At 45.2% G+C, this 115,343-nt stretch carries 106 protein-coding genes, 1 tRNA gene and 1 riboswitch (2 of these 108 cut by a window edge); of the genes, 12 read left to right on the top strand and 95 right to left on the bottom strand.

The window, feature by feature from the left end; all coding sequences use genetic code 11:
- The 5 genes from MCG98_RS06075 to MCG98_RS06055 form a co-directional block, all read right to left on the bottom strand.
- A protein-coding gene (locus tag MCG98_RS06075; protein ID WP_240300891.1) for a HAMP domain-containing sensor histidine kinase crosses the window boundary here: on the bottom strand, positions 1–274 show its beginning. It extends 1,208 nt beyond the left edge of the window; only the first 274 of its 1,482 coding nucleotides appear in the window; its start codon is at positions 272–274; its stop codon lies off the left edge, out of view.
- Entirely contained in the window at positions 219–908 is a 690-nt protein-coding gene (locus tag MCG98_RS06070) for a response regulator transcription factor (protein ID WP_240300890.1), read from the bottom strand. The genes MCG98_RS06075 and MCG98_RS06070 overlap by 56 nt, the downstream gene beginning before the upstream one ends.
- 13 nt (positions 909–921) lie before the next feature.
- Positions 922–1,509 carry a ComEA family DNA-binding protein gene (locus MCG98_RS06065; RefSeq protein WP_240300889.1) on the bottom strand — a complete coding sequence of 196 codons (588 nt, stop codon included), beginning with the start codon at positions 1,507–1,509 and terminating at the stop codon, positions 922–924.
- A 92-nt stretch (positions 1,510–1,601) separates the two neighbouring features.
- Positions 1,602–2,036: a DMT family transporter gene (locus MCG98_RS06060; protein ID WP_240300888.1), complete on the bottom strand. Its 435-nt coding sequence runs from the start codon at positions 2,034–2,036 to the stop codon at positions 1,602–1,604.
- Positions 2,037–2,089: 53 nt separating this feature from the next.
- Positions 2,090–3,100, bottom strand: a complete 1,011-nt coding sequence (locus MCG98_RS06055; RefSeq protein ID WP_240300887.1) for an acyltransferase family protein — start codon at positions 3,098–3,100, stop codon at positions 2,090–2,092.
- A gap of 82 nt (positions 3,101–3,182) precedes the next feature.
- Here MCG98_RS06055 and MCG98_RS06050 point away from each other — a divergent pair, with 82 nt between their 5' ends.
- A complete protein-coding gene (locus MCG98_RS06050; protein ID WP_240300886.1) occupies positions 3,183–3,860 on the top strand; it encodes a GDSL-type esterase/lipase family protein in 678 nt (225 codons plus the stop codon).
- On the opposite strand, the gene MCG98_RS06045 is transcribed toward MCG98_RS06050, so the two are convergent.
- From MCG98_RS06045 to argC, 4 genes are read right to left on the bottom strand one after another with little or no spacing between them, the layout of a single operon-like run.
- Positions 3,852–5,045, bottom strand: coding sequence for an aspartate aminotransferase family protein (locus tag MCG98_RS06045; protein ID WP_240300885.1), 1,194 nt, complete (start codon positions 5,043–5,045; stop codon positions 3,852–3,854). The two genes, MCG98_RS06050 and MCG98_RS06045, sit on opposite strands and share 9 nt — an antisense overlap.
- Entirely contained in the window at positions 5,032–5,928 is an 897-nt protein-coding gene (gene argB, locus MCG98_RS06040) for an acetylglutamate kinase (RefSeq protein ID WP_240300884.1), read from the bottom strand. Before argB ends, MCG98_RS06045 begins: the two co-directional genes overlap by 14 nt.
- 14 nt (positions 5,929–5,942) lie before the next feature.
- Complete coding sequence (argJ, locus tag MCG98_RS06035) at positions 5,943–7,166, bottom strand: bifunctional ornithine acetyltransferase/N-acetylglutamate synthase (RefSeq protein ID WP_240300883.1); 1,224 nt, start codon at positions 7,164–7,166, stop codon at positions 5,943–5,945.
- 22 nt (positions 7,167–7,188) lie between these two features.
- Positions 7,189–8,229 (bottom strand): N-acetyl-gamma-glutamyl-phosphate reductase, encoded by a 1,041-nt coding sequence (argC, locus tag MCG98_RS06030; RefSeq protein ID WP_240300882.1) that lies wholly within the window; start codon positions 8,227–8,229, stop codon positions 7,189–7,191.
- Positions 8,230–8,507: 278 nt separating this feature from the next.
- Here argC and MCG98_RS06025 point away from each other — a divergent pair, with 278 nt between their 5' ends.
- The gene (locus MCG98_RS06025; protein WP_240300881.1) at positions 8,508–9,728 is read left to right on the top strand and encodes an argininosuccinate synthase; all 1,221 of its coding nucleotides are present in this window, start codon (positions 8,508–8,510) and stop codon (positions 9,726–9,728) included.
- A 74-nt stretch (positions 9,729–9,802) separates the two neighbouring features.
- Here the strand turns inward: MCG98_RS06025 and MCG98_RS06020 are convergent, their stop codons facing one another.
- The 16 genes from MCG98_RS06020 to MCG98_RS05945 form a co-directional block, all read right to left on the bottom strand.
- Positions 9,803–11,569 carry a DUF5050 domain-containing protein gene (locus MCG98_RS06020; protein ID WP_240300880.1) on the bottom strand — a complete coding sequence of 589 codons (1,767 nt, stop codon included), beginning with the start codon at positions 11,567–11,569 and terminating at the stop codon, positions 9,803–9,805.
- Between the two features lie 121 nt (positions 11,570–11,690).
- Positions 11,691–12,182 carry a hypothetical protein gene (locus tag MCG98_RS06015; protein WP_240300879.1) on the bottom strand — a complete coding sequence of 164 codons (492 nt, stop codon included), beginning with the start codon at positions 12,180–12,182 and terminating at the stop codon, positions 11,691–11,693.
- Positions 12,179–12,388 carry a helix-turn-helix transcriptional regulator gene (locus MCG98_RS06010; protein ID WP_240300878.1) on the bottom strand — a complete coding sequence of 70 codons (210 nt, stop codon included), beginning with the start codon at positions 12,386–12,388 and terminating at the stop codon, positions 12,179–12,181. Before MCG98_RS06010 ends, MCG98_RS06015 begins: the two co-directional genes overlap by 4 nt.
- Positions 12,389–12,621: 233 nt before the next feature.
- Positions 12,622–13,518, bottom strand: a complete 897-nt coding sequence (gene iolE / locus MCG98_RS06005; RefSeq protein ID WP_240300877.1) for a myo-inosose-2 dehydratase — start codon at positions 13,516–13,518, stop codon at positions 12,622–12,624.
- 25 nt (positions 13,519–13,543) lie between these two features.
- The gene (locus MCG98_RS06000) at positions 13,544–14,386 is read right to left on the bottom strand and encodes a sugar phosphate isomerase/epimerase family protein (protein WP_240300876.1); all 843 of its coding nucleotides are present in this window, start codon (positions 14,384–14,386) and stop codon (positions 13,544–13,546) included.
- Between the two features lie 207 nt (positions 14,387–14,593).
- Positions 14,594–15,595, bottom strand: coding sequence for a Gfo/Idh/MocA family oxidoreductase (locus MCG98_RS05995; protein ID WP_240300875.1), 1,002 nt, complete (start codon positions 15,593–15,595; stop codon positions 14,594–14,596).
- A gap of 162 nt (positions 15,596–15,757) precedes the next feature.
- A complete protein-coding gene (locus tag MCG98_RS05990) occupies positions 15,758–16,795 on the bottom strand; it encodes a LacI family DNA-binding transcriptional regulator (protein ID WP_240300874.1) in 1,038 nt (345 codons plus the stop codon).
- Between the two features lie 48 nt (positions 16,796–16,843).
- Positions 16,844–17,620, bottom strand: a complete 777-nt coding sequence (locus MCG98_RS05985; RefSeq protein WP_240300873.1) for a 5-deoxy-glucuronate isomerase — start codon at positions 17,618–17,620, stop codon at positions 16,844–16,846.
- Between the two features lie 139 nt (positions 17,621–17,759).
- A complete protein-coding gene (gene iolD, locus MCG98_RS05980) occupies positions 17,760–19,691 on the bottom strand; it encodes a 3D-(3,5/4)-trihydroxycyclohexane-1,2-dione acylhydrolase (decyclizing) (protein WP_028528147.1) in 1,932 nt (643 codons plus the stop codon).
- Positions 19,692–19,928: 237 nt separating this feature from the next.
- Entirely contained in the window at positions 19,929–20,957 is a 1,029-nt protein-coding gene (locus MCG98_RS05975) for a LacI family DNA-binding transcriptional regulator (protein ID WP_240300872.1), read from the bottom strand.
- Positions 20,958–20,969: 12 nt separating this feature from the next.
- Positions 20,970–22,115, bottom strand: coding sequence for an ABC transporter substrate-binding protein (locus MCG98_RS05970; protein WP_240300871.1), 1,146 nt, complete (start codon positions 22,113–22,115; stop codon positions 20,970–20,972).
- A 28-nt stretch (positions 22,116–22,143) separates the two neighbouring features.
- Positions 22,144–22,836, bottom strand: a complete 693-nt coding sequence (locus MCG98_RS05965; RefSeq protein WP_240300870.1) for an RluA family pseudouridine synthase — start codon at positions 22,834–22,836, stop codon at positions 22,144–22,146.
- Positions 22,837–24,172: 1,336 nt separating this feature from the next.
- A complete protein-coding gene (locus tag MCG98_RS05960; protein ID WP_240288985.1) occupies positions 24,173–24,673 on the bottom strand; it encodes a small multi-drug export protein in 501 nt (166 codons plus the stop codon).
- Position 24,674: 1 nt separating this feature from the next.
- On the bottom strand, positions 24,675–25,754 hold the full coding sequence (gene hisC / locus MCG98_RS05955; RefSeq protein WP_240288986.1) for a histidinol-phosphate transaminase: 1,080 nt from the start codon (positions 25,752–25,754) through the stop codon (positions 24,675–24,677).
- A 214-nt stretch (positions 25,755–25,968) separates the two neighbouring features.
- Positions 25,969–27,006, bottom strand: a complete 1,038-nt coding sequence (locus MCG98_RS05950) for a sugar ABC transporter substrate-binding protein (protein WP_240288987.1) — start codon at positions 27,004–27,006, stop codon at positions 25,969–25,971.
- Positions 27,007–27,019: 13 nt separating this feature from the next.
- Positions 27,020–28,282, bottom strand: a complete 1,263-nt coding sequence (locus tag MCG98_RS05945; protein WP_240288988.1) for a uroporphyrinogen decarboxylase family protein — start codon at positions 28,280–28,282, stop codon at positions 27,020–27,022.
- Between the two features lie 244 nt (positions 28,283–28,526).
- Here MCG98_RS05945 and MCG98_RS05940 point away from each other — a divergent pair, with 244 nt between their 5' ends.
- Positions 28,527–29,381, top strand: a complete 855-nt coding sequence (locus tag MCG98_RS05940; RefSeq protein ID WP_240288989.1) for an AraC family transcriptional regulator — start codon at positions 28,527–28,529, stop codon at positions 29,379–29,381.
- An 8-nt stretch (positions 29,382–29,389) separates the two neighbouring features.
- On the opposite strand, the gene MCG98_RS05935 is transcribed toward MCG98_RS05940, so the two are convergent.
- The 17 genes from MCG98_RS05935 to MCG98_RS05855 form a co-directional block, all read right to left on the bottom strand.
- The gene (locus MCG98_RS05935) at positions 29,390–31,120 is read right to left on the bottom strand and encodes an ABC transporter ATP-binding protein (RefSeq protein WP_240288990.1); all 1,731 of its coding nucleotides are present in this window, start codon (positions 31,118–31,120) and stop codon (positions 29,390–29,392) included.
- A 157-nt stretch (positions 31,121–31,277) separates the two neighbouring features.
- A complete protein-coding gene (locus tag MCG98_RS05930; protein WP_240300869.1) occupies positions 31,278–33,260 on the bottom strand; it encodes an ABC transporter permease in 1,983 nt (660 codons plus the stop codon).
- The gene (locus tag MCG98_RS05925; RefSeq protein WP_240300868.1) at positions 33,253–34,059 is read right to left on the bottom strand and encodes an ABC transporter ATP-binding protein; all 807 of its coding nucleotides are present in this window, start codon (positions 34,057–34,059) and stop codon (positions 33,253–33,255) included. The genes MCG98_RS05930 and MCG98_RS05925 overlap by 8 nt, the downstream gene beginning before the upstream one ends.
- Positions 34,060–34,366: 307 nt before the next feature.
- On the bottom strand, positions 34,367–34,759 hold the full coding sequence (locus tag MCG98_RS05920; protein ID WP_240300867.1) for a BlaI/MecI/CopY family transcriptional regulator: 393 nt from the start codon (positions 34,757–34,759) through the stop codon (positions 34,367–34,369).
- Between the two features lie 272 nt (positions 34,760–35,031).
- Complete coding sequence (locus MCG98_RS05915; RefSeq protein WP_240300866.1) at positions 35,032–35,415, bottom strand: DUF6483 family protein; 384 nt, start codon at positions 35,413–35,415, stop codon at positions 35,032–35,034.
- A 202-nt stretch (positions 35,416–35,617) separates the two neighbouring features.
- Positions 35,618–36,301 (bottom strand): hypothetical protein, encoded by a 684-nt coding sequence (locus MCG98_RS05910; protein ID WP_240300865.1) that lies wholly within the window; start codon positions 36,299–36,301, stop codon positions 35,618–35,620.
- A gap of 19 nt (positions 36,302–36,320) precedes the next feature.
- Positions 36,321–36,854, bottom strand: a complete 534-nt coding sequence (locus tag MCG98_RS05905) for a hypothetical protein (RefSeq protein WP_240300864.1) — start codon at positions 36,852–36,854, stop codon at positions 36,321–36,323.
- A gap of 1,305 nt (positions 36,855–38,159) precedes the next feature.
- Positions 38,160–40,433: an Ig-like domain-containing protein gene (locus MCG98_RS05900; RefSeq protein ID WP_240300863.1), complete on the bottom strand. Its 2,274-nt coding sequence runs from the start codon at positions 40,431–40,433 to the stop codon at positions 38,160–38,162.
- 64 nt (positions 40,434–40,497) lie between these two features.
- A riboswitch (cyclic di-GMP riboswitch) is annotated at positions 40,498–40,579 on the bottom strand.
- Positions 40,580–40,709: 130 nt separating this feature from the next.
- A complete protein-coding gene (locus MCG98_RS05895; protein ID WP_240300862.1) occupies positions 40,710–41,129 on the bottom strand; it encodes a hypothetical protein in 420 nt (139 codons plus the stop codon).
- Positions 41,130–41,395: 266 nt separating this feature from the next.
- Complete coding sequence (locus tag MCG98_RS05890; protein WP_240300861.1) at positions 41,396–42,001, bottom strand: hypothetical protein; 606 nt, start codon at positions 41,999–42,001, stop codon at positions 41,396–41,398.
- 313 nt (positions 42,002–42,314) lie between these two features.
- Complete coding sequence (locus MCG98_RS05885) at positions 42,315–43,268, bottom strand: sugar phosphate isomerase/epimerase family protein (protein WP_240300860.1); 954 nt, start codon at positions 43,266–43,268, stop codon at positions 42,315–42,317.
- Between the two features lies 1 nt (position 43,269).
- Positions 43,270–44,310, bottom strand: a complete 1,041-nt coding sequence (locus tag MCG98_RS05880; protein ID WP_240300859.1) for an alcohol dehydrogenase catalytic domain-containing protein — start codon at positions 44,308–44,310, stop codon at positions 43,270–43,272.
- Positions 44,291–45,361 (bottom strand): alcohol dehydrogenase catalytic domain-containing protein, encoded by a 1,071-nt coding sequence (locus tag MCG98_RS05875; RefSeq protein WP_240300858.1) that lies wholly within the window; start codon positions 45,359–45,361, stop codon positions 44,291–44,293. Before MCG98_RS05875 ends, MCG98_RS05880 begins: the two co-directional genes overlap by 20 nt.
- Before the next feature lie 14 nt (positions 45,362–45,375).
- Positions 45,376–46,536 (bottom strand): multiple monosaccharide ABC transporter permease, encoded by a 1,161-nt coding sequence (mmsB, locus tag MCG98_RS05870; RefSeq protein ID WP_240300857.1) that lies wholly within the window; start codon positions 46,534–46,536, stop codon positions 45,376–45,378.
- A gap of 40 nt (positions 46,537–46,576) precedes the next feature.
- Entirely contained in the window at positions 46,577–48,103 is a 1,527-nt protein-coding gene (locus tag MCG98_RS05865; RefSeq protein ID WP_240300856.1) for an ATP-binding cassette domain-containing protein, read from the bottom strand.
- Between the two features lie 72 nt (positions 48,104–48,175).
- Positions 48,176–49,315: a sugar-binding protein gene (locus tag MCG98_RS05860; RefSeq protein WP_240300855.1), complete on the bottom strand. Its 1,140-nt coding sequence runs from the start codon at positions 49,313–49,315 to the stop codon at positions 48,176–48,178.
- Positions 49,316–49,340: 25 nt separating this feature from the next.
- A complete protein-coding gene (locus tag MCG98_RS05855) occupies positions 49,341–50,414 on the bottom strand; it encodes a uroporphyrinogen decarboxylase family protein (RefSeq protein ID WP_240300854.1) in 1,074 nt (357 codons plus the stop codon).
- 342 nt (positions 50,415–50,756) lie between these two features.
- Between MCG98_RS05855 and MCG98_RS05850 the strand changes: the two genes are divergently transcribed.
- From MCG98_RS05850 to MCG98_RS05840, 3 genes are all read left to right on the top strand, one after another.
- Positions 50,757–51,722: an AraC family transcriptional regulator gene (locus MCG98_RS05850; RefSeq protein ID WP_240300853.1), complete on the top strand. Its 966-nt coding sequence runs from the start codon at positions 50,757–50,759 to the stop codon at positions 51,720–51,722.
- A 101-nt stretch (positions 51,723–51,823) separates the two neighbouring features.
- Positions 51,824–52,963: an aldo/keto reductase gene (locus MCG98_RS05845; RefSeq protein ID WP_240300852.1), complete on the top strand. Its 1,140-nt coding sequence runs from the start codon at positions 51,824–51,826 to the stop codon at positions 52,961–52,963.
- A 513-nt stretch (positions 52,964–53,476) separates the two neighbouring features.
- Positions 53,477–53,701, top strand: coding sequence for a helix-turn-helix transcriptional regulator (locus tag MCG98_RS05840; RefSeq protein ID WP_240300851.1), 225 nt, complete (start codon positions 53,477–53,479; stop codon positions 53,699–53,701).
- An 82-nt stretch (positions 53,702–53,783) separates the two neighbouring features.
- Here the strand turns inward: MCG98_RS05840 and MCG98_RS05835 are convergent, their stop codons facing one another.
- From MCG98_RS05835 to MCG98_RS05825, 3 genes are read right to left on the bottom strand one after another with little or no spacing between them, the layout of a single operon-like run.
- Positions 53,784–54,350, bottom strand: a complete 567-nt coding sequence (locus MCG98_RS05835; RefSeq protein WP_240300850.1) for a flavin reductase family protein — start codon at positions 54,348–54,350, stop codon at positions 53,784–53,786.
- Between the two features lie 16 nt (positions 54,351–54,366).
- On the bottom strand, positions 54,367–55,461 hold the full coding sequence (locus MCG98_RS05830) for an aldo/keto reductase (protein ID WP_240300849.1): 1,095 nt from the start codon (positions 55,459–55,461) through the stop codon (positions 54,367–54,369).
- Positions 55,462–55,506: 45 nt separating this feature from the next.
- Positions 55,507–56,391 (bottom strand): DUF362 domain-containing protein, encoded by an 885-nt coding sequence (locus MCG98_RS05825; RefSeq protein ID WP_240300848.1) that lies wholly within the window; start codon positions 56,389–56,391, stop codon positions 55,507–55,509.
- Positions 56,392–56,505: 114 nt separating this feature from the next.
- On the opposite strand from MCG98_RS05825, the gene MCG98_RS05820 reads away from it, so the two are divergent.
- Entirely contained in the window at positions 56,506–56,943 is a 438-nt protein-coding gene (locus tag MCG98_RS05820; RefSeq protein WP_240300847.1) for a MerR family transcriptional regulator, read from the top strand.
- A gap of 63 nt (positions 56,944–57,006) precedes the next feature.
- Here MCG98_RS05820 and MCG98_RS05815 read toward each other — a convergent pair whose 3' ends face one another.
- The 3 genes from MCG98_RS05815 to MCG98_RS05805 all read right to left on the bottom strand — a co-directional run bounded on the left by MCG98_RS05815 (position 57,007) and on the right by MCG98_RS05805 (position 58,970).
- On the bottom strand, positions 57,007–57,270 hold the full coding sequence (locus MCG98_RS05815) for a hypothetical protein (RefSeq protein WP_240300846.1): 264 nt from the start codon (positions 57,268–57,270) through the stop codon (positions 57,007–57,009).
- A 100-nt stretch (positions 57,271–57,370) separates the two neighbouring features.
- Positions 57,371–58,471 carry a uroporphyrinogen decarboxylase family protein gene (locus MCG98_RS05810; RefSeq protein WP_240300845.1) on the bottom strand — a complete coding sequence of 367 codons (1,101 nt, stop codon included), beginning with the start codon at positions 58,469–58,471 and terminating at the stop codon, positions 57,371–57,373.
- 37 nt (positions 58,472–58,508) lie between these two features.
- The gene (locus MCG98_RS05805) at positions 58,509–58,970 is read right to left on the bottom strand and encodes a sugar ABC transporter substrate-binding protein (RefSeq protein WP_345891625.1); all 462 of its coding nucleotides are present in this window, start codon (positions 58,968–58,970) and stop codon (positions 58,509–58,511) included.
- A gap of 179 nt (positions 58,971–59,149) precedes the next feature.
- On the opposite strand from MCG98_RS05805, the gene MCG98_RS05800 reads away from it, so the two are divergent.
- Positions 59,150–59,986 (top strand): AraC family transcriptional regulator, encoded by an 837-nt coding sequence (locus MCG98_RS05800; protein ID WP_240300843.1) that lies wholly within the window; start codon positions 59,150–59,152, stop codon positions 59,984–59,986.
- A gap of 154 nt (positions 59,987–60,140) precedes the next feature.
- Here the strand turns inward: MCG98_RS05800 and MCG98_RS05795 are convergent, their stop codons facing one another.
- From MCG98_RS05795 to MCG98_RS05780, 4 genes are read right to left on the bottom strand one after another with little or no spacing between them, the layout of a single operon-like run.
- Positions 60,141–61,124, bottom strand: a complete 984-nt coding sequence (locus MCG98_RS05795) for a sugar ABC transporter substrate-binding protein (RefSeq protein WP_240300842.1) — start codon at positions 61,122–61,124, stop codon at positions 60,141–60,143.
- Between the two features lie 59 nt (positions 61,125–61,183).
- Entirely contained in the window at positions 61,184–62,128 is a 945-nt protein-coding gene (locus tag MCG98_RS05790) for an ABC transporter permease (protein ID WP_240300841.1), read from the bottom strand.
- A gap of 2 nt (positions 62,129–62,130) precedes the next feature.
- Positions 62,131–63,660: a sugar ABC transporter ATP-binding protein gene (locus tag MCG98_RS05785; RefSeq protein ID WP_240300840.1), complete on the bottom strand. Its 1,530-nt coding sequence runs from the start codon at positions 63,658–63,660 to the stop codon at positions 62,131–62,133.
- A 38-nt stretch (positions 63,661–63,698) separates the two neighbouring features.
- On the bottom strand, positions 63,699–64,952 hold the full coding sequence (locus MCG98_RS05780; protein ID WP_240286009.1) for a uroporphyrinogen decarboxylase family protein: 1,254 nt from the start codon (positions 64,950–64,952) through the stop codon (positions 63,699–63,701).
- Positions 64,953–65,197: 245 nt separating this feature from the next.
- On the opposite strand from MCG98_RS05780, the gene MCG98_RS05775 reads away from it, so the two are divergent.
- Positions 65,198–66,070 carry an AraC family transcriptional regulator gene (locus MCG98_RS05775; protein WP_240286011.1) on the top strand — a complete coding sequence of 291 codons (873 nt, stop codon included), beginning with the start codon at positions 65,198–65,200 and terminating at the stop codon, positions 66,068–66,070.
- 203 nt (positions 66,071–66,273) lie between these two features.
- Here the strand turns inward: MCG98_RS05775 and MCG98_RS05770 are convergent, their stop codons facing one another.
- The 8 genes from MCG98_RS05770 to MCG98_RS05735 all read right to left on the bottom strand — a co-directional run bounded on the left by MCG98_RS05770 (position 66,274) and on the right by MCG98_RS05735 (position 75,996).
- Entirely contained in the window at positions 66,274–67,779 is a 1,506-nt protein-coding gene (locus MCG98_RS05770) for a C40 family peptidase (RefSeq protein WP_240300839.1), read from the bottom strand.
- 230 nt (positions 67,780–68,009) lie between these two features.
- Positions 68,010–69,242: an MFS transporter gene (locus tag MCG98_RS05765; protein WP_240286015.1), complete on the bottom strand. Its 1,233-nt coding sequence runs from the start codon at positions 69,240–69,242 to the stop codon at positions 68,010–68,012.
- A gap of 125 nt (positions 69,243–69,367) precedes the next feature.
- Complete coding sequence (locus MCG98_RS05760) at positions 69,368–70,015, bottom strand: TetR/AcrR family transcriptional regulator (RefSeq protein WP_240300838.1); 648 nt, start codon at positions 70,013–70,015, stop codon at positions 69,368–69,370.
- A gap of 98 nt (positions 70,016–70,113) precedes the next feature.
- On the bottom strand, positions 70,114–71,115 hold the full coding sequence (locus tag MCG98_RS05755) for a sensor histidine kinase (protein ID WP_240300837.1): 1,002 nt from the start codon (positions 71,113–71,115) through the stop codon (positions 70,114–70,116).
- A 2-nt stretch (positions 71,116–71,117) separates the two neighbouring features.
- The gene (locus tag MCG98_RS05750; RefSeq protein ID WP_240300836.1) at positions 71,118–71,789 is read right to left on the bottom strand and encodes a response regulator transcription factor; all 672 of its coding nucleotides are present in this window, start codon (positions 71,787–71,789) and stop codon (positions 71,118–71,120) included.
- A gap of 407 nt (positions 71,790–72,196) precedes the next feature.
- Positions 72,197–73,690, bottom strand: a complete 1,494-nt coding sequence (gene galT / locus MCG98_RS05745) for a UDP-glucose--hexose-1-phosphate uridylyltransferase (RefSeq protein WP_240303379.1) — start codon at positions 73,688–73,690, stop codon at positions 72,197–72,199.
- Positions 73,691–73,707: 17 nt separating this feature from the next.
- Positions 73,708–74,697, bottom strand: a complete 990-nt coding sequence (gene galE, locus MCG98_RS05740) for a UDP-glucose 4-epimerase GalE (protein ID WP_240300835.1) — start codon at positions 74,695–74,697, stop codon at positions 73,708–73,710.
- Positions 74,698–74,715: 18 nt separating this feature from the next.
- A complete protein-coding gene (locus MCG98_RS05735; protein ID WP_240300834.1) occupies positions 74,716–75,996 on the bottom strand; it encodes a galactokinase family protein in 1,281 nt (426 codons plus the stop codon).
- Positions 75,997–76,219: 223 nt separating this feature from the next.
- Between MCG98_RS05735 and MCG98_RS05730 the strand changes: the two genes are divergently transcribed.
- Positions 76,220–77,218: a LacI family DNA-binding transcriptional regulator gene (locus MCG98_RS05730; protein ID WP_240300833.1), complete on the top strand. Its 999-nt coding sequence runs from the start codon at positions 76,220–76,222 to the stop codon at positions 77,216–77,218.
- Positions 77,219–77,525: 307 nt separating this feature from the next.
- On the opposite strand, the gene MCG98_RS05725 is transcribed toward MCG98_RS05730, so the two are convergent.
- The 26 genes from MCG98_RS05725 to MCG98_RS05600 all read right to left on the bottom strand — a co-directional run bounded on the left by MCG98_RS05725 (position 77,526) and on the right by MCG98_RS05600 (position 108,753).
- Positions 77,526–78,512, bottom strand: coding sequence for an ABC transporter permease (locus MCG98_RS05725; protein WP_240300832.1), 987 nt, complete (start codon positions 78,510–78,512; stop codon positions 77,526–77,528).
- A 1-nt stretch (position 78,513) separates the two neighbouring features.
- Positions 78,514–80,019, bottom strand: a complete 1,506-nt coding sequence (locus MCG98_RS05720; protein WP_240300831.1) for a sugar ABC transporter ATP-binding protein — start codon at positions 80,017–80,019, stop codon at positions 78,514–78,516.
- 85 nt (positions 80,020–80,104) lie between these two features.
- The gene (locus MCG98_RS05715) at positions 80,105–81,130 is read right to left on the bottom strand and encodes a sugar ABC transporter substrate-binding protein (RefSeq protein WP_240300830.1); all 1,026 of its coding nucleotides are present in this window, start codon (positions 81,128–81,130) and stop codon (positions 80,105–80,107) included.
- Between the two features lie 151 nt (positions 81,131–81,281).
- Positions 81,282–82,733, bottom strand: coding sequence for a hypothetical protein (locus MCG98_RS05710; protein ID WP_240300829.1), 1,452 nt, complete (start codon positions 82,731–82,733; stop codon positions 81,282–81,284).
- Entirely contained in the window at positions 82,730–83,803 is a 1,074-nt protein-coding gene (locus tag MCG98_RS05705; RefSeq protein ID WP_240300828.1) for a histidine kinase, read from the bottom strand. Before MCG98_RS05705 ends, MCG98_RS05710 begins: the two co-directional genes overlap by 4 nt.
- A 9-nt stretch (positions 83,804–83,812) precedes the next feature.
- Entirely contained in the window at positions 83,813–85,435 is a 1,623-nt protein-coding gene (locus MCG98_RS05700) for a response regulator (protein ID WP_240300827.1), read from the bottom strand.
- Between the two features lie 155 nt (positions 85,436–85,590).
- On the bottom strand, positions 85,591–89,181 hold the full coding sequence (locus MCG98_RS05695) for a S8 family serine peptidase (RefSeq protein ID WP_240300826.1): 3,591 nt from the start codon (positions 89,179–89,181) through the stop codon (positions 85,591–85,593).
- 240 nt (positions 89,182–89,421) lie between these two features.
- Positions 89,422–89,805, bottom strand: a complete 384-nt coding sequence (locus MCG98_RS05690; protein ID WP_240300825.1) for a VOC family protein — start codon at positions 89,803–89,805, stop codon at positions 89,422–89,424.
- 32 nt (positions 89,806–89,837) lie between these two features.
- Entirely contained in the window at positions 89,838–90,608 is a 771-nt protein-coding gene (locus MCG98_RS05685; RefSeq protein ID WP_240300824.1) for a DeoR/GlpR family DNA-binding transcription regulator, read from the bottom strand.
- A gap of 112 nt (positions 90,609–90,720) precedes the next feature.
- On the bottom strand, positions 90,721–91,776 hold the full coding sequence (locus MCG98_RS05680; protein WP_240300823.1) for a zinc-binding dehydrogenase: 1,056 nt from the start codon (positions 91,774–91,776) through the stop codon (positions 90,721–90,723).
- 5 nt (positions 91,777–91,781) lie between these two features.
- A complete protein-coding gene (locus tag MCG98_RS05675; protein ID WP_240300822.1) occupies positions 91,782–93,254 on the bottom strand; it encodes an FGGY-family carbohydrate kinase in 1,473 nt (490 codons plus the stop codon).
- Positions 93,255–93,257: 3 nt separating this feature from the next.
- Positions 93,258–94,139, bottom strand: a complete 882-nt coding sequence (locus MCG98_RS05670; protein WP_240300821.1) for a class II fructose-bisphosphate aldolase — start codon at positions 94,137–94,139, stop codon at positions 93,258–93,260.
- Between the two features lie 40 nt (positions 94,140–94,179).
- Positions 94,180–95,244 carry an alcohol dehydrogenase catalytic domain-containing protein gene (locus MCG98_RS05665; protein ID WP_240300820.1) on the bottom strand — a complete coding sequence of 355 codons (1,065 nt, stop codon included), beginning with the start codon at positions 95,242–95,244 and terminating at the stop codon, positions 94,180–94,182.
- 21 nt (positions 95,245–95,265) lie between these two features.
- Positions 95,266–96,234 (bottom strand): ABC transporter permease, encoded by a 969-nt coding sequence (locus MCG98_RS05660; RefSeq protein WP_240300819.1) that lies wholly within the window; start codon positions 96,232–96,234, stop codon positions 95,266–95,268.
- Position 96,235: 1 nt separating this feature from the next.
- Positions 96,236–97,738, bottom strand: coding sequence for a sugar ABC transporter ATP-binding protein (locus tag MCG98_RS05655; protein ID WP_240300818.1), 1,503 nt, complete (start codon positions 97,736–97,738; stop codon positions 96,236–96,238).
- A gap of 94 nt (positions 97,739–97,832) precedes the next feature.
- On the bottom strand, positions 97,833–98,984 hold the full coding sequence (locus MCG98_RS05650; RefSeq protein WP_240300817.1) for a substrate-binding domain-containing protein: 1,152 nt from the start codon (positions 98,982–98,984) through the stop codon (positions 97,833–97,835).
- Between the two features lie 20 nt (positions 98,985–99,004).
- Positions 99,005–100,057, bottom strand: a complete 1,053-nt coding sequence (locus MCG98_RS05645) for a uroporphyrinogen decarboxylase family protein (RefSeq protein WP_240300816.1) — start codon at positions 100,055–100,057, stop codon at positions 99,005–99,007.
- 151 nt (positions 100,058–100,208) lie between these two features.
- On the bottom strand, positions 100,209–101,117 hold the full coding sequence (pfkB, locus tag MCG98_RS05640; protein ID WP_240300815.1) for a 1-phosphofructokinase: 909 nt from the start codon (positions 101,115–101,117) through the stop codon (positions 100,209–100,211).
- A gap of 205 nt (positions 101,118–101,322) precedes the next feature.
- Positions 101,323–101,808: a hypothetical protein gene (locus MCG98_RS05635; RefSeq protein ID WP_240300814.1), complete on the bottom strand. Its 486-nt coding sequence runs from the start codon at positions 101,806–101,808 to the stop codon at positions 101,323–101,325.
- 35 nt (positions 101,809–101,843) lie between these two features.
- The gene (locus MCG98_RS05630; RefSeq protein ID WP_240300813.1) at positions 101,844–102,803 is read right to left on the bottom strand and encodes an oligopeptide/dipeptide ABC transporter ATP-binding protein; all 960 of its coding nucleotides are present in this window, start codon (positions 102,801–102,803) and stop codon (positions 101,844–101,846) included.
- Positions 102,804–102,816: 13 nt separating this feature from the next.
- Positions 102,817–103,803 (bottom strand): ABC transporter ATP-binding protein, encoded by a 987-nt coding sequence (locus tag MCG98_RS05625; protein ID WP_240300812.1) that lies wholly within the window; start codon positions 103,801–103,803, stop codon positions 102,817–102,819.
- Positions 103,804–103,817: 14 nt separating this feature from the next.
- Positions 103,818–104,675: an ABC transporter permease gene (locus MCG98_RS05620; RefSeq protein WP_240300811.1), complete on the bottom strand. Its 858-nt coding sequence runs from the start codon at positions 104,673–104,675 to the stop codon at positions 103,818–103,820.
- Positions 104,668–105,621: an ABC transporter permease gene (locus MCG98_RS05615; RefSeq protein ID WP_240300810.1), complete on the bottom strand. Its 954-nt coding sequence runs from the start codon at positions 105,619–105,621 to the stop codon at positions 104,668–104,670. The genes MCG98_RS05620 and MCG98_RS05615 overlap by 8 nt, the downstream gene beginning before the upstream one ends.
- Positions 105,622–105,696: 75 nt before the next feature.
- The gene (locus MCG98_RS05610) at positions 105,697–107,370 is read right to left on the bottom strand and encodes an ABC transporter substrate-binding protein (protein WP_240300809.1); all 1,674 of its coding nucleotides are present in this window, start codon (positions 107,368–107,370) and stop codon (positions 105,697–105,699) included.
- Positions 107,371–107,400: 30 nt separating this feature from the next.
- Complete coding sequence (locus MCG98_RS05605) at positions 107,401–108,345, bottom strand: serine hydrolase (RefSeq protein WP_240300808.1); 945 nt, start codon at positions 108,343–108,345, stop codon at positions 107,401–107,403.
- A gap of 105 nt (positions 108,346–108,450) precedes the next feature.
- Positions 108,451–108,753 (bottom strand): hypothetical protein, encoded by a 303-nt coding sequence (locus tag MCG98_RS05600; RefSeq protein WP_240300807.1) that lies wholly within the window; start codon positions 108,751–108,753, stop codon positions 108,451–108,453.
- A gap of 191 nt (positions 108,754–108,944) precedes the next feature.
- On the opposite strand from MCG98_RS05600, the gene MCG98_RS05595 reads away from it, so the two are divergent.
- Positions 108,945–109,835, top strand: a complete 891-nt coding sequence (locus MCG98_RS05595; protein ID WP_240300806.1) for a LysR family transcriptional regulator — start codon at positions 108,945–108,947, stop codon at positions 109,833–109,835.
- Positions 109,836–110,025: 190 nt separating this feature from the next.
- Here the strand turns inward: MCG98_RS05595 and rpsR are convergent, their stop codons facing one another.
- The 9 genes from rpsR to MCG98_RS05550 all read right to left on the bottom strand — a co-directional run bounded on the left by rpsR (position 110,026) and on the right by MCG98_RS05550 (position 115,030).
- Entirely contained in the window at positions 110,026–110,289 is a 264-nt protein-coding gene (gene rpsR / locus MCG98_RS05590; protein ID WP_028529282.1) for a 30S ribosomal protein S18, read from the bottom strand.
- Between the two features lie 34 nt (positions 110,290–110,323).
- Positions 110,324–110,767, bottom strand: a complete 444-nt coding sequence (gene ssb, locus MCG98_RS05585; protein ID WP_240300805.1) for a single-stranded DNA-binding protein — start codon at positions 110,765–110,767, stop codon at positions 110,324–110,326.
- Between the two features lie 69 nt (positions 110,768–110,836).
- Positions 110,837–111,124 (bottom strand): 30S ribosomal protein S6, encoded by a 288-nt coding sequence (gene rpsF, locus MCG98_RS05580; RefSeq protein ID WP_240300804.1) that lies wholly within the window; start codon positions 111,122–111,124, stop codon positions 110,837–110,839.
- 113 nt (positions 111,125–111,237) lie between these two features.
- Complete coding sequence (locus tag MCG98_RS05575; protein WP_240300803.1) at positions 111,238–111,432, bottom strand: DUF951 domain-containing protein; 195 nt, start codon at positions 111,430–111,432, stop codon at positions 111,238–111,240.
- Positions 111,433–111,435: 3 nt separating this feature from the next.
- On the bottom strand, positions 111,436–112,161 hold the full coding sequence (locus tag MCG98_RS05570; protein WP_240300802.1) for an NAD-dependent protein deacylase: 726 nt from the start codon (positions 112,159–112,161) through the stop codon (positions 111,436–111,438).
- Between the two features lie 12 nt (positions 112,162–112,173).
- Positions 112,174–112,947 (bottom strand): class B sortase, encoded by a 774-nt coding sequence (srtB, locus tag MCG98_RS05565; RefSeq protein ID WP_240300801.1) that lies wholly within the window; start codon positions 112,945–112,947, stop codon positions 112,174–112,176.
- A gap of 63 nt (positions 112,948–113,010) precedes the next feature.
- Positions 113,011–113,084, bottom strand: a tRNA-Met gene (locus MCG98_RS05560).
- A gap of 39 nt (positions 113,085–113,123) precedes the next feature.
- The gene (locus MCG98_RS05555) at positions 113,124–114,122 is read right to left on the bottom strand and encodes an InlB B-repeat-containing protein (RefSeq protein ID WP_240300800.1); all 999 of its coding nucleotides are present in this window, start codon (positions 114,120–114,122) and stop codon (positions 113,124–113,126) included.
- Between the two features lie 89 nt (positions 114,123–114,211).
- Positions 114,212–115,030, bottom strand: coding sequence for a MerR family transcriptional regulator (locus MCG98_RS05550; protein ID WP_240300799.1), 819 nt, complete (start codon positions 115,028–115,030; stop codon positions 114,212–114,214).
- Between the two features lie 93 nt (positions 115,031–115,123).
- Between MCG98_RS05550 and MCG98_RS05545 the strand changes: the two genes are divergently transcribed.
- On the top strand, positions 115,124–115,343 hold the 5' end (the start) of the coding sequence (locus MCG98_RS05545) for a GNAT family N-acetyltransferase (protein WP_240300798.1). The gene runs 404 nt beyond the window's last position; the window shows 220 of its 624 coding nt (coding positions 1–220); the start codon lies at positions 115,124–115,126; its stop codon lies beyond the right edge, outside the window.

Here is a 115,343-nt window from a genome sequence, read left to right as displayed (position 1 = left end):
CGGACTCAGAGTCCTCAAAATACTGTTCCGATATCAAAAGGTTCGACAGGATATCACACTGATTTTTAACGTTTGAATTGCGAAGAGAGATAGCCCTGTCTTCATAGCTGCTCACAATTCCGTTTTCCACAACAATGCTCGGCACAATTCCGATGATGACCAGAATCAGCATGATCCTGAAACGCAGACTCTTAAAAAACCTGAAATTTTTCGTTATATTAAGCCTGGAAATAGTAACCCACTCCCCACTTCGTATGCACGTACTTCGGATCACTCGGATTCGTCTCTATCTTTTCCCGCAAACGTCTGATATGTACGTCCACCGTCCTGACGTCCCCCAGATATTCGTAACCCCAGATGATCTTGAGCAGATTTTCCCTGCCGTAAACTTTATTGGGGTTAAATACCAGAAGCTCCAGCAGATCAAATTCCTTGGCTGTCAGATTGATTTCTTTCCCCTGAATATACACGCGTCTACTCTCGCAATCCAGCTTCAGTCCGTTGATCTCCACAACTTTTGCCTTTTCTTCCTTGGCTGCCGGTTTCGAAGTCCTTCTGATGATAGCCTTAATTCTCGCCTTGACCTCCAGAATATTAAACGGTTTTGTGATGTAATCATCCGCGCCGTACTCAAGACCCAGGATTTTATCCATATCCTCCCCCTTCGCCGTCAGCATAATGATCGGCACCTGGGAAAATTCTCTGATCTGCTGACATACCTCCAGACCATTGAGTTTTGGAAGCATCAAATCCAGCAGGATAATATCGTATTCATTATTTTTTGCCATTTCAAGGGCTTCTTCGCCGTCGTAAGCACATTCGACCTCCATATTGTCCTGCTCAAGACTGAACCGTATGCCCTTTACGATCAGCTTTTCGTCATCCACGACCAGTACTTTTTTACTCATATTTTTTCACTCCTCAATTCACTGTGATGCTCTCTTTTATCTTTTCAAACGTCTTGTCCGCAATCCCGTCAACCTTTTTGAGTTCCTCAGTATCCTGAAAGCCTCCGTGTGCTTCCCGATATGCCAGGATTGCTTCTGCCTTGGCCGCGCCAATTCCTGTTAGCTCCATCAGTTTCGCGGCATCCGCCGTATTAATATTGATTTTCCCATCCGTCTGCCCCTGCGTATCCCCATCGCCAGCCTGCACGGCCGCCTCGGCCTCTGCCAGAGTCAAAACGTTGATCTGTTCACCGTCGGACAGCTGCCTGGCCTGATTCAGATTCCCGGCACACGCTTCCTCCGTCAGGCCTCCGGCAGCTTCCACCGCATGAATCACTCTGCTGCCCGCTTCCAGTTCATAAACTCCCGGAACAGCCACTGCACCGCAGATATAGATACAGATGTTCTCCTTTTCATCAGCTGCCGGCCCCTCAGAATCGGTTTCCTTTTCCGGTGTTTCATCCAGTTCATAAACCGTTTCTTTCCGGCAGCCCCCAAGAATCATCATACATACCAGGCACAGAATCAATTTTCTTTTGCTTTTTCGCCAAAGCTTTTCCATGGTTTTCCTCCTCCGCATTCAACGCGTGAAGTCCTCCCAAAAGCCTCTGCACAGCTATACTCATTGTAACGAATTTAAGGTGTGATTACAAGTCATTTTTCCCATTTAAAAATGACGATGCCGGCAATGGCAATGAGTACTCCAATGATCTTCTGCCATTCAAACGGCTGGCGCTCAGTCCCAAACATGCCGAACACCTCAATCAGGTACGCCACAGCAAGCTGTGATATAACGATCAGCATGACTGCCTGTGCCGGTCCGAGAGCACCCATGCTCTGTATAACAGTCACCGTGATAAATGCCCCTATAATGCCTCCCAGAAGTGTATACTTATGATCCACTGCAAACAGCGTTCCCACTTCCGGACGTCCCGTAAAGAACCACGCAGCCACACAGACTGCAAATGCAGTCAGCTGTACCCAGCCCGTGGATACCCAAAGTCCCGCCTGCTTTGTCACTTCCGTATTAAATACACCCTGTACACTCATCAGCGCCCCCGAAAGCAGAGCGATCAAAATTCCAAACATAAAAATAACCTCCGGATTCCTTTTTCATGTAGGATATCCGAAGGCTCATACATTTATGCTTTTTCTTTAATTCTCCCTCTTTTTTGTCTGAGTGAAAAATGTGTTAACCAGTCCATAAAATCCGTAAATACCGGCGCAGAAAGCAGCACGACGACGGCCAGTGAAAGGCCAAGCAGAAGCACAGTCTCCACCAGCCAGTTCATCGCCAGAAGCTGATCACTCCACGCTTTCATACAGGAATAGAAAAGCCCGTGAAACAGGTAGATCGGCATTGTACGGCTGCCAGCGTCCGAAAACCTGCACTTTGCCTCCGGCAATACGATTAAAAACAACATCGTGACGGTAAAAGAGATCCCATAGCAGACGAGACGTATCAAAATTCCCTCAGCGGTATCCTCCTGGAGATAATTATAATCGTATCTTCCATAGAATACCTTTGCGGAAAGCCCGTATCCCACTGCCATCACCGCCAGAAGCATACCCACAAACACAAACATCATATAGGCGGTCTTCTCCGAAATATGAGCACGCAGCTTTGTGATCCAGTGCCTTTCAAAATGTACCCCGAACAGAAAGAACGGATAGAACACCAGCATCCGCGGAATTGTAAGGAAATTGTCATCGATGCCGGAGCAGCCTACCCACAACCCCAGTGCAACTGCAACCACCAGATGTCCCGGAACTTTTTTAACCCAGGGCGTAATGAGTTTCCATATGAACAGCGCCATCAGATACCAGAGCGAAAATTTCGGATAAAACAGATACAGTTCTGTTTCTTTGTGTATCACCAGTACATACAGCAGATAATACAGCACCTCAAATACAAGATACGGGACGGCAAGCTTACGTATCAAATCCCATATGGTCGTCTTCCTTTTTGAAAAATAACCGGATATAAAGACAAAAGCCGGCATGTGGAACGAAAAGATCGCCCATTTTAACACACGGAGTATTATATTTTCATCTGGCGCCAGCTCAATAAAATGCCCCACGACCACCAGCACAATGAGCATGGCCTTATAATTGTCAAATAAATAATCTCTCTGTTGTTCACCTGCAGCCATAACAAGATGCTCCTTTATATTTGCCAATTGCAGAAAAAAAAGTTATAGTTATTATGATAAAAACTTAAAAGAAGGAAATCTTATGAAAAAACGAATACTACTCACAGCCGCCTGCCTCTGTCTTCTTGGAGCCGGACTGGTTCTGTATAAAACGATAAACCGCACACGCCCCATACGCATCGCCTGCGTCGGCGACAGCATCACCTGGGGAGCCTACCTGAAAGACCGCAGCAAAGAATGCTATCCTTACCAGCTCGGACGCCTTCTGGGAAGTGAATATACCGTAAAAAATTTCGGAGTCAATTCTGCTACAGCACAAAAAGACGGTGACAAACCCTACTGGGAGCAAAAGGCTTTCATCAAAAGCACCTCCTGGAAACCTGATATTGTCATTCTGATGCTCGGCACAAATGACACAAAGGCAAAGAACCGAACCGGTATTGACAACTTCGCAGACGATTATGCTGAATTGGCAGATCACTATATTTCCTGTTCTTCCAGTCCTGATGTCCTGCTGATGACGCCGCCTCCAATTTTCACCCCCGCAGGTGAAGATTCCCCACGTTTTGATATGCACCGCGAGACATTGGAACAGGAAATTTCCTCCATTCTTAAAATTGCCGATGAAAGGGGACTCACCGTTATCGATCTGCACGATGTGCTGGACGGTCAGTCCCAGTATTTTCAGCCTGACGGTGTCCATCCGGACAGTGACGGAGCCGGCATCATTGCCCGCACCGTATATGAAGCGTTAAGCTGACAGGCTTTTTTTCAGTTTTTCTATCATCTCATCCACATGTTCTTTCGTGATAACCAGCGGCGGAACGAGACGCAGGACATCGCTTCCCGCCGAGATCACAAGCAGTCCGTTTTCAATTGAGCGGTTTACCACTTCGCCTACAGGCCTACCTGTGATCACCAGCCCCTGCATCAGTCCTCTCCCGCGGCGTGCAGCAATGCAGTCATACTCTGTGACCAGCTGATCCAGCTTCTCCTCCAGATACGGCGTCACTTCCCTCACATGCCCGAGTATATCATCTTTTTCAAAGAGTTCAAATACCTTTGAAACAGCTGCACAGACAAATGGATTTCCACCGTAAGTGGTACCATGGTCCCCCGGCTGAAGCGACGCCTTCGCAACCTTCTCATTCATCACAAATGCTCCAACAGGTACTCCGCAGCCGAGAGCCTTTGCACAGGTCATGATATCAGGTTTTACGCCGTACCCCTGCCACGCAAAATAATGTCCTGTCCTGCCCATACCACACTGGATTTCATCCAGGATCATCACGATATCATGTTCATCGCAGAGCTTGCGGATGCCTTCCAGAAATTCCGGTTCTGCCGGATAAATTCCGCCCTCGCCCTGCACGGTCTCCAGAATGACCGCACATGTTTTGTCCGTGATCCGTTCTTTCACGCTGTCCAGATGATTATAGACAGCAAACTTCACGCCGCCCATCAGCGGTTCAAAAGGCTCCCTGTAATGTGCATTCCCAGTCACCGACAGTGCTCCTATGCTCCTTCCATGGAACGAATGCTCCATCGCAATGATCTCATGTCCGGCATGTCCGTCACGCTGAAAGGCATATTTCCTGGCTGCTTTGAGAGCACCCTCTATCGCCTCTGTACCGCTGTTCGTAAAGAATACTTTATCCATGCTGCTGGCAGCAGTCACTTTTTCCCCCGCTTCCATCATCGGCACATTGTAATACAGATTGGACACGTGCATCAGTTTGTCGATCTGTCTCTTCAGCGCGTCCGCATATCCCGGATAGTTATACCCCAGTGCACACACTGCGATACCGGCAGCAAAGTCCAGATACTGTTTTCCTTCCACATCATAGAGGTACACCCCGTCTCCTTTATCAAGAACGATCGGAAACCGGTTATAGGTATGCAGGATATATTCTTCTGACGTTTCCATTAACTCAGTTGTCTTCATGATAAAATTTTTCCTCATCTTCCCGTAAAATAGCTGTTCCAATACCTTTGTTCGTAAATATCTCGAGCAGCAGGCTGTGCGGTATCCTTCCGTCCAGAATATGGACACGGTTTACCCCTTCGCTGATCGCATCAATACAGTTTTTCAGCTTCGGAATCATTCCCCCTCCGACATTTCCCTGCTCGATCAGCCGAACTGCCTCTTTCACCCTCAGTTCAGAAATCAGGCTGTCCGGGTCGGAAGGATCACGGTACACGCCTTCAATATCTGTAAGGAAAGCCAGCTTCTCCGCATTAATCGCCTCAGCGATCGCACACGCCGCATCATCCGCATTGATATTATATGTCTGAAAATGAGCATCCAGTCCAACCGGACACACAATCGGAAGAAAATCTTTCTCAAGAAGGTCATACAATATCTTCGGATTCACTTCCCTGATATCCCCGACGAACCCGATATCCTCACCGTTTGATAATTTCTTATCCACTTTCAGCAGACCGCCGTCCTTGCCGCTGATACCGACCGCCTTAATACCCAGGGACTGTACAAGTGTGACAAGTTCCTTGTTAACTTTGCCGAGAACCATCTCCGCCACTTCCATCGTGTCTGCATCCGTCACCCGCAGCCCGTTCACAAAGTGCGGTTCCATTCCTACCTTACCGACCCAGCGGCTGATCTCCTTCCCGCCTCCGTGCACAATGATCGGTTTAAAACCAACCAGCTTCAGCAGTACAACGTCCTCGATCACGTTCTTCTTCAGTTCATCGTCAACCATCGCACTTCCGCCGTATTTGACCACCACGATCTTCCGGTTGAAACGCTGAATATATGGAAGCGCTTCAATCAGCACCTCCGCCTTATCCAGATACATCTGATTCACCATAATTTCTCCTCCGCTTATGAACGATAATCCGCATTAATTTTCACATAGTCATATGTCAGGTCACAGCCCCATGCCGTAGCAGTTGCATCCCCCATCTTCACATCGGCAACTGCTGTCACTTCTTTTTCGGATAAAATCCTGGTTGCCTCCTCTTCGCTGTAATCAAGAGCAACTCCATTCTCAACAATTTTAAGTTTGCCTGCCCTGCTCTCAAAGAACAGATCTACCTTTTCCGGGTCAAACTGTGCCCCTGAATACCCCATCGCACACAGGATCCGCCCCCAGTTGGCATCATGGCCGAAAATTGCCGCCTTAGTGAGAGAGGAAGTCACAATTGATTTCGAGAGTGTCACCGCCTGCTCCTTGCTCCTGGCGCCGGTCACTTTCACTTCGAACAAAGCAGTCGCACCCTCACCGTCTGATGCTATGGCTTTCGCAAGCTCCGTGTTCACTTCGTGCAGCGCCTCTTTAAACGCGTCATATGCCTCATTTTTCTCCGTTATCTTCGCATTTCCCGCCATCCCGTTTGCCATCAGCAGGACCGTATCATTCGTAGAGGTATCGCCGTCCACTGAAACCATATTATAGGTATCGCAGACAACGTCACTCAGCGCTTCCTGCAGCAATTCCTTGGAGATATCCACATCCGTAGTCACAAATCCGAGCATTGTACACATATTGGGGTGGATCATGCCGGAACCTTTGCACATACCGCCAACCGTTGCCGTAATACCGTCGATTTCAAAGGTAACAGCCGTCTCTTTCTTGACGGTATCGGTCGTCATGATCGCCTGCGCTGCCAGCGTACCTGCCTCCAACGTATTCGATAGTATCGGAACCAGTTTCTCGATTCCCTGTGCCAGATTCGTCATCGGAAGCTGTGCTCCGATCACGCCCGTCGACGCGACAAGCACAGAATCTTCAGGGATACCCAGCACACCCGCTGCGATTTCAGCGGTCATCCTGCAGTAAGAATACCCCTCCTCACCGGTACACGCATTCGCCACACCGCTGTTGCAGACTACCGCCTGTGCAAACGGCTTATGATACACCTGGTTCTGGTCCCATTTGACCGGCGCTGCTTTCACCACATTCGTCGTAAACGTACCGGCAGCCACACAGGGCTTTTCACTGTAGATCATCGCCATGTCTTTCCTATTCCCCTTTTTAATGCCGGCAGCTATCCCGGCAGCCTGAAATCCTTTTGCGGCCGTCACGCCGCCCTCTGTCTTTTTCATACTGATCCCTCCTTCTATCCGTTTACGGGAACATCGGAACCTGATACAGGCCCTCCGCCTCCTCAAATCCAAACATGAGATTCATATTCTGAACCGCCTGACCTGCCGCGCCTTTGACCAGATTATCCATAGCACCCATCATAATGATACGGTTGGTACGCGGATCTATCTTGAAATTCACATCCACATAATTACTTCCTTCCACCCACTTAGTCTGGGGGCAGACATCCTTATCCAGAACTCTCACAAACCGCTCACCGCTGTAATAGTTATCGTAAACCGCTTTTATATCCTCATAAGAGACTTCCCTCTTCAAAGACGCATAAGCCGTCACCAGGATCCCCCGGTTCATCGGCACGAGATGCGGAGTAAAATTAATGCGGATCTCAGCACCGGCAGCGTAACCGAGCTGTTCCTCAATCTCCGGTGTATGCCGGTGTGAAGCCACACCATACGCTTTTATATTTTCATTTACCTCACAGTAAAGATTATCTGCCTTCGCTCCGCGCCCCGCGCCCGACGTTCCCGACTTTGCATCAATAATGATCGTACTGCCTTCGATCAGTCTCTCTTTCAGCATCGGATAGATCGAAAGCGTACTGCAGGTCGGGTAACATCCCGGATTCGCGATCAGACGGGCTTTTCTGATATCTTCGCGATTGATCTCACACAGACCATATACCGCCTCCGGCAAAAACTGCGGTGACTGATGTTCGATCTTATACCATTCCTCATACACTTTCACATCTTTAATACGAAAATCCGCACTCAGATCCACAATTTTCGTTTTTCCAAGAATTTCTTCATTTACGAGTGATGCACACAGCCCCTGCGGTGTGGCTGTAAAAATAACGTCCACCTCTCCCGCAAGCTCCTCCATGTTATCATCACGACAGATATTTTCCACGATCTGAAACATATTCTGATAAACTTCATAGTATTTCTTATCAATATAACTTCTGGAACCATACCAGGCAATATCCACTTCTTTATGGCCGAGCAGCAGCCTGACGAGCTCTGATCCTGCATAACCGGTAGAACCGATAATTCCCGCTTTTATCATCTGTTTTCGTCTCCTTTAATCCATGTTTTTCCACTGCAATTTATCATTTTCGCCAAAAGGGCACTATTTTTATCATATACCAAATTGTGAAATTCGTAAAGTATTCTTTGCAGCTCCCCACATTTGTATAATTATACATCTGCGCGGTATAATATTCAAGTATTTTTTTTAATTCCGGGATTTCCTCTTGCATAATCAATGAAAATGATGTATATTATGCTCTAGAACATACAGCGGCCCATTCGGACTGCATAAAACCATGACGGAGGATAAGGATTATGAAAGAAAAAGTAGTATTGGCATATTCCGGCGGACTTGATACAACAGCAATCATTCCCTGGTTAAAAGAACATTTTGATTATGACGTTATCTGCTGCTGCATCGACTGCGGACAGGGAAACGAGCTTGACGGCCTGGACGAAAGAGCAAAACTTTCCGGCGCCACAAAGTTATATATTGAAAATATTATCGACGAATTTTGTGATGATTTCATCATGCCCTGCGTAGAGGCAGGTGCTGTATATGAACACAAATACCTGCTCGGCACATCCATGGCACGTCCGGTCATCGCTAAAAGACTGGTTGAAATTGCAAGAAAAGAAGGTGCGACTGCGATCTGTCACGGTGCTACCGGAAAGGGGAATGACCAGATTCGTTTTGAACTTGGAATCAAAGCCCTCGCCCCGGACTTAAAGATCATTGCACCATGGAGAATGACAGATGTGTGGACCATGCAGTCCCGCGAGGATGAGATAGAATACTGCCGGCAGCACGGCATCGACCTTCCATTCTCTGCCGACAGCAGCTACAGCCGTGACCGAAACTTATGGCACATCAGCCATGAGGGTCTTGAGCTGGAAGATCCGGCAAATGAGCCGAACTATGACCACATGCTGGTACTCGGAGTGACTCCTGAGAAAGCTCCTGATGAAGGCGAATACGTGACCATGACTTTTGAAGCAGGCGTTCCGAAAACACTGAACGGCAAGGCTATGAAAGTATCCGAGATCATCACCGAGCTGAACACGCTCGGCGGAAAGCACGGTATCGGCATCGTCGATATTGTGGAAAACCGTGTTGTCGGCATGAAGTCCCGCGGCGTCTATGAAACACCCGGCGGAACCATCCTGATGGAAGCTCATGATCAGCTGGAAGAACTGATCCTGGACCGCGAAACACTGGAGACAAAGAAAAAACTGGGAAGCCAGTTTGCACAGATCGTATATGAAGGCAAATGGTTCACACCGCTGCGCGAAGCAATTCAGGCATTTGTAGAATCTACTCAGAAATATGTGACCGGAGAAGTGAAATTTAAACTGTACAAAGGCAACATCATTAAGGCAGGAACTACTTCCCCGTACAGTCTTTACAATGAATCTTTGGCTTCCTTTACCACTGGTGACCTGTATGATCATCACGATGCATCCGGATTTATCACACTGTTCGGTCTTCCACTGAAAGTCCGTGCGATGAAGATGGCTGAGACCGAAGAAAAATAGCATCATACAGTAAGTGATTATAAAACACAAAAATTCCCCGCAGCGGATGATATCCTCTGCGGGGAATTTTTGTGTCAGGATCTAAAAAATTTATGAAGGCTTTTGATCCATTTTCCATTTTTGTCCATCAGACACAGCTCAAAGTTATATGACTGACTTCCGTTATACGGGATATTCTCATCCATCAGGAATACGTTTCCTGCATTGTAGAATTCACCGCCGTAATTACGGTAGCTGCGGATCCTCTGCAGGGTACCGCTCTTCAGGCTGTACCGGTAAATTCCATTTTTATACACTCCGGCATACAGATAGTTCGCATCTGCGTTTGCTCCTTTTATCTGTTCATTTCCACTCACATAGAATAATGTACTGAAGCTGCCAAAAAGCGTCGTCCTGCTGCACACCGACCCATGACTCCTGTTATAATAATAAATTTTCCCTTTTTCGAGCGCCAGCAGCTGTGCCCCTGCGATCGTCTTTACCGCACCCCCATCCACGCTCACGCGGCAGAGTGTATACCTGGAATATCCTCCCTTATGATAAAATACATACTGACCGTCCGTCGTAATATCACGGACCCACGTGTTAGCTTCGGCAGTACAGATTTTTTTACGGGAACTTCCGTCCAATTTCATTTTATAGATACCGGTCGGCTGCAGGTCAAAACCATAGTTGTCCGTCTTATACGTTGTAAAATACAGCCACCCGTCAGCTGATGCCAGTTCTCCGCCACGCGTAATCTCTCTGAATCCGCTGCCGTCCAGATTCATACTGCATATGTAACGGCTTGATCCACCTGTTCCGTATGCTTTATCATATACCATATAAAGTTTCCCATTACAGATGTTTAAATTTGAAAATCCATTGCGGTTCTTCACGGTTTTCAGTGCCTTTTTATCGCTGCCATCCTGCCTTACGCGGTAAATACCTTCACGCCATCCGTAATACACCCAGCCGCCGCTGTAGCAGGCCGTTCCGCCCCACAGCATATTGGAAGCGGTATTTCCCAGCACCCCCGCCTTTCCGATCAGGTGCCCGTCACTCGCAAACCTGTATTTAGCTCCTCCGATGGTTTGAACGCCCCTGACCATGGCTCCTTTTGATCCTTTGCTTCCGGCCTTCTGGAAATAATACTTCTTCGAACCAATCGTCTGCCAGCCCAACAGCACTCTTCCTTTTCTTCCGTAGACACCGGCACGCTGAAAGTAGAAACGTTTTCCGGAAATGTTCTGAAAACCGGTCAGCATCCTTCCTTTTCTTCCATATACTCCCTGCTGCTGAAAATAATAAGTATTCTCACCAATGGTCTGCCAGCCGAGCAGCAGCCCGCCTTTCGATATACTCGTTCCGCCGCGGATAAAGTAGAAGACCTGTCCTCCGATCGTCTGCCAGCCTGTCACCTTTTTTCCGTTTTTATAATAATAGATTTTCCCGTTTGCGCTTGCCCAGCCCTTCTTATCACTGGCAGACGCCCTTGGCTGTACGCCTTCAGATACAGCTTCCGGAAGCTCCTCCGCCTGCGGCAGAACCTCCGGCAGAGTCTCTTGCGGTTCAGCAAAATCCGCATCCTCTTCCGGAAGCGGTTCTCCGGTTATTTCTTCAACTCCCGCTTCTGAAGTCCCCTCTTCGGGCGGAGTTGTCACCTCATCGTCTGTATCCTCCTGACCAGGCACCTCCAGCTCTGTATCCTCCATTCCGGTATCCGGCATCTCCTCCTGCTCGGCTTCCCCCGTCAGCACTGCTCCTTGCCCATCAGGATTCAACCCTTCTGCAAGAGCAGATACCGTCATGCTGAAGACCAGCGCTGCCGTCAGCACTGCTGTTCCCATACGTTTTAACATGTGTTCCCTCCTCATATCTATTTTCCTTTATTTTACTCCTTTTCCCTTTACATTCCAATACCTGTCAGCAAAACATAAAAATGAATCCCCGGTCTTTACTTTTGACCGGGGATTCCTGATTTTAAAGCTTTTTATTAAAATAAGCATAAAAGCCAACATACATCGCGGAAAGTATGATAATGACCGCCCAGAAGCACCAGAATACGACAATGCTAAAGAGACTTCCGATCAGCATCGCCGGGAGTGCCAGCAGCAATACAGTGAATCCCGCATACTGCATTGCTTTTTGCGCAATCATCGAACTTCTCTCATCACGGTTTTTCCTGCGTTCATCCTGCAGTGCTTTCTCATCATGTAGCAATTTTCTTCCATGCAGCAGTTTGACTGCAGAGCCGGCAATCAGCGCCGCTCCAAGTCCGACATAGACACCGCTTACAAAATCGGGTATATGCCGGCCTGTCATGCGCTCACCGATCAATATCCCAAACACGATCAGCATGACGCCAAATACCATGATGAGCGCACATATCTTCTGATTCCGGCGAACTACATTTGCATAAGAACGATCCTCCGGTGACAGCCTTTCCAATATTTCTTCTATTAAACAGCTCATAAATTCTCCTCCTCCAAATCAAAAATAAAAATGTCCTCAATCTTCATATCAAAATACTGTGCAATCTTATGTGCCAGCACAAGCGAGGCCTTATACCTGCCGCTCTCCAGTGATATGATCGTCTGCCTTGTAACGTCCACTGCATCAGCCAGTTCATTCTGTGTAATCCTGCGTTCCTTGCGCAAATCCTGAATCCTGCTCTGCACCGCCCCACCCCCTTTGTATAGTTTGCTTTACATATTTAGTATAGCTTGCTTTACATTTAATGTCAAGTGTGTTTTACATTTTTCATTGATTTATTTACAGACGAGAAAGATTGCGCTGCCGGGTAATCTACAGACCCATTTTCCTGTTGCAAAAAACACCGCTGCCGGCAGCTGATCTCTCAGCAATCCTGCAACGGTGTTACTATGTATTTCATTTCGAAAAAATATGAATCTTATAAGCCTGTTTTCTCAGCAATGTATTTTCTTGCTTTAATCGCATATTCCAGCGGATTTGCAACAGCCGGATCCTGCTCTGCTTCTACAAGTACATATCCTTCGTAGTCAGATTTCTCAATAATGTCAAACAACGGTGCAAAATCAACATCTCCATCACCAGGTACAGTAAATACTCCGTTACGCACACCTTTCAGGAAACTCCAACGCTCAGCCTTGGATTTCTCCGCCATCTCTTTACGAACATCTTTCAGATGGATATGTCTGGTTCTGTCAATGTATTTTCCAAGTACTTTTACAGGATCGATGCCTGCAAATGTACAATGTCCGCTGTCAAACAACAGGAATACATATTCAGGATCAACGCTGTCCATGAAACGATCAATTTCTTCCTCTGTCTGTACAACTGTTCCCATATGATGGTGGAATGTCAGATACATATCTTTTTCTCTTGCGATCTTGCCCAGTTTGTTCAGACCGTCAACAAGAAGTTTCCACTCGTCATCGTTCATTACGTGTTTGCCTTCCCATACAGGCTGGTCCATCATACCCTGGATGCTGTAGCTCTGCTCAGATACACCAATCACCTTAGAGCCTACTGCTTTCAGGAAATCAAGTTTTGCAACAAATTCTTTTTCAACTTCTTCGTATGGCTGTGTTACAAGAAAAGAAGAGAACCAGGAATTACAGATGGTCATTCCTCTTAATTTCAGAGCTTTGTTAAGCTCGTCCGGATCTGTCGGGTATTTATTACCGATCTCGCATCCCGTGAATCCTGCCAGAGCCATTTCACTGACGCACTGCTGGAATGTATTCTCTGCTCCTAAATCCGGCATATCATCGTTCGTCCAACCAATCGGTGCAATTCCTAATGAAACTTTATTCTTATCTAACATCTTTCCTTTTCTCCTTTTCCATTCCTTATTTGTTAAAATATTTTGCCACAAATTCCTTTGTCACTTCAGCCGCTTTCCTGATATTCTCCTCGTGATTCATCGCGTAGTATTCCGGACGGAACTCTTCGATCGTACAAACGCCGTCAAATCCAATCTCATTCAGTGCAGCTGCGATAGACTCGTGATCCACAACACCCTCACCCGGCCACAGACGTTTGTCATCGCCGCAGGATCCGATCGGCAGGTCTTCACAGTCATTCAGATGGTATACGAAGATCTTCTTCGGATCAGCCTTTTTCAGCGCTTCCAGGCTGGATCCCATTTCATGGAAATGGAAGGTATCCAGCGTTACACCTACATTGGGAAGTCCTACTTCTTCCACCACATCGTATGCTGTCTGGAACTGATTGACCGAACATGTCGGCACACCGCAGAACTCCAGGGATACGCGGATGTCCGGACCCATTTTCTCAGCGATGTAACGCAGTCTCGCTGCTGCTTCTTTTTTGATATCATTTACGCTCTTGTCCAGTCCTACGTTGAAGGACGGAACAGCGATCAGCATCTTCATCCCGATTGCTTCACACACTTCCTTGATCCAGTCAAGGTGCCAGTCCATGGCCAGAGTCTGGAATGGATCCAGCTGGTTAAAGAATTCCAGTGTATTGTAAGCCCATGGTTTGATGTTATGGTTTTTAAACCACACTCCCAGCTCTTCCAGTGTATGGCCTTCCTGAATATATTTTGCGATGCAGTCGTAGCGGATTTCAAAGTAATCAAAACCGTATTTCTCGCACATCTCCAGGTCTGCCATCAAAGACTGTCCTTGACACTTCAAAGCTGTTGCTTCATTAAAACCAATCTTCATCCTTATTCCTCCTTATTCTCTTAAACTTCAGCGATCCACATACCTTATCCAAATACCTTTTACGTGTCGTCTCGCATAAATTCATTATAATTTTTTTTGGAGGATTTATCAACTGTTTTCATGAAAAACATCATATTTTTCGCAACCGTTCAGACGTCGAAAAAATTCGTACAGAAGAGAAGATGCCCGTCTGAACTGTTACTGGTTTCAGCGGTAAAATTCCGGTTTTTCTCCTGTGACGATCGGCTCAACCTGACCACTCTTCTGCGCCCTGACAAACGCATCTGCCGTCACCGCTGCAACGTAGCCGTCCCACGCTGTGGGTCCATTGATGATGCCCTCAGCTGCAGCGTTCACCCAGTCCTGAAGCTCCGTATCGTATGATTCGATAAAACGGTTGATCCAGCTCGTCTCAATACCGGTTGCGACATTCGCATCGCTCCTGATGATCGGTGTCGCCGGTGCAGCCAGCTTCACAGTCCCTTCTTCGCAGACAACTTCACAATTGATGTCATATCCGAATTTACAGTTTACAAATACTTCAACATCGATCGTCATGCCGCCTTTGGTCCGGAAAATCATAAACTGCGGATCTGCAAGATGCGGCAGTGCATTCTTTGTTCTCTTGTTAAAGATAACCTGTGCTGACTCATACTCGTCGTCAATGAGCCAGTGCATCACATCGATTTCATGGATCAGCGTATCATGTACAGCCATTTCTGTTGTGTATGTATCAGCCACTACAGGATTACGATGTGTGCAGTGCGCCATCAGCGGTTCTCCATATTTTCCGGATTCCAGCACCTCTTTAAGCTGATGATAGCCTTTATCGTATCGGCGGTTAAAACCTACCTGTACCAGATGTTTTCCGGATGCCATCTCAGCATCTACGATTTCTTTACAATCCGCCGCCGTCGTAGCAAGCGGCTTTTCTGAAAATATTCTTTTTCCCGCTGCAATAGCCTGAAGCACGGTTTCCTTGTGCGCAAATCCCGGTGAAGTAACTACCACTGCTTCTACTTCCGGGTCCGCTACGAGGTCAGCCCCGTCCGTATATACTTTTGCTCCGCAGATCCCGCCAGCCTTTCTTGCACCCTCTTCAAACACATCGGACACAGCGACAACCTGTACGCCCTGCAGCTTTTTGCTCAGTCGCCTGATATGCTCCTGACCGATCATCCCACAGCCTACAACTCCAACTTTTAACATAGCAAATTCCTCCTTAAATGAATCATAAGTTTACTTCTCTGTCACTGTTTCCCACCTTAATCTTACTTCAGTATAACACCGCGTGCACGTGTACGCCATCTGGAAAAATATCCAATATTATCAGATGTTTTTTATGCATTTTTCCAGAAATAATGCCGCCTGTTATCCAGGCGGCAGATTATATCTGGTTCGGATCGTAAGGTCCGTATATTGAAATTCATCCTGCGGTTTCTCCCCGTCAAACACCAGATGAAACAGTACCATGATCGGTTCATAGCCCTGAACTCTTGCATTTTGCTCCAGTACAAATGCTATATTTCCGTCACACAGCAGTTTTCTGTTGTTCTCATTTAAGTCATTGGAAATGATTTTCACTCTGCCGATGATGCCCTCTTTTTCCAGTGCCGCACAGACTCCCTGCTCCACATTTACTGTCAGGAACAGACCCTTGATCTCCGGGTGGCGTTCCACCAGCTCTCTGGTAATATCCTCAGCAATAGCATCACTGTTGTACGCATACTGTACACCAACAATCTTTATATCAGTAAAGCGGGCAGCAATCTCATCTCGAAACCCCTCCACCCGCTTGTTCAGGCTGGGATTCGCCTCATAGCCTGTGATAACTCCTACTTCTCCGTACCCGCCAATGATTTCTCCCATCAGGCCGGCAGCTGCCCGTCCGCACTCGTAGGTATTCTGACCAATATAACAGAGACGGCTGCAGTCTTCAAGATCAGTATTAAATGTAACGATCGGAATACCATATTCACCAGCAAACCGGTCAATCGTCTCTTTTGTCCTCCTGTTCATGGATGGATTCATTGCAATCGCATGTACATTCTGTGACCGGAGCTCCTCCATCGCATCTATGACCGCCTTTGTGTTCAAGCCTTTAATTTCTTTCAGGACCACGGAAGCCCCAAGGTGTCCCAGTTCTTCCTTTGCCGCTTCTATGCCCTCAAGAATCCCCCGCATGAACATCGTCTCCACTTCCTGAAGAACAACTCCGATGCAGATAGAGCGTCTTGCCATGGCGAGTGCCTTGCCCGCACGGTTCGGCCGATACCCCATTTCTTCCGCAATCTGCCGGATACGGTCTGCCACCTCAGGACGTATCCGTCCCCTGTTGTTCAGCGCACGGTCAACTGTCCCCCGGGATACTCCGGCTCGTTCTGCAATTTCCTGTAATGTCACTGCCATAATGTGTCCCCTTCAAGCAATCAGCAAAATTATGCGTGCAACAGTTTTTTAAACTTCATCCAGCCATGTAAATCTTTCATCATACGTTCCCACCGTCCACGGATTGTCATCAAAATGCCGGATCATCCATACGATATACATCCGATACCCCGGTGCTGCAGACTGCGGATGCGTCTTACCTCCCGGGATGGCACTGAAACTCCCGTCCTTAATGTAGTAGACGTCTTCCCCAACAAAGCTGGCACCGAAGCCCTCCGGACGTTCAAATTTAAAGTAATATACTTCCGGCTGCGGATGAGTATGCGGGAGATAGCCACACCAGTTTCCCGGATCATTCATGATCTCTCCGATCACCATATTAGAATACGGTGCTGACTCGTAGTCAAAAATCGTACTGACTTTCCGCTTCGCCGTATCTCCATATTTCCCATGGCACCGCTCAACCCAGGGTGCATCTTCAGGGCCAAACAGCTTTGACGGAAACGTCCGGTTGTTATGAGTGGACTGTATCAGAATCTCAACGTCATCAGACTCCGCCGTAACGGTGATCTCTACATCTTTGCACACATGCAGGCACCACAGGCCTTCCGTCCAGACATCTTTTCTGGAAACCTGCTGTATTTTCCCATCCCATGTCAGACTTATTTTCCCCTGAAGCAGCAGCACTGCGGTCTCTTCCTCAGGCTTTTTAAATGTCTTAACAGACCCGGATTTCATTCTGAACAACCGGATATCCATCAGCATATCGCTGTAATCGCCTTCATATTCTGTCACAATCTGTTCACCGTCTGTACTCCATGCCGGATAACCAAAATCTTTTCCCATTATTTCCTCCCATGCCGCACCTGCTGCGGCTCATACAACATAGCTTTAAATACAATTTTGGTGGAAGGCCGAAACCTTCCACCAAACCTTAAATACAATTAATATGATGTTGGGGACAAAACACCTTTTGACCCTGGCATCAATATTTTCTTGCTTCTGCTCTTCCTTCCATAACGCCTTCGCACGCTTCGCGAACGCTTTCTTTCTCAGAAGTCGTAGCGATACCGACATTCCACCATGACTCATATCCGTCTGTCATCGTTTTCGGAATAACTTTCAGATCGAACAGGCAGGCAACCGTCTGTTTCTTAGCATCTTCCAGCGCATCTTTCAGTTCCTGGATCGTCTTACATGTATATGTCTTCAGGCCGTATCCTTCACCAACTTTTGCGTAGTCAACCGGGATCAGATCACCACACGGCTTCTGTCCTTCGCTGTAACGGAACTCGGTAGCAATACTTCCGATACCATGGCCCATCTCCAGATTGTTGATGCATCCGAATCCACAGTTGTCAAATACCAAAATATTGACTTTCTGTTTCTCCTGCATGATGGTCATGATCTCGCTGTGCAGCATCTGGAAACTTGCATCTCCGACAACTGCATATACTTCGTTGTCCGGATCAGCCATCTTCACGCCGAGTGTTGCCGCAACTTCATATCCCATACAGGAGTATCCGTACTCTGCATGGTATCCGCAGCGTTTATCTGTGGTCCACATTCTCTGTGAACAGCTTGGAAGGCTGCCGCCCGCCGTAATATAGTTGGCATCTTTGTCGATCACTTCACGGATAGCTGCCAGTGCGGCCGTCTGTGTGATCATTCCGCCCGTCATTTTAACAAATTCCGGAACAGTACGCGGGTCTCTGTTTTTGATGATCGGATCGAAGTCATCGCCTGTGTATGTAATGCCTGCCAGATGAGCCATTTCCTCATCCCATGCCTTTTTAGCTGCTTCAATCTCTCCGCTGTATGCAGATACGTAACCCTTTGCTCTCAGCTTCTCAGCCAGTGCTTCGATTGTAACCTTGGCATCACCAACAGCCTTTACTGCATCCATTTTGTATGCGTGGTATCTGTTATTATTAATTGTAACAAACTTTGAATCTGAATTTGTAAACAGTCTCTTAGAGCTTGTCGTAAAGTCAGACAGCCTGCTTCCGATTGCAATGACAACATCTGCATCTTTCGCGATGACATTGGAAGCCAGTGTACCTGTAACACCGATTCCTCCAAGGCAGTATGGATGACTTGATTTACAAGCACTTTTACCAGCCTGGCTCTCGCCGAATGGAATTTTAAATTCTTCACAGAATTTCTCAACCGTCTCGCCTGCTTCAGAGTATTTTACACCGCCGCCTACAATGATAAGCGGTTTTTTCGCTTCTGCGATCACTGCGGCAACGTCTTCCAGCTCTTCGTCAACGGCAACTGGTCTTGTAATTCTGTGTACTCTCTTCTGGAAGAAGTAGTCCGGGAAGTCAAAAGACTCTCCCTCTACGTCCTGACAAAGCCCGATGCAGCATGCTCCTGCCTCAGCCGGATCCGTCAGCACACGCATTGCGCTGATCAGTGCCGTCATGATGTGTTCCGGACGTGTCACGCGGTCCCAGTATTTACAAACCGGTTTGAACGCATCGTTTGTTGTGACAGCAAGGCTGTTGCTCTGCTCCAGCTGCTGCAGAACCGGGTCCGGCTGTCTGGATGCAAATGTATCTGCCGGGAATACCAGCAGCGGAATATTATTAACAGTTGCCGTAGCACATGCTGTAACCATGTTGGCAGCTCCAGGTCCTACAGAAGATGCACAGGGAATGATCTTTCTTCTGTTGTGCTGTTTTGCAAATGCAATCGCAGTATGGCACATCCCCTGCTCATTTCTTCCCTGCATAACTTTTAACTGACCAGGGTTTGTATCCAGCGCCTCTCCAAGGCCGACAGCGATACCATGTCCGAAGATGGTAAAGAAGCCTTCAACAAATTTTGTCTCCTGACCGTCAAGGCTGACGTACTGATTGTCAAGGAATTTTACAATTGCCTGGGCAACTGTCATTCTGGTTGTTTTTTCCATTGCTCAATATCCTCCTATTCTACGCGGCATCCTTCGATGCCCACCTGCTTGCGTGCCTTTTTGACACGCAATTTGCTTACCTTTTATGCACTTATTCTAACACCTGAACCTCTTTCGCGCAAGCATTTTTTGTGGATATTCCCTTATTTTATATTATACACAAAAAAAAATCCCTTTGTTGGAGGGATTGCACAAAAGCTTTGGCACGCATTTGGCACGCAAAGCGTGCCAATCAACCTAAATATTATATTTTGTAAGAATTTTAATGTCTGTAAACATCATATCCTGATTTAATTCCCTTCCCTTGACCAGATGGTCATACAGAAGATGAATCGCCCGATATCCCTGAACATATCCTTCCTGGTCAATCAGGAAATCGAAATAGTCTTCTTCCAGCGCCTCTACGTTTTTCGGTGTCATATCGTAGACGATCACATACGGCCTGCGTTCCGGCTTAATTTTATCCAATGCACAGCACACGCCTCCCTGCCCCCGTGATGCCACAAAAATCCCTGCCAGATCCGGCATCATATGCATAGTGTTCACAATGATCTGTTCAACCTCCCTGGCATCCCCTGAACTGCTCTGTACACCAAGCAGCTCCATATCCGGAAATGACCGCTTTACTTCCTCGATAAAGCCCTCTACTCTCAGGCTGTTGACACTGTTTGTAAAAAATCCGGTAATGATCAGTATTTTTCCGATGCCCCGTGTCAGCATTCCCATCAGCCCTGCGGCAGCACAGCCGCTTTTTCTGTTGTCAAGGCCGACAAAACAGCTGCGTTTCGTTCCAACAATATCCGAATTAAATGTCACAACCGGTATATGCCGCTCCTCCATCAGACGGTTCAGCCTGCTTCTGACGCTGTCACACTCCACAGGCATGATCGCAAGTCCCGATATCCGAAGCTCGTCCAGTTCTTCAATCGCTTTTAACTGTTCCTGCTCATCCACCGAGACAATATTACGGATGCAAAGAACCACATTGCGCTCCTTCAACTCTTTTTCAACCTCTGCGATCCCCTGATGCACCGGAATCATGAAGGAGGACTCTGACATCTGCGTGATCACTCCGATACGAAGTTCGCCTTCGTTATTCTCAGCCTTTTCCTCTCTGTTTCGCGGATGATAATCCAGTTCCTCTGCTATCTCCCAGATTCTCCGGGCTACCTCAGGGTTTATCCGCCCCCTGTGATTAAGCGCCCGGTCAACCGTTCCGCGGGAAACCCCGGCAATCTGTGCTATCTGTCTTATCGTTCCAGCCATTTTCCCCTACTCTCACTCGTATAAAAATTTCTGATTTTCTTCCTGGTCTATGTTGCTGCTGTCTATCCACTGATAACCCGCATCGATGACTTTATCATTCTCCAGCCCCAGAATGGCTCTGGCTGCCGAAGTGATCGTCGCATATCCCATGCCAAACGGATTCTGGCAAACAGTTCCATACTCTTTTCCATTTCGGATGGCTTCCTGCTGCCTGGAACCGGAATCAAATCCCACCATCAGAATATCTGCATTTTCCTCTGTATCCAGAATGTCTAAAACTTCAGATGCCATTGTCTCATCTGTTGCAAATATGCCTTTGATGTCAGGCCTTTCCTCCAGCACCGACAACACCCTGTCTTTTACACTTCTGTCATCATCTGCATCATCCGCATAAATCACATCCATAACCACTACTGAGCTGTGCGAATCCTGAGCCTCACTTAAAAATCCCTGCACCCGTTCTGATATGGATTCCCCTTTATGCTGCGATGCAACAATCAGTACTTCCCCCGATTCATTAATTCTCTGGCATAAACGGCGTGCTGCTTCCGCTCCCGCCTCCCTGTTGTCCGTTTTGCACACTGTATAGACAAGCTCATCCGTCATCACCCCGGAATCCAGAATGATCACCGGTATTCCATTTTCCTCAGCCGTCTCCAGCTGTGCCTCACAGGATCCCATATCAATGGCTGCCAGGCATAACACCTGGGGATTTTCTGCCAATACAGCATCCACTATATTAATCTGGCCTTCCGCATCGCTCTCATCTTCCGGCGCTTCAAAGGTCATATATATTTTGTCATCATCGACGAATCCCGCTTCTTCATTCAGATCATCAATCGCCTGCTGCATACCGGTCTGCACAGCTTTCCAATAATTGGACTTTTTTCCTTTTACAACAACCGCAATATGTGAGGCTGCAGTAAGTTCCAGTCCTTTCACAGTCGTATAATCCGTCTTCAGTTTCTGCTCATCCGGCAGCTCAATCTCCACTCCCGTATCTTCCGTCTCGTTTTCTTTCGTAACCTCCGGCTCGCTATCCTTCTCCTCTGTCTGCTCCTCCCCCTCGTTTAACTTTGCGGAATCATCTTTTCCGCACCCCATTGTAACTGCCAGTAATAACCCGGCCAGTAAAAGGCTCAGACATTTCTTACCCATTGCGTTCTCCCTTCTTATTCAGCTTTTGCTATTCCTTATAATACCGGTCAAGGTCCTCTCTCGGTATCTGAAAGCTCATTCTTTTACCTGTTGCCGGATGTGTACACTGCAGTTTATATGCACACAAAGCCAGCGGTTCACTCCCTGCCCTGGCATTGTATTTTTGATCTCCCGCAAGCGGCATTCCCGCATATGACATCTGCACACGGATCTGATGATGTCTGCCTGTCAAAAGCCTGATCTCCACTAATGCCCTGAGATTTCGCTGTTCTATCAGCCGATAGTGTAATATCCCCCGTTTCGCATTTTTTTCAGGCTGATCCGCTGCTCTGGAACGATTTTCTCTGCCATCTTTCACGAGATAGTGTTCCAATATGCCTTCCTTCGATACGTTATCATTCTCGACAACTGTCAGATAATACTTTTCTAATGTGCCATCGGTAATCTGCCTGCTCAGATCTTTTGCCGCCTTTTTTGTCTTTCCGAAAATAACAAGACCTTCCACCGGCTGATCCAGACGATGGATAATGCCGAGATAAGGAATCTCATTCGGGCCTCCGCTGTTTTTCTCAGACAAATAATTTTTAACAGCGCTCTCCAGATCCATCTGCCCGAACCTTGCACTCTGTACCGCCACTCCTGCCAGTTTGTTAATCACAATCATTTCACGGTCTTCATATACTATATTCTCTTCCAAATCTCTCATTCGGAACTGAGCCATATTCAATACTCCATTTCAATTTTACGGGGCTTTCACACAAAACACACCCGATTCTTAGATACATTATATATAAAAGTACAAAAACAAGCAACCGCTATATCTATTTTTCGATATAACGGCTGCTTATGAATCTTCGTTATTCAATTTTTCTTCTCTCTCTCTTAAATTTTATATGTCTAATTTACTTCTTTACGAAACATCAATAGTTCCATATTCAATTATCTATATAAATTTAAATATCTGATATTCCCTGCTCGTAAGTGATGATCTTACTTAGAAGTTATATATATTTATCTCATATTAAATTTTTTCTCTATCTCTAAATAAATGAAATTATTTAATATGCTTCTCATTTGCTTTGATTGAAATGTGACTTTATAAAGTTCTCTTACTTAAAATCCTTGAATTCTATTTCTCTTCTACTTCGGATTATAGCTTCTCACTTCTATCTTCTGAATTCTTTTTCAGGAATGAAAGTTTCTCTTTATTTGATTCTATCCGCTGATGACTTCATTAGAATTGATAGATCTTTAAATATCATTTCTGATAACTTAAAATCTCATCTATCTCCTGATTTCATTTTGAGATGTGTTCAATTCCACCTTCAAATACCCGATTTCTCGTCTCGCATACCTGATATTGGGATAAAGATTTTCTTTTGTTCCTTACTATATTTCTTCTTCCGATTTTGTCCTTAACTCTTATCTTTCATTTTCGATCTATGAATCCTTAGATTTTTTCAGATTCCTTTATAATGTTTTCACTGTCTCATCTTTTGCTCCTGAGGAATAATTCAAAATGTTGATTATCATATTTCTTTACATATCATAATCTTCGAATTATTTTTTGTGGTATATGTTCAATATGAAGGCCAGCTATATATATACCTTTTAGCTTTTTCCTTTGTTTTTTCTTTTCGAAAATATGGAAGTCAATTTTTCATCTTATTAAAAGGTCTTCTCGCGGGGAATTGCTATGCCATACCACTTTCATATTGATTGTTATTATGTACCTCTCCCAATGGACTAACCTCCTTCTTCATAATTCTTTATATAAATTTATATGTAGAAATTATGAACTCTGTTAAGTGTTTGTTGACTGGTTTCTTTTGATGTATTTATAATAACAGATGCCGTCTTATTTGTCAACACATTTTTAAAGTTTTTTTCCATTATTTTCATATCGCACATATTGCGCCATAATACACTGTTTATTGTTTTAATTTTATTGAATTTCCAGATAATTTTGTTTTTCTGTTAAAACCAAAAACTGCGTCCCGGTTTTGGACGCAGTTTCCTATTATATCAGCTTATATCATTGTCTTCCCATTTTCCTCTTATCTGATGATACTGCCGAGCACACCGTATGACACGATACTCATAATCACTGACGCGAGAAAAATTCCCAAAAGAATCGCAAGAGATGATTTCTTAATATCAATATCCAGAAGCGATGCAATCAGTGCTCCTGTCCAGGCTCCCGTTCCGGGAAGTGGAATCCCCACAAACAGCACCAGACCCCAGAATTCATACTTCTCTATCTTATCACTTTTTCCCATTGCCTTTCTTTCCAGCCATTCGATCATTGGCCGAAACAGCTTCGTCTTCTTCATCCATTTAAATATCTGCTTAATAAACAACAGGATAAATGGGATAGGAAGAATGTTTCCGATAATACATAGAGGCAGTGCCGTCAGATACGGCACCTGCAGCAGGGACGCAGCAAGCAGCCCTCCCCGCAGCTCCAGGATCGGCAGCAGTGAAATGATAAAAACCACAGCTGTTTCCGAAATATAGGGTGTCAGGTTGGCAGTAAACCATTGTACCAGTGAATCCATGTTATGCTTCTCCCTTTTCTTTTCTCTCTGCTAAATAACGTTCCAGAAATCCTACCAGCTTTCTCATCTCTTCCGGTGTCCCGATCGTAATTCTCAGATAATTGCTGATTCGTGGTTTATTAAAATAACGGACATAAATATGTTCCTCACGAAGCCGGGCAAATAATTCTGATGCCGGGCAGCTTTCATGCGCCGCAAAAACAAAGTTTGCCTTCGAAGCTTTCAATGAAAATCCCAGTCTGGCAAGCTGCTCCTGCGTCCATTCCCGTGTCTCAGTGATTTTTCCGATTGTTTCCCGAAAATAAGTCTCATCTTTTATAGACGCTTCCCCAAGCTCCAGTACCGTGGTATCCATGGTATAAGAATTAAACGAATATTTTACATCATTCAGGAAACGAATCATCTCCTCATTACCGCAGGCATAGCCGATACGTAAGCCTGCCATGGAACGGGATTTTGAAAATGTTCGCACGACGAGTACATTGTCATATTCTTTTATCAGCGGCAGCGCTGTTTCCGCACCGAAATCCACATAAGCCTCATCCACAACTACAACGGAATCCCGGTTGGATTCGATGATCTCCCTCACGGATTCCAGCGACAGCTCTGCACCTGTCGGTGCGTTGGGATTGGGAAAAACAATTCCCCCGTTCAGCTTTTTATAATCGTCGGCAACAATATCAAACTCATCATTCAGAGGAATTCTCTCATACGGAATCCTCAAAAGTTCTGCCCATACATCATAAAAAGAATAGGTGATATCAGGAAACAGAATCGGGGCATCACCGTTGAAAAATGTCATAAACACCATAGCCAGCACATCGTCAGACCCCACGCCTACGAATACTTCCGTCTCCTTCATCCCGTGGTAGTCTGCGATCGCTTTTACGAGCTTGTGTGCCGTAGGATCCGGATACAACCGAAATGAATCTGACTTCAGCGACTTCAGAGTCTGTTCTACCAGCGGCGACGGCGGATATGGATTTTCGTTGGTATTTAATTTTACCACATCCGGATCATCCGGCTGTTCACCCGGCACGTAAGGAACGACGTTTCTTACATTATCTTTCCAAGTTTTCATCAGTTTTCCTCTCTGCGTTTTTCATTCTGGCATTTACTATCTGCCTGCCCCGCAAAAAACAGGGTTTTTCAGGGGATTTATTTCAGAACAACAGTATACCCGGTTTTCCATCAAAAAGCAACCGTCTGGTGGTATCGCAAATAATGCGCTTTCACCAGACGATTGCTCTTACTGACAGTGCCGGAAATTTATCGGTTAGTCACAGAATACCGTTTTACCATTCCTCCATATCCAGAGTATCTACATTTTCTTTTGTTGCCAGAGGTGTCTCGATATTGTTGTCAAAGCTCTCCGGTTTTTCTCCCCCCGCCAGCCTGACCGCCATGTCAAGAGCAGTCTCTGCATCATAGTACGGTGACTGCATAACAGTAGCCGCAATTTTCCCATCCCGCACATAGTCAAGTGTTCCGTAACTCCCGGAAGCCCCTGCATAAATCTTCACATCCTCCTGTCTTCCGGCCGCTTCCACTGCGTTCCATGCGCCATAAGCACCATTATCGTCATATACAAAGATAGCATCAAGTTCTCCCGGGGCATATTTGACAAGATAATTTTCTGCAATCTGCTGACATTTTTCACGATTACCTTCGCCGGTCTGACTGTCCAGAAGTTCAGCATTCGTCCCCTCAATACCAAGCTTCATTCCCTCTGTGCGCTCCATAGCGGATGAATACCCTGCCGGTCCGGCAATCTCCACGATCCGGGCATCTTCTCCCAGCTGTCTGACCATTTCCTCTGCCGTGAGTTTACTCTCTTCCACACAGGACGGACCGACATGGCACTCAATAAATTCCTCACCAGCTTCTGCGATCCTGGTATTTGCCGTCATACATGGTATTCCTGCCTTATAAACCGCTCTTGCGGATGCGACAGCCGCTTCACTGTTTACCGGCCAGATAATGATACTGTCACATTTCATATTGATCAGATCCTGCACCTGGTTAGCCTGTGTCGTAGAATCACCTTTCGGGTCGAGAATCTGAAGTTCCACCCCTTTTTCTCCCGCATATGCCACCATAGTGTCATAATAAGAAGTCTGATACGGGTCCTGCCCGGCATAATTTACAACCATACCGATTTTAACCGAACCGTCCTCTGCCGGTGTCCCTTCTTTTGTATCTGATCCTTCTGCTGTATCCTCTTTATCTGTCTCATCAGCAGATGCCGCCGTCTCCCGCCCGCTTCCGCCGCAGCCCGTCATCATCATGGCGGCGGCTGCCACTGTGAGTAAGGTCAATATTCTTTTCTTCATATGATTTCCTCCGTTAGTGTTTGTCTCCGTTAAACTCCTTCACCGCATCAATCATCGCCACAATATTCTCAATCGGTGTATTTGCCTGAATGATGTGAATTGCATTAAAGACAAAACCCCCGTCTCTCGAAAATATCTCACATCTTCTCAGTACCTGCTCGCGCACTTCCTCAGGCGTTCCGAACGGCAGTTCCTTCTGTGTATCAACACCGCCTCCCCAGAAAGTAAGGTCTTTCCCGAACTCATCTTTTAATTCCTGCGGGTCCATATGATCCGCTGAAGTCTGTACGGGATTCAAAGCGTCAAATCCCGATTCGATCAGAAGCGGTATCAGCGGGCGGATTGCGCCGCAATTATGTTTTAATATTTTCCAGTTTGTATTCTTGTGTATCCAGTCATTTGCCCTCTGGTAACTCGGAAGATAGAATTCTCGGAAGACTTCCGGTGATACAAACAGGCTGTGCTGATGAGACAGATCTGTCGCGCAGGTAAATGCCACATCGATCAGATCACCGCACACATCATTTACTCTTCTCAGATTTTCGATCGCAATATCCGTCTGTCTTTCAAATAATTCTTTTACAAAGTCTTCTCTGACCAGCGCCGACATATACCAGTCTGTATAATTTCTGATCCCTCTTGGATATTTCAGCGTGTCACCGGGTATATCTCCCGCATCGCCCAGGCCCATGCCCGGTGCCGCAAACACGACGGCTCGTCCCATCGCCGCACCCTCCTCAGCCTGTTTTTTCAGATACTGAAGATTTTCATCGTCAAACAATGTCCACTCCATCAGGTTATCCGTCGGTTTCAAATCCTCCTCCTCAAAAGGCTCCTGGCGAAGGACAGCGTCAAAATAGAATGACTTTGCGGGCATGTGCCCGGACGGCGGAAGACTCAGATCTCCTTTTGTATGAACGTAATACCCGCCTTTTCCGTCAGGCTGTGGGTTAAAATCCTGCGGAACGAGAATGGTCTGTCCCTGCAGGTTGGTCCACTCCTTCACTTTGTCTCTTCTCAGACCAAAGTGGGTCCCCAGCGGATATGCGGGGGCCGTATCCACCCCCATGGCATCCAGCAGATCTTCTTCCATGGTTCCCGCCATCGTAAATACATCCTGCACTGTCACAGGGTGCTTCTCCAATCCATAATAATCGCGAAGCCCCGCAATACAGCTTACGTGCATCGTAGAATCGCAGGTCCCTCCAAAGTCAACAGCAACTTTGTCCGGCTCTTTATGATTAAGTGTTGTGGTTATTCTCTCTTTCCCTGTCATAGCTTGTTCTCCTTGTGCATTTTTTCGAGGCCTCAGTTAACTTTATTGTCTATGGGTACATCATACTATTTTTCTGTTTTGAATACATCACAAATACTTTTGCAAAAATGTCGAATTCTTATTTTAAATCTAAAGTTTACCGGTATCTGTTGTTTTTTTGCTAAAACATCTTATAATATTGGAAAACAACCATTACAAAATATTTAATTATCGTCAGTCATCAGGCGTAAGAGAGGATTGCCGCATGATTTACAAATCACATTTAACCCCGGGTACTTTACCAGATTCTTTTGAATACTCCCACAACCCCACACAGCACGCCCGTGACCTCATGCTCTATGTAGAATATATCGGTCACGCTTTTTGCTCTCCTGAGTACTGTGCCATCCGCAATCAGTACTGTCACTATCTGATCATGTATATCTTAAAGGGGAAGCTCGTATTTTCGACTGACGGGCAGACCGGTGAGGCATCTGCCGGCCAGGCAGTTCTTATAGAAACACAAAAGCCCCATATATACGGGGCCATCGGTCATCTGGAAATGCTTTGGATTCATTTTAATGGAAAGAACTTTCACCCGTTCTTTTCACATCTGATATCTTCTAATCATAACCAGAACGTATTCGATTTACAGAACAACACAGAATTTCTGTTAAAAATGCAGGAACTCGTCCAATCCTTCTCCGCTTCCAGACAGTATCCGGAGATCATCGTTTCTGCCAAACTATATGAAATCCTATGCCTTCTTCTCGTAAAAGGCGAGGATCCCGACTATATGGATATGATCATTCAGTACATCAACCGCCACTACATGGAACCTCTCACGTTAGACATGCTGGCGCGTAAGGCACAGTTGAGTGTATCCTGTTTCTGCACCACATTCAAAAAAGAAACCGGGTATTCACCATATCAATATATCATAAATACCCGGCTTCACGCCTCACGCCAGCTATTGACCAGCTCCACATATTCAGTTGAACAGATTGCTGCGAACGTAGGATTTGCCACTACCTCATCCTACATCGCATCTTTCAGAAAAAAATATAAGACAACACCGGGACAGTTCCGGCTTCGTTTACACACTGACCCTGGGCAGTAACACGTATTTTAGAACTGTATCTGATAAAGGCCTGCATAAATACCTTCTTTTTTCAACAGCTCCTCATGTGTTCCTTCCTCCGCGATACCATCCTGTGTCAGCACCAGAATTCGTTTTGCGTTTCGTATCGTGGACAACCGGTGTGCAATGACGAACGTTGTCCTGTTCTTAGCCAGTTCCTCGAGAGATTTTTGCACAACTTTTTCACTCTCATTATCAAGCGCAGAAGTGGCTTCATCAAAAATAAGGATCGGCGGATTTTTCAGAAATACTCTGGCAAGTGCGAGGCGTTGTTTCTGTCCGCCGGAGAGTTTGATGCCCCGCTGCCCGATGTCGGTGTCATAACCGTCCACTAATTCTGTGATAAATTCATGAGCATTTGCCGCCCTTGCAGCCCGAACCACCTCCTCATCCGATGCATCCGGTTTTCCATAGCGGATATTATCCATGACTGTTCCCGCAAACAGATACACATCCTGCTGAACAATCCCGATCTGACGCCTCAGGTCTTTCAGTTTCATGTCGCGCACGTCAGTTCCGTCAATTTTTACCGCCCCGCTGCTCACATCATAAAAGCGGGGAATGAGACTGCACAGTGTCGTCTTTCCTGCCCCTGAACTGCCGACAAGCGCTACATATTCCCCTGCATTCACCTTCAGATTTACGTGTGAGAGCACATTCTGGCTGTGGTCTTCATAGTGGAAGGATACCTGGTCAAATTCCACATCACCTTTGACATGATTCACTGTGACGGCATCCGGTCCGTCCTTGATATCCGGCGCTATCTCCATAATTTCCAGGAACCGGTCATAGCCACTGTATCCATTCTGGAACTGTTCCGTAAAGTTGACCAGCTTCTTCACCGGCTCAGTAAAATTATTAATATAGAGTAAAAATGTCACCAGATCTGCGACCAGCAGTTTTCCATCTGCCATCAAAAGTGCACCGGCAATCAGAGAACCCACTGTGATCAGCGTAGTAAACGCCCCCATGCCGGAATGATATCCCGCCATATAACGGTAGCTCTTCCGTTTCGAATCCACAAAACGCTCATTACCGCTTTGGAACTTGGAAAGCTCCTTCTTCTCATTTCCAAAAGATTTAACGACACGAATGCCCGCCAGGCTGTCTTCGATCTGACTGTTAATATCTGCAATACGGGCACGGTTTTCTTTAAACGCATGTTTCATCGCCCGGTTGAAATACACAGCATAGATCATCATCACTACAACAATGACGATCGCCACAAGAGCCAGTGTTCCATTGACATTGAGAAGGATAATAAACGCACCCACCAGTTTGATCAGAGATATCACAAGATCTTCCGGGCCATGGTGCAGCAGTTCGCTGATATCAAACAGGTCACTCGTGATACGTGATAACAGATGTCCCACTTTCTGATTATCATAGAACGCAAAAGAAAGCTTCTGGTAGTGTCCGAAGATTTCATTTCGCATATCCCGCTCTATGAATACACCCATCATATGTCCGAAATAAGTAATAAAATAGTTGCAGCCCGCCTCAATAAGTACCATGGCAATCATCAAAATACCAAGCTTCAGGATCATCTGCCTCGCATCTGACAGATCCATCTCCGTCACATTCGATGTGATATAACGCACAAGAAGGGGAATTACCAGGGTAATTCCCGCTCCCGTTACTGCAAACAGCAGGTCTGAAAAAAACAGGCCTTTATATGGTTTATAGTACGAAGCAAGCCGCACAAGCTTTTTGTTCATCGTCTATTTGCCCTCCTCATCCATTGATGTACTTCCTGCGCTCATTCTATCATGAATCAAAAGTTTCATGATCGACATTCGCCGTTCGCCAATCATGCTGGCATGTTGGCTCTCTTGCGCTCATTCTATCACAACTTTCCGAGGATGAACAGCCCTTCTACGCTTTCACGATCCGATAATAGGTTCTGGCCGTCAGCGCATAGACGATGGCATAAAAAACAGCAAAAATAACCAGTGTGATAACGGTGCACAGTGCAAACAGCGAAGTGTTTGTGAGGTTCATGAGTGCCAGCAGGCGTGAAATAATGGGAAATGCAAAAGCAATATGCACGCCAGCCATCAAAAGCGGAAGAAAGAACACGCTCAAAACCTGCGAACGGATGGATGCTTTGACTTCCTGCCTGCTCATGCCCACCTTCTGCATGATCTCGTACTTTCCTGCGTCATCATATCCCTCAGATATCTGTTTATAATAGATGATCAACACTGTCGCCATCACAAACAGCGCCCCCAGAAATATCCCAAGGAAGAACAGCCCCCCGTATGTCTCATAAAAATCCGCCTCCGACTGCTGCTTGGATTCCACATAAGAGGAGTAGGATTGATCCGCATCCTGACTGACCGCAGTTCTTACCAGATCCGCACATGCCATTTTCTCCTCTTTGCTGCCGTTCATATCCAAACCGATGATATAGTTCATTCCAGTCCCCTGATCATCGCCAAATGCCTGTATCTTCAGTTCATAAAGTTTCTGCAGCATCTCCTCATCCGGAACCACTACGCAGACGGCCTGCACAACATCCTGCAGCGCTCCTCCCTGTGGTATCGAATCGAGCTTCTCTTCAACAGGGAATTTTTCTCCGAAAAGCTCGAAGGTATCCTGCACTGATTCTGTCGAATCGAATACTGCCACTCCATTCGACAGCTTCAGCTGTTCTCCCCCTATACGTTCAAAATCTTCCTGGGTAAGAGCATAGAAAGATATCATGTCTGAAACACCAGAAAACGCTTCCTCATCTGCCGTAAACCCGTCACCCGTTTTCACAAGAGGGAAATAGAGTTTCATATAGTCCTGGGTGTTTATATCTGTACATGCGGACTGGCCGGCCGCCTCTTTCACTTTCTGCAGCTGCTGTTCTCTGTCGAACCCGTCTCCCGGCCGGTAATCAGCCGTCACCGTCACGTCATGTGCAAAGCGCGTGTCCAGCAGATCATCCATTCCGCTGTACAGCGACACCGTGGAGGAGATCATGACGAGCACCATGGTGCAGAGAATACAGATCGTGGCAAGACCTGCCGCATTCTGTTTCATCCGGTAAATCATTCCTGACACCGACACAAAATGACTGGTTTTATAATAGTAAGCCTTATTCTTGCGCAGCATTTTCAGTATTGCGATACTCCCGGCAGTGAAGAGGCAGTAGGTTCCGATGATGACGAGAAGAACCGCAAAAAAGAACCATGTGAGGGCCGCCAGCGGATTTTCCGTCGCGATCGCAATGTAATAGCCTCCACCCAGACACAATACTCCGATGACAGCCAGCACCCACTTTGTCCCTGGTTCTTTCTCACCGACCTCAGTTCCGTGAAGCAGCTCAATCGGGCTTGCCGTGTGGACCTGACGAAGACCGTTCAGCAGGATCAGCAGGAAAAGGAGCAGGAAAAAGACAGCTGTCACAATCAGCCCGTCTGGAGATACGGAAAAACCATACGCAATATCAAAACGGAGAATACGGTACAACAGCAGAATCATCAGCTTGCTGAACAGGATACCGAACACCAGTCCCAGGCCAACTCCCGCCAGTGCGGTATACAATGTTTCCCAGAGCATTACTTTTGCAATATGACGTTTTTCCAGTCCTAATATATTATAAAGTCCAAACTCTTTCTTCCTGCGCTTAACCAGAAAACTGTTCGTGTAGAACAAAAAGAAAAAGGAAAAAATCCCGACCAGCCATTTCCCCATTTCAAGCATGGATCTCAGGCTTCCGCTGCTTGTGGCTGAATTGCCAGCCAGAAAATACATGTTGTAAAACATGGCGACCGTCATAATACAGGCTGCTATATACGGCAGATATGTCCTTGTATTCTTTTTTATATTCGTACGGGCCAGTTTCCGGTATAATCCCCGCCTATTCATGATTACCTCCCATTCTGCACTCGCTGCGGCTCAGTTCCCTCTCATCACCGCCCGTCATGATCACAGACTGAGCGTCAGTGATTTTCTGATACATCTCTTCGGACGTGCTGGACGCTTTATAAATCTGATGAAACACTTCTCCGTCTTTAATGAAAAGCACACGTGAGGCATTGCTGGCAGCACGCACGGAATGTGTCACCATCAGTATTGTCTGTCCGGCTTCGTTGATATGCCGGAATGTCTTCAGCAGTCCCCGGCTGGCTTTTGAGTCGAGCGCCCCTGTCGGTTCATCAGCCAGGATCAGTTCCGGCCTGGTGATCAGTGCCCTGGCCACCGCCGCCCGCTGCTTTTGACCTCCTGACACCTCATAAGGATACTTTGGCAACAGCTCCTCAATCCCCAGCTCTTTTGCGATCGGGTCCAGCCTCCGTTCCATCTCCTTGTAGTATTTTCCCGCCAGCACCAGCGGCAGATAGATATTATCCCGGAGTGAAAACGTATCCAGCAGGTTGAAATCCTGAAATACAAATCCCAGATGATCCCGCCGGTATGCCGAGATCTCAGCTTCCCTGATCGAATCACTGCTTTTTCCATTCAGCAATACCTCTCCGCTCGTCGGGGAGTCCAGCATCGCCAGAATGTTCAGCAATGTCGTTTTTCCCGATCCTGATTCCCCCATAATCGCTACAAATTCTCCTTTTTCCACTGAAAAAGATACATTGGAAAGCGCCTGCACGGGATTCCCCCCGAAACGCGTCGTATATACTTTCTTTAAATTCTGCACTTCTAATAATGCCATATCTGTTACCTCCAGTTTTTATCTCATGGGACCTCTGTGTCCGTTTCCTGTTTGAAGTATAGCAAAAAGGAGAATGCTTCGCCTTAGTTTTGGCTTACATTCTCCTTTTTAAACTTACAGTTTTGTAAGGTTTTTGGGGTATCTATAACTGCTCGTATCCCCGCAAACGCCCATTTTTTGGTCTATTTTCAGCGCTTGCACCGCTTCGATGCTGCTTTTCGCGCGCTCTTCATCCACGTGATTATACACTTGCATGCTCCAAGAAAACGTCCACACCTCCGTCTCGATGGGAACGATAATTCCATTCTTATTCCTCCTGATTTTTTAGGGATTCTAATAACTTATCCACTTCTTTGAAAAATTCTTCACTTACATCTTGTTTATTAACGAGTGTCATACAGTATTTAAGAATACCAGATTGAATATTAGAACTTTCAACAATGTTTTTCAACAATTCTTTTTGCTCTTCATATTCTTTTTTGGATATAATCGGGGTATATGCACGTCCAGTTCGCGTTGTCGTTTTAACAATAGAATCAACCTTAAGATATCCTTTGTGTTCAAGGATAGTGATTACTTTTGCTACAGTATTTCTTTTTAACTCAGGATGCTTTTTCATAATTTCAGATATTGCACATGGGTGTCCAATATCCCATATAGCATACATTATTTCTTCTTCCTTAGGGTATAAATTTTTCACAATCATCTTCCTTTTCAGTAGCAAACCTTGTGCATAAATCAAATTATTTTATAGATTATACATTGGGTAGTATAAAATTTCAAGATAAAAGTATTGCAGATATATAATTAATTTTTCAGCCAGCTCTCTTTAAATCTTAATACGCATTAACATTATTCAATTAATCATGTATTATCAATATGCAATGCTTAAATACATATATGAAGGGTGTGATTGTGTAGTGAACGAATCATCCAACTTATGTTTTCTATCATCTTTTTACCATAACTTGATCACATTACAAGTAAACTGACTATATCCAATATTCCAAACTGTGAGGCAATATTTTTCAGCCCTGACTGAATCTTTTCTCTATCATAATGATGCTCGAGAAGGAATTCATCGTTTTTCTCGTTCAAATAGAAGTAAAACAACAATGCTTTTTCCAGCGCACGATCATCCTTGTTTACAAGCTGCTGAAATATATCATTTTCTGCCTCTTCTATATTACCCAAGTCTACCTGACCATAGACAAGATCAAGCATTCTACTATCTTCACTTTTTAAAACTTGAGATATCAAATCCATTCCCGGCTCTATGTCTTTGTTAAAAATCAATTTGACAATTGTTCTTATAACATCCCTGTTCAACCGCATAACATAATCCTGTTCATACATAAATAAAATGTGTTCCTTTCTATGGACAATAAATACGAGAAACCATTTAATACTTACCAATGATATTTCATTTATGTTGCCACTGCACTAAATATCTATAGTTTATTATAATATGGATATTTTCTTGACTTTCAAATTACTCTTCATTCTTGTTTATACTCTAAAAAGACTGAGGACAAAACCATCAGCCTTTTTAATATTATTATTCAATTATATAGCTATACTCATTCTCTGCAATATTTTTCATGTTTTCAAATTCTTCTAACCAATCCTCCTCAAGTTCTAACATAGTATCAGAATACTCTTCTTCGCTATAATTTTCTATAGATTCATCATATAAGATATTCGTTTCAAAAAATGCCTTTTCTATGTCAGCATTGTACCTCTGTATTGGTAAATCTTTTTTGAACATTTCAAATTGAAAATCCCAATAGGCTTGCTCACTATCAAATTCGTTTATGAAGCTATAGATTTCTTCCTTATTCGTCGCCGACCGAAATTCTACTTTCATCTGGTCTAAATGATTCATAATATCTTCTTCTGTAACGGCATAACCATTTTTAATGGCTTCCTGATATAAAGTATTTATTTCTTTGACGTAATCAATAGCCAATTGTAATGCTTCATTTTCTCCATATCCAGCCACAGTATAAAATTCTTTAGCAATATCTATCTCACTTTGTGGTAATATAATTGTATTATCTTCCGTCTCCTCCAAACTTTTCGCAATTACATTATCTGACTCAGTTTGATTATCAACATATTTTTGTAGCGCATGACCCCAATTTTTTGTCACTGCAATGTCTGATTGACTTGCCATAGCTGTAATAGAAGTCACAGCTAGAAGGCTAACCATCAAAAGTATAGAAATTATTCTCTTTTTCATAAATTTTCACCTCTTCTTATTAATTTGTCTTTAAAGATACATACACACTTCCTGCCCGAGTTGGTACAATACTTCCGTTACAATAAACGGTATATGGAAACCCCGAAACATTGGTTGTACTTTTAGGATAGGTAACTGAGGTTTGATTATATGAACCACCGCCATTTGGATATGTACCAACGTCCCACAAATATGATCCTCTTGTCCAAGGACTAAAGGTTCTTACTGTACTTCCTGTAGCGCTAGTTTTATGAGAACCATTCATTCTAGTTATCTCTGGAGCAGAAGCAGAGTATGCTCTATTATAGCAAAGAAAACAATCTCTATATGTAAATGTACTGTTAGATCCACTTGAACTATAAGTTTCCGATATTGTGGCTCTCGCCCTTACCGAAGCAGTTTGTCCCCGTGGTGTTGTAAAAAAGAAACTTTCTACGGACTCGTTAAATTTTGAAGCCGCGTTAACTTCCAACACGCATGAAAATATAAGTATGGTAAATAGACATACCAAAAATATGAATTTCCCTTTTAACTCTTTAATTGTTAATAACATATTTTAATTGCCCCCTTTCATAATTCAAAAAATACATAAGCCACATTTTAAGCTTATCAGATTTCAATTTTTTAGTCTTTAACTTTTATTACAGATATTTCATGCCTGTAACAACACGTTAAATCTAAATCCATTACACTCAGCAAGCTCATTCTAATTTATTTGTTATTACCACACTGGAACCACCCCCACTCATTTATTTATATATGTATTTATAGTACATATATAATTGTTCATTGTCAATACATATATATCGATTATCCAAAATATGTGAAGCAAAAACTCATTTCCTAGCAGAATAAGCAGCTTGTGGCAGCTGGAACAAAAAAACAGGCATACCAGATATCTCTATCCGATATGCCCATCATCGCCGGCTACACCTTATCCGGTATATCTCCTTTGTATTGTTACGCTAAATCCTGAATTAAATCTTCCTTGTATTCTTTGTATCTGGCAAATGCCTTTTCCACAGAATCAAACCTTCCCAGTTTTATACTTTACCCCATAAATGCAACACAAGCCCGATATTTCTTTTTTTCTTTGTCGTAACTCCCCCATTGGCAAATCACCTCCGGCAGATTTCCCGTTAATAAATACCGTATTGATAATATGCGGCACAAAGTAGCAGGTCTTCGGGCAATATCTTTGTACAGTTCCAGTTGCTCATGGCCGGTTCCATGCATTTTTTACTCCATGTGTCCGGTTTGAATTTGATATCATTCATGACTTTGATAATAAACTCTTCTGAGTCCTCGCCATATTGATTGTAATGATTCTGTACTGTTCCTTATTCAGCGGATACAGGTTTTTATAGTAATTATCCGCCTTGTCATATCCTTGATGCCATATGTAAACATTATTTTCAATATCTGGGTTTACGACGAATTCCCGTATGACTGCTTTCCGCGTTATCATAGCTTTCCGCCAGCAACACATATTTCCTCCCATTCCTGAAGTGAAATACATCGCACATATTTCATACCGGCCTTTTCTGTCTGTAGAGACGCGACATGGCTTCCCATCCTTTGGTTTTATCAGCTCAAATCGATCAACCGGCAATTCCCTGCCGCATGCCTTACATATTTATTTTCCATCATAATGCCTCCTCTCATTTTGTCATGAAATCGTGTTTTCATTTTTACTGTATTTGTCGTCACAGAATGCCTCCGAGACTTTGTAGCCATTTAATCAGTGGGTGTAATAAGGTATATAAGCCCATTATCTGCTCGATTAAGAGTCAATAATGGACTTATGCTAATATCTGAAAATTCAGTTTTCTTTGACTTACAGTTTCTAAGGAATTTTCTAATAACAAACCTTACATTTTCTGCTCTTTCCACTCTGTGAAACGGATCCGCTCCTGATTGTCTTAGATCTTGCAAGTGACGGGCACTCTCTGGTGGAATGATATACTGACCCATTCGGTGTCCAGTAAACCGTCACGCTGATGCTCCCCTTTACGGTCACTTTACATGTGTATATTTTGCTTCCGATTTTCGCGGTTATTGTTGCTGTTCCTGCCTTCTTTCCGGTCACCATGCCATTTGACGAGACGGCGGCCACCGATGGATTACTCGAGGACCAGGTTATCTTTTGCGTTGTATCACACAGTTTCAACCCATACTTTGTGCCTGCGTTGAGCGAAATTGATGTCTTTGAAAGGTAAGGATTTTCAATCGCAATCTTTATACTTTTGGACGCGCTCCATGAAGAATAATAAGTAGTACTATAAACCTTTTTATAGGTGCGAATCCGAACATAGTATGTTTTTCCTTTGGTCAGGCTGGAAACCGACGTGCTCAATGTACTGTTCTTATTTATGGTTAATGTCTTTGCCCCTGAAAATGAGGTATTCGTGGCATACTGAACCTGATATCCGGTAACCGCTGCATTTTTATTCCAGCCGATATTCATTTTGCCGGATGAGTTGTTCTTAACGCTCGAGATGAACGTCCCCTTTGGGTTGACCGTCACGGTGACTGCTTTCGTAGCCTTATTATAATTCGTTGTCGCTGCCGCAGTGATCGTAATCGTTGTTCTTCCAATACCTTTGATCGTAATCTTTCCTGTACCTGAGACCGTCGCGGTCTTCGTATTGCTGGAGGTAAAGCTTAATTTGCCGTCACCCTTTGTCTTCTTAGTTCCTGTAAAAAATGGTGCATTTCCAAAAACTTTTGTGTGGCTGGATGCGGTCAATGTCTGTGACGCTTTATTGATTGTAAAGCTTTTCGTGACTTTTCCACTGTAATTAGCTTTGAAAGTGATGATCACATTGTAGGTACCCGCATTTTTACAGCCTGGCGAATACGTAACGCTGTAGTTCGCGGGATGGATTACCTTTCCATCTGCGCCCTTTACGGTGACGGTCGGTTTCATTACCTTTCCATTATAAGTATATTTTGTAGCCGAAAGCGTGATCGTTTTCGGGTAGGAGAGGATTTGCGTTGCTGATCTACCACAGGCTGTACATTTTCTTATGATTTTACCACTTGCAGTGAGCGTTGCTTTTGTGAGCTTGTCGAACTTGTAGGTATGGCTGATGACAGGGATTTCTCGCTGCTCCTTTATGACGGTATTGCAGACGGAACAGTGGATTCCTTCGGTTTTTCCTGGTTGTGTGCAGGTCGGTAACACTGCCATGTCTTTTACTTCCGTGTGAGCTGCAAGGGGAATTTTTTCTTCACTGTTTTCTTTTATTGCATCACATACGCTGCAATGAATGCTTTGACTTCCGGTTTCTGTGCAGGTCGGTTCTTTATCTGCTACCCATTTATCATAAGTATGTACCTCTATAAAAATTTTTTGACTCTCGCCATTACAAGTCATAACCACTGTTGCACTGCCCTCTTTTATTCCAGTAACAACACCTCCTGCGTCAACAACTGCCACCTTATTACTGTTAATATTATCTTCAGATATTACACTGAAAGCCGGATTCAAGGCGCTCGCAGTTATATTCATACGGCTTGCTTTAATGCTTCCAACAACATAGCCATGTTCACCATCAAAAACACCTGACGACATCATGCTCCCATACTGGTATGCGTTGATGCTGTCGGTTACTGTTAACCTGGAACTCGCATATAATTGGCCATAAACATATATATTTCCATTTATTGTAGAGGATGAATCAACATATAGTTGGGCGTCTGATGCAACATATACATTTCCTGTTACTTCCTTATTTGACCAGTGTACTTCTCCACTAATATAAGTCCATCCTTCTGGTACCCCATCCTCTTTACATTCCCATTGACACTCATCTGCGTTATAACCATCAATTTCCAGTCTCTTTGTTTCACCAACTCCAATCTTCAAAACACTTCCGGAACGACTATCCAAAACTGGAACTGATGAAGTTTCCGGAACTTCCTCCACTTCTGACTCAACCTTCGGAAGCACAGTATCAACCACATCTTCTGACTCAGGAGTTTCTATAATCTCCTCATCTTCCTCCTGTTCCAGAATCATCTCTCCACCCGACACAACATCCTCACTGGCTCCTGATACATCCAGTGGCAAAGCAGTAACCAGCATTACCGCCGACAATAATACCGCAAGACTTCTCATTCTCTTCATTATACTTTTCCTCCCTCATTTCATCCAAACAAAAAAGCACCCCCATCAGAGAATGCTCACCTCGTGCTGCAACTGGCTGTCGTACTTAATCGCTTAGACCCTGTAGTTTTGCGTCACAGACTTCCGCCTGTTTGCCATGACTTCCACGTAACACCACAATTTCTGATACGTGTTAATATTAATAATTTAATTATATCATCTTTTGGCAAATTTGTCATGACTTCTATCAAGTGACTATGATATTTTCACTCATACTGCTGAGGCGTGATATTACAATTATTCCTTCACAAGTCCCAATGCCAGAAATATTGCGGGGATGCATAAAATCCAGGAGTGAATCACTGATATTTGTATAATAATTTCACCACCTATAAATCCTACTCCAATCCCAAAATTCAGAAAAAACAGCAAATAATAAATGACATATATTCCTATACCGGCATACAACATCACTCTATTTTTGTGCCCCAGTGTTACAACATTTTTTTTATTTAAAAACAGCAACAAAAACAACATCACGACAAATATTCCCACAACTCTTATGGTATTGCAATAGTAGAGGACATATGGTATATACCGTATACTTTGCAGCCGCGCTAAGTAAGGATATAGCAGCAGATCTAATACCATATATGCTACGGACAAAATTGCAGACATAACCAGTAATGCGTTCTTATTTTTATTCTCTGACTTCATAGCCACTCTCCTTAAATTGCTCTATAATCATTTTAATATAAAATTGCTGATCGCTTTAAATATAAATCACAGCTTTGCCTTTCATTACTCAAAATTCGGACAAAATAATTAACACCCCTGACTAAGCGATTCTTGCATTTACTGACGTCTAAAATCCACCTTCAAAAAGTATTTAATACGGCTGTATCAAAGTAAGCATATCAGATGCCTCATCCAATATGCCTACTTTTTAAATACAAATTAAGTAATATGTAAAGCATTATTATTTAATAATTAACATTACAGCTGATATAAACATATTTACCACCTATTGTTGCGTGAATAGTGGCGCCTAAGTAGTGCCCAATACCATATCCATATTTTCCCGCAGGCCATGAGGGTGTAACCGTTGTGGTCGAATTTGAAGATAACCCGATAGAACTATTTCTACTATTTGTTCCCAAAGCCTGACCGTAAGTCATTGACATTCCGGAAATAGAAGTTGAACCACTTCTTCTCGTCCAATTTCCAGTAGCTTTTGTAAGATTCGCATAGGTTCCATTATCTGTATAGGAAATTGTTACTGTGCCACGCCAGCCAGAAAAATCATCATAATTAGATTGCCCAGCACGAGCCATATCACTTTGGCTGCCGCCGACCTCAATAATAGTAGTTGTAACTGGTCTGCCTTCTGCATCAACCTCTGCTATTGATCTTGCATCATCAATTTCATATTGTTTTACTTCTCCAGTAGATAAATCTGTGATTTTTACAGTTGTAGTAATCTTTGAAGATGTATCTTGTGCAAACACAGGAATGCACATCATTTGTGTTACCATACACATTAATAATAATAAACACCAAGTTTTTCTTTTGATATTCCGTCTAAACATATTCAAATCCCTCCTCATTTATTATTGAATAGTTTTATGGCCGAATTCACTTGCCAATGGAATCTCCTCCTCTCATATTCCCCAATACGGTCTTAGCTTTTTACTACTTTGTCTATAATAAATTATTTTATAAATATATAATAACACATTACAATATCAATATATATCAATATATTATTTTTTTAGATTTACTTTATTTTACAAAAATTATATTCTTAAAATTGACATATGTACCTTTTTCCAGCCGCAAAAAAGGCATACCAGATATTTCTATCCGATACGCCCATTATCCCCCGCAGTTAATCTCAGTATCTTACCCTTTTGCCAGCCTGCTCAATTTGGCATAAATATCCCGCGCCACCTCTTTCGGATCCATCTGCATCTGCCGGCGGCTGAATAACTCGGCGTTCCACCATCCGTCGTACCCCGTCGCTCTCACCGCGTCGCAGTAACTCTTATAGTCGACGACGCCTTCGCCAAGCGCACAGTTTCGGATCATATTTTCATCCGGAACTGTCCCCTCCTCTGCCTCAAGCGAATCACTGACATGGACCCCGTAAATATAGTGTTTATCCATACAAGCTATTTCTTCCGGGGTGTCACCGGCGACATAGGCATGCCACGTATCGATCACGCATTTTACATTATCTCTCCCGCAGGTCCTTGCTATCTCATAGGCCTGTGATATTTTGTTAACAGGTGTCCAGCCGAGCGGCTCTAAATACAGACATAGTCCATAATCCATGGCCAGATCCGCCAGCGCAGCAACATTCTTTTTCAGCAGCTCCATCTGTTTGTCGGCAGGCAGCCCGAGAAGCCCCTGGTATCCCTCATACGGTTCATGGTTCTTAAAATGCCGGACAGCATTTACATCGGCAGGGCCTGTCAGGCATTCGATTCCCCCGGCGCCAATGGCGTGGGCGATTTCAAACATTTCACGGGCTTCCTTCATCAGCTTTTCAAAATCTTCCCCCTGTCGTTCAATATCCGGAAGCCAGCCAATCCCAGCGATATCAAAATCTTTTGTTAATTCCGCCAGTTCTTCTAATGAGTGCCCCGCTTCAAGATATGGTTTGATCATGGGAATCACGGTAAGTTCAACACAGTCAAAACCAACCTCTTTCGCTATCCTCAGATTCGTCACCAGATTGCCGCTGGTCGCGACCGAAGAGTGCATTGCAATCGCATTTTTCTTCATTTCAGATATCCTTTCCTTCCTGTTATGATCTTTCGGCGTTGCCGCCTTGCCGCAGCTGGAATGTACCATCTCATTCTGCTGATATCTCCTGAGGCAGGCCGTTTGGGTAGACGAGCACACGGCACGCTTGTTTGGAGCGCATCAATTCAATTCCGGTGCCTATCTCCTCGAGCGGAATCCGGTGTGTAATGAACCGTTCCAGCCCCAGATCTTTGTGCTTCAGGATTTCAATTGCCGCTGGAAAATCCTTTCCAAGAACCCCGAGCAGTGTATACTCATTCATCACAATGGCACCCGGTGAAATCACAGAGCGGGCGTTGTTATCAAGCCCAAACAAAATCATACGCCCCCTGGGATTCAATAACTCAAACGCCTCGGAGAGAACGTCCCCTCTGCCGACGGCATCGATGATCAGATCGGCCCGATATGGCCATTCCCTTCTCATAACATCCACGACACTTTCTTTCTGGACGTCCACCACAATATCCGCGCCGCAGTTTTTTGCTTCTTTCACCCGGTCTTTGCCTTTGGCTGTAACGATGAGGTTCTTTATTCCAAACAGCTTCAGCACCCGAATAAACGTAAGGCCGACAGGCCCCGCGCCATACAGCAATACATAATCCGTGGGCACAGGCCGTGCGATTTTCGCGGCATTCATCACACAGGCAAGGGGCTCTGCCTGGGCAGCCAGTTCCGGACTGACGCCTTTGTCTACGTGATACAGCTGTCTTGCATCCACCAGTGCATACTGGGCGAATCCTCCGTCTCCGGTCTGTCCATAATGATAAGAATCAGAACAGAGATCTCCTTTATTATGTATGCATTCATAGCAGGTACCGCAGCGTACCCGCGGATTGACCGCTACCCGCTCACCCACATCAAAGCCTTCGACACCATCCCCCATTTCCATAATCGTTCCACAAAATTCATGACCGTATATGATTCCTGGCTTCATGTATTGCCCCGGTGGAATACTTAATCCATGGATATCACTTCCACATATACTGGCACATTCAACCTTCAGAATCAGTTCGGTGCTTCTCTGTATTTTGGGCATTTCTACTTCTTTGACCGTGAGAACCCCCTCGCCTTCAAAAACTGCTGCTTTCATTCATGCCGCCTCCATTCGATTTATCACTGCTTAATCTGCCCGGATAAAGAACGACCTCCATGGCTTCACCCTTCCTGATTGCTTCCAGTCCGACTCCAAAATCTTTCAGCGGCAGTTCATGAGTAATCATATCTGTAAAATCCATCAAATCATTCTTCAGCGTATTTGCCACATCCTCCAGGGCATTTACCGCAATATAATTTCCAAGGATGGTAACATCCTTTATGGTGATATCATTCTGCGCAATGTCAGCACGTGCATTTGCGTTCAGGCCGAATAAGAGTATGGTTCCGGCAGGCCGTATGATGCTGATCGCATCTTTCATAAGGCATCCCACCGCATCAATTACGATATCAGCACCGAGTGCGTCCGTCTCCTTCCATATTTCTTCCCGCAGGTCTTCTTTTACAGGATTGATGACACGGTCTGCCCCATTGGCGCCAGCGTAGGAACTGCGCGACTCTGAAACCTCTGAGATGATAACCCTTCCGGCCCCGCTTTTTTTCAGAAACTCTGAAAAAATCAGTCCAATCGGACCGCCGCCCAGAACGACAGCCGTACATCCCAACACAACATCAAGCTTTTTGACCGCACTCATCACGCAGTTCATCGGCTCAGCAAAAACCGCCTTCCGTATGTCAGTATCCTTTGGTATTTTTGCCACAGCGTACTCCGGGACCACCGCATATTCACAGAATACGCCGTCTATGCCTGATCCCATGGAACGCATGTTGATACACATATTCGAATGTCCTGACCGGCAGAACGGACAGATACCGCAGGTCAGGTTATTATCCAGAATCACGTGATCCCCTGCAGAAAAACCGGTAACCCCCTCTCCCATGTCAACAACCTCACCCACACATTCATGTCCGAGAATAATCCCGGTATTTGCCGCTATCCCCGGCGGATCCGCAAGAATGTGAACGTCAGACCCGCAGATGCTCGCAGCAAGTATCTTTATTTTTACATCGTCAGCATTACGGATCACAGGCTCCGGACGCTGCGTATACTCAAATTTACCGATTTCGCCAAATACAATTGCTTCCATACTGATCTCCCCTTCTATTTGTTCTTTCCAACCTTCGTCATAACATCAAGCAGCACTGCAAAAATCAGGACAAGTCCTTTTACAAACTGCTGTACATCTGTTCCAAGCCCCATCAGCTGCATTCCGTTGTTCAGGATTCCCATCACCAGCGCGCCTACGATTGTCCCAAAGATGGTTCCTGCCCCGCCCTTTGAAGATGCCCCGCCGATAAAGCAGGCCGCAATCGCATCCATTGCAAAATCAGCTCCCGCGGAAAGTGTGGCATAATTTAACCTTGCCAGATAAACCACACCGGCGACACTCGTCAAAACTCCCATATTCACAAACACAAGCAGTTTCACAAACCGTGTATTGATACCGGAGAGTCTTGTCGCCGTTTCATTGCCGCCAAGCGCATAAACCCTTCTTCCAAGCGTTGTTTTATTTCCGACAAAAGAATAAATTCCAATGATCACTGCAAGCAGGACCAGGATACACGGTATTCCATTGTAAGATGCGAACATATACGCAATGAAAATGACAACCGCTATGACAATCACATTTTTAATCCAGAATCCCATTGCAGAAGACTGGATGCCAAATTCCTTTGCCTCCGCCCTGTTTCTCATACTGATTATCACATAAGCAGCCGCAACAATCACTCCTGTGATAAGGGTCACGATTTTCAGGTGTCCTGCGGTGATATCCGGCAGGTAATTCATACTGATTGAATTCAGAGAATCCGGCGTGGGTCCGATGGTCTCATTGTTCAGTGTCATGAGCATCAGCCCGTGGAACACCATCATATCACCAAGAGTCGTAACAAATGCCGGAACTTTACAGTAGGATACCAGCCATCCCTGATAAATCCCGATCAACATTCCAAGCACGACACTGATGATCACCGCCAGGATAACCGGCATTTTTGCTCTGAGAATCAGAGAGGCACATACCGCGCCTATGAAACCCGCACCATAGCCTACGGACATATCAAAGTCGCCGGCAATGATTACATAGAGCATTCCGATTGCCAGGATGATAATATAGCTGTTCTGCATCAGTATATTTGTCAGGTTGAGGGGCGTCAGGACACTTCCTCCCGTTATCAGCTGAAAAAATACGATAATGATAACAAGGGCAATCAGCAATCCATATTTCGAAAGGCCTCCGCTCTTTTTTATCTCTGTAACTTTCATTTCTTATATCCTCCTCATGAACGTTTACACTTCCAGTCTCTTATTTTTGAATAATCGATTTCATAATAACTTCCTGCGTCACTTCATCCTTCGTGAACTCCCCTGTAATCCTTCCTTCATTGATCACATAGATTCTGTCACTGATACCGATGACTTCTTCCATCTCCGAGGAAATGACGATCACCGCTTTACCGGCTTTCACCAGATCATTGATGATGCAGTATATTTCATATTTTGCACCCACATCCACTCCACGCGTAGGCTCATCCAGGATCAGAACGTCGGGATTGATCACAATCCATTTGGCAAGCATCACCTTCTGCTGATTCCCCCCGGATAAATTGCCAACGCGTTCAAAGACGTCGGGAGTTTTTATATGCATGGCCTTTCTCATCTCCTCAGATTTCCGGAAAATGAGCTTTTTGTCCATAATGCCCTTATTCGAAAGGCGGTCCAGTCCGGCAAGTGCCGTATTGTCCTTGATATCATTCATCAGCACAAGACCGCTTCCCTTCCGGTCCTCTGTCACATAAGCCATCCCATCGTCGATCGCCTGTTTTGGGTTTTTATAGATGACTTCCCGTCCGTTCTTAAAAATCTTTCCGGATACATAATTTCCATAACAGCGGCCGAACAGACTCATGGCAAACTCCGTCCTTCCCGCCCCCATCAGTCCTGCAATCCCCACCACTTCTCCCTTATGGACATTGATAGAAATGTCATCGCATACCATTCTTGACTGTATGACAGGATGCGCCACCACCCAGTTTTTCACTTCAAACAGAATTTCTCCCGTCTGATTCCTGCGTTCTGGAAAGCGGTTTGTCATTTCTCTGCCTACCATGCTTGCGACAATTCTGTCTTCGGTGATTGCTTCTTTTTGAATGTCCATCGTCTCAATGGATGTCCCATCCCGGATAACCGTGATGGAATCGGCTACTTTCTCAATCTCTTTGAGTTTATGGGATATCAGGATACACGTCATTCCCTTTTTCTTGAAATCAAGCAGCAGCTCCAGCAGGATATTACTCTCCATATCGTTCAAAGAGGCTGTCGGCTCATCCAGAATCAGCAGTTCGCAGTCCTTCGAGAGCGCTTTGCAGATCTCAACCAGCTGCTGCTTTCCCACGCCAATATTCATAACCGGCATATTCGGGGATTCGTCAAGATCGACTTCCTCCATCAGACGGCACGCCTTCTGATACGATTCTTTTCTGCTGATAATCCCCTTCCTGGCAACCTCATTGCCAAGGAATATGTTCTCCCGGATGCTGAGCAGCGGTATCAATGTCAGCTCCTGATGGATAATGGCAATTCCGGCTTTTTCGCTGTCTTTTAAATTACGAAACTTCTGCGTCTTACCCTTATAGACGATATCCCCTGTGTACGAGCCAAAGGGATACACTCCGCTCAACACGTTCATCAACGTAGATTTTCCAGCACCATTTTCTCCTACAACGGCGTGAATTTCGCCCTTTTTTACTTTTAGATTCACATGATTCAGCGCACGGACGCCGCCATCAAACTCTTTGATGATATTTCTCATCTCCAATATATAATCTGACATATTTTTTACACTCCTTTACTTAAACTTAAAACCGGATGACAGTACAGGCACTTTCATCCGGTTTCAATGGAGTTACTGTAAATCCTCTTCGGTCAGGAATCCGCTGTCATAGACAACTTCCTTAAAATTATCGATGTCGAATGTAGTAATTTCTCCTTTATATGTCTTCAACGGACCAGTACCATTGTCATAGGTATCGGTATCATTTACCTGGTATTCTTCCCCTTTGACAGCCGCAACGGCCATATCAATTGCAATCGGGCAAAGCATACGGTCGTCTTTTAGAATGGACATACTGAGTTCACCTGCCAGAATGGATTTGCACGCTGCGATCTCCGCATCCTGTGACGTTGTAACCGGCAGTGGTTTATCGTCCGTCCCGTAGCCCGCTGATTTTAAGGCGGTGATACATCCCAGCGCCAGATTGGCATAAGTGGTCAGAACCGCATCGACCTTTTCATCCTGGTAATAAGAGGACAGCAGATTCTCCATCCGTTTCTGCGCTTCCCCGGAGTCCCAGCCGGTTGTGACTACCTGCTCATACTCCGTCTGTCCCGACTTCACAACAACTTTTCCCGAGTCTATGTAAGGCTGAAGAACTTCCATCGCTCCCTGATAGCCGAGAAGCGCGTTATTATCCGCTATATCTCCGGTAAAGATCTCCACATTGTACGTCTTATTATCAGATGTATTGTCGAGATCTAATTTTTCAACGATATACTCGGCATCTTTCGTTCCCACGCCGACATTGTCAAATGTCGCATAATAATCAACCTCCGTATCCATCACCATGCGGTCAAATGAAACAATCTTGATTCCCGCATCACGTGCTTTCTTCACCGCACTGGATACACCCGCGCCGTCAACGGGACAGACGATGATCGCGTCATAACCGCCGCTGATAAAGCCCTCAATCTGCTGAATCTGTGTTGCGACATCATTTTCTGCAAACTGATCCGTATACTGATATCCTTTTTCTTCGCAATAGCTTTTAAAGATCTTTCCATCGGTGACAAATCTCGCATTGCCGGTGGTTGGCATTGCCGCCGCAATCTTGATTTGTGTTTTCTCCGCACTGCCTTCTTCAGACTTCTCTGCCGGGGCCTTTTCCGTACCTGCCGCGCTCTCCGTACCGCCTGATACTCCGCACCCCGCCAGCATTCCCAGCGCCATAACTAACGTCATCGCAATTGCCATCATTTTTCTTTTCACAGTTTTATTCTCCTCTCCAATACGGCTATCTTACGTATTTGTAATCGTAGTTTTCTACGGGCTTCTTTGCTTCCTCATAAAATGCACAGATTTTTTCAACGGACGTATCACTCTGGAGATGATGTGCAGGGGATACGATATATCCGCCGCCGGCACCCAGATACCGCTTATAATCGTATACGGTCTGTACCACCTGCTGAGTCGTTCCATTTGGGAACAAATCCTGAATATCAAGGCCGCCGAACAGTGTCACATTTTTCCCATGCCTTTCTTTTATCATATAAGGGTCCATTGCCTGCGGCTGGATCGGCTGCAGCATGTCCAGCCCTATTTCGGCTAATTCGTCTATAATGCGTTCACAGTTGCCGCAGCAATGATATGCCAGCAGAATATCCTTGTTAGCCTTTTTGAATTCAGAGAACATGCAGGCGTATCTTTCTTTCAGATAACGTCTCCAGTCAGGTACCGAAATCATCATATCAAGCTGCGTCGCAACATCATCTCCAAGCCAGATGACGTCCACGCCCGCTTCAATCATATGGAGTCCCGCATGCAGCGGAAACTGCATCACCTTGTCAAGTAATTCATCGGTGTAATCCTCATCGGTAAGCATCATGGCAAGAAAGTCTTCCAGACCTGTCAGATACCACGCGGTCTCAAATACAGAACATTGGCAGGACCCAACGATGATCTTCTCCTTCCCGTAACGATCTACCGCTGCTTTTACATGTTTGTACAGTTCTGGATTATGAGGGTCTGGTATTTCGTAATTCTTTAGTTTAAAACCATCCTCATCGTCTCGAAGTGCACCGTCCACGATCTCCGTATAAGCACCGCTGGAGTTTTTCACATTTTTCCATACAACGCCAAAAGGGCAGGTATAGGTGGAATCATCTGTCATATAGAAACTGTTTTCCATTCCGACCGTCACTTTAACCATGTCGTTCCCCAATGCATAGCCGGTGTCCACATCCCCGTCAATATTGCAATGATTTCTTAAAGCTTCATCTACCTCCGGCGTAAATGTTGCAAATACAGGGGGACGGTCCACCTCTTTATGTTCTACTGCGGTAAAAACTCGTTCTCTGGAATCCATCATTACTTCATCACTCCTTCTTGTTTCAATTTTTGTGGTTTTATGATACCATTATCAAATATAAGCCTGATAGAACTGTTTCTTTCTAAAAATAGCACATTCTTACAATTTAACATTTTTGATTAAAATCAAGTTATAAAATATCCTTATTTGGTATTTTCTATAATAATTTAAGCGTTTTACATCAGACTTTTCTAAGATTTATATAATTTGCAGCAAATTATTTTTCAATATTTAGTAATTATGGCAGTCAAAGAAAAACGAAAAACAAAATAAAGATCTTCAGAACCGCGTATCAATCAGAGGAAAATATTTATCATTAAGAAAGGGCAGAGAGAATCACATATGGAATTATTTTACTTAAACGACTATGTTCCCTGGCCTCAAACAGAAGACATGCGAATTTCCATTGAATACTGGGACCAGATATCTGATATTCCGAAAATCAAAGACAAATCTTATCCAGTTCATCGCCATCTCTATTATGAGTTGGCGCTGATACAATCTGGATTTTGCAAGCATACTTATAAGAACAGCACAATCTCCCTGATTCCGGGCGACTGCTTTTTGATCCCTGCAGATGAATATCATGCCTATCAGTTTGAAGATAACTTACATATATACAACTGTCAGTTTTATACGGATTCTTTAAAAGATGATCTGAAAAAAATATTAAAAGAACTGAGTTTCATCAATCTGGTTGACCAGTCTTCGAAGTTCCTGGCACTAAACGAAGATTTATTCTCAGAGGAGTCCGGGGCCAGCAAGTTTACAAATCCTCACTCTGCCTTTGTCAACCAGCAGGGTATCATCCATCTGAATCAGGCACAGCAATTCTATATGGAATCGATCTTAAATCAAATGAAAACGGAACAGACGGACAAAAGATGCGGATTTCATAACGTGATGCAGAATTACCTGGAAATCTTATTTTATGAGCTTTACAGAATTAAAATAAACCAGTACAACGCCACCGAAAAACTTTCATCAAAAAAGAAACAAATGATTACGAAAACTCTGGAGTACATCGACAACAATATCCGGGGAACGATAGACTTCAACCTGATTGCAGAATCCTATGACCTTTCTCCGAATTATTTTCGGACAATCTTTCGGGAAATCACCGGCATATCACCCACCCTGTATCTAAACCGGACGAGAATACTAAATGCCCTGGAGTTGTTGAGGACAACCAGTCTTCCGATTGTCGACATCGCTGCGGAGGTGGGAATCTATGACGCAAACTATTTCACGCGTCTGTTCAAGAAACAGCTTGGGTATTCCCCTAAATACTTCAAAAACATTGATTAACAATTGACATGTCATCTGTCAATGATGGAAATGTGCAGAAGAATATGATACAATTTATGCACAGAATCATTGACATGATCTGGATATCAGGGGGATGGAATATGGAGTATAGAGAAATAGGCAAAACCGGTAAAAAGAGCAGCATTATAGGATTAGGCTGCGAAAATCTTGATGGAAAACCATGGAAACAGGTAAAGGAGACTATCGATGCTGCCCTGGAAAACAACATCAATATGTTTGATGTATTTATGCCAGGTAACGAGGTTCGTGAAAATATAGCCAGGGCTTTGGGCGGACGCCGCAGCGAAGTTATGATACAGGGGCATATTGGTTCAACCGATATCAGAGAACAATATGATATAAGCAGGGATTTACCCGAAGTAAAAAAATATTTTGAAAATCTGCTGCGTATTTTCGGATATATCGACTTTGGAATGATGTTTTTCATTAACTCAGAGGATGATTATAAAGGTGTATTTGACACGGGATTTGCCGATTATGTTCAGAAACTGAAGCAGCAGGGATACATCAGGCATATTGGTTTTAGCTCACACAATCCGGTTATGGCAATGCGTGTTATCAAAACCGGTCTGCCGGAGATGATGATGTTCAGCATAAATCTGGCATTCGACCTGTATCCTGCCGAAACGAACGCACTAGATGAACTGCACCAGGGTTTAAATAAGAATGCCTTTTGCGGCTTTGACCCCACACGGGCGGCTTTATATGCGCTGTGTGAGAAAATGAATATTGGTATTACAGCGATGAAGACACTGGGCGGAGGCAAGCTGATCTCTGCAGAACATACCCCCTTTGACCAGCCTCTCACAGTGGCCCAGTGTATGGAGTATACGCTGACGCGTCCAGCCGTAGCCAGTGTGATGATCGGCTGCCAGTCCCGGAAAGAAGTCATTGATACAGTGCGATACCTGGACTTAAGTGAGCGTGAGCGGGATTATACTCATGTAATGAATACTTTACGCAACGATTTCAAGGGAAATTGCGTCTATTGCAGCCACTGCCAGCCGTGCCCGGCTGGAATCGATATTGCAGCAGTAAACAAATATTTAGATATCGCACGCCTTGATATGGATAATATTGCACCTTCTATTCGTTCTCACTATTCAAGCCTCTCACATAATGGCAAAGACTGCATTGCCTGCGGAAATTGTGAAACGCGCTGTCCTTTCGATGTTCCCGTTATAAAAAACATGACTGAGGCAGAAAAAATATTTAAGTAACTTAATAGTTCACGGCGGGCAAGGATGATATTTCAATCCTTGCCCTTTTTATGTATGATTTCCCTGTTTCAGGATACTTTTCACCCAAACAAAAAAGCACCCTCATCAGAGAATGCCCCCCCTCATGCTGCTACTGGCTGTCTGGTTTCGTATCACAGACTTTCGCCTGCATTGCCTCTATATTCCCCGTACCTCATTCATGATTTTTTGATACGTATCAGTTTTTAGTTTTTTTATTCTCTCGTCTCTCGGTAGATTTGTCATAAACTCTGGAAATATTTTTAGAAATTCTAGTAATTCCACTTCATTGTCATCTATGAAATAAGATACGTAAAACTTCGCGTCATCCATCTCTATGAATTCATTGATTTTACTCTTCATCATCACCCATCTGCTCCTTCATACTATGACCTAATCAATAGTTTAGAGTTTATAACTCTAATTGTCAATAGAGTTTATAACTCTAGGATACAATATATAAAAACTGAGATCATCTGGAAGGTTGGAGACGGTATGAATTACTTGAAGAGGATTCGTGAATTAAGAGAAGATAATGATTACACGCAGACATACGTTGGCAGCTTCCTCAATATAGGACAGAGAACCTACAGTGATTATGAGTCAGGCAAAACTCGTATCCCATTGGATGCCATGATTAAACTTGCGAAACTTTATAATGTGGATATGAATTATATCTGCTGTATATCCGACTGTAAAAATACTTTTCCGCAGATATAAAACATAATAAGCCCGTGACCTGCCCAATCTCCCGGCAGCTCACGGGCTTACCATGATTTTCTTTTATATCATTCCAGCCGTGTTACCCCTGTTTCAGTGTCGTACCATCCTTAAAAGCTTTCCCGGCAACCCTGCCAAGCCTCACATAAGTATTATTAAACGGATCAAAGGTGATGGGTTCGACCTTCGACACATCCACATTCCCGGCTTCGTCGAGCACCCTCTCATCTACACTTACGTTTACAATCTCCCCGACAAGCCGACAGGTATTCTCGTCATAACTGATCAGCCGGCACTCGATCGCCACCGCCAGCTCATTTATGATGGGCGCATCAACAAAGTCTGATCTGGATGCGGTAAACCCGGCCCTGGCAAATTTATCCGGCACATTATTTCCGGAGACCAGACCTGCATAGTCGCAGGCAGCCAGATGCTCAACATCCGCCATGCTGATGGTAAATGCTCTTCTTTTGAGGAAATTCTCCGTCGTCTTATGGTTCGCACCGATGCACAGGGAAATCTCCGTGTCGTTACTGATCCCTCCCCACGCCGCATTCATGACATCCGGTACCCCGTCTTCTCCATATGTCGCAATCATGAATACCGGCTGGGGATACGTATAAGGTTTTGCTCCAAAATTTCTTCTCATTCCAACTCTCCTCCTTTTATTCCTTAAAATAGGCAGCAATCTGTTCCATTTTGAATGTCTGTTTTACATGAAACGGACATCGCTGATCACAGTGGCCACATCCGATACAGTCCTCCGCCTTTTTCTGCAGTTTCTCATAATGGCCTTTCGCAAGTGCATCGCCGGATCTGGCAAGGTCATAGTACTTATTGATCAGTCCTACATTGAGCCCCGCAGGGCAAGGCTGGCAGTGGTTGCAGTAGACGCATGTGCCATCGGTAACCTGTGGTGTAAGTGCGGCAAGCACACTGTAATCTTTTTCTTTCTTTGAAGCATCCAGAAATCCCAGGATCCTTTTCATATCTTTCACCCCGCGAATGCCGGGAAGCACGGTCAAAACTCCCGGCATATCCAGTGCATACTGAATACACTGATACTCTGTCAGTGCTTTTCCGAAAGGCGAAGATTTTTCATCCAGCAGCTGGCCGGCTGAAAACGCCTTCATGACAGAGATTCCCACACCTTCCGCTTCACATCGGCGATAGAGTTCCATTCTCTCACTGGTACTTCCATTTGCAAGCTCTCCGTGCTGGTAATCATAACCCGGATTAATGGAAAACATCAGCATATCCACAAGTCCTGTATCCAGAGCCTTATGTACCATGCCCGGCGTATGGGAGGACAGTCCGATATGCTTCACGACGCCCTGCTCCTTCAGCCGCTGAATATATGCCAGAACACCCTCTTTCTGATACGCATTCCAATCCGATTCTTCATCCAGACAATGAATAAATCCGTAGTCGATGTAATCTGTTTTCAACTGACCGAGCTGCCAGTCGAGGGAAGCTTTCACCGTATCCAGCCTGGTCGTCCATCCATATTCCCCCGTTGCATAATCTGCGCCGAAATGAATCTGATAAAAAATATTCTTTCGGACTCTCTCCAGTGCTTTTCCATAATACGAAAAACATCCCGCTGCTCCAGCCGCCATGTCAAAATAATTGACTCCCTGTTCAACTGCCATCTCCAGGGCCTGTACCGCCTCTTTCTCGGATGCCTCAGATATACAGCTGGATCCAACACCCAGAATGCTGATTTTATCCTTTGTTCTTTGATTCATCCGATATTTCACACAACATTCCTCCATCTAAATTCATTATACGTCCGTCCCCCCACTTTAGTCCACCGTTATCAGTTCATACTCTTTTGTACCAAACCCGAGTTTTGCGGCCGCATCAATCGTATGGGTGCCATGCATGGATTCCACCCTCTGCAGAAAATGATCTCTGCCCGGATCTTTGGACTGACAGACCAGGTCCATGCACGCCTGATCAAGGGCCACTGGGTCGAGCGACGACAGGATTCCGATATCTTTCATGCACGGATCTTCTGCCACTGCACAGCAATCACAATCCACGGACAGATTACACATCATATTGACAAATGCCGTATTGCCCCTGAAATACTCCATGACACTTCCCGCAGCGTCCGCCATAGCCTCACAGAAGGCATCCTGCTCTGCCATATGATTCCACACAATGCTCTGGTCGTTTGTATAACCTCCGGAATGTATCAGGGATTTTCCCGCACTGGATGCACATCCGATCGAGAGCTGTTTGAGTGCTCCGCCATAACCGCCCGCCGGATGTCCCTTGAAATGCGACAACACAAGCATGGAATCGTAATTCGCAATATGTTTGCCCACATGATTTTCTCTCAGAATCTTTCCATTCGGTATATCCAGAACCAGATCGGGTCCCTCGGCATCCATCAGATCAACATTGAAATGCCGGCTCCAGCCATGGGCCTGAATCAGTCTGATATGCTTTCCGGTGGTATTTCGCTCACCCTCGTATGCCGTGTTGCATTCCACAACGGTTCCATTGACCGCCGCAACCATCGGTTTCAAAAATGCCGGCCGCAGATAATTCTGATTTCCCTTTTCACCGGAGTGAACCTTTACTGCAACTTTCCCCGGCAGTTCTTTTTTCAGCATCTGATACATTTGAACAACTGCCTCAGGTGTGATTTTTTCTGTAAAATATACAGCTGCCTTTTTCATCGATATTCTCCTTTGACATAAAATGGTTTTTCTGTTAATATGATTGTAGTACCTAAACCTGACTTTAGGTCAAGTACATTTTTTATTTTTTTGAAAATTGTCTGGAGGGATTGTATGTACAGTATCGGCGAAGTCTCAAAAATGTTTGATTTACCTGTATCCACCCTGAGATACTATGACAAGGAAGGATTATTCCCCGATATCGTGCGGGAGCCTTCCGGTATCCGCAGGTTCAACGACAAGACGCTCGATGCACTGCGTATCATCGAATGCCTGAAAAAATCAGGAATGGAGATCAAAGCTATCAAGGAATTTATGAAATGGTGTTCCATGGGAAACTGTACATATGAACTTCGTAAGAATATGTTTGTAAAACAAAGGGAATCCGTAGAGGCGGAGATCCGAAAACTGGAAAAAGTACTGGATATGATCAAATATAAATGCTGGTATTATGAGCAGGCAATGAAAGATAACGGGGAAGAGCGTGTCCGAAGTATGACACCGGCTGAAATGCCGGAAGAGATTCGGGATGCTTATAAAAACAGCCATTAAAAAAGCAACATATGCACAAGATATTTCGTGCATATGTTGCTTTTTTATCGGGTCTACTTTTTTCTAACGATTGTTTCTCTTCTGCATGTCAGTAATAACATGCCTGGCCTTCGAAACATCCTCCCTGGAAACATAGACGTAGTACATGATCTCCAGATTCACTTTCTCGCCAACCTGTCCCAGGAATATTCCGCGGCTCCTGTTCTGTGTTCCCATGTTTACCTGTTTCGTCTCGCAGGCAATCCCTGCCTGTTTCAACTCCTGCAGCACCTGTCCGAATAGTTCCACGTTATTCGATAAAAAGACCTCTTTCTTTTTCCAAAACATAGATACCCTCCCGCCTCCTGAGTAAAAACAGCTCCAATCATCTTATAAAGATGCTAACACGTCAGGGTATCCACGTCAACTGATACCGTAAATCCGAGTCCTAAGATTCCTCTCCTCTCGCCTTCTTCACCGCACGCATAAATGCCAGTACATTTTCCACCGGTACATTGTTCATAACCTCCTGGGAAGGCGCAATGATCAGTCCGCCGCCTTTTCCGAGAACATCGATCACTTTTAATGTTTCTTCAAATACCTCCCCGGGAGTACGGAAGGTGAGCAGATCCTGAGTATCCACTCCGCCGTAGAACGTCAGGTCTTTACCGTATTCGTTCTTCAGGAACTGAAAATCCATACAATTTTGAACCGGTTCGAGAACGTCCAGACCGGCATCGATCAGATGTGGAATAAACGGCGTAATCTTGCCGCAGGAATGCATCTGGACCGGTAACCCGGCATCTTTAAACACACGGAATACTCTTTTGATCCTTGGCAGAAAATAATTCACGAACATGTCTTCCGAGACGAATGTACTGATCTGTGTTCCCAGATCGTCGCCGTAATGTCCAATCGAAAAGCCTCTCTTAACCGTTTCTTTTGCCACTTCCACCTTATAATCGCAGATCACATCCATCAGATAACATGCCTTTTCCGGTTCTACCGCCAGCAGATACATGAAATTTTCAATTTCAGTCAACTGATATGCTTTCTCCCAGATTCCATTGTAACCGCTGAGTTCAACGAGGAAATCATCGCCGTATTTCTTCAGGTCCTCCTCCGCAATTTTAAACTGCAGATCCATATCTGAAAGCTCAGGCGCCTTGTAATTGTAGATCAGCGATTCATCTTCGTCACATCCTCTTAGCGGATGGCAATAATTAAAATATCCCCCGTCATTTATATTATATTTCATCCCCCAGAGATCGTAGATAAATCCTTCCTCCTCTGGTATATGAATATAGCGGCCTGCGTCATACGCCACCTGCATACGATGCGGGTCCAGTTTATCAAGCTGGACAATATCATCCAATACACCTGTAAACTTGATGTGATTTCCCAGATAGACATCTACCTCTTCTTCATTAAGTCCCAGCGCTTCGGCCACTTCCATCTTTTTTGCCCTCGCTGCAAACGTACACTGACTCGGAAGATAAGAAGTGTTCTTTTTACTGATTACGTCCAGTACTAATTGCGATCTCGTCATTGTGATCTCCTCTCACTCGTTTAAATATTTCAATAAATTACTGTTCCGGCAAAACTTTTACATCCGTGTTGATTTCATGCTCCACGGTTCCGCCTTCCAGAACGGTAATGCAGGCATCAATTGCCTCTTTGGACATATCTGCCGGAAACTGTGCCACAGAACCGATCACACAGGAGCCTTCTTCCGCTGCACCTAACGCTATAAGGTCTGCCGCACAGTATACCGCGTCAATATCCGGATTTGCAGTCAATACATTCTGCATGACGCTGTACCCCTGATCTCTTGACCAGTCAGTCGGCTGATTGGATACCACTTCCAGCTTTGGATTTGCAGAAATCGCCTCCACAAAGCCGTCAATACGCGCATCCCCTGCGGGGTTTCCGACGGTTCCGCTCAATATGCAGATTTTTGCGCCGTCCGGGTATTTTTCATTGATGAACTCACCGCCTACAACACCACCCTGGTAATTATCCGTGCCTATGTACGTCACATATTCCACCCCCTGAGCCTTTGCAGCTTCTTCGTCGATCGTGTCATTTTTCTATAAATCATATTGCCCAACCTCTCATTAATATTGCCCAACATCGCAGCTTTGTAGTTGAATTGTATAATTCCTTTTATAATGGGAATACAGAATGATTTTATACGCAACAATATTTTTATAAGGAGGCGAATCTCATGAAAAGCATTGACCCCGGTGTTTTATCTCAATCAACTTGTTTTTCCTTTACCCCGTCAGCAATTGCTGAAAAATTATATTTTTATATTCCCTGGTGTGGTCATTATTTCTGCACCGCAAAGTACTTTATGGAACGGGATTACTATTTTGCTTTGCTCGTTGTCTACGTATGCCAGGGATGTCTTCACGTCCAGTATCGAAATCACTCTTATAATGCCGTGAAAGGCGATGTTGTCCTCCTGGACTGCCGGGAGCCTCATTATTATCATGCGGCAGATGGATTAGAATTTGTATATATGCACTTTGACGGCTCCAATTCTCATGAAATCTGCCAGCATCTGCTTCAGGTCAGAGGACCTCTTATCCGTGGTTCCAACAATATATTGATTTACAATCTTATTTACAATACTGTAAAATTTTATGAAAATGGTGAAATAGAGCATATGATCGACACCTCCATGCGTGTTTACAAATTGATCCGATATCTGCACGAAAACGCTGCATACGAACCGCATAGTGAGACGCCGGTCGAAAAGACAATTCATTATATTCGAGATCATATTGACAAAAAGATATCTTTGAAGAATTTAGCTGAAGTCGCTAATTCAAGTGAATATTACTTTACCAGATATTTCAAATCACAGACTGGCTATACGCCAATAGAATACGCCACCATGGCAAAGCTTGACCACGCAAAGGTTTTATTAATACGCACTGATATGACCATCCGTGAAATCACAGCCAGCGTAGGCTACCACAATAGTAATGGCTTTACGAATCTTTTTAAAGATAAAATCGGCTGTTCTCCGCAGATGTTTCGGAAGTTAATGCGTTGATCCCCTTAATGTTTTCAAGAATCTAAAACTTTCCGGCATGTCACAAATCAAAAATCCCCCCGTTTGAAAATCCAATGCCGCTCAGGCACGGTATACAAACGGGGGGTATGATTTGAGAGAGGTTGAGTCAAAAATAAAAATTTAACATGTTAACTTATATATTATCTTTTGTGATCAGTTCTGCCTTTGTAACTGTATGCTCCTCTAATGTTTTTCCATCCAATACGTCCAGGCATGCCTGGATTGCAGCTTTTGCCTGCAGGTCAGGGTACTGAGCCACGGAACCTACCAGAGTCCCATTCTCAATTGTTTCCATATCATCATCAGATGCATCAAAGTCGAATACGGAGATTCCAGATTTTCCGGACTGTTCAATCGCCTGGATTGCTCCCTGCCCCATCTCTGCATTGACCGCCCAGATGACATTCACATCCGGGTTCGATGTAAGGATGTTCTGAACAACATTGAACGCTTCATTCCTGTCACAGTTTGCAGTCTGAGATGCAACGATCTCAAAGTCTCCGGACTCTTCGATTTTATCCTTAAATCCTGCCAGTCTCTGATCCAAAGCGTCAACACCTGCAATTCCTTCCAACAGCGCGACTTTACCGCTTTTCACATTTTCAACTGCATAGCTTCCCGCCAGTGCAGCTGCCTCGTATTGGTCAATTCCTACGTATGTTGCAACTTTTCCGCCGTCTGCTTCCAACGCCTCCATATCAATGGTGTCATTCACCAGTATGACAGGAATTTTGGCGTCATTTGCTTTAACGATCGATGGATTCAGCGCTTTAGAATCTGCTGCTGATAAAACAATCGCATCATAACCGCTGGTGATCGCATTCTCTACATATTGAATCTGAACCTCTACATCTGTCTCTTTTTCCGGAGCCTGGAAATCTACAACAACGCCAAGTTCCTCTGCGGCTTTGTCTGCGCCTTCTTTCATATCGATCCAGAACTGGTCACTCATCGCCTTAACGATATAGGCAATCTTCACGTCACCGGAATCTTTTGATTTTGCATCTTCTGTTTTCGCTGTCTCTTCTGTTTTCGCCTGGTCACTCTGTCCTTTGCACGCTGCGAGTGACAATACCATTGCTGCCGCCATTAAGATTGAAACTACCTTCTTCTTCATTTTTCTTCTCCTTTTCGTGTTTGATATTTATATAACCTTAACGTTATATCATCAGATGATTATTTCTTACGGTTTTTATAAGAGTCAAACAATACTGCTGCAATAATGATTGCACCCAGAATCAGCTGCTGTAAATACGAAGATACATTCAAAAGATTCAGTCCATTGCGGATCACACCGATGATCACTGCACCCATCAAAGTTCCCCAGATACTTCCAAATCCACCCGTCAGGCTGGCACCGCCGATAACCGCGGAAGCGATTGCATCCATTTCGTAACCTTCTCCGGCACTTGACTGCGCGGAATTCAGTTTTGAAACCAGAATAATGGAAGCCAATGCACACGTAATGCCACTTACCGTGTAGGCAAGCATTTTATACTTTGTCACGTTGATACCGGAAAGCCTTGTTGCCTCTTCATTTCCGCCGATCGCATAGATATAGCGGCCAAACTTACGGTACTTCATAAGATAAAACACAACCGCATAGAGGATCAGCATGAAAACGATCTGGACTGGAATCTTTGTTCCGGGAATCATGCCTGAACCAATCCAGCGGAATCCCGTGCTGTACCCTGTGATTGTTTTTCCATTTGCAATCGTAAGGGCGGCACCGCGTGCCATACTCATCATACCGAGCGTGGCAATCATAGGCTGCAGTTTATATTTTGCGATCATCAGTCCGTTAAAGGTTCCGCATGCAGCGCCAACCAGGATACCGACCGGCATTGCAATCAGTGGGCTGATCCCCATGTCTACCATAAGCTTACCCATAACAATACCTACCAGCGCAAGAATAGAGCCTACTGATATATCAATCCCACCGGTAAAGATTACAATGGAAATACCAACTGCAAGAACTCCATTAACAGTGATCTGCTGCATGATATTAATCAGGTTCCCGCCGGTCAGAAACACAGGAGACATTATTGCCAGTAAGACACACAATACCAACAGTACCAACAGCGTCGTCATATTACTTAAATCAATCTTTTTCCCCTTCATTTTCACATCTCCTCCTGTTGTTTATTCGCACCGGTTGCGTACTTGATCACAGTATCCTCTGTCAGACCTTCCATATCCGACGGCTCCAGCACACCTGTCATCTCACCTTCATGCATAATATAGATTCTGTCGCTGATTCCCATACACTCCGTCAGCTCCGAAGATACCACTATAACTGCCTTACCGGACTTCTTTAATTCATTCATAATGCGGTAGATTTCCACCTTGGCACCCACGTCAATGCCACGGGTCGGTTCATCAAATATGATAATATCAGAGTTCGTATTCAGCCATTTACAGATAACCACTTTCTGCTGGTTACCTCCGCTCAGGTTCTTGGCCTTTTGTCTCAGACTCGGCGTTTTTACCCGAATAGATTCCGTGAGTTTTTGGTTGTTTTCCGTCTCTTTTTTTGCATCAATGCCAAATTTTCCCATGGTTGTGTCCAGGTTCGCGAGTGAAATATTTGTGTTAAGATCAAACTCCAGAATTAATCCCTGGTTTTTTCGGTCTTCGGTCAACAGTGCAATTCCACATTTTTTAGCCTCTTCACAGCTTTTGATATTTTGTTTCTTACCTTTGATCAGTACTTCTCCACTGTCAAACGGATCAGCGCCAAACACAGCACGCATTAATTCTGTACGACCGGCGCCCATCAGACCGTAAAATCCGGTAATCTGACCTGCACGCGCCTGGAAAGATACATTTTTTAATATCCTGCCCTGAACAATATTTTTTGCCTCCAACAGCACATCTCCAGGATTCACCTCAACTTTTGGGTAGTAATCTGTCATTTCCCTTCCGACCATCTGAGTGACCATCTCGTCAATCGTGATTTCTTTTACATTCAGGGTATTGATATACTCTCCATCCCTGAATATGGTCACTCGATCACCGATTTTCATGATTTCTTCCAGCCTGTGAGATATATACACAATCGCCTTTTTCTGCTTTTTCAACGTACTTATGATCTCAAACAGTGAGTCCACTTCTTTTTCCGTCAGTGCCGACGTCGGCTCATCCATGATAATAATGTCTGACTCGAAAGATAACGCCTTTGCGATCTCTACCAGCTGCATCTGTCCTACACTTAGTTTCGACACCAGAGTTTTTTCCGATATGTCTGCGTTGATCGAATCCAACAGGTCTCTGGCCGTCCGGTTCATCGTACGCCAGTCAACATTTCCCGATTTTGTTCTCGGCTGTCTTCCCATGAAGATATTTTCCGCAACCGTCAGGTTCTTTAACAGGTTCATTTCCTGAAAAATGATGCTGACTCCGCGCGCACGCTGTTCATCGATGCTCGCACATACGATGTCTTCTCCTTTGAGCGTCACGGATCCGGTATACTTTGTATTAACACCAGCCAAAACCTTCATAATCGTTGATTTACCGGCTCCATTCTCACCCAGAAGTACATGTACTTCACCGCGCCGGGCATCAAATCTGGCTTTGTTGAGTGCAAGTACCCCCGGAAATTCTACGGTAATATCCCGCATCTCAAGAATACATTCTCCTCTGCTTTCTCCCATACCTCTTCTCCTTCTCTTACCTTCTCTACAGGAAAATATCAGTCGCCATTAAACTCTCTCACAGTATCCAGCATGGCTGCTATATTCTCCACCGGTGTTTTCGCCTGTATAATATGGATCGTATTAAAGATGTAGCCTCCGTCTTTTGAAAATATCTCACACCGTTCTTTCACCTGCTCCTTCACTTGTTTAGGTGTCCCAAACGGCAGAATCTGCTGGGTATCAACACCGCCGCCCCAGAAGAGGATATCTTTGCCGTAGGTGTCCTTTAATGCCTGCGGATCCATCCCCGCTGCGGAGCACTGAACCGGATTGACTGCATCAAAGCCGCTTTCGATCAGCAGCGGGAGTATCGGGAAGATACCGCCGCAGCTGTGTTTCAGAGTCTTCCATTCCGTATGCTCGTGAATCCATCCGTTCATTTTTTTGTAATACGGAAGGTAAAACTCTTTGAATACATCCGGGTTTACAAACGGTCCTCTCTGTGTTCCAAAGTCCGTCCCACATATGTACATCACGTCGATATCATTTCCAAATGCGTCATAACATTTTTCAAAGCTTTTGATGGAACGGTTTACCTGTTCTTCAAACACCGCGTGCACATAATCCGGGTATAACAGCGGCGCCATGTACCATTCCGATAGACTGCGGATACCCTTTGGATCTTTGATATTCGGGCCCGGAATATTGGCGGCATCGCCCAGAGCAAAATATGCCGGAGCAATGGTAACTGCCTTATTGCTGCCCTTATACTTTTCAATCACTCCTTTATAGTACGAGATGGTTTCATCCGATACCACCTGGCAGTCCTCGGCGTTGTCGAGAGGATCCGCATCCTCCTCGTCAAATTCTTCCGTTCTCATGATATTGTCAAAGTAAAAACCATTTTCCGGCATATGTCCGCTCGGTTTCACAGAAGTATCTCCGCACGGGTAAACGTAGTATCCGCCGTTTCCGTCATCAGACAGTTCGCAGTCCCCGGGTATCAGTATGGTTTCTCCCTGATAGGACCACTCCTTCCAGTTATCGTTCGTATGGCCGAACGCATCATATCTTGGATCCAGCATCTGCACATCACTCATCATGATATCCGCAAGGTCCGGTTCAATAATTCCGGTCATGGTAGCCATATCCAGGATTTTTACCGGCTCTTCTTTTAATCCGTAGTATTTTCTCAATTCCCCTACCACAAGTGCATTGATCTGCGAGCAGCAAAACCCTCCGAAGTCAACAGCCATTTTATCCGGCTGCTTATGAGCAAATGATGTCTTTACACGTTCTCTTGATGTCATTCTTTTTCTCCTCTTTCTTTTATCCTGCAATGAAAGCACATCATATATGTGCTTATTTAAGGGTGCAAGTTCCCTGCAATTATCTCTTATACAGCAAAGTGATAATCATGCATTTTTTGCTTATTTTAAGGCTTTCTTGCATCTCTATTGAACATATTGTATAATATAAGAAACCCATATTCATTACTTGAAGATGCTAATTAATATCAAATTTGTGCTTTATATTTTTGAAAGTGGAGGAAGCTATGAATAAAAAACACAGAGAAAAAGCCGCCTATTTTGATAAGGGGCTGGTCTCCAAAAAAGGCGTATATTTTCACACCCCGTCAGATTTTGCAAAGCAAAATCTTTTCTGCCTTGCGTGGGGAGGAGAATTTGTATGTGATGCATCTTATGAGATTAACCGGCAGAAAAAAGAACAGTTTTTTGATAATTATCTTATTTTCCGTATTCTGGAGGGGAGTCTGAACTTTGAATATGAGAACTCCAGATTCACCGCATTCCCGGGGGACATCATTTACCTGGATTCAAATATTCCCAACCATTACTGGGCTTCCGGCAAAGTGCGGTTTCAGTATTTTCATTTTAACGGTCCACTGGCAAAATCCTTCTATGAACTGCTGCACACACAGCAGGGTATCTGTTTTACAGGCAAATCTGAGTCGGCGTTTCTATTTAACAGCATATTAAAGGAGATGGCCCAGCCAAATGCAAGCGATCAAAAACTGTCCCTGTTGATGTATAATCTGATTGCCGGACTTGCTATTCCAAGTTCAAAATACGCTAACGAAAATATACTGCGAGCCCAGCAATATATTAATGACAATTTTTACAAACCGATCACTGTTGATGACATTGCCGATTATGCCAGCCTGAGCCGATACCATTTTTCACGGATTTTTAAAAAAGATACTGGTTTCAGCCCTCACCAGTACCTGATCAATGTTCGATTACGGCATGCGCGGGAGCTCCTAAGCTCAGACTCTGCTTCTCTCGATACAATAGCCATGACGTGTGGATTTTCAAGCACCTCGCATTTTATCTCGGTTTTCAAAAAAGAAACCGGCGTAACGCCGGTTATGTTTAAAAAGTTCTTTGATATGAGCGGATTTTCCTGAAACCACATAAAGGCTGATGCAGATGGCAAGCCTTGATGACCCGGGCGTCATCCAATCAGCTGCAGAGACAACATTTATCCTCCGCCAAATGCTTTCCAAAATCCAAAACAGATGGCAGTGAAATCTTTTCGACTTCACTGCCATCTGCAGTCTGACCATTCAGTACAACTTTTTGGTTGTTTATGTTATATTTTTAAATACCATTATGTAAATCTTCTGATCGCAAGAATCGTCTTGCAGTCCGCACTTCTGTCGTGTGTGATACCCCACTGGCTGCCCTTCGCCTCTACGATCCCGCCGTTACCGTCATAGATCGCTACGTGACCAGAATAACAGATGACATCGCCGGCTCTTGCTTCAGACAAACTTCCTACAGGCTGTCCGAGGCTTCTCCAGCCTCCTGATGTGGTATATCCGCCGCTGTAAACACCACAGTTCTTCAGGACCTGCCATACGAAATGAGAACAGTCGATCCCGTTGGTCAGTGAGTTGCCGCCCCACACATATGGATTTCCCACAAACTGGTCAGCATAGGCTACGATAGCGCTGCCCGAAGAGCTGCCCGCAGAATAGCTGGGCTCATTGTCTTCCTCATGGGATTCTTCGGAATCACTGGAAGAAGATGAGGAACTTCCTGAATCAGCGCTGCTATCACCTGAAGCTTCATAGTTATCGGAAGAACCGCTGTCGGAATCCGTATTGCTTCCGGTATCTTCACTGTCATTCGCATTGCTGTCAGATGTATTGTCTGAATCATTTCCATTATTTGAATCCGCCTCAGAACCTGAAGAAGATTCATCCTCAGATGACTGCTGCTGTCTCTGGGCTTCTTCAGCCGCTGCCTGACGTCTTGCCTCTTCCGCTGCTGCCTGTCTGGCTGCTTCTTCCTCTGCACGCCTTCTCTCTTCAGCGAGGCGGTTAAGCTCAGCCTCCTGCTGTGCGATCAGATCACTGATTTCAGCTGCCTGCTGACGTGCAGTTGCAATCTGGCTCTCGTAATCACTGCTTGCCGCTTGTTTCTCATCGATTCGCGCCTGCAGGTCTGCCTGCTGGCCTTCCAGATCAGCTTTCTGGCTCTCCAGAGATGCCTTCTGTGTTTCCAGTGCTGCTTTCTGATCTTCCAGTTCTGCTTTCTGCGCTTCCAGGTTTTTCTTTAACTCAGTAACCTGGTTTACAACCGCTACATACTGCTCCAGCTGATCGCGGTCATAATCATGCAGACTCTGTGCATAGTCTGCACGGTTCAATACTTTTGAAAAATCCTCAGCCTCAAAGATCATCTTGACCCAGGCCGCGTCACCGCCGTTTTCATATATGTACTGGATACGTTTTTTCATATTCTCATACTGTTTGTCGCGGTCATCCTCTGCATCCTGTAAATCTTTTTTCGTCTGTTCGATCTCTGCTTTTTTATTTGTTATATCAGTTTCGGTATTCGAAATTTCCGCTTCTGTATTCGCAATGTCGGTTTTTGCCGCATCGATCTGTATCATCAGATCGACCATGTCTGCATCCATTGCATTGATTTCCGACTGGATCTGTGTCTGTCTCTCAGACAGGCTGTTAATGACTGAATTCGTTTCGCTCAACTGGCTTTCCGCCTGGTTCTTTTCCTGCCTTAGCTGGTCTTCCGTTGTAGCCAGAACCGTCATAGTCTGAGACAACATCATAACAAGACCAAGGAATACGCATACTATTTTTTTTCTCATTTTCTTATTTTCTCCTTACATCCATCATGATTTTTGTCATGTTGTGCCGTAAATATTTCGTAATATTCTCAAGACTTCCTCCATATACTATCATGATTCAAAAAGAATTTCAACCTTTTTGATTATTTTTCTTAAAGTCTTTTAATATTTTCGTAACATTTATAGTGTTTTTTGTAACACTCACAGTATACTTCCCTATCCGACAGTACGTATCCAGGCGCAGGTGGATCCTAAACCTTAAGCGTTTTTAAGAATCCTGCAGCCGTTGCCCCAATTACACAGATAACCGCTCCTGTCGGGATCAGGACGACGTAAACCGCATTGCCAAAACCGTCAAACAGCAGACCGTAAACCGTCTGCCCCAAAGGCTGCGCGCACATCGTGACAGCGGATACATATGCCATCACCTTCCCGATCAGATGATCCGGTGTTTTCTGCTGAATCATCGAAAGGGCAAATATGGAAAAGATACACACCGCAGCCTGCACACCACAAAATGCGATAATGTTCACTGCATACTTAATGACTGCGTTCACCGGAAAAAGAAAAACCATCCCTGCCATTACAACAAATCCTCCGAGAAGCAACAGAACCCGGGAAAGTTTTCCACTCTTAAGTTTACCTGTCAGCACTCCGGCAGCAATACTTCCGGCAATAGCCGCAAATCCCAGTGCACTTTCAGCCGCACCGTAATACTCTGCATTCAGTCCAAGAACAGTGCGCACAATGTAAGGCAGACCCACCATAGCGGTTCCTATGACAAAGAAACTGATAATCGCGCTTAAAATCAGCAGCTTCAATATCTTTGTCTGCTCCCTGCAAATAAACCGCATGCTTACCAGAAAATCATTTTTTATAATGGACAGGACACTTCCGCCGCTGTCACACGGTATCTTTTCCAGTCTGATGAAGCATTCAAAAAAAGCCGTGATAAAGAAGCACAGAATACAGGCTATCATGACAGGCCTCATTCCGAAAGCAACGTAGAGCACACTGCCCAGTATAGGAGCAAACAGCCCCGCAACAGCAGCCACCTGATTGACGACTGCATTTCCTTTGATAATATTATCTCCTGTCTGCATCTGAGGAACACACGCCTGTACAGTCGGTGACTCAAATGCACCCAGTACGGAAAGTACAACCAGCAGTACTCCGATTATCGTGATACCGCTATGCTCAGAAAACAGTAAGACGGCACACAAAACCGACAGCCCCGACAGTAAATCGAGTGCAACCATGATATTTCTTCTGTTTGCTCTGTCTGCAAGAATTCCTCCCAGTGGTGACAGCAGTATTGTCGGTATCGTTGCCACGGCCAGAATGCCTGCAAAAACAGCCGCTGATCCTGTTGTCTCGAGCACATACATGGACATCGCAAATTTCAAAATGTAATTACCAAACAGGGAACACACCTGTCCCAGAATCAAAAATGTAAAATTCCCATTAAATAACCTTTGTTTCATCTTCTCCTCCTTTTAATACCTTTAGTTGGTATGTAAATAAAGACAAAAAACGCGCCTGGGCACTTTAATACCTACCGTATGTATGTAATTATGCAAATAAAATTGCCTCGAAAGGCATTTTTATTTTACTCTTCCAGAGCCAGTTTTTTCAGACTGTTCCTGACCTGCTGCATGATCTCATCATCGAGCAGTGGTACTCCCATCCTTTCAAGCATCTCTTTTATAAAAGCAAACTTACAGAACATCTCTTCCTGAGAGGCCGGAAAAATCGACGGCGCCGCCCACAGATTTGTCAGCAGCGGCAAAAGTTCTGAAATCTCTTTTGCATATTCTGTATGGATCGAACCATCACGCTGTCCTTCTTCCAGCAGTTCCAGCCACAGCGGAGATATGACCCTGCGGTCAGTATCAATCATGCCGGCAAGTATGCGGGGATTCTTCAATATCGGTACACTCTGCCTGCTGATCTCGGTTCTGTCCATATCCAGCTGATTAACCCTGATCACTTCACGCATTTTCTGCAGCGCATTAAGATCAGTGCGTCTTTTAACCGCCTGAAAAGGATTATTTTCGAAGAACATCTTATCACCCAGAGCATCCAGAATCTCTTCCTTGGATTTAAAATGGTGGTATATAGCCCCTTTTGTCAGACCATCCAGCTGATCGACAATATCCTGAATAGTTGTGCTCTCATACCCCTTTTCTATAAAAAGCCGTTGAGACACCTCTAATATTTTTTCAACTGTAACTTCAGGATATTTATTACGTGCCATAATTTTTCCTCCCACATTTACATTCATTCGGTATGTATCTATTATATGCACTGTTATACCATAAGTCAAGATACATTCTGTATTTGGGAACTGCATCTTTATCCCCCTGTCATACTGTCAAATCCAATCTGCACCTTCGTGCCCTTCCCTGGCTTTGACGTGATCGTCAGCGTATGGGACAGACGCGTCAGTATCTTCCTGCACAGATATAGTCCAATGCCCGTCGACTTCTGGTGGCTGCGCCCATTATAGCCTGTATATCCTCGCTCACACACACGCGGAAGGTCTTCCGGAGCGATGCCTATCCCGGTATCTTCGATTACCAGCGTATCGGGCAGTTCTTTCGACCGATAGATTGATATTTTCCCCTGAGGAGTGTATTTCAGAGCGTTCGACAACAGTTGTTCAACGACAAATACCATCCACTTTTCATCCGTAATCACATTACATCCGATCTCATCGTACTCCAGTGTTATTTTCTTTTGAATAAATGTTCTCGCATATTTTTTCACAGCCTGATGGATAATCTCATCCAGTGAGTAGGCTTTCAATGTGAGATCACCCGAAATATTTTCCGTGCGCAGATACTGCAGTACCATATCCACGTACTGCTCAACCTTAAAAAGCTGCGTAGCCAGCTCCTTTTTATCAGCTGGCCCCTCCTCCTGAAGCAGGAGGTTCATAGCGGAAATCGGGGTCTTGATCTGATGTGCCCACAATGTATAGTAATCATTCAGTTCTGCCATAGAACGGTCTTTCTCCAGGATAGCTGCGGCTCTGCCGTGTGCCGCTGTCTCCAGCAGTTCCTGATAATCCGCCTCCAGGATGTCTCCCGGTTCAGGCAGTGTGATCATCTCATTCTCCATCACGGACTTCTGGCCGTGCAGCTGCATATGTTTCCGGTAGTATCCATAGAAACGAACAGCCGCTGTCACTGCCAGCACCAATGCCTCCATAATAATCAGGTATACTGCCATCTCGAACGGCTGCCTGTACAGCCAGAACATTATGATAATGATGGCCGCTATTAACGTACCCGCTATAATTACCGGAACCTGTTTGCGAATATAAGATTTCATCCCAGACAACATGTTTTTCATCTTTACTTCACCAGATATCCAATTCCCTTTTTAGTAACGATAAACTCCGAAATTCCCGCTTCATCCAGTTTCTTACGAAGTCTTGTCACATTTACAGTCAGCGTGTTGTCATCGATAAAACTGTCACTCTCCCAAAGGCATTCCATGATCGTATCCCGCTCCACAACATGTCCTGTCCGTTCCATCAAAAGCTGCAGAATGCGAAACTCATTTTTGGTCAGATCAATTTTCCTCCCCTCATAAGTCAAAGTCGCATCTGCCAGATTCAAAAGCACTCCGCGGTGCTCCAGAGCTTTCGTGTTCTCGGCAAAAGAATACGTCCTGCGCAGAAGCGCCTGAATCTTTGCTGTCAGAACCTGCAGGTCAAAAGGTTTGGAGATAAAATCATCAGCTCCCATGTTCATCGCCATCACCATATTCATATTATCAGACGCAGAGGACAGAAATACGATGGGAACACTCGACTGACACCTTATCTTTGTACACCAGTAAAAACCGTTAAAAAAAGGCAGCATGATATCAAGCAAAATCAGATGTGGTTCAAATGCAAAGACCTGCTCAGTCACCTTCTCAAAATCATTGACGCATGCCGTCTCATATCCCCATTTCTTCAGATGTTCACTGATTACTTTTGCAATTGTCACATCGTCTTCTATGATCATGATCTTATACATCTGCTGCCTCCTGTGATTTCAGTTTATTCTTCTCCCATCATATCACATTTCAAGTTCAGAAAAAAGAAAAGTACCAGACATCGGGTACTTTTCTTTAGAATCATTTATTGGCTGCAGATTGAAATTCAGCAACATCGCACCCGCACAAGAGAGATACTGGATTGGCTTAAACATCAATTTTTGGATTTATATCCTAGGATTGCGTGGAATCAGCCCATGTTTACGGATCACGGTACATTTATCATCGGGTTTGGCGTGTCCGGCAAACATTTGGCTGTTTCCCCTGAACGTGCGGGAAGCGAACATTTTACATATGAGATATCAACCGTTGGCTACAGCCAGAATAAAATGCTGTTTCGAATAAAATGGCACAGGCTTGTATTTACCGATAAAAGCAGTATGCTCATTTACAGCTTTTCGATAAAACGAAGAAACGCGGCGTTCCCCTCCTCCGTTCTTTTATAAACACCGGCGTCTTCCAGGACTTCCCGGAACACACGTCCAATCTCCCTCCGCAGAATCTCATGGATATTATCGCGGTTCACGTCCGGATAGGAGGGCAGGAATTCCTCCACCCAGTCTGCGTGTTTTTCCAACACGCTGTCGCCCCGGACATTCCTGTTATCCAGGATAGCCTGGGCAAGCTGTTCCATCTCCGCCTTCAGCCGGGATGGAAGGACAGCGAGTCCCATCACTTCAATCAATCCTATATTCTCTTTTTTGATGTGGTGCAGACCCGCATGTGGATGGAATACTCCCAGCGGGTGCTCTTCCGTTGTTATATTGTTTCGCAGAACGAGATCCATTTCAAAATATTCACCTCTTTTTCTGCAGATCGGCGTTATCGTATTGTGTGGTACACCGTCAGTCTCAGCGTAAATAAAAGCCTGTTCATCCGTATAGTTCCGCCACGTATTGAGGATATGTTCCGATAGTGCTGCAAGACGCCCTGCATCCCGCGAACGCAGTCTGATCACAGACATCGGCCATTTTACAATTCCAGCTTCCACATCCTTGTATTCTTTAATATGAACATGCCTTTCGATCGGAGCTTTCGCCATCGCAAATTCATGGTGTCCTCCCTGGAAATGTTCATGACTCAGAATAGATCCTCCCACAATCGGAAGATCAGCATTCGATCCCACGAAGTAATGCGGAAACCGGGCAATAAAATCCAGCAGTTTTTCAAATGCCCTGCGGTCTATCTTCATCGGTACATGTTCCATATTAAATACGATGCAGTGTTCCGGATAATACACGTAGGGAGAGTACTGCAGTCCCCAGGACTCACCGCTGATATCAAGCGGTATGACCCTGTGGTTCTGCCTGGCCGGATGATCCACCCGTCCGGCATAACCTTCATTTTCCCGGCACAGCAGACATTTGGGATAGCCCACTGCCCTGACCTTTCCCGCAGCCGCAATGGCCTTTGGATCTTTTTCCGGCTTGGATAGATTAACGGTGAGTTCCAGTGTCCCGTACTCTGTCGGTGTGACCCACTTTTCATCTTTTCTGATCCGATATCGGCGGATATAGTCACTGTCCTGACTGAGCTTATAAAAATAATCCGTCGCTTTTTCCGGATTTTCCCGGTAAAGTTTCCGAAAATTCGCGATCACCGTACTCGGTCTCGGCATCAGCTCTCCCATAATGGCCGTATCAAACAGATCTCTGTACACCGTTGTATTTTCTTCCAGCAGTCCCTGCTGCCAGGCATAGTCCAGTATGGATGCAAGCACCGGTTCAAGTTCTATCGAGTGATATTCTTCTGTGGGCTCCTCATAAAAAGACAATTTTAAAAGAGCCAGCAGCTGGTTCGTGGTATCCGTTACATCTTCCGGTTCCAGCAGACCTTTCTCCACACCATAGGTTACCAGTTTTTTAATATCAGAACAGATCATCGTACTTCTCCTTCCGTTCATTCGGCATATCCTTGCGGATGATTCCGGTGCCATTTCCATGCCGTCTCGATGATGTCCTCCAGACTGTCATGTTCCGGTTTCCATTTCAGAATATCACGTGCTTTTTGACTGGAGGCAATCAGCCGTGCCGGATCGCCCGCGCGGCGTGCTTTTGCCACTGCCGGTATCGCATGTCCTGTCACCTTTCTGGCGGTCTCGATCACTTCCCGCACTGTAAAGCCAACACCGTTCCCAAGATTAAAGATGTCACTTTCCCCGCCATCAAGCAGATATTTAAGCGCCAGTATATGCGCCTGAGCCAGATCCGTGACATGGATGTAGTCCCTGACACAGGTTCCGTCTTTCGTATCATAATCTTCCCCAAAAATGCTGATGGATTTCCGCTGCCCGTTTGGGACCTGGAGAATCAGAGGGATCAGATGAGTTTCCGGATGGTGATCTTCCCCGATGTTCCCGCTGATATGCGCACCGCACGCATTAAAATACCGCAGAGAGACGTATCTCAGCCCATGTGCCTTTCCAGTCCATTTAAACATTTTTTCCATGGACAGCTTTGTCTCGCCATATGTATTGGTCGGCTCTGTCCGATCTGTCTCCACGACAGGAATCCTCTCCGGCTCACCGTAAGTCGCTGCCGTCGATGAAAAGACAATGTTATCCACGTGATGAGCAACCATGCTCTCCAGCAGGACCTTCGTTCCGCACAGGTTATTATCGTAATATTTAAGAGGATCCTTCATGCTTTCTCCCACCAGTGAATTGGCCGCAAAATGTATCACCGCATCGATCTTCTCATGGTCCAGCACATAATCCACAAAACTCCGGTCTCTCAGATCTCCCTTATAGAAAACCGCATGCGGATGCACTGCCTGTTTATGACCCGTTTCCAGATTGTCGGCGATCACCACATCATACCCTGCGTCTGTCAGTTCATAGACCGTATGGGATCCGATGTAACCGGCCCCTCCCAGAACAAGTATTTTCATCACAATAACTCCTTTCTTTTATATCACTCTCATTCCACCGTATTTTCTTACTCTCAGCACATGGCAGGCACCTTCGCCAAAAAGCCGCTCCATCGCCTTTTTATAACAGCCGACGAAATCATTTTCCACAAATGCCTGTATCGTCCCGGCGAAACCGCCCCCGTGTACTCTGCACACACCGTGATCTCCCAGTACACTTTCACTGACGGCAAGTCCGACAGACATGCTCTGATGCTGTACATCATGGTTCGTGTACACATTCTGCAGATATTTAAAGGATGAATTACCGGACTCTTTTATCAGTTCCAGGAAGTTTTTAAATGCTCCGTCTTCCAGAGCTTTTGCCTGTTTTTCCACTCTTTTGTTTTCTTCAAAAAAATGCAGTGCGCGCAGTACCGGCCTGTCGCCGAGCTCTTTTCTCATATCTGCCATATGTAAGTACAGATCATTTTCCTCTACATTTCTCAGTACTTCCTGCCCAAAGTAAGCAGCAGCAGCTTTCATCTCCAGGGGTATCTGCGCATAATCATCTGTCAGGTCCTCGTGTGAACCCTTTGTATCCACGATACACAGACTGTAATGATGTTCCTCCAGATCCACATCCAGTTTTTTTACAACCGGCTGTTTCGGCTCCTGAAAATCAATATGAATCATTCCGCCGACAGAACATGCTGTCTGGTCCATCAGTCCGCACGGCTTTTCAAAGTACACATTTTCCGCGAACTGCCCAATCTGCGCAATTTCCACCGCACTGACTTTCATGTCATTGAACAGTCCGGATATTACCGTTCCCAGAATTGTCTCAAACGCCGCTGAGGATGAAAGCCCTGCTCCGATCAGCACATCGCTCGTCACGTATAAGCTGCAGCCGCCGAGGAGATATCCTCTTTTCTTAAGACCCGCGAGCACTCCGCGTATCAGTCCGGCTGAAGTTCCCGCCTCTTCTCTTTTCTGTTCCAGATCGTCGAGTGATACAACAGACATTTCATATCCGTCCGACACGACCTTCACACAGTTTTCCTGATTTCTGCCAACCACTGCCACTGCATCCAGATTAATCGAAGCGGCAAGCACCATTCCCTGCTGATGATCCGTATGATTTCCACCTACCTCACTTCTCCCCGGTGCACTGTAAATGGAGACCTCGCCTTCTCCAAACAATACTTCATAGCGGTTCAGGGCCTCTATGTACCGTTTCTTCTGATATTCCAGCACATTTTCGTCCAGATAAATCTCCTTCAGCCTTTCATCATAATCTCCACACTCCAGCCCGGCTGTCAAAGTTTTGGAATTTTCCATACCGTGTTCCCTCCAATGCCTTATCATTGTTTCTTAAGTAAATTATATTACTGTTTTAGTAAATTTTCAATTATATTTTACTTAATTAATATCCTAATTTTAATTGGGATTTTTGTATATTTTCCACAAAATACACTTTTTTTATCTTATTCTCTTCCCTTTTTTATTGTTTTGGTATAATATTAACATGTGATTTCGTAAATATTTACCGGGAGGCGCACTCATGACTACAATTAAGGATATCGCTCAGGCGGCAAATGTTTCGAGTGCCACTGTTTCACGGATCCTCAATCAGGATTCCTCCTTAAATGTTACACCCGAAACGCGGCAGAAAGTGCTGGAAACTGCCAAGGCGTTAAACTATATAAAAAAAGGACGTTCTGTCAAAACGTCATATACTCTCGGTATTGTCCAGTGGTTTTCCGCCCAGCAGGAAATGGATGATAATTACTATCTGAGGATTCGCCAGGGCATCGAAGATTACTGCCGTGATCACTGTATTCATGTGATCAGGACTTATAAAGCCGATCTCGGATATGCTGACCAGCTCAAAGGAGTTGATGGTCTGATCTGTATCGGTAAATTCAGCGAAAAAGAAATCGAATACTTCCGAAATATTACAGACAGCATTCTGTTCCTGGACATGACCGTCGACAACATTGATATTTCTACTATCACGCTGGATTTTGAACAGGCTGTGCAGACTGCACTCACGTATCTTACAGGACTTGGCCATCAGAAGATTGGGTTTTTGACAGGAAAAGAGTATGTGGATCAGTCCGAACTCTTTAACGATATGCGCAAAGAAATCTTTGTCCGTTTCTGCGCGGAACACGGCGTTGACTATCAGCCTTATCTGAAGGAAGGCTCCTTTACGATCGCCTCCGGATATGAGATGATGTCGGAACTGCTGCAGGACGCAGCCCTTCCAACAGCCATATTTGCCGCAAGTGATCTGATCGCTATCGGTGCTTTAAAAGCCCTGACTGAACATGGACTGTCCGTTCCGAAGGATATCTCACTTATGGGACTTGACAATATCACAATGACGGAGTTTACGACTCCGCCGCTCACAACGCTTCACGCTCCTGCTTATGAGATGGGAAATTACGGTGCACATATTCTGTACCATATCCTGAATCCCAAAAGCACAGCGGCCATGAGGATCAAGCTTCCATGCCGTCTGATCGAGCGCGCGTCGTGTAAAACACTGCTTCCTTAATATATTTTACATACTAATGAACGAGAAGCCCTGTATGGATCATTCCATACGGGGCTTCCGTCATTTAGAAGAATTGAAAAGAATATAATGATGTTGGGACCAAAAGGTCTTTTGACCCCAAATGATGCCTACAACTTGCTCCGCACTTCGTGCTCCCGCAATCCTGCAAACATTCGGAATCTGCTGATTTACTGAGTAAATCGCTTCTTCCTCATGTTTGGCGGGTCCCAAGATCAAATGCCTTATCATGCAAGCATGAACGGTATTTGACCTTTTGACCCTGGCATCATATAATTGGTTTGATTTCTTATTGACGTGCCTGTGCAAGTCTTCTTGATTTTTCTTCCTGCTTGCCGCGGACCACATCCACGAATACCGCAAGGATTACCACCAGACCAAGAATCATCTTCTGGATATCCGACTGTGCCCCCAGAAGATTCAGTCCATTGTTGAGTACTGCGATGATCAGAGCACCAATCAGAGTACCGCCTACACTGCCGCGGCCGCCGTTAAAGGAAGCCCCGCCGATGACACAGGCGGCGATCGCATTCATCTCATAGCCATCACCGGCATTTGGATACGCAAGGCTGACACGTCCGATCATCACGATACCGGCAAGTGCTGCCAGAAGCCCGGATAAGATGTATGTCAGGTTTAACAGTGGCTTCACTTTGATACCGGACAGACGGGCCGCTTCCCGGTTGCCGCCGATGGAATAGATATAACGTCCGAATGCTGTTCTGTTCAGGAAAATCGATGCCACAACAGCTACCACGATAACAAGGATAAAACAGATTGGAAAACCTGCAACGTTCTGATATCCAAGCCACATAACACCGTCCGGAAAACCTGACATGGATGCGGAACCTGTGATCCAGAGGCAGAAGCCCCGTATTACCAGCTGTGTTCCGAGAGTCGATACAAACGGATGCGGGAGATCCAGCTTTGTAAACAGCAGACCGTTGACCAATCCGATGACAAGTCCGCAGAGCAGGCCTACGAGAAGCAGCAGAAAGGTATTTGTGATACCACCTTTGATCATAATTCCCATCATACAGCCGGAACATGCGATCGTTGCACCCACAGACAGATCAATTCCCCCCGTCAGGAGTACAAACAACATGCCGAAAGAAACCAGTGCATTGATGGCAGCCTGCCTCAGAATATTCAAAAAATTGCTTGTTTTGAAAAACTGATCCGTAACAATTGTCAGCAGCACACACAAAACAACCAGTGCGATCAGCGGACCTAAGATACTCGATATTTTTTCATTTTTAAATATTTTATTTTTCATCTCAACCAACCTCCCATGCGGCTTTCATGATACTTTCCTGGTCAAATTCATTGCTGTCCCGGTCAATTTCACCCGTGATATGCCCGTGTCTCATGACGATGACGCGATCGCACATTCCGAGGATCTCAGGAAGTTCAGAGGAAATCATGACGACCGCTTTTCCCTCTTTTACCAGCTCATTGATGATGTTATAAACCTCAATTTTGGCTCCGACATCGATACCGCGGGTCGGCTCGTCAAAGATAAAAATGTCCGCATCTGTGTTGATCCATTTTCCGATTACAACCTTCTGCTGATTACCACCGCTTAAGTCTCCGGAATTTTTATTGATACTGTCTGTTTTGATCTTTAACTTTTCAACAGTGTCTTCCGCCTGTTTTTTCAGTTTTTCGTCATCCACAAACAGACCTTTGGAAAGACTTCCCATATTGACCAGCGCGATATTTTTACTGATGCTCTCAGTCAATACCAGCCCCTGGCCCTTCCTGTCTTCTGTCAGGAATGCTATTTTACTCCTGATGGCCTCCCCGGGACTTTTGATCGTGCATTTCCGTCCGTCCACGAACACTTCTCCTCCGTCGATCGGATCCGCTGCAAAGATACCTCTGAAGACTTCCGTACGCCCGGCACCTACCAGGCCTGCAAACCCAAGGATCTCACCGCGCCTGACTGAAAAACTGATGTCGTCATATACACCTTTTCTTGAAAGATGTTTCACTTCCAGTGCCACATTCCCGATTGCTGCCTCTGCCTTTGGATACAGATTGTCAAGGCTTCTTCCCACCATATAAGTGATCAGGTCGTCCTGTGTCATCTGATCCGTATCCATGGTCACCACATGTTTTCCATCGCGCATAACGGTCACGACATCACACAGCTCAAAGATCTCTTCCAGCTTGTGGGACACAAACAGGATCGCCATTCCCTGACTCTTCAGCAGGTTGACAGCCTTAAACAATTCCTTCGTCTCCTGTTCTCCGAGACTTGAGGTCGGCTCATCCAGAATCAGCACCTTCGCCTCCTGGAGGATCGATTTTCCGATCTCGATCATCTGCAGCTGTCCCATACCCATGTTGCCGCAGATTTTAGTCAGATCAATATCCTGATTCATGGACTTCATGACTTCTTTTGTCTTCTGGTTCATGTATGAGTAGTCCAGAAAACAGGAATTTCCTTTATATTTCATGTTTCCAAGAAACATATTATCTGTCGCATTCAATTCGGCTACAATATTCAGTTCCTGATAAACACATGCGATGCCTCGCTTTTTGGCATCTAGCGGTCCGGAAAATGTCACTTCCTGACCTTCACAGAAGATTTTTCCCTTATCCGGTTTATGTACACCGGTAAACGTCTTGATCAGTGTTGATTTCCCGGCACCGTTTTCTCCGATCAGTCCGTGAACCTCACCCTTCTTCAGTGCCAGCGAGACTCCGTCCAAAGCGCGCACGCCCGGAAAGTTTTTTACAATATCTTTTAATTCAACGGCTATACCCTGATCCTGCAAACACTTCACCTTCATTTCTATTCGGATTTTTAAAGCAAATGGGCCGCCATGGCAGCCCATATACTACTCGTTTCTCAGCTGATGATTATTCTTTGTAATCCTCATAATTGGATGCATCGATGACCTCAACATCCACCGGAATCTGACGGTCATATGTCTCGCCTTTCATAGCGCCGACACCGCACATCACACTGTCATACCCCATCTTGTACGGCTGCTGAGCAATCGTCATTTCCATGCTTCCCGCCTCGATCTGCTGAATTGCCACCTGGAAGCCGTTAAAACTGCAGACTTTGATCTTGTCTGTTGCATTGTTCTGCTTGATCGCCTGGATTGCACCCATAGAAGCATCATCATCCGTACACATCACAGCGTCGATGCCATCCACACCGTATTTCTGGAACCAGTCTTCCACCTGTGAAGCGGTCAGATCAGCGGAGTTATCACAGTACTGAAGGTCTAATACGTTGCACCCTGCTTCTTCCATGGCATCTTTATAGCCTTTTGAGCGCTTTTCATGATTATCATCACCCTGCTGTCCGGTTGCGATCACAACATTGGCGCCTTCCGGCAGCCTGGATGCGAATTCTTTTGCGCCTTCAAAAGCAGCGTCATAGTTTGCTGTTCCTACATAAGTCACCGGGTTTTCAAAGTTCGGTGAATCCGTATCTACCAGAACAACTTTAATGTCTTTCGCCACTGCGTCATTCAGAACGTTAAGTACAGAGTCTGCGATATTTGGATCCACCAGCAGGATATCCACATCCTGAGAGATAAAGTTTTCAATCATCTGTACCTGCTGTGCAGCGTCTGTAATATCATCCGGTGCAATACAGGAGATCTTGGCTCCGATCTCTTTCGCCGCATCCTCCGCGCCGTCGATAACCTTGTTCTGGAATTCATCGTACAGCTTCATGACCACACCGATCGACAGCTTGCTCGTATCGAGTTCTCCGGAATTCTCAGCGCTCTCGTCACCCTTTGCTTCAGTACTCTCCTGAACATTGCTGTCCGTGCCGCCGGAGGTTGACTTTGCATCGGAACCGTTTCCACATGCCGCCATAGAAAATACCATACAACATGCAACCAATACTGCTAACGTCTTCTTCATATTTCTTCTCCTTTTTATCAGTCATCTTTTTCTGTTCACAATCATTTTCAACTCGTATCGATACGTTTTTCGTAAATTCATTGTAACAGTACTTTCCAAAACACAACACTCACATTTTTTGGAAAAAGGTGTACGATTTTTGGATACTTTATTATTCAAACAGCTGACCGATATCCTGCCTGTCTTTTTCATACATGCTGCCTGACTTCATAACGATTGTCCGTTCCCCCATAATGCTGGCCTCCGAAACCGACATCGTCAGAATGATAACGGCGCTTCCCTGCTGAACCGCTGTCCGGATCAGATGCTGTGTCAGCTTCTGAATATTATAGTCTGCGGCTGAAAAAGGCCGCAGACAGACAATCGCCTGTGGACGAAACAGGATCCACCGGTAATATGCCGCTTTCTGCAGCAGATAGGGTCCTGCCTGATAGACGGATTTGTGCAGTTCCTCTCTGGTAAATTCTCCGGTATCCAGAAGTTCCTCCTCCAGACATTTCATATATTTGGGTGAAAATCCATTAATGCCGAGTTTCCTGGACATCACCATGGAAATGTTATCAAGAACAGTAGCATCAAAATAAGAATACGCCTCGTAAGAATTCTCTTCAATGATACCAACCCCGTGTTCAACCGCATCACTGAACATCCGCGGACGAAATTCTTTTTCCTGCAAGAATATTTTTCCTCTCCTCACCGGCACGTCTCCACTTAAAATATCAGCCAGGATTCTCCAGTTGCCAATGTCCATATTCACAAAATTAAGAATTTCCCCCTCATGAACCTTGAAGCACATACTGCCGCAGTGGTCTGTTTCCACATGTTCGAACGTCAGCACCGTGGGTCCTACGGCTTTGGATTCGGGTAAATTTTCATTTACATTAAAACTTTCAAGCAGTACAGTATACAGATGTTCCAGGCTATATCTCTGTTTCAGTATCCGATGCCTTGTCCTGCCATGTGAAAATACATACATGTATTCCGTGTATTCAAATAAAACCCTGGTATGATTGGAGACAATGAGAAAATCAACCCCTAGTTCTTTCAGCTTCAGAATCATCTCAAAGAATTCCGTGATACTCTCCTCCGTGAAGAATTCATCCATATCTGAGATCACAACCAGTTTTTTACCTGAAACGTAGGCATGAATCAGCTCCACTTCTTTTCTCTGGTGAGGAAGCAGATTTCCGATCATTTCCTCCGGATCTATGCTGCATCCCAACTCCTGAAACAGAAGTCCGGCGGATGCACATAACTTCCTGGTGCCTGCGATCAGACTGATTCCTCCATGCAGCACAAACACATATTCTTTGACCTTCAGCTGCCTGACACAGTGCTCTTTTCGGTTCATGACAAAGACATACTCCTTCAGTATCCTGTCATATGTCTCCGAAGGAAGTTCCTCCTCATCAAAGTAAACCCACCCGTAGTCGAGCCGTACATCTCCCGCCAGCAGATCCACCAGGCATTTTCTCTCCAGATTGTTCTCAACGATCAGTCCGCAGATCTCATCCCGATAGATCTGAATCGAAAAGTCCAGAATGCGTTCTGCGATTCCGGATTTTTTAATGCCACTCTGTATTCTAAGCACTTCTTTTTTCACTGCACTCCCTCTTCCTGGTTTGTCTCTATTTTTTTCATATATTTTTTTGCAGTCTCTTCATCCAGATACGGAAGCGTGATCCTGATCTCCGTACCGGAATATGTGGACCCCATCACATGCAGCCCGTACTGCGTTCCGAAAAGAAGTTTGATCCGGGCATTCACATTGCGCAGCGCGATTCCCGATTTTTTCTTTGAAAACGCCGCCGTGATCTGCTTATCCGGTTCCTGAAACATACGGTTCAATTCGATGATCTTCTCCTCATCCATTCCAACGCCGTAGTCACGCACAGAAATGAATACCCTGGTACTTGTCCGCTCAATGTCAATCTCTATCGTCCCCTCCCCAATCGTTGCTTCCAGTCCATGCTGAATCGCATTTTCCACAAGCGGCTGCAGTGTCAGTTTCAGAATTCTGCACTGAAACAGCAGTTCTTCATCGTCACAGTGTATTTCCAGATTAATGCGCTCTTCAAACCGGTATTTCTGTATCAGAAAATAATTCTTCACACTGTCCAGCTCATCAGCCAGTGTCACGATATTTTCCTTATTGGTAATGGTGTAGCGGAAAAATTTGGCAAGAGCCTCCGACATGCCGGCGATCGATGTCTGTCCTGCCAGCAGTGCCTCCGCCCGTATGGATTCCAGGGTATTGTACAGAAAATGCGGATTGATCTGATTCTGCAGTGCAAGATATTCTACCTGCTTTTCCGCCATGTTGACGGCATGGTTCCGGTCAATCATAACAGCAAATTTCTCCAGAGCCTTTTTCATCTCTTCATCCATGGTAAAATTATTGTGAAACACCTCGTCATAGATATATCCGTGATTGAACAGCTCAAACGCCTGACTCAGATTTTTCATTGGACCCAGAATGTATAATTTTCCGGCGGCATAAGATCCGGCGATCGCCAGACCGGCCGTTACTGCAAACACGACCTCCAGGCTTTCCGAGAAGGCAATCTTGTTGGCTGCAGCCAGCAGCAGAAGCACCAGAAGTATCACCATCCCAATGTACATGCCCCGTATCCAGAACTTCAGTTTTTTATACCAGAACTCCGTCTTCTTCATGGCCGCCTCCTAACCGAAAAACCTGCGGTACTGCGATGGTGTCAGTCCGCTGACTTTCTTAAACTGCTTCGAAAAATATTTGGCATCACCGACTCCGATAAGTTCCGGGATATCATTGATCTTTATCTCTTTATTTTTCAGCAGTTCTTTCGCCTTATCCATGCGCACCTGAAGTATATATTCCGTCAATGTCTGTCCGGTCTCTTTTTTAAACATGGTAGAAAAATATGCTGAATTGAACCCTGCCATCTCACTCATTTCCTCCAGTTTGATCGGCTGTGCATAATGATTCTGGATATAAGACTTCACAAGTTTGATGGGTTTAATCTCGACCATACGATTCTCTTCAATCTCTTTTTCAATGATCCTCTGAATCAGCCCGAGGAATCGTTGGAATACTTCATTTACCGACGTGCAGTGATAGAACACATTCTGAAACTCTTCCGGCATCCACTCCTCGCTGCCCGAAATCTTATTCTTTTTTAACTGCAGCACAACAAGACCGAACAGCTCCCTGAGTGCCAGGTAGATTGAATTACCATCACATTCCTGCCTGCTTTTGCAGATTTCACCCAATACTTCCAGCTGCCGGGCAATTCCGTCCAGGTCGTACATATCGACCATTTCCAGGAAGCAGCTCTTAAAATCGGTATCCGCAGCCGTATACGGATCGAAAACCTTTGCCTCTGACTCTTCATCCACCCCGATAATTTTGTCGATCCCGAGGCAAATGCGGTTCAAAATAGCACTTTTCGCATCCGTCAATGACTGTCCGATCTGACGGAAATCTTCAACCTGCCGCCCAATGCCGACCGTCACATGGATTTCCTGGAAGATCTCATGGAGGTTTGCCGTGTTGACACGGATATGTTTCAGCTGCCAGCGGAATTCCTGAATCCCCTCTGTCGGATAGTTCAGCAGGACATAGGTTCCCAGATCATGTTCATATGTGATGATGTCAAAACACTCCTCCTTAAACTCTTTCCTGCTGATCTCACTGATCTTTCTCGTAATCTGACGGTAGATCAGTTCATATTCTTCTGTCTCCTCAAAATCCGGTTTTACCAGCAGTACCCGGAAACACCCCTGCTGAAAATCACAGTGATAGCGGTTGTTGATCGCCTCCAGATCCTGGCACTGCAGATCATCCTGCTCCTGGTTTACCAGATTTTTCAGCAAAGTCTGCTTTATCTGCGTTGACTGCTGCTGCACCTTGCTTCTCAATATGTTGACATTTTGTTCGTGTTCCTGATTCTCGAGCCTCTCCGCAGCCACCCGCTGCAGCGTCTCCTCCAGCTCATCTTTCTGTATCGGTTTGGAGAGATAATCACGGACACCGTACCGGATAGCTTTTCTCGCATACTCAAAGTCCTGATAACCGCTGATTATGATAAAATGTATATTGGGTTTTCGGTGCTGGACCTGCTGTATCAGTTCCAGCCCGTCACATCCCGGCATCTTGATGTCTGTAATGATGATCGCCGGTTCCAGTTCCTCAACCAGACGCAGGGCGTCTATACCGTTATAAGCCACACCCGCGACTTCGAGGCCCATTTTCTCCCAATCCACCAGAAACTGAATCAACTGACAGATCTTCTTTTCATCGTCCACAATAATAACCTTCATTCCCATAGCTTTTGCCTCCTTCAGGATGCACTCACCCCATATTACTATCACTATACCAGATTTGAAGGGAATTACTTTAAGTTTATTGCTTATATGAATTCCGTGTCCGGCAGGATATATAAAAGGACCGGGGCATACAGCCTCAGTCCTTTTATATAAAACTATTTTCTATCCTTCTTTCGTCTGACCGCGGCCACAGCCCCCGCAAGAACCGAAAGCCCCATTGCCAGTACCATACCCGTAACCGGTGTCTCATCTGCCGTTTTTGCATTTGCCGCAGAAGATGTTCTGTCCTTTTTTGCCGAAACCTCTGCCGGTCTTGTGAGCCCTGGTCTCTTAATAGTCGTTGCCGCTGTCTCCGCCGGATCCTTACCTGCTCTCTCTGGAGGTGCCTGTGTCGGCTCATTGGTCGTGCCTGCAGGAGGGGTGATTGTTGGATCGACCTGCGGTGTATCAATCGGGGGCACCGTTGGCTCCGCTGTTGGGTCCTCTCCCGGATTTCCCACAGGATCTGTATACGCAATCTCTGCAGACCGGAATATATATTCCGTATCTCCCGTTCTGCTCAGAACATAGAACTGATTGCCCACAGCCGCTCCCATATTCATCGTTGTCTTCGTCCCATGATAAAGAAGGTCATCCACACTGCTCCAGCTGTCGGATGCCGCGTCGTATCTCCAGGTATCCGTCATCTGCTCCGTCCCAAGGTCTTTCACCGGACCGGTCACCATCATTCCGCCATCCACAGCAGTCACTGCATAGTTCAGGGTCTGGTTCGCGTCAAACATATCATTCGCATGACTGAAGAAATCCACATCGCTCTCTTTCCAGACATTTCCATCATAGACAAGAACATTTTCATACTGTGTATATTCCATTCCACTCATGGCGTTCATATAAGAATCATATCCCTGTGCAACCAGCAGCAGATCTCCCGATGCCACAGCCACAGCTGCACTTCTGCCCTGCGGCAATCCCGGAAGATTACCTGTGATGGCCCCGGTCACCGGGTCTATCACACGCACTTCCTCACTGGCCGTAAAAGTTCCCGTCTCTTCATCCTGATTTTCTCCTCCGATTGCCAGAAGCTGGTTTTGATAGACAGCAAGTGCCTCCTTCCCGGACAGACTGTCTGAGACATCCACAGAGGTCCAGATATCTTCCAACGTATCATAAGTTCCTATGCAGACCGTCTCGTCCTCACCATCGCTCTTCGTATACAGCAGATACAGTTTGCTTTTCCCGCCTGCCATAGAGCAGAGGCCTCCATCGATGCCGGATATCATATGATCGTCCGGAAGCTTTAGTTTCTCCCACGTATCATCCTGGATATCATAAATTTCCATATAGATGCCGCCGATTTCAAACATGTCCCCCACATAAGCGATCTTATCTCCGGCAGCCGCCATGCAGGCCGGAATACCGTCACTGCTGCTCACGGAAATCCCTTCGATTTCCCCGTAATCCAAAGCAGGGGCACGCAAACCGGCAAACCCTTTTGCCGTGCTTCCGATATCAAAATAATCATGGCCATACCTGCCGTCAGCGGCAGTCACTGCTATTTCCTGATTTCCGGCAGAGCCTTCCGGCAGCAGGATTACAATGCTTTCCTCTGACCAGCTGGCAATTTCCACAGAAAGACCGCCTGCCGACACACTGCCTGCATCCGAACCGAAAAAGTATCCGGTAAGTTCGGCGGTCTCATTGTCCTGCTGCAGACCGGACAGCACCGGGACCACTCTGGTATCATCAAACGCCGCACCCGTATCGATGAATCCTCCTGACACAGATTTTTCTTCCAGTCCATACCCGTCCACACGGTTTACCCCGCCTTTCAGGCGGGCACAGATCTCCGCCGCAGCCGCCCCGTCGGATCCTCCGTATATTTCTGCAAGCAGAGCGGCTGTTCCGGTGACCATCGGGGCAGCCATAGAAGTTCCGTCCGAATAATAATAATCACTGGCTTTTTTTCCAAATCCAACATTGTCAAGATGGAAGACTGCTCCATCTGATTTATTCTTCATGGTGCCGCTGATGCGGAATTCTGTTCTGCCGTCTCCGTCCGGATCCTGCAGAAATTCCTTATCCGCAAGAGCCTGACTGGATATATTCCAGTTATGATCCGACATTCTCAGACGCGCCGGAAAAAGTGCGCCGTTATAAATCATAGTGGAGCTCATATCTTCCCAGCTGCCATTTACATTCTGCTGGATCCACATATTCTGGCCATACATGGCATTATCAAACGCCCCCGCAAATGCCAGATAAACATCGCCAGCGCAGTCGACGGCAGCGAGATCCTCCGCCTGGAATGATATTTCCAGGGCAAACTCCTCACCCTCCTGAATCTGGTCAAGCGATATCTCCAGCCCTCTGCCGCTGTTATATCCTCTGGATGATGCCTGCTGTGATTCCTCTGACGGACTGCCGTTTGCACCAATCAAAAGCAGCTCTGCTTTATCTTCATCGTCTTCAAAATCCTCATAAAAGTAACTGTCATCTGCGTCCTGTATCCAGGGCAGATACTGTGCCGGCATCTGATGCTCATTCATCGGCAGTTGTTCATCCGTAGAAGTGGCCGCCAGAATCTGGGTCCCGGGCGCAAAGACATCCACAGCCTGACTTCCGTAACAGCTGAAAAATGCCGGATACCCCTGGCTGTCCATGGCCCCAACCGTTACCGCATAGGGGCTGTTTACGATACCGCCTGTATTCAGATCATTGTCCGTATTGCTGTTTCCAGCTGCAAAACAGGATACGATCCCCCATTTCCCGGCTTCAGTAACTGCTGTTGACACGGATTTCAGCTGAATTCCATTATAAGCAGACGGTCCCCAGGAATTGTTCACGGCGGCAACATTGACCCCCGCTTTTTTTGCGGTGACCAGATAATTGTAAGACTGAATGGCCGCCAGCATATCCCCTTGTCCTCCCAGGAATTTTACTGCCATAATTTCAGCGTTTCCGCTGACTCCGGAGCCGCCTTCCTGGTTGTCCCACTGCGATGCAATAATGGAAGCACAGTGGGTCCCGTGTCCGACCTCCGTATCCATGGGATCTGTCGTATCATTGCCATTATTAGAATAATTAACTCCGTATGCCCCTCCTCCGAGTTCCAGAAGTTCCGGATAACTTTCTCCGTCATCCCACATAATCCCCTGCAGATCCGGATGCGTGTAGTCCACTCCGGAATCCACCACCGCAACGACCGGCTTGTCTGAGCTGTCTGATGGGCTCCCTGCGCCTGTCGACCATGCAGTCACAACATCCATATCCACGGCCGGTACCGTATCATCCCGATTGACCGTGTTATCCAGTCCCCACTGATAACTGTACGCAGGATCAGACGGCGTGCTGTAAGGCACCATGATGTAGTTCGGTTCCGCATATTCCACCAGGGGGTTTGCTGAAAGCTGCTCAATCATATCCTCTGTGTCCGATCCGCTTACCAGTACAAGAGACTTCTCTTCCTCTGCGCTTTCCCCGGCAGAAAAAGTGGAAATTCCGCTTCCGCCCAGTTCCATCAGTGTCTGTGTCTGTAATTCTGCCCCCCTGTTTCTCATGGCTCCATTCGGCCGGCTTAATGCCTCCTCCCCGCCCTTCACGCAGACGATCACTTCCCCGTCCACATAATCCACACCGGGTGTGCCATAATCTGCACTGCCATCCAAAGCAGCTGATGTTTTGACCGGAACCATAGTCAAAACCAGCAGCGCCGTCAACAGTCCCGCGGTCCATTTTTTTCTCATCATATGTTTCTCCCTCAATGTCATTTTGCTTTTAATTGTGCATATTTATAGTTTAGCATGACAGAGTATCCTTAACAACCGTCTTTCAGGCAGGTTTTCCGCATTTCAGGAGCTGATTGTGCAGCGCCCTTCTTTCATTATCTTTTTCCCGCGCGGCACATTAGAAAAAGCGTCCGGGCTTTTGCTCAGACGCCTATATCGTTTCAGTTGGCAAATCGTATCGTTTCTTAATACTTCTTATTTCTACAGATATTGGGCAAACTCAATCTTTTCCTGATTTGGTCCCTCCGCGATAAAATATCGAACCCCGTTTTTCCAAAACGGCAGTTGAGTGATCGGTTCCAGGATTCTGACTCCCAATGACTCCACATAAGCAAGGGCCTCATCCAGGTCCTTCACATCAATGGCAAAATGATCGATCGCACCGGGACACCCGGCGGGGCTTTCACATTCGTAAGTCTCCAGCACCAGCTCCTTCAGCTTAAGGAACACCACCGGTATTCCGCCGTTATCTGTCTTAAGCACAGGCTCAAACCCAAGCTTTTTGTAAAATTCCTCTGTTCTTTTTATATCACTGGCAGGTATTCCTATATGCTGCAGTCCGTTGACATTATCTATCCACTCCATCTTTGCACTCCTTCTTTACACCCGGGCACACGTCATTCCTTCTCTTCCGTATTTACCGTTATTACATTCACTTCGTTTTCCAGATTTTTCATGACCCTGCAGTCCAGCTGATCATCGGTCAGCAATCCTGTGATTTCATTCCATTCTGCATATTTAACAATCGCCTTGGTACTCGCTTTGCTGCTGTCAGCAAGTACATAAGACTTGGCGGCGTTCTGCAGCATCCTTCTTTTCACATCTGCCTCCGGAAAATTCTCCACGCAGGGTCCGCTGGAATCCAAAAATCCGCTGGTTCCCAGAAATGCCAGATCCGCATGTACATGATCAATGCAGTAGGCAGCCAGCATCCCCGTGGTTGCTCCGCTCACCTGACGGATTTCTCCTCCGATAAGGATTACCTTGATCTCATTGGCGTTCATCAGTTCCGCAATTGGCGTGAAATTCGTAACTACAATGATATCCTTTCGCATGATCAACTGTCGGGCCAGCTGGTAGTTCGTACTGCCTGCATCTATGAAGATCACACTGTGAGGAGGAATCAATCTGGCAGCTTCTCTGGCTATCTTTTTTTTAGTCTCTATATATTTTTCCGATTTTCTGGAATATGCGCTGGCACTGGTCTCCACCAGCACTTCCGCCGAACCCTTATTTTTTTTGATAAATCCCTGGGCTTCCAGCTCCAACAGATCTTTTCGGATGGTCTCCGTGCTCACCTGAAACCTTCGTGCCAGGTCCCCAACCTTTACCTTGCCCTTCTGCAGTAATAAATCAGAGATTTCCCGTCTTCTGTCTGATACAGTCATAGCTTCCTCCCTTGAATCTGACACTCTCTGAAATTCATGGGTACTCCATAAATTTCGATTACACATATTTACTATAGCTGATGATAGGATATGTTTTCAAGTGATTTTGCAGTTATTCGTAGGTAATTACAATTTTTTTTGTGGGAACATGCTTCTCTACCATCGCAAAGGCATCCAAAATCTGCGAAAACGGGATTCTGTGGGAGATGTAATCACCTAATACTATTTTTCCCTGACGCACCCACTCCACAATCTGCGGAAATGCTGCTGCCTGCTGTTCCTTCACCGGAACATGCAGAAATCGTAGCGTCCAGTTCTGCGGAGCATCTTTCCAGGACAGCTGCATCTCCTTGGTTGGGCATATTCCATATACGCAGATCTGTCCGTTTTCCTTCAATAAATGCATGGCGGTGTTAATGATTCCATTCGCACCCACTGCGTCCAGCACGTAGTCCACACCTTCAGGGACAAGCGTCCGGATATTCTGTACCACGTCTTCCGTTGCGCTGTTCACAAAAGCGTCCGCTCCTGCGATCTCTGCTTCTTTTCGTTTTTCTTCCAGTACATCCACGGAAATAACGGTGCGGACACCCAGCAGCTTCATAAGCCTGATAAAGGTCAGGCCCACAGGACCTGCGCCAAATACCGCAACCCTGCTTTTCCGGTCAAAGCCAAAATTCCTGATAGCAGCCAGAACCTCACAGAATGTAATGATCATGACACCCTCCACAGGGTCAATATCATCGGGCAAAACCTGTTGGGTATAATAGGCATCCCAGAATTCAGGATGACCTGGCCCCCTGCCCTCTTCCACCATCACCTCATAGTCCCGGGCCACCGTGTACTCGGAATAACCACTCCAAAATGAGTAAAATCCTGCATATTTTCCTTCTGAATCCGTCTCCAGAAATGGTACCATCACGCGGTCTCCCACCTTGAACCGCTTCACCTTTTTTCCGGCCGCAATGACTTCTCCGACCGCCTCATGCCCCAGAAGACAGGGATATTGGCTGATCCCTTTAAACTCTCCGTGCAGAATTTTCGAATCGGTTCCATTACAAATGCCGCTGGCTATCGTCCTGGTTAACACACAGTCATCTCCGATATCCGGCATTGGCAGATCTACAACCTCTAATTTATGATCTGTTGTCACAGCTAAAGATTTCATATGTTTTACAATCCTTTCGTACGCTCATATAGTTCCAGGTATTTATGATAACTTTTATCTGTTTCATCCGGATCGCACATCGGCCTCAGCCAGTCACCCGGCGGAACCGGAATCCCGCTCTCAAAGTCCTTAATCCAGCCAAGCGCTTTTGCAGCAATATAATATACACCTCTGGTTCCCGCCTGCACATCTTTTGTTTTATAAATATTCCGCTGCAGGATATCGCTGCGCAGCTGGATACCTTTTTCCGATTTTGCACCGCCGCCCGCTGCCAGAATCCGATTTACCGGAAGCCCACAGGCTTCCATGTTTTCCACATTTAAGCGCATATCAAAAGCGATACCCTCCAGGGCAGCCCGCACAAGTGCTCCTCTGGACGTGTCCATCGTCAGTCCGTAGATCACTCCCCGGTCCGAAGTGTTCATCTGCGGCGTTCCGGTACCAGCCAGATGCGGCAGGTAATAGAGTCCTTCTGTGCTGTCCGGCATCTCGTCCATCATGATTTCATAGACATCCCTGCCTTCCCGATCGGCATCCTCCCTCTCTTTTGCATACATCTTGTTCCTGAGATCACTGAGCACAGCCCCTCCGGAAAACAGCACGCCGTATGTCACATACTTTCCCTCTGCTATATGGGGAGCGCAGACCAGATGTGCCTTCTGCATTGCCGGTGACTGTTGAAATTCATCCAGGACCAGGGTAAAACATTCCGCGGTTCCCATACCGTAAGCCACATCCCCGCCGTGAACAGCGCCCATTCCAAGTGCCACACAGGGCTGGTCGTGACCTCCGGCCAGAATCACAGGAGATTTCTTCATACCTGACTGCCTGACCAGCTTGTCCGAAACCATGCCGATCTGATCTCCAGCCTTTACAATTGTCGGAAGCTTTTCCATATCAATCCCCGCTGCCTGGCAGATTTCCCTGCTCCAGACACCTCTTTGCACATCATAAGCCATACTCCGGGCTGCCAGGGTATTCTCCGCGCAGCACCCTGCGCCCAGTTTTCTCTCGATGAATCCGGAAAAAAACAAGAACTTATGGGTCTTTTCGTACAGTTCTTCCTGATTTTTTTTCATCCACAGCAGCCGGCTGACGGTATACATCGGATGTGAAATATGACCGGTAATTTCGGCAATCCTGGCACTTCCGATCTTTTTGTCCAGATACTCCCACTCCTTCACAGCATTGGCATTTGTGTACAGAATCGCACTGCTCAGAGCATTCCCCTGTTCATCCACAGGCACGACAGATTCCCCGAAAGAAGTGGTACAGACAGCCTCTATTTCAGGAAATACGGCAGTACATTCCCCAATCGCCTGGCAGACTTCCTCCCACACGCCCTCTGCATCCATGAAGCCTCCCTGCTCAAGGTTCAGGTATTCCCTGTAGGCGTAAGCACAGACATTCCCATTCTGATCAAACACATTAGCCTTACACCCCGTCGTTCCAATATCCAGGCCCATTATGTATTTCAAGGTTTAATTTCCCCCTTTTCTCTGCGACAGATAATTTCCGGCAAATACCCGCACCGCCTTCTCCACGTCCTGCTTGATGCCCTCCTGACCCCAGCTGCAGATTTCATGGAAATAAATCGGCGTTGCAATATCTTTCATCTTCTGTCCTACATATTCTGCTCCGGCTTTTGCCATGTAGGTGTAATAATTGATCTTTCGTACCCCGCACCGGATAGATTCCTGGAAATCCTCTGCGCTGACCCCGGATCCACCGTGCATCACCACAGGAATGTTTGCTTTTTCATGAACCTGGGAGATGATTTCCATCCGAAGGTCCGGTTCTGACAGGTAGAAGCCATGCGTCGTCCCGAAGGAACACGCAAGGGCTGCTACTCCTGTCTGTTCAACAAATATTCTTGCCTCCTCCGGATCGGTATAGACCTTGCCCAGATCATCGTTTTCCTTTGCATTTTTATAGACCGTGTTTCTCTTTCCCATATCACCGAGCTCTCCCTCCACAGAGGCTCCGCAGGAGTTTGCCAGTTCCACGTATTGTCTTGTCTGCTCCACATTTTCAGCAAAAGGCAGTGAAGAACCGTCGTACATAATGCCTGTAAACCCCAGATCCAGTGCTTTCTTAATGTATGCTCCTGTTTCCCCGTGGTCCAGCTGCACACAGACCGGAACCGATGCCTTCTTCGCAAAATCAACCATGATGGGACCGATGACTGAAATCGGAATGACCGTCTCATGCACCTCGGCATGCTGCAATACCACGGGAACTTTCAGACTCTCTGCTACCTGAAGCACTGCGATCACGCTTTCCAGGTTTGGTGTATTAAACGCGCCTACCGCGTACGCTCCTCTCTCAGCTTCTTCCAATATTGCTTTTAAATTCACTAACATTTTTTCACCCTAGCCTTTCCAAACCAGTCCCTTCCACAACTCACGGTACCAGCATTACCTTGTAAGCATCCGGATCCTTCTCTGCAACTTCAAACGCCTTCTTCCAGTCCTCCAGTTTAAACTGATGGGACATCAGACCTTCCGTATGGATGCTTCCGTCCATAATTCCGCGGATCACTGGTTCATAGCAGTAGGGCCCCAGATGGGAACCGTTGATCGTAATCTCCTTGCCGTCTCCGATATCATTCCAGTCCACGCTTATCGCATCGGGAAAAACACCAAACTGCACATACGTTCCACGGAATCGAATGGATGCAAGACCCTGTTGTACACTTTTTTCACTTCCGGATGCTTCGATGTACACGTCGCAGCCGTAACCGTCCGTAAGTTCCTTAATCTTTGCAGTCACATCGGTTTCCAGCGGATTCAGCACCAGATCGGCTCCGTATTCCAGTGCCTTATCCAGGCGCTGACGGCGCAGGTCCAGGCCGATCAGAAGCTTTGGCTCAAGCTTTCTGGCCACGCTGACCATTCCCAGTCCGATTGCACCCAGCCCGCTTATCACTACCACATCGTTGTGCCCGATACCACCCCGCTCTACCGCATGCATGGCACACGCAAGCGGCTCGATCAGCGCCCCCTGCTCCACCGTCATGCCTTCCGGAAGCTTATGATGAATTCCATTTTTATGAAATTTCATGTACTCCGCCATTCCTCCTGCGGTCTCCTGGCGGAATCCATAGATATAATGGCGCTGACACATGGAATAAATGCCAGCCTTACAGAATCTGCATTCGTGGCAGGGCACGATCTGCTCTGAGACCATCCGGTCTCCTGTTTTCACACCTTTCACTTTTTCTCCAAATTCTACCACGCGTCCCACAAATTCGTGGCCTCCGGTCACGGGTGCTTCTATATTGCATGTCTCGGGAGAGGTTCCCCACACACGGATACCGCCATGAAGTGTCTTAACATCCCCGGCACAGATACCGCAGCCTTCCACCTTAATCAAAATCTCTTCCGGCCCGATTTCGGGAATCGGAATCTCATCTATACGAAAATCATACGGTGCATACATGCGTAAAGCTTTCATTGTTCCTTTCATAACAACACAGTTCTCCTTTTCTTAATTTTTATTAATTCTGCTCGTTCCCTGCTGCAGCAGGACAGCCAGTATAATGATGATACCTTTTATCACATCCTGAGGATAAGACGGCACAGACAGAAGATTCATAATGTTTCCGATCATTGCCAGAACAAGTACGCCCACAACTGTTTTCAGTGAAGACCCGGACCCTCCGCTTAAGGAAGCGCCGCCGATCACGCAGGCGGCAATGCAGTCCAGCTCCAGCCCCTGTCCAACCGCTCCGGAACCGATGCCCGTACGCGATGTGGCAATGACACCCCCAAGTGCCGAGCAGAAACCAGAGATTGCATAGACGGAAATCAGATGCGGCGTTACACTGATACCCGCCAGATGAACGGCCTCCTGATTGCTTCCGATCATGATGACCGTCCGCCCGCTCGCTGTTTTATAAAGGCAAAAACCGCTGGCAGCCACCACAATAATCGCAATTACCGTCAGCCACGTCAAAAATGGAAACAGTTTCGCTGTGCCAAGCCTGCTGATGGAGCCTGCAGGCGTGTTAATGGGTGTGCCATTGGAGATCATGTATGCAATCCCCCTGCAGATGGTCATCATCGCAAGGCTTGCCACGAATGCCGCAATCTTTGCCTTCGCTACCAGGATGCCGGTGATCAGTCCGCAGACAGTCCCGAGAATCATGGATAAAATCACAGATACAATAATCGGCAGATGCAGTTCTACCATGGCATAGGCTGAGAAAACGCTGCCCAGAGCCATGACGGAGCCAACCGACAGGTCAATCCCTCCGGTCAGAATCACAAACAGCATACCGATGGATACGATCACTGTTCCAGAATACTGCTGGCAGATGTTCACGAGATTTGCCATCGTCAGGAAGTGCTCCGACGCAAGACTGCAGATCACAAACAGTAATACCAAAATAAAATATGTATTGTTAGTGACGATAAAATTTAAAATCTTTGATGAAGTCTTATTTTTTTCTGACATACTACCGAATCCCTCCCATTGCCAGTCTGATCATATTGTTCTCCGTAAATTCATCCCTGCTGATTTCGCCTGCCACCTGTCCCTGCCGCATGACGATGATATGATCGCTCATGCCCATGAGCTCCGGCATTTCGGAAGAAATCATCACGATTCCGATTCCCTGTGCAGCCAGCTGGTTGATGCAGGTGTAAATCTCTGTTTTTGCCCCCACATCAACCCCGCGTGTCGGCTCATCAAAGATAATGCACCTGCTCCCGGCGGCCAGCCATTTGGCGAGCGCCACCTTCTGCTGATTTCCTCCGCTCAGCTGTGAAACTTTATGGTTGATGGAGGCGTACTTTGTGTTGATACTGTCCAGAATCTCCTTCGTATATTCCGATTCTTTTTTATGATCGAAGGCATGCAATCGATTCTGCACATCCCGCATGGATGTCACCGTGGTATTGGCCCTGATGCTCTGATCCAAAATCAGTCCCTGCTTTTTTCTATCCTCCGGAACCATTCCCAGACCCATTTTGACGGCTTGTCTGGGATTTTTAAACCGTACTTTTTCTCCGAACAGCAGTATCTCTCCGGATTCCAGTGCATCTGCACCAAATACGGCTCTCATCGTCTCAGTTCTCCCGGCACCCACCAGGCCATAGAATCCCAGTACTTCTCCTGCATGCAGCGTGAAGCTGACATTCCTCACCAGCGAGCCTGCACAGAGATTCTTCACCTCCAAGACCGGCTCTCCTATCGTGACATTCTGACGTTTCGGAAAGATGTCTTTGATATCTCTTCCCACCATCAGGCTGATCAGTCGGTCTTTGTCGATATCCCCTGTCTTTACCTGTTTTACAAAGCATCCATCCTTCATGACTGTGATTTCATCACAGAGCTGAAAGATCTCTTCCAGACGATGGGAGATATAAATAATACTTACCCCCTCCTTCTTCAGTCTCCTGAGAAGGGTAAACAGCTTCTCTATTTCTCTGAACGTTAAAACTGCTGTGGGTTCGTCCAGAATCAGCACCTTCACCTTCTGTGACAGAGATTTGCAGATTTCTACCACCTGCTGACAGGCGACACTCAGAGTATTGACTTTTGCCGAAGGGTCGATTTCTCCAAAACCCAGTTCTTCTAAAAGCTGCCTGGCTGACTGATTCAGGGTTTTCCAGTTGATAAGTTTCTTCCCCGACGTGAGATTTTCTATGAAAATATTCTCAGCCACCGTCAGATCGGGAGCCAGCATAAACTCCTGATAAATGGTTGCGATACCCAGCCTGTGTGCATCCCTCGGCGTCTGCATTTCTGTCTTCTGACCGTCGATGAAAACTTCACCGCTATCTCTTTTCAATGCTCCGGCCAATATTTTCATCAGGGTTGATTTTCCCGCACCGTTCTCGCCTATAAGCGCATGTATTTCCCCGGCCCGGACCTGCACCCCGGCTCCGTCAAGCGCCTGAACACCTGCAAAGCGCTTTTTTATGTCTACCATCTTAACTCGAAACGCTTGATCCATTTTGTCTCCTCCTGCACAAAAATGAATAGAAAGAATCTGATTTTTGAAAAAGTGTCTGAAACCTCATTCAGAAGATTCCAGACACTTTCAGGCTTTAGAACGCTGAATCCGGGTCGTAATACTCGTCTACATTCTCCGGATTAATGCAGGCAGGATTCGTTAGAGTTACTCTGTCAAAGCTTGTGGGATCCGCACCGTTCACCAGAATATCAACGGCAATCTCCATGGCAGCTTCAGCCGTTGCACCCGGCTGGTTATTTCCGGTGCATGCGTAATTAGTACCCTTCTTAATAAGCTCCAGCGCCTCTTTTTGTCCATCCGCATCAGCAGCCAGAATCACCTGGTCAGACAGGCCTGCATTTTCGATCGCAGTCATGGCTCCCAGAAGCATCGCGTCGTTTTCACCAAACATCAGATTCATATCAGGGTTGGCAACTACCAGGTCTTCTGCTGCATCAAGACCGCCGTTTGAAGTATAAGCTCCCCAGCCGATTCCGCCCACACTGAATTTTGCATCTTCATTAACCGCAGAGCCCTTTGCAATGACTTCTTTTTCCATGGCAGTTCCCATTTCAATTGCCTCGTCTTCTGTAAGGTCCAGTCTTTCCATCAGGATACCGGCGATAAAGCCCATGCGCCGTTCTCTCGCCGCTTCCAGGTCTTTTTGGCCGCCCATACATACCGAATTAATCTGTTCATCCGCCTCAAACCTGTTGGCCGCCACCCAGCTGCCGCACAGAAGACCATTTTTCACATTGCTGGGATATACAATAGAAACCACCTTGGCAGCCTCACCGCATGAGTTATCCATACAGATCACCGGAATCCCGGCATCTACTGCCCGGTTGATTGCCTCCACACAGCCCTCCGTCTCGTATGGATCGATAAAGATCAGATCATATCCCTGCGTGATAAACGTATCCATATTCCCCGATTCCTTCATGGTGTCAGAATCCGCATTTGCTACAGTAGCTTCCCATCCCAGTTCTTCTATCCGGGAGGTAAATTCTTCAGCAAGGGTAACAAAAAAACCGCTGTCCAATGTCTTCATCTGGATACCTATTTTAAATTTCTTATCACTGGATATCTCATCTTCCCCGGCTGCTGAAACTGTTTCTTCGTCGTCGGAATCTGGTGTCACCTCCGCCTCTGTACTTTTTGAAGATGTGTCACCGCCGCATCCCATCATTGAGATTCCCATTAATCCGGCACATACCATTGCCAATACCCGTTTGTAATTTTTCATTTGCTATGATCCTCCTTCTCTTATTCCCAGTCCAGTGCTCCACCTGGCAGGTAACGTCCATATTTGTGAATTGCATGCTGCATGGCTACAAAGTTTTCCGGTTTTGCAGAAGAATGAACGCTGTTGCTGGTGGCACAGATATATCTCCCGCCCGGTGCATGTGTTTTCAGGATACCCTTTACATACGTTTCCATCTGCTGCGGCGTATAGTCAGTCAGCGGCTCATCGCAGTCCACCGCACCCATGACGATCAGCTTTGGAAACTTTTTCTTGACCTCAATCTGATCGATACCGGAATTCTCGTCCAGCGGATGCATTCCTCTGATGCCGAAGTCCACCAGATCACTGATCAGCGGATTGATGTTTCCACAGCAGTGTTTCAACATGTATGCGCCTCGTCCTGTCACGTAATCACAGATCTTCTTCAGGCCCGGCAGGAAAAATTCATCAAAATGCTGCTTGGATACCAGCAGACTGGTCTTTGACCCGTAATCATCACCGCTCAATATGAAGTCCGCTCCGATATCCAGTGCTTTTTCCGCCAGCTTCAGGTTATGTTCCACAGAAAGGTCCACCAGCCGGTGGACCAGCTCCGGTTCTTCAATCAGATTGCACATCATATCCTGCATGCTGCTCAGGTAATAACTGTAATTAAATCCATCATGAAGATGAAAACCGATCAACCGTTTCCCTTTAAATCTTTTGACCAGCTCCCGCAGGTAATCGAAGCGGTAATCATCCATGGGGTCCGGCGCCACATAATTCATCGCGTCCTCCAGGGTCTCAATGGGACCATGCAGCGGATGTGACACTACCTCCCCATTGTACTGCCGCATGATGCCCCACTCGTTGCGGACAATCTGTTTTTCTCTGTCGATGCATTCCTCCCGGTACAGTTTGGATGGGGTCTGTGATATTACCAGATCAATGTCCAGCTCATCGCAGAGATCCGGATAACTGTCCGTCCCGATGATTCCGCGTATTACCTTCGGATCAATGAGAAGTTCGAATGACGGAACCCTGTCAGGTATTTCTCCGTTCAATACAGTGATCGCTCTTTCATATGAATTCATTCCTGCGTTCCTCCCGTTTGTGATATTCTCCGTGTTCGCTTTGTTTATGTTTAGACTATATCACACACTATTGCGATTGTCAATTTATCGCAAGCTTATATATTGCGATTCTATGATTTAACCAATATTTTAACTTGTTTTTTGTAGCTTTTTATGCTTTCAATTGTTCATACAGACTTTCTGCTTCCTCTCTTGTGGTAAGCTGCTCTGAAAATGCACTGGCACTCCCGGCCGCCAGACCCATCCGGAAGGCGTGTTCATAAGAGTGTTGCTCCAGCCATCCTGCCAGAAATCCAGCCACCATGGAATCGCCCGCCCCCACCGCATTCACCAGTCTGCCTGCGGGTGCCGGTGACGAGTGAATACCCCCGTTGGCATCAGCCAGCACCGCCCCTTCTTTTGACATGGAAACCAGCACATTGGACGCCCCGCGTTCTCTGAGTTTTTTTGCATATGGAATGACTTCTTGCCTGGTGGACAGCTCCACGCCAAAAAGCTCGCCCAGTTCATGATGGTTTGGTTTTACCAGGAACGGATGATATAAAAGTACCTCCTGCAGCAATTTTCCGGATGCATCCACCACAACAGGAATCTGTTTGGGTGCCAGGCGCTTCATGATATCACGATATATCGTATCAGGTATGCTGTCAGGAATACTTCCCGCCAGCACCAGCATGTCTTTTTCCGTCAGAACATCAAGCTGGTCAAACAGCTGCTTGAGGTGATCCGGGCTGATGACCGGCCCTTTCCCGTTGATTTCCATCCCGTCGTAGTCTTTCAGTTTGACATTTATCCGTGAGCAGCCCTGATCGAGATAGATAAACCGGGCGGAGATCCCCTGAACCGCTAGCTTTTTTTGTATTTCCCGGCCCACAAAACCTGCCGCAAATCCAAGTGCGGTACTTTCAAAGCCCAGATTTTTCAGCACAATCGAAACATTGATCCCTTTCCCGCCTGGATACATCTGCTCAGCGGATGTGCGATTCGTCTTTCCCATCTGAAGATCAGGTACAGAAATAATGTAGTCCAGCGCGGGATTAAATGTTACTGTGTAAATCATGCCTCTCCTCCTTTTGCGTTATTTTAATTTTCGCAAATTATTTTATTGCGATTTATTTATATTCGCAATTCATTTATTGTTTTCTATCTTACGTTCTCCAAGCTTAACTGTCAAGAATATCCATGTAAGAAAAGTTTACAAAATTCTAGTATGAAAATTGTAGGGATTGCAAAAAAGAACAGTCCTTTCGGACTGCTCTTCTCCTTTAAATCATAAGATTGCCAACATTATAAGTAACTATTTTTTTATTCCATTTTGACTGTATGTAATCAAACTTCCTATTATCAAAGTGTAGATAAATACACGCTGTTGGAGGCCACTTTAAACACATGTCAAATCTCTCTTCATCGTTCATCTCTTTTTTGCAAAAATAGAAATAAACGCTTCCGCACTTTTCCTTCTTTTTTCTGTTAAACACCTTTGTTCCTGCAATGCCCACCTCTTTGATATCATCCCAACGAAATTTTTTTAAAGTAATCCCCAGGGCATGCAGACGAACACCGTCTTCATTAACCGTCACAAATGCCCCTGCTGAAAAGAATGAAATTCCCAGATAAAATAACGCCAGCATAGCTAACAGCATACCTACTAACGGATAGCTTAATAAAAACGACTGCACTGCACATCCACACAGAACGATTCCTGTTAATAGAAATATAATGAATTTAATTGTATGAACCTGATATGTCATTTTTCTTTCTCCAATTTTTAATCATTTGCCAGAAGTCACTTGAAACTTAATTCTCGAGCTCTGCAGCAAGAAACAAAATGTCCTTCTGAAATCGCTTCCAATACCTGCGGCTGCCGACATTGTTTGGCCACATATTTGCATCTTGCAGCAAATCTACATCCTGGTTTCGGATCAATCGGGGAAGTTATTTCTCCTTTCAAAATTTCAATTTTTTTTGTTTTATGCACATCCGCTTCCGGAATTGCGTTGAGCAGAGCCTGTGTATATGGATGAATCGGTTTTTCAAATAATTCTTTCGTTGAACTTTTCTCAACTACCTGTCCAAGATACATAACACAAATATCATCCGAAATATGTCTCACTACAGAAAGGTCATGTGTTACAAACATATATGTATATCCTTTTTCTTTCTGCAATTTCTTTAACAGGTTCAATACCTGTGCCTGAATCGATACATCCAAAGCTGAAACCGGCTCATCACAAACGATAAACTTAGGATTCAAAGCAAGAGCTCTGGCGATCCCAACACGCTGCCTTCTGCCGCCGTCCAGCTCATGAGGATATGCACTTGCCAATCGCTGGTCAATACCAACCAGTTCCACCAGTGCATCTGTTGCCTCATTGATTTCTTTTTTGGACATTTTCCCCGATATTTTCATTGGTTCCATAACAGTTTCACGGATTGTTTTTCTCGGGTCAATCGAAGAATATGGATCCTGGAAAATAATTTGCATCTGCTCTCTTATTTTTTTTAATTTTTTTCTGTTTAAATGAGTGACATCTTCACCCTTAAAATAGATATTACCGCCGGTACTCTCCAGAAGATGAATTAGTGTTCTTCCCAATGTTGATTTTCCGCAGCCCGACTCACCAACAACACCTAATGTTTTTCCCCTTTCAATCGTCAGATTAACATTATCTACTGCATGTAACATTCCATGCGCGGTCGGAAAGTATTTTTGCAGATTTTTTACTTCAATTAAATGTTCTGCCATTTCTTAATTCCTTTCATTTCTTCACCTGTTTCAAAACCTGATTTGTATTACAGCAACGGCAATTATGTCCATCCGGTGTCGTATAAAACGAAATTTTATGAGCCTTACATGCTTCTGCTGCATATGGACAACGGGGATGAAACGCACATCCCCTCGGCAAATCCGTTGGATCTGGCGGCAGACCATCTACCGGATGCAACCATTCCTCATCACTGTTTAGATCCGGAATCGCACCAAATAATCCAATTGTATAAGGATGTGTCGGATGATCGAAAATTTCATATTTTGTTCCATATTCCACGATCTCCCCCGCATAGACAATCGCTACTTCATCACATGTATTAGCAACAACACCGAGGTCATGGGTAATCAGAATCATAGAAGTATTATTTTTTTCTTTTAATTCCATAATCATCTTCAATACCTGCGCCTGGATCGTTACATCCAGAGCGGTCGTAGGTTCATCTGCTAATAACAAATCCGGCTGACAGGCAAGAGCGATTGCTATCACAACCCTTTGTTTCATGCCCCCCGAAAACTGATGTGGATATTCTTCGAATCGCTGTTCGGGAATGCCTACCATCTGTAGCATTGCTACTGCACGTTTTCTTGCCTCTTCTTTCGAAATCTTATTATGTTTTTCAACAACCTCGCTGATTTGTTCGCCTATACGCATTGAAGGGTTCAATGCTGTCATAGGATCCTGAAAAATCATGGAGATTTTATTGCCTCTGATTTTCTGCATATCTCTTTCTGGTAACGTTAACAGGTTATCCTTATCCAAGTAAACCTCTCCACCACAGATTTTAGCACCCCGATCCGGCAAAATCCGAAGAATTGATTTTGCAATTGTTGTTTTTCCAGCACCAGTTTCACCAACCAGTCCCAATGTTTTCCCTTTTTTCAATTCCAGCGAAACACCATTAACTGCATGTACGATTTCACCATCTGATGTATATTCCACCACAAGATCTTTAATCGATAAAAATTTTTCTGACATAATTTAACCTCGCATTAATTATTCAACTTAGGATCCAGTGCATCACGAAGACTGTCACCAAATATATTCAGTGCAAATACTGTAATCATAATCGCCAACCCTGGAAAAATAACCAGATACGGATATTCCATCATATTCTGTCTTCCTGCCGAAAGAAGAGCTCCCCATTCTGGATTTGGCGCCTGTACACCCAGACCAATAAAGCTAAGACTTGCTGCAGCTAAGATAGAGTTTGCAACTCCAAGCGTCAGATTTACGAGCATCGGTGAAATAGCATTTGGAATAATATGAGATACCACTGTTCGTGCCGGACTGCAATTGATTGAACGCGAGGCTTCAATATATTCCTGATTTCTCACCTTCAGCACCAGGGCCCGAAACAGCCGAACATATGCCGGACTTCCCGATATCCCAATTACTGCAATAATGATAGGTACCGAATTTCCAGCCGCCGCCGCAACAACAATCATCAACAGCATGGACGGAATCGCCTGTATAACATCAAGGAATCGCATCAAGATATCATCAAACATCTTCCCGATATAGCCAGTAAGCGCTCCTAACACAATTCCAATCAACATGCAAAGCAGCATAGCACCAATGCCAATTATTAAAGAAAACCGCCCTCCATAAAGGATTCTGCTGAACATGTCCCGTCCCATCGAATCCGTTCCAAACCAATGCACCGCATTTGGAGACTGATACATTGCTGTCAGATTCATCTCATCATAAGGAAATTTTGAAATATATGGCGCAAGAATTGCAAGGATCACTTCAATTACAAAAATGATCAATCCTAATGTTGCCAGTTTATTTTGGAACATGCGTCTGCACACGGTTAGGAACATACTATTATTTTTCTTCTTATGCATGTTTTTTCCTCCTCTTTCCACCTGTATACTGAGCACGTATACGCGGATCTACCGATGCATAGATTAAGTCCACTGCCAGCATAATAAAACTGAAGGCAATTGCTAAAAAGATAGTCCCCCCTTGTACAATCGGATAATCGCGATTGCTCACAGCACTGATAATATATAGCCCGACACCCGGTATCTGGAAAATAGTTTCCAGGATCAGTGCGCCGCCCAACAAACTTCCAAATCCATTGCCAGCCACTGTAATAACTGGAATCAGTGCATTCTTCAATGCATGTTTTAAGATGACCTTTTTTTCTGAAAGGCCTTTGGCTCTTGCCGTGATAACATAATCTGCTCTGATTTCTTCCAGCATACTGGAACGTGCCTGTCTTGCCTGTCGTGCCAAATCCTGCATTGATCCGGCAATCGCCGGCATGATATAGTACTGCACTCCACCAATTCCCATAGCCGGAAGCCAGCCTAACTTTACAGAAAAAAGCAGTACTAAAAGCAATGCCAGCCAGAAGTTCGGCATAGAAACGCCTATCAATGCCACTAACATACACACTCTGTCTGCCCAACTGTTTTGTTTCACGGCTGCAATAATTCCAAGCGGAACACCGACAATGACAGAAATCACCATACAGGCAAATGCCAGACCCAAAGTTCTCGGAATTCTCGCTGCCAGTTCTGAAGTAACTGACACATTTGTCAGATAGGATTTTCCAAAATCTCCAGTTAATACATTTTCTATATAACTGACAAGCTGTACGAAGAAAGGTTTATCCAATCCCCAGGCTTCTCGGATACCATCCACCTGTTCCTGCGTTGCCTCTGCTCCTGCGATAATTTCTGCCGGATCCCCAGGACAAAATCTTAAAATTGAAAAGACAATAACAATTACCCCTAAGACAACAGGAATCATCCACACTAATCGTTTTAAAATATAACGTATCATTTCATCACCTTTACCTTATGTGAAAGTTTGCGGGTGGTTACACCCGCAGACCTTCATACTTCAATACATTACTATCTACTTTTCCCAATCATAACTGCATGCACCATATACAGGCAATCCACCATCCCAGCATACAAGTTCCGTAATTACACTATCCGCAGGTATAACATAGGGTTCCGCTAACCAGCAAAGTGGACCTACCAAGGCATATTCTGTTACATAATTACGAACATCATCTGCTGTTTCAGCAGAATTTGTTTTTGCAGCACAAGCGACTTCAACTAATGCCTGTAAATTATCATCTTTCAGACCCATCAGTGTCGTTCCGGAAGAATAATTACGCGTATCAAACAATGAGTTATAAATTTTAGATGAATATAAACCATATTTTTGAGTAATTGTCAAGTCATAATTTGCGGGAGTCCTCTGTGTGTCTGCATAGATTCCAGGTTCTTCTGATACAACTTCTGCTGCAATTCCGATTTGAGATAAATACGCCTGAAGAATTTCTGCAATTTTCTTTCTAACATCATCAGCCTGGAATACAATTCTTATTTTTGTTCCTTCTCCATACCCAGATGCTGTCAGATACTCTTTTGCTTTTTCTACATCATACTCATAAGGATACGTTTCATCCAGCCATGCTTCATCAAAATCTTCTGCAATTCTGATTCCAAGAACTGCTTTTTCTGCGTATTCTCCATATACTGCTTCGATTAATCCGTCTCTGTCAATCGCGCACAACACTGCTTTACGGAAATTTTCATCAGAAAATGGGCTATTATTGTCTTTTGATAATTGAAAATACTGGATATGCGGCCAATTTACAACAAATTCACTATACCCTTCACTTTTCATAGCTACTGCTGATTCTGTATCAAGTGGAGCAACATCTACAGTTCCCGACTGCAGTGCAACTTTTCTCTGAGAAATTTCCGCAATACACTGAAGATTAATTACATCTACATTTGCCTGTGAATATGTGCAGAGAAGCGAATCATCTGTCTGCCAGTAATCGTCTCTTTTTTCCATCGTTATGGAAGATCCTGATACAAAATTTGTAACTTTGTATGGAGATGTTGATACAGGATCAGTTGCCATTTCATCACCAGATTCCTCATATGCCTTCTGTGAAACGATTGGAATGTATTCCATAATAAATTCAAATGCACCAATGATAAAGTTTGAGAATTTCATCTTAACCGTATAATCACCAGTTGCTTCAATACTTTCCATGTTATTCATACCAAGGTTCGTAAAGTTTCCTGTTTCAAATGCTGTCTGCATACAGAACACTACGTCTTCTGCCGTGATATGGTTGCCTGCGGAATCGTATACATAATCATAAATACTGATTTCATATTCCAGTCCGTCTTCAGATACATTATAATCTTTTGCAATCTGTGACTCCAGTTTTCCTAATTCCGGATTATAGATAAATAAAAACTCATAAGCCTGCCATTTCCAGGGATTACTATCATCCGCAGGTCCCCCAAATGGATACAGCGATTGAATATTTGCTTTTGACACCCCCGTAACCTGTGTTCTTCCATCTTCTAATATATTCGTTGTTGGCGTTCCACTTTTTCCTGTAGTGCTTTGCCCGCTTTCAGTTGCAGCACTTTCCCCACTTTTCTCTGCAGTTTCTTTTTGTCGGACTGTACACCCGGTTAGCGCTGTCACTGACATGACAATCGCCAGTAATAATGCTATCGCCTTTTTCATTTTGCCTTCCACCTCATTTTTCATGTTACCTTCTCCTTTCTTATTGCCTTTAGATTAGTATGTATATTCTAACCGCGGATATATTTCTTCCCAAACCGCAGTCAAAATCTCCTGGGAGCGTTCTTCATCTGCTGTAATTGCAATAACGGCATCCAACTTCTCATCAATAATACAAAACTGACTGTCCTTTCCATCGGCTCTGACCGCACCCGTTTGGCACATCCAAAACTGGTAACCATATCCGCATCCCCAATCTGGCATCGCCCCATTAATACTGTCTGCTTCCGTCAGACTCGACACAATCTGGACTTTAGTAGCTTCTTTGATCCAATCTGCGGATAACAGCCGCTCGCCTAACCAAATCCCCTTCTGCAGATAAAGTTGACCAAATTTCAAAAGTTCTTTTGTTCGCAGGTACAGCCCATCACCAGCAATATTTCTTCCCTTAGGGCACTCTAACCACGCCGGACGAGGAATCCCAAACTTATCAAATAACCGAGGCATTAAAAAATCCAGCAACTTCTTCTTGGTCACTTGCTGTACCATTGCTCCTGCCACATAGGTGCACCCTGTATCGTATACAAATTTTGTTCCTGGTTGCAGTTCGATGGGTTGACTTAAAAAATATCTGACCCAGTCAGGTTCCATCACCTTATCTCTCTGGTGAATCAGCAGATAAGGTTTGTCATGCCCAGATGCCATTATTAACAAATCACGAAGTGTTAAATTTTCAAGTTTGTCATCCACCTGATCGGGAAGTAATTTCGCAAAGATATCTACTGGTCTGTCTGTAAGCATTAAATATCCTTCATCTATGGCCATCCCCACTGCCGTTGATGTAAAACTTTTGGAAAGTGAATATAATCGGTGCGGAGAATCAGCAGTCCAACGATGCTCATCGATACACTTTCCATGTTGTGAAACTGCAATCCCTGCCAGGTTGAGCGTTGCTTTATCTATTCTTTCAATAAATTGCTCCAATACTAAATTGTTCATCATATCTTGTCCCCTTTCATATATTTCTCAACATTAGTCTTTCACCGGACAATAATCTTCAACACATTATAAGTTTAAAATTATCAATAATATCTAAATCGCGTATATTTAAATTGCATGTTTTTCCAGCCGCTGATCAGTCTTTCTATTACGAAAATAAATACCTATATCAATTGCAACCATTACAATATCTGCTATGTAAAACCAAGCTGAATAAGCAAGGTTGCCGGTACGATAACAGGACACTATCTTCCCCACAAATCCGAGCATATATCCTGTAATGACAATAAACTCGAATGCAATACTTTTTCCTTTTGTTGTTTGCGATTTCCAGGATTTAATAATGTTAAATGGCCACGAGGCTCCGAATAATATCAGCATTCCGATTTCACAAATTTGAACAGCATCCATATAATTTTAAACTCACTTTCTTTTAACAAATTTTGTGATTGAATTTTTTTTCAATCAACAGTATAATTATTTTAATAAATAGCCGGTCTATTATTATATAATTTATATTATCAGAGCATAAATGTTTTGTAAAATACATATTTTTTGCTTAATATATACTAATTTTATTATAGGAAGGGAATTCCATTTCAATGAAGACTGAACATTTAAAAAATTTTATAACTGTCGTTGACCTTGGTACCGTATCAGAAGCAGCCAGATTTCTGCATATCGCTCAGCCAGCTTTAAGCACTCAAATAAAAGCCCTTGAAACCAACATTGGGGCCCCTCTTTTAAAACGTAGTGCCAAGAAAATTGAATTAACAGCTGCTGGAAAGATTCTTTATGACAAGGCGAAAACAATTAATCACCTGGAGAATTCCATTTACAGTGAAATTAAGGATTGCATCAATGGCAGTCGTGGAACTTTACGAATCGGATTGACCCACTCATATCCTGATGAATTGGTGACAAAACTATTCTCCAGTTTTCATCGTGTTTTTCCTGATGTATCATTTGATTTATTCGAGGTGCATACCGAGGAAATGCTTCGTCTGATCCGAGATGGTATTATTGAAATTGGTATAATGCGTATCCCCGGCAATGTTCCTCCATCACTTGATGCGTGGTATATTATACAGGAACAGCTTACTGCCATTTACGCACCAAATTCCGACTGGTTCCCACCTGATGTCGAAGCTATTCCCGTGCGGATGCTTAAGGATGTTCCTCTAAGCATTACTAAGGGATTCTCAGACCGCATTATAAACTTGTGCGAGGAAAACGGCTTTGCACCTCATTTTCTGAGTATATGTTCATCTCGTCTGTTAGCAAGGATGTGGGCTGAGAACGGATCGGCAGTTACTATTCTGACTGATACCCCAGGCATACGCTACCCGGATCTGTGCACAAACCCGCTAATGGGCACAGGAGCATTAGTCTCAAGAGCTGTTGTTACAAAAAAGAATACACGTGTTTCAACAATTGCAAAATCTTTCCTGGACTATTGCCAGAATTGGCTTCCACCAGTTACAAACCAGTAGTATCACCGTTCAGTTACAAAAATAAAAGCACCGCTTTGATTTTTAATCATACCGGTACTTTTATTTTTGTGTATTAGAAAACCGCCATCGATTTAACATCAATGACGGTTCATACATCTTAGTGTGCAATTTTTATCTACCAATCACATAATTAGTGGCAAAATAGATACGCTCTCTCTATTCACAAAGCCTAGTCCTGAACATAAGGCATGATCGCGATATGACGTGCCTTTTTGATCTCTACTGTCAGAGCTCTCTGATGTTTTGCACAGTTTCCTGTGATTCTTCTCGGAAGAATTTTTCCTCTTTCAGAGATATATCTTTTTAATTTATTAACATCTTTGTAATTGATCTCATTATTTTCTTTACCGCAGAATACACAAACTTTTTTTCTTCTGCGTCCGCCTCTTCTCTTCATCGGAGAATCTGGTCTGCTGCTTTTTTCATAAGCCATGATAACTTACCTCCTGTATTATTTCACTCAATTTTTAGTTAAATGGCAATTCTTCATCAATGCCATCCGGAATATTCATAAATCCGTCTGCTGACGCCGCGCTCGGTGTCGGTGCCGGAGATGGTGCTGTGTTCGCAAAACCACTGTTGTCGCTCGCATTCTTACTCTCAGCAAACTCCTGGTCTTCCACTACCACTTCCGTTGTATACACTTTCTGTCCATCCCTGTTCGTGTAACTTCCGGTCTGAATCCTGCCGCTGACTGCGATCTTAATTCCCTGACGGAAATACTTTTCTGCAAATTCTGCAGTTCTTCCAAATGCCACACAGCTGATAAAATCTGCGCTGGCTTCCCCGTCGCGCTTAAATCTGCGGTCAACCGCCAATGTATATCTTGCAATTGCCAATGCGTTCTCTCCTGCGGAATAACGTACCTCAGGATCTCTGGTCAGACGTCCCATTAAAATTACTTTGTTCATATTCTTACCTCACTGTTCACTACTCATCCTGGCTACTATACAAACCTTTAATGGGTTTGGTCACGCAGATTACGCTTCTTTTTTTACAATTAAATATCTGAGCACGTTGTCCATGATACGTACATGTCTTTCCAGCTCTGCCGGGCAGTCCGCATCTGCTTCAAACTGAATGAAATAATAGAAGCCTTCGCGCATTTTCTGAATTTCGTAAGCAAGTCTCTTCTTACCCCATTCTTCAACTTCTGTCACTGTGCCGTTGTAACGTGTGATGTAGCCTTTTGCCTTCTCAACAACAGCTTCGCGCGCTTCGTCTTCAATCTTTGCATTCACAACTAATGCTAATTCATACTTGTTCATGCTGTTTACCTCCTTTTGGTCTCTGGCCTCCCAACTGTGTGGGAAACAAGGATAAAATAATATATCACGAGGATTCATTTTACCATAAACACCCTTTGAATGCAAGTACAAATTTATTCTTTTTCGCCCTTTTTCCGCAGTCCTTTTGTGTTTTTCTCCACCAGTTTTCTGGCAATCATGATCTGGTGTCCGCATCCTGCACATTTTAGTCGAAAGTCCGCTCCGACTCTCAGAATTTCCCACTCATAGCTGCCGCATGGATGTTTTTTCTTCAGTTTTACAATATCTCCGACTTCGTATTGCGTCATTTCTTAAACTCCTGTTTTAATCTGTGAAAATACTTCGCCTATAGGGCTTTTGATCAAAAGATCGGCATTGCGGTCACGTGAGGTCGCTCCTTTATTGATCAGAACCAGGCAGCTTCCCCGAAAATAATCCAGCAGCCCCGCTGCAGGATAGACCACCAGAGAAGTCCCGCCTACGATCACCACCTCTGCCCCGGCAAGAGCCCGCACTGAATTCTGAATCGTTTCCTGATCCAGCCCTTCCTCATACAGTACAACATCCGGCTTGATCATCCCGCCGCAGGTACACCGCGGAATTCCGCCCGCAGCTTTCACATACTGAGCATCATAGAACTTCCTGCATTTCATACAGTAGTTGCGGTGAACACTTCCATGCAGTTCATAGACCTTCTTGCTTCCGGCCAGCTGATGAAGTCCGTCAATGTTCTGAGTGATCACTGCCTCCAGTTTTCCCGCCTGTTCCAGCTCCGCCAGTTTTATGTGAGCCGCATTCGGTTTCGCATCCAGTTCCAGCATCTTACTCTGGTAAAACCGATAAAATTCTTCCGGCTTTCTCATAAAAAAGCTGTGGCTCAATATCGTCTCCGGAGGGTCATCATATTCCTGATGATAGAGCCCGTCCGTGCTCCGAAAATCCGGTATGCCGCTCTCAGTGGATACCCCTGCGCCCCCAAAAAAAACGATATTATTGTGCTCATCGATAATTTTCTGAAGTTCCTCAATCTGATTCATAGACTTAACCTCCTATCCCAGGCGTTTCCCCTGAACGATAAAACGTGTTGATGTATCTCCGGTGCATGTGGACAGTGATACGACACGGTCCATCTTGTCAAATGCCACATCACCCACCGGTATCTCAGACAGGTCTTTCATTTTCTTCATATAATCTTCAAACGCCTTATCCGGTCCGCCAAAGAGTGTATATGCCTCGCTCTCGACCTGGACTTCGTGGGCTGAGAATATCCGGTATTTATAATTTTTTTCCGGCGTACAGATCCAGAAATACATACTTTTTGAGTATACTTCTTCGTCGCGGAACTGTTTCAGTGTACCGAACATCGAACCATTTTTCATGTTGTGTCCGTATACGATTGAATGGCAGTCTGAGAAATCCGGCTTGTTCATATAGTCCAGAAAGATAGAACCGGCAAAGTTGTATGTCTTTTCCGTAGTCCGGTGCAGGTAAAAATCATTATCTTCCGACTGAACGATCGGATAGCTGATATCAAGCGCCTCCACGACAAGCCAGCCAATGATATCTTCATTGACTGCTTTCAGCGCTGCAAAATCAATAACCGGTCCTTCCTCTTCTTCTACTTCATCAGAAGTTGTCACCTCCTGAGGAACTTTTGCATATTCGTCCTCCAGCTTTTCGTACTCATTGTCTGCCTTTTTGTATTCCATCATCGTTGATGCAAGTTTATATCCGGATACACAGAAAACTGCAATTGCAATCAGCAGCACCAGCCACCAGATCACTCTTCCTGCACCTGACTTTTTCTTTTTGTTTCTGCCCATGATCCTCTCCTTAAAAGATTTCATTTTACAGGAAACGCCAGGAGATCCTCCTGGCGCTAAAAGTTGCGGGAGTAGGATTTGAACCTACGACCTTCGGGTTATGAGCCCGACGAGCTTCCAGACTGCTCCATCCCGCGCTGCTATATCATTGATTATATTCCTTCAGATGATATTTGTCAACTCTCCCCGGAACGTGATACTTCCGGCGCTGAACTACAATATTTCACACCATCAGCCACCGGTCCTACAGTTTCGATAAAAGGACACGCTATGTTTCTGGCATTCACCTGATAGAATACTCTGTTTCCCGTAATCGTATACGTACTTCTTTCTTTACAGGAAACAACCCCACTATTTGAGTATATGCTCCATCCCACAGGAGTATACCCCGAATATACCGGAATTTTAGGAAGCGTTATCTTTTCTCCTCTGATTCCCGTCAGTGTCAGTATGTTCAAACGGTCTGTTACCTTTCCGTTGTTTGCACGAAATGATATGGTATACAGCTTCTGCCAGACGGGATAGAGTGTCATATCCTCTGTAATCATATAGCTTTTTCCGGATCTGTATTCAGCCGAGTCCGCACCCTGCTCTGTTGCCCATCCCATACTTCGGTATCCTCGTTTTGGCGGAGGAACAGGCATACTGTGCAGTGCGCCTTTTTCTACTGTCTCATATTCATGCCCCGTCCCTTCGTTCATGTATATCAGGGTACAATCAGTTTTCTCATATACTGCATAGAACACCGGCTCTTTATCCTCGGGGATATCGGCGGTATTAAGCTTTTCCCCGGGCTCATATTCCGACCGGGAAGCATTCTCGTCAAGACTCCATCCTGTTCCCCGGCAGCTTTTTTTGGCAGGAAGTTCCGGGAAAACAATGTCCTCCCCCGGCAAAACACTTTCTGCAAGCGTTGTCAATTCTTCATCCCCGTCAAAGAAACGAATATAATTATATACGATAAAACCGTTCACATCCTCCTCAGATTTTCCCGTGTTATCCGGCTTTTCTGTCTGGTCAATCTGATTTTCGGGCAATTCCAGTACCGGCTCCTGCTGAGAAAACGGTCTTATTACAGACGCAGACACCGAAACCACAAGCCCCGACACCATCAGAAAAACCAGTATAATGCCCGATATCCAGCATTTTTTCACTCGTTTTTTTCTCTTATCCATAGTCTTTACTCTCCCCTAAGTAATTATAAATTATAGTCCAATTATTGGGGGATAGCAATGAAGACTCTCTTAAGAAATCATTAAAAAAGTTAATTTATGGAAATATCAATTCTCGTAATATAATCCTCCATAGAATCGATCACGTTCTCATTTATGCCGGTCTCATAGGCATATCCGGCCAATGTAAGCCCCTGTTCCTTAGCATATCTCAACAGTTCTTCATATTTGTCCGGCAGTTTATCCCAGCTCCCTTTACAATAGGACCTGAGATACTTCCCTTCCGGCTGTACGTGTAGGCCTTTTGCATTTACCGGTCCTGGAATCTCTATAAACAGTGCGGAATAATTGTTAAACGCCCCCGCATAAAGATTTTCTGCAGAGATCATTGAACCATAAGAAGCATCATGCAGCCGATTCATATGGTATTTTTTCGTCTCCGCGACGACTGCCCCGATCTCTTCTTCCAATGGTGTGTCCGCATTCGTATTAATGATCGCAAGATACTTTTTTTCTTTCTCTACAATGCTTATTTCTGATAATTCCAGATTTAACAGCGCCAAATTTTCCGCCTGCCGAACCTCTAATATTTTTCTGACAGCTTTGAGATGAAGGATTCTCTTATCCACCTCCTGTATCTTTTCCTGCAAAAGTGTATTGAGTGAATCCGCAGAACGGTTTTTCATAAATTCCGTTATCTCACTAATTGAAGCACCTAACTCACGCAGCATTAAGATTGTCTCCAGCACAGAGCTTTGCTGATACGTATAATATCTATAGTTGTTTTCTCCAATGACCGCAGGCTTAAAGAGCCCCACTTCATCGTACCACATCAGCGTTTTCTTGTTGATCTCATGCAGGGATGCAAACTGACCGATCGTGAATAATTTCATTTTACTGTTTGACATCATTTCAGATACCTCTTGACCGTACAGTTACTGTACGGATTATGATGCTATATGTCATTAACGGTGATAACTAAAGTATAAAGGAGATATTAAAAAATGCAAGAACATCTGACGCTTAGAAAATTTCAGTCATCTGATTATGAAGCTTTAAGAAACGTGATACGCGAAACCTGGCAGTATGACAGATTCTGCAGTCAGAAAACCGCCCGAAAACTGTCGGCTGTATATCTGGACAGCTGCCTCGCAAATCAGACGTATACGCAGACAGCCGTTATCAACGGCGTACCTGTGGGTATTATCATGGGAAAAAATATCG

This window comes from Ruminococcus sp. OA3 (assembly GCF_022440845.1).
GTDB lineage: Bacteria > Bacillota > Clostridia > Lachnospirales > Lachnospiraceae > Ruminococcus_G.
This window is presented reverse-complemented; position numbering and strand designations above follow the sequence as displayed.

Coding starts and splice junctions, on each gene's coding strand:
- MCG98_RS05985 (WP_240300873.1), bottom strand. CDS start 17,620: ATGGGAAAAGATTTTGGTTATCCGGCATGGAGTACAGACGGTGAACAG.
- MCG98_RS06070 (WP_240300890.1), bottom strand. CDS start 908: ATGAGTAAAAAAGTACTGGTCGTGGATGACGAAAAGCTGATCGTAAAG.
- MCG98_RS05615 (WP_240300810.1), bottom strand. CDS start 105,621: ATGATACGTTATATTTTAAAACGATTAGTGTGGATGATTCCTGTTGTC.
- MCG98_RS05625 (WP_240300812.1), bottom strand. CDS start 103,803: ATGTCAGAAAAATTTTTATCGATTAAAGATCTTGTGGTGGAATATACA.
- rpsR (WP_028529282.1), bottom strand. CDS start 110,289: ATGGCTTATGAAAAAAGCAGCAGACCAGATTCTCCGATGAAGAGAAGA.
- MCG98_RS05825 (WP_240300848.1), bottom strand. CDS start 56,391: ATGAAAAAGGCAGCTGTATATTTTACAGAAAAAATCACACCTGAGGCA.
- MCG98_RS06000 (WP_240300876.1), bottom strand. CDS start 14,386: ATGAAGATTGGTTTTAATGAAGCAACAGCTTTGAAGTGTCAAGGACAG.
- MCG98_RS06045 (WP_240300885.1), bottom strand. CDS start 5,045: ATGAAGACAACTGAGTTAATGGAAACGTCAGAAGAATATATCCTGCAT.
- MCG98_RS05875 (WP_240300858.1), bottom strand. CDS start 45,361: ATGGAAGCAATTGTATTTGGCGAAATCGGTAAATTTGAGTATACGCAG.
- srtB (WP_240300801.1), bottom strand. CDS start 112,947: ATGGGCAGAAACAAAAAGAAAAAGTCAGGTGCAGGAAGAGTGATCTGG.
- MCG98_RS05595 (WP_240300806.1), top strand. CDS start 108,945: ATGAAGACTGAACATTTAAAAAATTTTATAACTGTCGTTGACCTTGGT.
- MCG98_RS06055 (WP_240300887.1), bottom strand. CDS start 3,100: ATGGCTGCAGGTGAACAACAGAGAGATTATTTATTTGACAATTATAAG.
- argB (WP_240300884.1), bottom strand. CDS start 5,928: ATGGTGAATCAGATGTATCTGGATAAGGCGGAGGTGCTGATTGAAGCG.
- MCG98_RS05990 (WP_240300874.1), bottom strand. CDS start 16,795: ATGGCAGTGACATTACAGGAAATTGCAGAACGAGCCGGAGTATCCCGG.
- MCG98_RS05680 (WP_240300823.1), bottom strand. CDS start 91,776: ATGAAATCTTTAGCTGTGACAACAGATCATAAATTAGAGGTTGTAGAT.
- MCG98_RS05760 (WP_240300838.1), bottom strand. CDS start 70,015: ATGGCACGTAATAAATATCCTGAAGTTACAGTTGAAAAAATATTAGAG.
- MCG98_RS05665 (WP_240300820.1), bottom strand. CDS start 95,244: ATGAAAGGAACAATGAAAGCTTTACGCATGTATGCACCGTATGATTTT.
- MCG98_RS05610 (WP_240300809.1), bottom strand. CDS start 107,370: ATGAAAAATGAGGTGGAAGGCAAAATGAAAAAGGCGATAGCATTATTA.
- MCG98_RS05690 (WP_240300825.1), bottom strand. CDS start 89,805: ATGGAGTGGATAGATAATGTCAACGGACTGCAGCATATAGGAATACCT.
- MCG98_RS05650 (WP_240300817.1), bottom strand. CDS start 98,984: ATGAAAAATTACAAACGGGTATTGGCAATGGTATGTGCCGGATTAATG.
- MCG98_RS05735 (WP_240300834.1), bottom strand. CDS start 75,996: ATGGAAAATTCCAAAACTTTGACAGCCGGGCTGGAGTGTGGAGATTAT.
- ssb (WP_240300805.1), bottom strand. CDS start 110,767: ATGAACAAAGTAATTTTAATGGGACGTCTGACCAGAGATCCTGAGGTA.
- MCG98_RS05635 (WP_240300814.1), bottom strand. CDS start 101,808: ATGACATATCAGGTTCATACAATTAAATTCATTATATTTCTATTAACA.
- MCG98_RS05780 (WP_240286009.1), bottom strand. CDS start 64,952: ATGACATCAAGAGAACGTGTAAAGACATCATTTGCTCATAAGCAGCCG.
- iolD (WP_028528147.1), bottom strand. CDS start 19,691: ATGGAAAAAACAACCAGAATGACAGTTGCCCAGGCAATTGTAAAATTC.
- MCG98_RS05880 (WP_240300859.1), bottom strand. CDS start 44,310: ATGAAAGCAGCAGTTTTTGAAGGCGAGGGGGTTCTCACGGTCAAAGAA.
- MCG98_RS05575 (WP_240300803.1), bottom strand. CDS start 111,432: ATGACGCAATACGAAGTCGGAGATATTGTAAAACTGAAGAAAAAACAT.
- MCG98_RS05950 (WP_240288987.1), bottom strand. CDS start 27,006: ATGAAGAAAAGAATATTGACCTTACTCACAGTGGCAGCCGCCGCCATG.
- MCG98_RS05765 (WP_240286015.1), bottom strand. CDS start 69,242: ATGAAACAAAGGTTATTTAATGGGAATTTTACATTTTTGATTCTGGGA.
- galT (WP_240303379.1), bottom strand. CDS start 73,690: ATGATCTGTTCTGATATTAAAAAACTGGTAACCTATGGTGTGGAGAAA.
- MCG98_RS05815 (WP_240300846.1), bottom strand. CDS start 57,270: ATGTTTTGGAAAAAGAAAGAGGTCTTTTTATCGAATAACGTGGAACTA.
- MCG98_RS05730 (WP_240300833.1), top strand. CDS start 76,220: ATGACTACAATTAAGGATATCGCTCAGGCGGCAAATGTTTCGAGTGCC.
- MCG98_RS05910 (WP_240300865.1), bottom strand. CDS start 36,301: ATGAAAAAGAGAATAATTTCTATACTTTTGATGGTTAGCCTTCTAGCT.
- MCG98_RS05775 (WP_240286011.1), top strand. CDS start 65,198: ATGAATAAAAAACACAGAGAAAAAGCCGCCTATTTTGATAAGGGGCTG.
- MCG98_RS06065 (WP_240300889.1), bottom strand. CDS start 1,509: ATGGAAAAGCTTTGGCGAAAAAGCAAAAGAAAATTGATTCTGTGCCTG.
- MCG98_RS05700 (WP_240300827.1), bottom strand. CDS start 85,435: ATGGGAATGAAGGTTATTATTGTGGACGATGAAAAGAAGATCTGTCAG.
- MCG98_RS05930 (WP_240300869.1), bottom strand. CDS start 33,260: ATGAATAGGCGGGGATTATACCGGAAACTGGCCCGTACGAATATAAAA.
- MCG98_RS05890 (WP_240300861.1), bottom strand. CDS start 42,001: ATGTTTAGACGGAATATCAAAAGAAAAACTTGGTGTTTATTATTATTA.
- MCG98_RS05790 (WP_240300841.1), bottom strand. CDS start 62,128: ATGAAGGGGAAAAAGATTGATTTAAGTAATATGACGACGCTGTTGGTA.
- MCG98_RS05555 (WP_240300800.1), bottom strand. CDS start 114,122: ATGGATAAGAGAAAAAAACGAGTGAAAAAATGCTGGATATCGGGCATT.
- MCG98_RS05660 (WP_240300819.1), bottom strand. CDS start 96,234: ATGTCAGAAAAAAATAAGACTTCATCAAAGATTTTAAATTTTATCGTC.
- MCG98_RS05855 (WP_240300854.1), bottom strand. CDS start 50,414: ATGATGGATTCCAGAGAACGAGTTTTTACCGCAGTAGAACATAAAGAG.
- MCG98_RS05945 (WP_240288988.1), bottom strand. CDS start 28,282: ATGACAGGGAAAGAGAGAATAACCACAACACTTAATCATAAAGAGCCG.
- MCG98_RS05810 (WP_240300845.1), bottom strand. CDS start 58,471: ATGACGAGATCGCAATTAGTACTGGACGTAATCAGTAAAAAGAACACT.
- MCG98_RS05715 (WP_240300830.1), bottom strand. CDS start 81,130: ATGAAGAAGACGTTAGCAGTATTGGTTGCATGTTGTATGGTATTTTCT.
- MCG98_RS05850 (WP_240300853.1), top strand. CDS start 50,757: ATGGAATTATTTTACTTAAACGACTATGTTCCCTGGCCTCAAACAGAA.
- MCG98_RS05785 (WP_240300840.1), bottom strand. CDS start 63,660: ATGGGAGAAAGCAGAGGAGAATGTATTCTTGAGATGCGGGATATTACC.
- MCG98_RS05800 (WP_240300843.1), top strand. CDS start 59,150: ATGAAAAGCATTGACCCCGGTGTTTTATCTCAATCAACTTGTTTTTCC.
- MCG98_RS05835 (WP_240300850.1), bottom strand. CDS start 54,350: ATGAGAAGAAATTTTGGAGCAAAACCTTATACGTATCCCCAGCCGGTA.
- argJ (WP_240300883.1), bottom strand. CDS start 7,166: ATGAAAAAGACAGAGGGCGGCGTGACGGCCGCAAAAGGATTTCAGGCT.
- MCG98_RS05750 (WP_240300836.1), bottom strand. CDS start 71,789: ATGTATAAGATCATGATCATAGAAGACGATGTGACAATTGCAAAAGTA.
- MCG98_RS05935 (WP_240288990.1), bottom strand. CDS start 31,120: ATGAACAAAAAGCTTGTGCGGCTTGCTTCGTACTATAAACCATATAAA.
- MCG98_RS05885 (WP_240300860.1), bottom strand. CDS start 43,268: ATGGTACATTCCAGCTGCGGCAAGGCGGCAACGCCGAAAGATCATAAC.
- hisC (WP_240288986.1), bottom strand. CDS start 25,754: ATGAAAACTTGGAAAGATAATGTAAGAAACGTCGTTCCTTACGTGCCG.
- galE (WP_240300835.1), bottom strand. CDS start 74,697: ATGAAAATACTTGTTCTGGGAGGGGCCGGTTACATCGGATCCCATACG.
- MCG98_RS05995 (WP_240300875.1), bottom strand. CDS start 15,595: ATGTTAAAAGTTGGAGTTGTAGGCTGTGGGATGATCGGTCAGGAGCAT.
- MCG98_RS05960 (WP_240288985.1), bottom strand. CDS start 24,673: ATGGATTCACTGGTACAATGGTTTACTGCCAACCTGACACCCTATATT.
- MCG98_RS05550 (WP_240300799.1), bottom strand. CDS start 115,030: ATGATGTCAAACAGTAAAATGAAATTATTCACGATCGGTCAGTTTGCA.
- pfkB (WP_240300815.1), bottom strand. CDS start 101,117: ATGATTTACACAGTAACATTTAATCCCGCGCTGGACTACATTATTTCT.
- MCG98_RS05630 (WP_240300813.1), bottom strand. CDS start 102,803: ATGGCAGAACATTTAATTGAAGTAAAAAATCTGCAAAAATACTTTCCG.
- argC (WP_240300882.1), bottom strand. CDS start 8,229: ATGATAAAAGCGGGAATTATCGGTTCTACCGGTTATGCAGGATCAGAG.
- MCG98_RS05605 (WP_240300808.1), bottom strand. CDS start 108,345: ATGATGAACAATTTAGTATTGGAGCAATTTATTGAAAGAATAGATAAA.
- MCG98_RS05725 (WP_240300832.1), bottom strand. CDS start 78,512: ATGAAAAATAAAATATTTAAAAATGAAAAAATATCGAGTATCTTAGGT.
- mmsB (WP_240300857.1), bottom strand. CDS start 46,536: ATGAAAGTTACAGAGATAAAAAAGAGCGGAGGCCTTTCGAAATATGGA.
- MCG98_RS05600 (WP_240300807.1), bottom strand. CDS start 108,753: ATGGATGCTGTTCAAATTTGTGAAATCGGAATGCTGATATTATTCGGA.
- MCG98_RS05670 (WP_240300821.1), bottom strand. CDS start 94,139: ATGTTAGTGAATTTAAAAGCAATATTGGAAGAAGCTGAGAGAGGAGCG.
- MCG98_RS05755 (WP_240300837.1), bottom strand. CDS start 71,115: ATGAAAAACATGTTGTCTGGGATGAAATCTTATATTCGCAAACAGGTT.
- MCG98_RS06015 (WP_240300879.1), bottom strand. CDS start 12,182: ATGAGCTGTTTAATAGAAGAAATATTGGAAAGGCTGTCACCGGAGGAT.
- MCG98_RS06050 (WP_240300886.1), top strand. CDS start 3,183: ATGAAAAAACGAATACTACTCACAGCCGCCTGCCTCTGTCTTCTTGGA.
- MCG98_RS05655 (WP_240300818.1), bottom strand. CDS start 97,738: ATGGATCAAGCGTTTCGAGTTAAGATGGTAGACATAAAAAAGCGCTTT.
- MCG98_RS06025 (WP_240300881.1), top strand. CDS start 8,508: ATGAAAGAAAAAGTAGTATTGGCATATTCCGGCGGACTTGATACAACA.
- MCG98_RS05895 (WP_240300862.1), bottom strand. CDS start 41,129: ATGAAGTCAGAGAATAAAAATAAGAACGCATTACTGGTTATGTCTGCA.
- MCG98_RS05970 (WP_240300871.1), bottom strand. CDS start 22,115: ATGGGTAAGAAATGTCTGAGCCTTTTACTGGCCGGGTTATTACTGGCA.
- MCG98_RS05940 (WP_240288989.1), top strand. CDS start 28,527: ATGATTTACAAATCACATTTAACCCCGGGTACTTTACCAGATTCTTTT.
- MCG98_RS05975 (WP_240300872.1), bottom strand. CDS start 20,957: ATGGCTGGAACGATAAGACAGATAGCACAGATTGCCGGGGTTTCCCGC.
- MCG98_RS05905 (WP_240300864.1), bottom strand. CDS start 36,854: ATGTTATTAACAATTAAAGAGTTAAAAGGGAAATTCATATTTTTGGTA.
- MCG98_RS05865 (WP_240300856.1), bottom strand. CDS start 48,103: ATGTCAGATTATATATTGGAGATGAGAAATATCATCAAAGAGTTTGAT.
- MCG98_RS05925 (WP_240300868.1), bottom strand. CDS start 34,059: ATGGCATTATTAGAAGTGCAGAATTTAAAGAAAGTATATACGACGCGT.
- MCG98_RS05900 (WP_240300863.1), bottom strand. CDS start 40,433: ATGAAGAGAATGAGAAGTCTTGCGGTATTATTGTCGGCGGTAATGCTG.
- rpsF (WP_240300804.1), bottom strand. CDS start 111,124: ATGAACAAGTATGAATTAGCATTAGTTGTGAATGCAAAGATTGAAGAC.
- MCG98_RS05820 (WP_240300847.1), top strand. CDS start 56,506: ATGTACAGTATCGGCGAAGTCTCAAAAATGTTTGATTTACCTGTATCC.
- MCG98_RS05570 (WP_240300802.1), bottom strand. CDS start 112,161: ATGAATCAGATTGAGGAACTTCAGAAAATTATCGATGAGCACAATAAT.
- MCG98_RS05620 (WP_240300811.1), bottom strand. CDS start 104,675: ATGCATAAGAAGAAAAATAATAGTATGTTCCTAACCGTGTGCAGACGC.
- MCG98_RS05685 (WP_240300824.1), bottom strand. CDS start 90,608: ATGACTGTATCAGACAGAAGACGGGAAATCTCTGATTTATTACTGCAG.
- MCG98_RS05845 (WP_240300852.1), top strand. CDS start 51,824: ATGGAGTATAGAGAAATAGGCAAAACCGGTAAAAAGAGCAGCATTATA.
- MCG98_RS05915 (WP_240300866.1), bottom strand. CDS start 35,415: ATGTATGAACAGGATTATGTTATGCGGTTGAACAGGGATGTTATAAGA.
- MCG98_RS06060 (WP_240300888.1), bottom strand. CDS start 2,036: ATGTTTGGAATTTTGATCGCTCTGCTTTCGGGGGCGCTGATGAGTGTA.
- MCG98_RS05795 (WP_240300842.1), bottom strand. CDS start 61,124: ATGAAGAAGAAGGTAGTTTCAATCTTAATGGCGGCAGCAATGGTATTG.
- MCG98_RS05645 (WP_240300816.1), bottom strand. CDS start 100,057: ATGAATTCATATGAAAGAGCGATCACTGTATTGAACGGAGAAATACCT.
- MCG98_RS06020 (WP_240300880.1), bottom strand. CDS start 11,569: ATGTTAAAACGTATGGGAACAGCAGTGCTGACGGCAGCGCTGGTCTTC.
- iolE (WP_240300877.1), bottom strand. CDS start 13,518: ATGTTAGATAAGAATAAAGTTTCATTAGGAATTGCACCGATTGGTTGG.
- MCG98_RS05840 (WP_240300851.1), top strand. CDS start 53,477: ATGAATTACTTGAAGAGGATTCGTGAATTAAGAGAAGATAATGATTAC.
- MCG98_RS05695 (WP_240300826.1), bottom strand. CDS start 89,181: ATGATGAGAAAAAAATGGACCGCGGGACTGTTGACGGCGCTGCTGGTT.
- MCG98_RS05770 (WP_240300839.1), bottom strand. CDS start 67,779: ATGAGAAAAAAAATAGTATGCGTATTCCTTGGTCTTGTTATGATGTTG.
- MCG98_RS05705 (WP_240300828.1), bottom strand. CDS start 83,803: ATGAAGAAGACGGAGTTCTGGTATAAAAAACTGAAGTTCTGGATACGG.
- MCG98_RS05965 (WP_240300870.1), bottom strand. CDS start 22,836: ATGGCTCAGTTCCGAATGAGAGATTTGGAAGAGAATATAGTATATGAA.